A 115,343-nucleotide genomic window follows, 5' to 3' on the forward strand; every position below is an offset into this window, starting at 1 on the left:
AGTAGGACGTCGCCAAGCAAAAACCTAAGTCGTTTCGACTTAGGTTTTTTTGTGTTTATTTTTATTTACCAAATGTCATAATCCATACATTTAATAAAGCTAAAGAAGAAAAGAGAATGAAATAGAGACTGTTTAAAATAATGGCAATGATTTTTTGTATTCCTGATTTTCCGAATGCCCCTAAAATAATACCTAAGATAGGAAACAGTATTTCTGCCATAAGTATACATTTTAAATAATGAGAGTAAAAATAATGGGATGGTATAAATAAGTATTCGATAATTACAGCAATTACTGCGATAGAGAAAAATAAATAGGATAATAGCACAGTTATTTTTTTCATGGTTATTCCTCCTTAGAAATTAAATCGTTATAATATAAGTTCTATTGATGTATAGAACACAAGAGTGTATATATTTTGATTAAAACATACTGAAGTACTATATAAACAGTTATATGTAAAATAGATCTCTAGAAATATATATTCTAATTTCCTTCCTTTCTTGCATATAGTTGCAATTCTCCTTTTGAATATAACTAAAACACGAACGTTATCAGTGGCTAATAAAAAAACATTCGATTATTTGTTGACATTGTTTATGAAATATTGTTAATATAGCCATAGAAACAATAATATATAAGACCTCATATAATCGCGGGGATATGGCCTGCAAGTCTCTACCTAACGACCGTTATTCGTTAGACTATGAGGGAAAGTCACTCGGTATTTTTCTATTCACAAGGGATACGTATGCCTGAGTAGAGCGCTTTCTCTCATAGTAAAAGAGAAACTGTTCTATTTCAGGCTTTTTTTATTTGAATCGGGGGGATTCTAATATGAAATCACTAGTTGGAGTCATAATGGGAAGCACGTCAGACTGGGAAACAATGAAATATGCTTGTGACATTTTAGATGAATTAAATATACCGTATGAGAAAAAAGTTGTATCCGCTCATCGGACTCCGGATTATATGTTTGAATATGCAGAGACAGCTCGTGAACGTGGATTGAAAGTTATTATTGCTGGAGCTGGCGGGGCAGCACATTTACCAGGAATGGTTGCAGCGAAGACGAATCTTCCTGTAATCGGAGTTCCAGTTCAATCAAAAGCGTTAAACGGCTTAGATTCATTATTATCCATCGTCCAAATGCCAGGAGGGGTTCCAGTTGCAACTGTTGCAATTGGTAAAGCTGGTTCAACAAATGCTGGTTTACTCGCTGCACAAATACTTGGATCATTCCATGATGACATACATGATGCATTAGAATTGAGAAGAGAAGCAATTGAAAAAGATGTGCGCGAAGGTAGTGAGCTAGTATGACGAGAATCATTTTACCTGGAAAAACAATCGGTATTATTGGAGGCGGCCAGCTAGGAAGAATGATGGCATTGGCAGCTAAGGAGATGGGATATAAAATTGCTGTTTTAGATCCTACAAAAAACTCACCATGTGCACAAGTTGCTGATATTGAAATTGTTGCATCATATGGCGATTTAAAAGCAATTCAGCATTTAGCAGAGATAAGTGATGTTGTCACATATGAATTTGAGAATATTGATTATAGATGTTTAAAATGGCTTGAAAAACATGCTTACTTACCGCAAGGCAGTCAGTTGTTAAGTAAAACGCAAAATCGTTTTACCGAAAAGAATGCAATTGAAAAGGCGGGATTACCAGTAGCAACGTATAGACTGGTTCAAAATCAGGAGCAGCTTACTGAAGCGATTGCTGAATTATCATTCCCTTCCGTCTTAAAAACGACGACAGGTGGATATGATGGGAAAGGGCAAGTGGTTTTAAGAAGTGAAGCTGATGTTGAGAAAGCACGAAACCTTGTGGATGAAGCGGAGTGCATTTTAGAGAAATGGGTGCCTTTTGAAAAAGAAGTATCAGTTATTGTAATTCGTAGTGTAAGTGGTGAAACGAAAGTGTTTCCAGTAGCAGAAAATATTCATGTAAATAATATTTTGCATGAATCAATCGTGCCAGCTCGCATTACAGAAGATCTTTCTCAAGAAGCAATTGCTTACGCAAAGGTGCTTGCGGATGAATTAGAGCTTGTGGGAACACTAGCGGTAGAGATGTTTGCTACAGCTAATGGTGAAATTTATATTAATGAATTAGCACCAAGGCCTCACAATTCAGGGCACTATACACAGGATGCATGTGAAACGAGTCAATTTGGCCAACATATTCGAGCAATCTGTAATTTACCTCTTGGAGAAACAAATTTGTTAAAACCAGTTGTCATGGTAAACATTTTAGGCGAACATATAGAAGGGGTCCTAGGACAAGTGAATAGATTAACCGGGTGCTATTTACACTTGTATGGAAAAGAAGAAGCAAAAGCGCAGCGGAAAATGGGGCACGTTAATATTTTAAATGATAATATTGAAGTCGCTCTAGAAAAAGCGAAGAGTTTGCATATTTGGGACCATCAAGAACAACTGTTGGAGGGAAAAAGATGATTAGTCGTTATACACGCCCTGAAATGGGTGCGATTTGGACGGAAGAGAACAAATTTAAAGCATGGTTAGAAGTTGAGATTTTAGCTTGTGAAGCATGGGCTGAGCTTGGCGATATTCCAAAAGAAGATGTGAAGAAAATTCGTGAACATGCATCATTTGATATTGAGCGCATTTATGAGATCGAAAAAGAAACACGTCATGATGTAGTTGCATTCACTCGTGCTGTATCAGAAACACCAGCATTAGGTGAGGAACGTAAATGGGTTCATTACGGTTTAACATCTACAGATGTAGTAGATACAGCGTTATCTTACATCTTAAAACAAGCGAATGAAATCATATTAAAAGACTTAGAAAACTTTGTAAGCATTTTAGCTAACAAAGCGAAAGAGCATAAATACACGATCATGATGGGAAGAACACATGGTGTTCATGCAGAACCAACGACATTTGGTTTAAAACTTGGTCTTTGGTATGAAGAAATGAAACGTAACGTAGAGCGTTTCAAACAAGCTGCTGATACAGTTCGTGTTGGTAAACTATCTGGTGCGGTTGGTACATATGCAAATATCGATCCATTCGTAGAAAAATTTGTTTGTGAAAACTTAGGATTAGAAGCAGCACCAATTTCAACACAAACATTGCAACGTGATCGTCATGCACACTACATGTCAACACTTGCACTAATCGCAACATCTATTGAAAAGATGGCGGTTGAGATTCGTGGTTTACAAAAGAGTGAAACACGTGAAGTTGAAGAGGCTTTCGCAAAAGGCCAAAAAGGTTCTTCTGCAATGCCACATAAACGTAATCCAATTGGCTCTGAAAATATGACTGGTTTAGCTCGTGTTATCCGCGGTTATATGATGACAGCTTATGAGAATGTTCCATTATGGCATGAGCGTGATATCTCTCACTCTTCTGCAGAACGCGTAATTTTACCAGATGCTACAATCGCGTTAAATTACATGTTAAATCGCTTTGGTAATATCGTTAAAAACTTAACTGTATACCCAGAGAATATGAAACGCAATATGACAAGAACATACGGCTTAATTTATTCTCAGCGCGTAATGCTTACGTTAATCGACAAAGGAATGGTACGTGAAGAAGCTTATGATATCGTACAGCCTAAAGCGATGGAAGCTTGGGAAACACAAGTACAATTTAAAGAACTTGTAGAAGCAGATGAGCGTATTACAAGCAAATTAACACAAGAAGAAATTAATGAATGCTTCAATTATGAGCATCATATGCAACACGTTGATACAATCTTTGAACGCCTTGGATTAAACGAAGCGTAAAATTTCATATGGCACAGAATAGAGTCATTCTGTGCCATTCTTTATAAAAATATTATTCACATTTTTCAAACTACAGGGGGCTTGCGAAATGCAAAAGCTAGAATTGCTGTATGAAGGTAAGGCAAAAAGAATTTATCGTACAGAATCAGCAGATATGGTTTGGGTAGAGTACAAAGATAGTGCGACTGCTTTCAATGGGGAGAAAAAAGAGACGATTACAGGAAAAGGTCGTTTGAACAATGAGATTACAACTTTATTGTTCAGAAAGTTACAAGAAGTAGGAATAAAAACACATTTTGTAGAGAAGTTATCTGAAACAGAGCAACTTGTTAAAAAAGTGAGTATTATTCCTCTAGAAGTTGTCACAAGAAATGTAATTGCAGGAAGCCTTTCAAAACGTTTAGGAATGGAAGAGGGAACTGTACTTGCAGAACCAATCGTAGAATTTTACTTCAAAGATGATGATTTAGGAGATCCGCTTGTAACGGAAGATCATATTCGTGTATTAAACGTTGCATCACCAGAGCAAGTAAGCGTATTACGAGATATGGCTCTACAAATCAATCAAGTGTTGATTGATCATTTCGCAAGCTGTCGTGTAAGATTAGTAGATTTTAAATTAGAGTTTGGTGTAACAGATGAAGGAGAAATCATTTTAGCGGATGAAATTTCACCGGACACTTGCCGTTTATGGGATGAAACGAGCAATGAAAAGTTTGATAAAGACGTATTCCGTCGTGATCTTGGAAATTTAACAGAAGCTTATGAAGAGATTTTAAAACGTTTAGGGGGAATTTCACATGTATAAAGTTAAGGTATATGTAACATTAAGAGAAAGTGTATTAGATCCACAAGGAACAGCAGTAAAAGGGGCACTTCATAGTCTTTCGTTTACAGAAGTACAAGACGTTCGAATCGGAAAGTACATGGAACTAACAATTGATAAATCAGTATCTGACCTTGACGCAAAGGTAAAGGAAATGTGTGAAAAACTATTAGCGAACGTTGTAATGGAAGACTTCCGTTATGAGGTTGAGGAGGTTGTCGCACAGTGAAATTTGCAGTAATAGTATTTCCAGGTTCGAACTGTGACGTTGATATGTTCCATGCAATTAAAGATGAGCTTGGCGAAGAAGTAGATTACGTTTGGCACGATACAGAGAATTTAGATGAATATGATGCAATTCTATTACCAGGTGGATTCTCTTACGGCGACTACTTACGCTGCGGTGCTATTTCTCGCTTTGCTAACGCAATGAAAGCAGTGCAAAAAGCTGCTGAGCAAGGAAAGCCGATTTTAGGTGTTTGTAATGGATTCCAGATTCTTGTTGAATCAGGATTACTACCAGGAGCGTTAATGAGAAACGAAAACTTAAAATTTATGTGCCGCACTGTTCAGTTGCGTGTTGAAAATAATGAAACGATGTTTACATCACAATATGAAAAAGGTGCAGTGATCAATATTCCAATCGCACATGGTGAGGGGAATTACTATTGTGATGAAGAAACTCTTAAAAGATTAGAAGAGAATAATCAAATTGCATTCCGTTATGTGGAAAATCCGAACGGAAGCGTTTCAGATATTGCTGGTATTGTAAACGAAAAAGGAAATGTTCTTGGTATGATGCCACATCCAGAGCGTGCTGTAGATGAATTACTTGGCGGTGCTGAAGGATTAAAAGTCTTTCAATCTATCTTAAAACAGTGGAGGGAAACATATGTCGTTAATGCTTGAACCAAATCCAACACAAATTAAAGAAGAGCGTATATATGCGGAAATGGGGCTAACAGACGAAGAGTTTGCCATGGTTGAAAAGATTTTAGGCCGTCTGCCAAATTATACAGAAACAGGATTATTCTCTGTAATGTGGTCTGAACATTGTAGTTATAAAAATTCAAAACCAGTTCTTCGCAAGTTCCCAACAACAGGTGAGCGCGTTCTGCAAGGACCTGGAGAAGGTGCTGGAATTGTAGATATCGGTGATAATCAAGCGGTTGTATTTAAAATGGAAAGTCATAACCATCCTTCTGCTATTGAGCCATATCAGGGGGCAGCAACAGGCGTTGGCGGTATTATCCGTGACGTATTCTCTATGGGGGCACGTCCAGTAGCTCTATTAAACTCACTTCGCTTTGGTGAATTACAATCACCACGTGTGAAATATTTATTCGAAGAAGTAGTAGCAGGAATTGCAGGATACGGTAACTGCATTGGTATTCCTACTGTTGGCGGCGAAGTACAATTTGATCCATGTTACGAAGGAAATCCACTTGTAAATGCAATGTGCGTAGGTTTAATTAATCATGAAGATATTAAAAAAGGGCAAGCGCACGGTGCTGGCAATACAGTAATGTACGTAGGAGCATCAACTGGTCGTGATGGTATTCACGGTGCAACATTCGCATCTGAAGAGCTATCTGAAAGCTCAGAAGCGAAACGTCCGGCAGTTCAAGTAGGGGATCCATTTATGGAGAAACTTCTTATTGAAGCTTGCTTAGAACTTATTCAGTCGGATGCACTTGTTGGAATTCAAGATATGGGAGCTGCCGGTTTAACTTCATCTTCTGCAGAAATGGCAAGTAAAGCAGGAATGGGTATTGAAATGTACTTAGATGATGTACCACAGCGTGAAACAGGAATGACACCATATGAAATGATGCTATCTGAATCACAAGAGCGTATGTTAATCGTTGTGAAAAAAGGTAGAGAGCAAGAAATAGTAGATTTATTCGAGAAGTATGGTCTTGCAGCAGTTACGATGGGGAAAGTAACAGAAGATAAAATGCTTCGTTTATTCCATAAAGGTGAAAAGGTAGCGGAAGTGCCAGCAGATGCTTTAGCAGAAGAAGCACCAATTTATCATAAGCCATCAAAAGAAGCAGCATACTTTGCTGAATTCCAAGCAATGAAAATGGAAACGCCAAAAGTAGAAGATTATAAAGAAACGTTATTTGCTTTATTACAGCAACCAACCATTGCAAGTAAAGAGTGGGTATATGATCAATATGATTATCAAGTACGCACAAGCACAGTTGTTACACCAGGTTCAGATGCAGCGGTTGTACGTGTACGCGGTACAGAAAAAGGATTAGCAATGACGACGGATTGTAATTCTCGTTACATTTATTTAGATCCAGAAATGGGCGGTAAAATTGCAGTAGCAGAGGCAGCACGTAATATCGTATGTTCTGGCGGGGAGCCGCTTGCAATTACAGATTGCTTAAACTTTGGTAACCCAGAAAAACCAGAGATCTTCTGGCAAATTGAAAAATCAGTAGACGGTATGAGTGAAGCTTGTCGCACATTACAAACGCCAGTTATCGGCGGAAACGTATCAATGTATAACGAACGTAGTGGCGAAGCTGTATATCCAACACCGACAGTTGGGATGGTCGGTCTTGTACACGATTTAAAACATGTAACAACACAAGAATTTAAGCAAGCTGGCGATTTAGTTTATGTAATCGGAGAGACGAAAGCTGAGTTTGGTGGAAGTGAATTACAGAAAATGATTCACGGTAAAATTTTCGGTCAATCACCAAGTATCGATCTAGATGTAGAATTAAAACGCCAAAAACAAGTACTAGAAGCAATTCAAGCTGGCCTTGTTCAATCTGCACATGATGTTGCTGAAGGTGGTTTAGCAGTTGCAATTTCAGAAAGTGCAATTGGTGCTAACGGTTTAGGTGCTACTGTGAAATTAGACGGAGAAGCAACAGCAGTATTATTTGCGGAATCACAATCTCGCTTCGTTATAACTGTAAAACGTGAAAATAAAGAAGCGTTTGAGAAAGTGGTAGAAGCAATTCAAGTTGGAGAAGTGACAAATACAAATGAAGTAACAATTCATAATGAAGAAAATGAAGTATTACTTACAGCAAATGTAGATGAGATGAGAAAGGCTTGGAAAGGGGCAATCCCATGCTTGCTGAAATAAAGGGGTTAAATGAAGAATGTGGCGTTTTTGGAATTTGGGGGCATGAAAATGCAGCACAAGTTTCGTACTACGGATTGCACAGTTTACAGCACCGTGGGCAAGAGGGCGCAGGCATTGTTGTAAATAATGGGGAAAAAATCATCGGTCACAAGGGGTTAGGTTTAATATCAGAAGTGTTTTCAAGAGGTGAGCTAGAAGGACTAAACGGAAAATCAGCAATTGGACACGTACGATATGCGACAGCAGGTGGAAGTGAAGTTGCTAACGTTCAACCATTATTATTCCGTTTTTCTGATCACAGTATGGCGCTAGCTCATAACGGAAATTTAATTAACGCAAAAATGCTTCGTCGTGAATTAGAGGCAGAAGGAAGTATTTTTCAAACAAGTTCAGATACAGAGGTACTTTTACATCTCATTAAACGTAGTACAAAAGATTCTTTAATCGAAAGTGTAAAAGAGGCTCTAAATAAAGTGAAAGGTGCGTTTGCATATCTTTTACTAACTGGAAATGAAATGATCGTTGCGCTAGACCCGAATGGGTTCCGTCCACTTTCAATTGGAAAGATGGGTGATGCTTACGTTGTAGCATCAGAAACATGTGCTTTCGATGTAGTAGGTGCAACATACATTCGTGATGTAGAACCTGGTGAATTAATTATCATTAATGATGAAGGAATTCACGTAGATCGTTTTACAAATGATGTAGATCATGCAATTTGTAGTATGGAATACATTTACTTTGCACGTCCGGATTCTAATATTGCAGGTATTAACGTTCATGCAGCACGTAAAAATATGGGGAAACGTTTAGCGGCAGAAGCTCCTATTGAAGCTGATGTTGTTACTGGTGTACCAGATTCTAGTATTTCAGCTGCGATCGGCTATGCCGAGGCAACAGGCATTCCGTATGAGTTAGGATTAATTAAAAATCGTTACGTTGGACGTACGTTTATTCAACCTTCTCAAGAACTGCGAGAGCAAGGGGTAAAGATGAAGCTTTCCGCAGTAAGAGGTGTAGTTGAAGGAAAACGAGTTGTTATGATTGACGATTCTATCGTAAGAGGAACAACAAGTAAGCGAATTGTTCGTATGCTTCGCGAGGCTGGAGCGACAGAGGTTCATGTAAGAATCGCTTCACCACCTCTTAAGTATCCATGTTTCTATGGCATTGATATTCAAACGAGAAAAGAATTAATTGCAGCAAATCATACAGTAGAAGAAATCCGTGAAATGATCGGTGCAGATTCTTTAACATTTTTAAGCGAAGATGGATTAGTAGATGCAATTGGACGTCCGTATGAAGGGAAATATGGCGGCCTATGTATGGCTTACTTTAATGGGGACTATCCGACAGCTCTTTATGATTATGAGCAAGAGCTTTTAGAAAGCATGAAATAAGAAGAAAAAAGCTTCTACATGATTTTGTGTAGAAGCTAGCTTCTTTCTTAAGATAGCCCGTCCTGGATGGGGAGAAATTAAAAGACGAGGTGTAAATAACGATGGCGAATGCATATAAGCAAGCAGGAGTAGATATTGAAGCTGGATATGAAGCGGTATCTCGCATGAAAAAACACGTACAAACAACAATGAGAAAAGAAGTACTAGGCGGTTTAGGCGGTTTTGGAGGTATGTTTGATCTATCAAAATTTGCATTAGAAGAACCTGTATTAGTATCTGGAACAGATGGCGTGGGAACGAAATTGATGCTCGCTTTTATGGCAGATAAGCATGACACAATTGGTATTGATGCAGTAGCAATGTGTGTAAATGATATTGTTGTCCAAGGAGCAGAACCGCTTTTCTTCCTTGATTATATTGCTTGTGGTAAAGCTGAACCTAGTAAAATTGAAAACATCGTCAAAGGTATATCAGAGGGCTGTCGCCAAGCTGGTTGTGCATTAATTGGTGGAGAAACAGCTGAAATGCCAGGAATGTATTCGACGGAAGAGTACGATTTAGCTGGTTTTACAGTTGGAATTGTTGATAAAAAGAAAATTGTAACAGGTGAAAAGATTGAAGCTGGTCACGTATTAATTGGCTTAGCATCTAGCGGTATTCATAGTAACGGCTATTCTTTAGTACGAAAAGTATTACTAGAAGATGGAGAACTATCTTTAGAGCGTATTTACGGACGCTTAGAACTACCTCTTGGTGAAGAATTATTAAAACCAACGAAAATTTATGTCAAACCTATTTTAGAACTATTGAAGAAACATGAAGTATACGGTATGGCGCATATTACAGGTGGTGGATTCATTGAAAATATTCCACGTATGTTGCCAGAAGGAATCGGTGCTGAGATTGAACTAGGAGCTTGGGAAATTCAGCCGATCTTCAGTTTACTTCAAGAAGTTGGGAAACTAGAAGAGAAAGAAATGTTCAATATTTTTAACATGGGTATTGGTATGGTAGTAGCGGTGAAGGAAGAAGATGCAAAAGATGTTGTTCGTCTTCTTGAAGAGCAAGGAGAAACAGCTCGTATTATTGGACGTACTGTACAAGGTGCTGGTGTTACCTTTAACGGGGGCACAGAACTATGAGTAGATTAGCAGTTTTTGCTTCTGGAAGCGGATCTAACTTTCAATCTCTCGTTAATGCGATAGAAGAAAAAAGGTTGGATGCAGATATTAGTTTACTAGTATGTGATAAACCAGAGGCACGTGTTATTGGACGGGCACATTATCATCATATTCCGTGTTTCGCCTTTTCAGCGAAAGCATATGAGTCAAAAGAAGCATTTGAAAAAGAGATATTAAAGAAGCTAGAAGAGTATGAAATTGATTATGTTATTTTAGCTGGATATATGCGTTTAATTGGGCCAACTTTACTAGAGGCGTACGGCGGGAAGATTATTAATATTCATCCATCGCTACTACCGAGTTTTCCGGGTAAAGATGCTGTCGGTCAAGCGTTAGAAGCAGGAGTGAAAGTAACTGGAGTAACAATTCATTATGTAGATGCAGGTATGGATACAGGTCCAATTATTGCGCAAGAAGCAGTAGCTGTTTCTGAAGGGGATACGAGAGAAAGCTTACAAAAGAAAATTCAACAAGTGGAACATCAATTATACGTAAATACAGTGAATCAAATTGTTCAGTCTGTGAAAGAACCAACTGTTAACTAACATACAACTAGGGGTGAAGGGTCAATGAAAAAGCGTGCATTAGTAAGTGTTTCAGATAAAACAGGAGTAGTAGAATTTGTTAAAGGATTACTTGAACAAGGAATCGAAGTTATTTCAACAGGTGGTACGAAAAAATTGCTAGAAGAAAACGGTTTACAAGTAATCGGTATTTCTGAAGTAACTGGTTTCCCAGAAATTATGGATGGCCGTGTAAAAACATTACATCCAAATATTCATGGTGGTCTATTAGCGGTTCGTGATAATGAAACACATGTAGCGCAAATGAATGAACTAGGCATTCAAGCAATTGATTTTGTTGTTGTTAACTTATATCCATTCAAAGAAACAATCGCTAAGCCTGATGTAACATTTGCTGATGCAATTGAAAATATTGATATCGGTGGCCCAACAATGATTCGCTCTGCTGCGAAAAATCATAAATTTGTATCAGTAATTGTAGATCCAGTAGATTATGATGTTGTATTAGCAGAACTGAAAGAAAACGGCGAAGTAGAAGAAGAAACGAAACGTAAATTAGCAGCGAAAGTATTCCGTCATACAGCAGCTTATGATGCGCTAATTTCTAATTACTTAACAGAACAAATGGGTGAAGAAAGTCCTGAAACATTAACTGTGACATTTGAGAAAAAACAGGATTTACGTTATGGAGAGAACCCACATCAAAAAGCTACTTTCTATAAAGCACCATTTGCTGCAACTTCTTCTGTTGCATATGCAGAACAATTGCACGGAAAAGAATTATCTTATAACAATATTAATGATGCAGATGCAGCGCTTAGCATCGTTAAAGAATTTACAGAACCAGCAGTAGTAGCGGTAAAACATATGAATCCATGTGGCGTTGGAGTAGGTACTGATATTCATGAAGCATACACACGTGCTTATGAGGCAGATCCAGTATCAATTTTTGGCGGTATTATTGCAGCGAATCGTGAAATTGACAAAGCTACAGCTGAAAAATTACATGAAATTTTCTTAGAAATTGTCATCGCGCCTTCGTTCTCACAAGAAGCTTTAGAAGTGTTGCAAAATAAGAAAAATTTACGTTTATTAACTGTAAATATTGAAAAAGCGACAAGTGCAAGCAAAAAACTAACTTCTGTACAAGGTGGTCTTCTCGTTCAAGAGGAAGATACGTTATCATTAGATGAAAGTACAATTTCAATTCCGACGAAACGTGAACCGTCAGAGCAAGAGTGGAAAGATTTAAAACTAGCTTGGAAAGTTGTAAAACATGTGAAATCCAACGCAATTGTGTTAGCGAATGATAACATGACAGTTGGTGTAGGTGCAGGACAGATGAACCGTGTAGGTTCTGCAAAAATCGCAATTACACAAGCTGGCGAAAAGGCACAAGGTAGCGCACTTGCATCTGATGCTTTCTTCCCAATGCCAGATACAGTGGAAGAAGCAGCAAAAGCGGGAATTACAGCAATCATCCAACCAGGTGGATCAATTCGTGACGAAGATTCTATTAAAATGGCAGATGAGTATGGGATTGCGATGGTGTTCACTGGCGTACGTCATTTCAAACATTAATAGAGTAATTTTAGAAAAAGCAAACTAGGAGCATAGCTTCTAGTTTGTACTTATTTAATTATTGGGGGATGAAATATGAATGTTTTAGTAATTGGCCGCGGTGGTCGTGAGCATGCTTTAGCTTGGAAGTTTGCACAATCTGAAAAGGTAGAAAAGGTGTATGTAGCACCAGGTAATGAAGGTATGCGAGATGTTGCAACACCAGTTGATATTGATGAAAATGATTTTGATGCATTAGTCTTATTTGCCAAAGAGAATAATGTTGAATTAACTTTCGTTGGACCAGAAATTCCACTTATGAATGGAATTGTTGATCGTTTTAAAGAAGAGGGACTTCGCGTATTTGGTCCGAATAAAGCGGCTGCTGTTATTGAAGGTAGTAAAGCTTTTACGAAAGAATTGATGAAAAAATATGATATTCCAACTGCCGAATACGAAACTTTTACAGATTATGAAGAAGCAGTACAGTACATTCAAAAAGTTGGTGCACCAATCGTTATTAAGGCAGACGGCTTAGCTGCTGGTAAAGGTGTAACAGTAGCAATGACACTTGAAGAGGCATTACAGGCTACAAAAGAGATGCTACAAGATGTGAAATTCGGCGAAGCAAGCAAGAAGGTCGTTATTGAAGAATTTTTAGATGGACAAGAATTTTCATTAATGGCATTTGTAAATGGAACAACTGTACATCCGATGGTAATTGCTCAAGATCATAAACGAGCTTTTGATGGTGATAAAGGTCCGAATACAGGCGGAATGGGCGCATATTCTCCAGTACCACAAATTCCAGAATCAGCAGTTCAAGAAGCGATTGAAACGGTATTACACCCAACTGCTAAAGCGATGATTCAAGAAAATCGTTCGTTTACAGGTATTTTATACGCAGGTCTTATTTTAACAAATGATGGTCCAAAGGTAATTGAATTTAATGCACGATTTGGTGATCCTGAAACGGAAGTTGTATTACCTCGCTTAGAAAACGATTTAGTTGATGTATGTAACGCTGTATTAGATGAAAGTGAACTAACGTTACAATGGTCAAAAGAAGCAGTTATCGGTGTTGTACTTGCTTCGAAAGGATATCCAGAGGCGTATAAAAAAGGTGATATTATTAGCGGGCTAGATGCATTGCAAGATGTGATTGTTTTCCATGCGGGTACAGTGATGAAACATGGTGACTTTGTAACAAACGGTGGCCGTGTATTATTTGTTGCTTGCAAGGCGAATAGTTTACAAGAAGCAAAGGATAAAGTATATAAAGAAATCGGTAAAATTGAGAGTGACGGTCTATTTTATCGAAGTGATATAGGATATCGTGCAATTGGGCATGAGATGACGAGAAGCTAATATGTAAAAAATCCCGCTGATTTCTCAGCGGGATTTTTATGCATCTTTATCTTTTTTCAATTTTCCTTTTTGCTTTGCCATTTCTCGAAGTAAATACTCGATGTGTGCATTGACGCTACGAAACTCATCATTCGCCCATTTTTCGATGACTGCGTGTAATTCAGGATCAATACGTAATGGAAAGCTTTTCTTTTTAGCCATAATTATTTACAACCTTTTAGTATAGGCTTCCTGTATTAATAACTGGTTGCGCACCTTTATCTGAAACGATGGCAACTAATAAGTTGTTTACCATATTTGCTTTACGCTCGTCATCTAATTCAAGCACGCCTTCTTCATCTAACATATGGATTGAATCTTTGGCCATCTTCACAGCACCTTCAACAATCTCTTTTCTAGCAGCTAATACTGCTTTTGCTTGTTGACGTTGTAACATTGCATGGGCAATTTCTGTTGCGTAAGCTAAATGCGTTAAACGAGTTTCTAATACTTCTACACCAGCAATTTCAAGACGCGCTTCTAATTCGCGTTTTAGCTCTTCTGAAATTTCCTCAGTATTTCCACGTAACGTAATACAAGTTTCATCTTGGAAATTATCATAAGGATATTTTGTTGCAACGTGGCGGATGGCTGTTTCACTTTGGATTTCTACGAATCGATCGTAATGCTCAACACCAAACATTGCTTTTGCAGAATCAACCACTTTATATACGATAACAGCTGCAATTTCAATTGGATTTCCCTCAACATCATTTACTTTTAATTTCTTACTGTTAAAGTTTTCAACGCGTAAAGATACAGTTTGACGGAATGCGAATGGAATTGTTAAAAATAAACCGTTTTGACGAATTGTTCCTAAATAATTACCGAAAAACGTAATGACTTTCGCTTGGTTCGGTTGAACGATACCAATACCCGTCGCGAGAACCGCAGCTACAATAATAGTTAATGCTGCTACTATAAAAATTTCTTGCACAAGGCAAAATACACCGATAGCAGCTAAAATGAGGATCCCGATAATGCCGAGAAATCCATTAACATAAAATACTTGTTTCTCTTTCATATGATCGCCTCCTTGATATAAAAATGATATCACTTTTATATCATTTTAAGCAAGGGGTTTAAACCTAATTTTCTGAATTTTATTTATTGATATCTTTTATGTACGTTTTAGGGTTAAAAATAAGAATGTACGTTCTGTTTCGTGGTAAAATAAAGAAGACTTAACCGCCCACTGCAGCAGCTAAGTCTCTTTGAGAGCATCTTGCGTCGTGACAAATGATTCAAAGCGGTTTTGCCAGGATTATATCTTCAATCGCTGACTCAATCTCTTTGTCAGAAGCGTCATAACTTCCATTTGACTGTGGTTTGTCATGATTGGAAGTTTGATTCACTTCTTCTTTAGCATGTCCTTTTTCAGCAAAATTCATGCTAGGCATTTTAAATGCGCCCATACTCATGAATTTTCCAAATTTACATACTTCAGCAATAGGGCAGAAACGAACAATCCCCTCTGCAATTTTCATTGCACCAAACCATAGTAAAACTTTAGACCAAGTGCACCACGGTTTGCGTACGAGTTTAGCGGTACTACAACCGAAGAGGATAAGTCCGAGTGTGATTCGAATTAGAGCATTGATTGTACCGATGTTTTGCTTCATTTGAAAAACACTCCTTTTTGATGAACTTCGAAATAGCAAATACTATTTCTTTTATTAGTATCCCGTGTGCTTTTGATGATATGTAATCCAACATTTGACGTTAAAAAAGATGTTGGAATGGGCGTGTGTGTAAGTAGCTTTTTTTGTTATAATGAAAGAATGCATAAAAGGAAGTTCAAAGTTAAATCCTCCCGTTTGAAAAAATATGGAAGAGGGAATTCCAAACTTAATTCTCCGTTTTAAACAAATATTTAAGATGAAGTTAAAAAAATCCTGATAAAAATAAACTGTTATTTTGAACAGAAGTATATAAATAGAGAAAAGAAAGGGTGTTTTCATGTACGATATTTCCGGGTGGAAACATGTATTTAAGCTTGATCCAAATAAGGAGTTAAGCGATGAACATTTAGAAATGATTTGTGAGTCTGGAACAGATGCTGTTATTGTAGGCGGAAGTGATGGCGTAACAATTGATAATGTATTACACATGCTAGTTAGCATTCGTAGATATGCAGTTCCTTGTGTGTTAGAGGTTTCTGATGTGGAAGCAATTACACCAGGATTTGATTTTTATTACATCCCAAGCGTTTTAAATAGCCGAAAAGTAGAATGGATAACAGGTGTTCATCACGAAGCATTGAAAGAATTTGGGGATATTATGGACTGGGACGAAATTTTCATGGAAGGATATTGTGTTTTAAATCCAGAAGCGAAAGTAGCCCAACTTACAGATGCAAAATGTGATTTAACAGAAGATGACGTTATTGCATATGCTCGTTTAGCAGACAAGCTATTACATTTACCGATATTCTATTTAGAATATAGCGGTACGTATGGAGATATTGAACTTGTTAAAAATGTAAAAGCACAATTGAAACAAGCTAAACTATATTATGGCGGTGGTATTTCTAATGCAGAACAAGCGAAAGAAATGGCACAGTATGCTGATACAGTAGTTGTTGGAAACGTTATTTATGATGATATAAAAGCTGCGTTAAAAACAGTTAAAGCAGTAAAAGGAGAGTAGGTGCAGGCGCATATGAGTATGACAGATAAGTTATTAAATGGACTAAATCCACAGCAACAAAAAGCAGTACAAACAACGAGCGGACCGCTTTTATTAATGGCAGGTGCAGGTAGTGGTAAAACACGTGTGTTAACACATCGTATTGCGTATTTACTTGGTGAAAAAGGTGTAGCACCATGGAATGTACTAGCTATTACCTTTACAAATAAAGCTGCTCGTGAAATGCGCGAGCGTATTGATACGCTTGTCGGACCAGAAGCAGAAGATATTTGGATTTCTACGTTCCACTCTATGTGCGTACGTATTTTACGACGTGATATCGACCGCATTGGGATTAATCGTAACTTTACGATTTTAGATGCAGGTGATCAGTTAACTGTAGTAAAAAAAATTATGAAAGAGCGCAATATTGATCCGAAAAAGTTTGAGCCGCGCTCTATTTTAGCGGGTATTAGTAATGCAAAAAATGAACTGCTATCTGCAGATAAATATGCAAAAAAAATTACAATCGCTGATCCATATGAAAAATTAACGAGCGATGTATATACAGAATATCAAAAACGACTTTTGAAAAATAACTCATTAGACTTTGATGATTTAATTATGACAACGATTCAGCTATTTGAACGTGTACCAGAAGTACTAGAGTTTTATCAGCGCAAATTCCAATATATTCACGTTGATGAGTATCAAGATACGAACAAAGCGCAGTACCTTCTTGTTAAACATTTGGCGGCACGTTTTAAAAATCTTTGTGTTGTAGGTGACTCAGATCAGTCTATTTACCGCTGGCGTGGTGCTGATATTTCTAACATTTTGTCATTCGAAAAAGACTATGAGAATGCGCAAGTAATTTTGTTAGAACAAAATTACCGTTCATCACAAAATATTTTGAATGCAGCGAATGCTGTTATTGAAAAAAATTCAAACCGTAAACCGAAGAAATTATGGACAGACAATCAAGTTGGAAGCAAAATCTCGTATTATCGTGCTGCAACGGAAAAGGACGAAGCATATTTTGTTGCGAAAAAAATTCGTGACGATATTCAAATGGGGAAGCGAAAATATACTGATTTTGCAGTATTATATCGTACGAATGCCCAGTCTCGTATGGTCGAGGAGATTTTCCTGAAATCCAATATTCCTTACAAAATTGTCGGCGGTACGAAGTTCTACGACCGTAAAGAGATTAAAGACATTTTAGCGTACTTACGTTTAATTGGGAATCCAGATGATGAGATTAGTTTTGCGCGTATTATTAACATGCCAAAGCGCGGGATTGGTGCTACTTCTATCGATAAAATTATTAATTACGGTGTGCAAAACGGAATTTCATTAACTGCTGTATTTGATGAGATTGAGCATGTTGGTGTAAGTGCAAAAATAACAAAGGCAGTAAAAGAATTCGCAAGCTTATTACACAATTGGGTAAATATGCAAGAGTATTTATCTGTTACAGAACTAGTAGAAGAAGTTATTGAAAAAACAGGCTATCGCGAGATGTTGAAAAATGAGCGTTCTTTAGAAGCAGAAGGCCGTTTAGAAAACTTAGATGAGTTTTTATCTGTTACGCAAACATTCGAATCTCAAAGTGAAGATAAGAGCCTTGTTGCATTCTTAACAGACTTAGCTCTTGTTGCTGATATTGATCGTGTAGATGAAGATCCAACTGCTGGTGAAGAAGTTATTTTAATGACGATGCACTCAGCAAAAGGATTGGAGTTCCCAGTTGTCTTTATCGTTGGCTTAGAGGAAGGGATATTCCCTCATACGCGTTCTCTTATGGAAGAAGATGAAATGCAAGAAGAGCGTCGTCTTGCTTATGTAGGTATTACTCGTGCAGAAGAAGAGTTATACTTATCGAATGCGCAAATGCGCACTTTATTTGGTAGAACGAGTATGAATGCAGCATCTCGATTTATTACAGAAATTCCGGCAGAATTAGTGGAACCATTAAACGAAACAACACCGAAGCGTGAAACTTCGTTTGGTACAAAAGGAAGAACGACAACAAGCGCAACGACAACACGTTCTCGTTCAGCTTTCGTGCGTCCGGCTGTTAAGACAACAGGTGGCGAGCAAATTGGCTGGGCAGTAGGCGATAAAGCTTCTCATCAGAAGTGGGGAGTCGGTACAGTTGTAAGTGTAAAAGGTGAAGGTGATGCAAAAGAGTTAGATATTGCGTTCCCGAGCCCAATTGGTGTTAAACGTTTATTAGCAAAATTTGCACCTGTGACGAAACAATAGGAAAGGAATGAGGATATGTCAAAAGAGATAACAAAAAAGCGTATAGAAGAACTACGTGATTTGTTAAATACATTTAACTATCAATATCACGTATTAGACAATCCTTCTGTTTCTGATGCGGAATATGACCGTAATATGCAGGAGCTTATAAAATTAGAAGAAGAGAACCCAGAGTTTATGAGTGAAGACTCTCCATCCATTCGCGTTGGGGGAACTGTACTTGATATATTTGAAAAAGTAACACATAAATCACCGATGTTAAGTTTAGGTAATGCATTTAATGAAGGTGATCTACGTGATTTTGACCGAAGAGTACATCAAGGAATTGATGATGCGAATGTAAGATATATATGCGAATTAAAAATTGACGGGCTTGCTGTTTCACTTCATTATGAAAAAGGACGCTTTATTCAAGGCGCAACACGTGGTGATGGTGTAACGGGGGAAGATATTACCCAAAATTTAAAAACGATTAAAGCAATTCCACTTCGATTAAATGAAGAAGTAACGTTAGAAGCACGCGGCGAGGCTTATATGCCGAAGCGTTCATTTGTTAAATTGAATGAAGAAAAAGAGCAAAATGGTGAAGATGTATTTGCGAATCCACGTAATGCAGCAGCAGGTTCGATACGTCAACTAGATACAAAAATTGCAGCGAAGCGTAACCTATCTATGTTTGTGTACGGTCTTGCGAATGTAGAAGAAAAAACGATCCCATCGCATAGTGAATCACTTGATTTCTTAGGTGAACTTGGATTTAAGACAAACCCAAATCGCCGTACATGTGAAACAATCGAAGAGGTTATAGCTTATGTAGAAGAATGGCAGGAAAAACGTCCGAATCTTGATTATGAGATTGATGGAATCGTTATAAAATTAGATGATGTTGCTCTTCAAGAAAGTTTAGGAACTACAGCAAAGAGTCCGAGATGGGCAATTGCTTATAAATTCCCGGCTGAAGAAGTTGTAACAAGGTTAACAGGGATTGAATTAAGTGTTGGTCGTACAGGGGTTGTAACACCGACTGCAGAGCTAGAGCCAGTACGAGTGGCTGGTACGATTGTTCGTCGTGCCTCTTTACATAACGAGGATTTAATTCGTGAAAAAGACATTCGAATTGGCGACTACGTTGTTGTGAAAAAGGCTGGAGATATTATTCCTGAAGTTGTGAACGTTATTTTGGATAAACGTACTGGTGAGGAAGAAGAATATCGCATGCCGACGCATTGTCCAGCATGTGAGAGTGAGCTAGTTCGTTTAGAAGAAGAAGTAGCACTTCGTTGTATAAATCCAACTTGTCCTGCCCAAATTCGTGAGGGATTAATTCATTTCGTTTCAAGAAATGCAATGAACATTGACGGACTTGGAGAGCGTGTCATTACACAGCTCTTTGATGCAGATTATATTCGTACGTTTGCAGATTTATATGCATTGACGAAAGAACAATTACTACAATTAGAGCGTTTTGGTGAAAAATCAGCAACAAATTTAGTACAAGCAATTGAGAACTCTAAAGAAAACTCATTAGAGCGATTATTATTCGGTCTTGGAATTCGTCACGTCGGGGCAAAAGCAGCCCGTACGTTTGCGGAGCATTTCGAAACGATGGATGCGCTTGTGAAAGCGACGGAAGAAGAACTAAAAGGAATTAATGAGATTGGTGAAAAAATGGCTCAATCCGTTGTAACATATTTCGATAATGAAGACGTATTAGAGCTATTACAACAATTTAAAGAGTATGGCGTGAACATGGTATACAAAGGTATAAAAATTGCTGATTTACAAAATGTTGAATCGTACTTCGCAGGAAAAACGGTCGTCTTAACAGGGAAATTAGAAGTTATGGGACGCAGTGAAGCGAAGAAGAAGATTGAGGCATTAGGTGGAAAAGTAACAGGAAGTGTTAGCAAAAGCACGGATTTAGTTGTTGCTGGTGAAGCTGCTGGCTCAAAATTAGCGCAAGCAGAGAAGCACAATGTTACAGTTTGGAATGAAGAGAGGTTCTTACAAGAGCTAAATAAGTAAGAGGTGCAAACTTACCATGAAAAAAATAGCATTAGCGGTATTAAGCCTTGGCCTACTTGTAAGTGGGTGTAGCGCAGGTGCCGACAAAGATGAAAAAGTGGTTGAGAAATCGGGGAAAGCAAAAGAGCAAGCAATCGTCCCAAAATACTCTATTTCGGATGAATATTATAAGACAACTGTTCCATTTGACGCAGGAGCGGCACGTGGTTTAGTTGTACAAGGGCTAAATACTCGCCTTGATATAGATGAATTTGAAACAGGACTAATGCGTATTGCGAAAGAATCATTTAGTACGAAAGATTATTTCTTTAAAGGTGGCAGTGTTCTAGATGCAAAAACTGTACAAATGCTTGTCAAAAGAAAGCGTACAGATGCTCAACAAAAGGAACTAGAGGACAGTTTAAAAAAAGATGCGGTTAAATTTCCTAACATAGGGTTAAACCCAGCGTTAGGTGAAGGATCCGAATCACTAGAAGTGAAAAATAAAAAAAATCCAATATATATTTCAAATATTTTAGAGCATGATTATTATGTGAAAAAAGGCGAGAAAGATGTTGAACGTGGTGGCATTGTAGTTGGATTAGCGATGAATTCTGTTCAATATTATGAGGAAGAGCATGGCTATCCGCGTGAGGCTGCAATCCCGGACGAAAAAATGTTAGCTGAAGGGAAAAAAATGGCACAAGAAATCTTGAAAGTCATGCATCAAAAAGACCCTAGCACAAAAAATGTCCCGATAACATTTGCGATTTATCGCCAAGCTCCAAAGTCTTCACTCGTACCAGGTAATTTTGTTTCTTATGCGAATGTAGAAAAAGGTAGTGAAGCGGTTGAGGATTGGAAACAAATTAATGAGAAATATTATTTGTTCCCATCTGAACAAGCGAAAACGGATAATAAACGTGAAGATCTTGCAAGAGTATCAAATTTTAAAGCAAAACTAAGCGATTACTTCCAAGGTGACTATACGGCTGTTATCGGTACTGGTATGTATAAAGATGATGAACTAAAAGAAATGAAGCTTGAAATTCCTGTCCAATTCAATGGGAAAGCTGAAATAATTGGTTTTACACAATATGTAGCAGGGCTTGTTATGGAATACTTCCCGAATTACATGAAAGTACAAGTAACGATTAAATCTGTAGAACGTCCAGAAGCTATTATTATACGTGAAGCGAAGCAAGATGAACCATTGGTGAAAATTTTAGATTAAATAGGAGGGCTGTTCCTTTTGGAACAGCTTTTTTTCTTGAGGAATTTTGTTATAATTTAAAATGTTATAAATAATGGGGTAAGGGGTAAAGCTCATGGACGAATTAAGTTTTCAAGTCATTATTTTATTAATTGCATTCGGTTTTTTAGCAGCTTTTATTGATTCAGTTGTTGGAGGGGGAGGGTTAATTTCGCTTCCTGCGCTTATGTTTGTTGGTTTACCACCAGCTTCGGCAATTGCAACGAATAAATTAGCTGCAACAATGGGGACGTTCACGAGTGCAGTTTATTTTATTCGATCAGGAAAGGTCGATTTTAAAATTGTAGGAAAGTTAATCCCATTAACTATCATTGGAGCAGTTGCAGGTGCTTTAGTAGTAAAATTTATTCCACCTGATATTTTGCGTCCACTAGTACTCGTAATGTTGGTTTTTATTGCTATTTTTATTATTTCAAAAAAAGATTGGGGAAGTGTATCTACCTATAAAAAGATGACAAAAGGAAAAACATTAATATTTTTCTTAGTTATTTTAATGATAGGGTTTTATGATGGTTTTTTTGGACCGGGGACAGGATCCTTTTTAATTTTTGCATTTTTATTAATTGGTTTGGATTTTATTCAAGCGGCAGCATCTGGAAAACTTTTGAATTTCGTTAGTAATATAGTATCTTTAATTACTTTTTTATTTTTAGATGTAATTCATTTTGAATACGGTATTATTATGGGGTTATCAATGATTTTAGGTGCTTATTTTGGATCGAAGTTTGCTATTCAAAAAGGTGTTGGATATGTAAGGACTTTATTTTTATTAGTTACTATTTTATTAATAGGGAAAAACATTTTGGAATATACTCATGTTTTGTAGATTCATACGTATGTATGAATCTATTTTTTTTATTATATTTTAAAAATTAATTAATTTTTAAAATATAAGTCTAGGAATATTTGAATAAATCTAAATTATCGTGTAGAATAATGTTGTAAAATGTAAACGTTTTTCTAAGGGGAGGCTAAAAAAATGGTAGTAGCATACAAACATGAGCCATTTACAGATTTTTCAGTAGAGGCTAACAAATTAGCGTTTGAAGAGGGTTTAAAGAAAGTAGAATCTTATCTTGGACAAGACTATCCATTAATTATCGGGGGAGAAAAAATCACTACAGAAGACAAAATTGTTTCTGTAAACCCTGCAAATAAAGAGGAACTTGTTGGTCGCGTTTCAAAAGCAAGCCGTGAATTAGCTGAAAAAGCAATGCAAGTAGCGGATGAAACATTCCAAACTTGGAGAAAGTCAAAACCAGAAATGCGTGCAGACATTTTATTCCGTGCTGCAGCAATCGTTCGCCGTAGAAAACATGAGTTCTCTGCTATTCTTGTAAAAGAAGCGGGTAAACCATGGAATGAGGCAGATGCTGATACAGCAGAAGCAATCGACTTTATGGAATATTATGGTCGTCAAATGTTAAAATTAAAAGACGGTATTCCAGTAGAAAGCCGTCCAATTGAATATAATCGTTTCTCTTACATTCCATTAGGAGTAGGTGTTATCATTTCTCCTTGGAACTTCCCATTCGCAATTATGGCGGGTATGACAACAGCTGCTTTAGTTTCTGGTAACACAGTATTACTAAAACCAGCTAGTACAACTCCTGTAGTAGCAGCGAAATTTATGGAAGTATTAGAAGAAGCTGGCTTACCAGCTGGCGTAGTAAACTTCGTTCCAGGTAATGGTTCTGAAGTTGGTGACTACTTAGTAGATCACCCTCGTACACGTTTTGTTAGCTTCACTGGATCACGCGATGTAGGTATTCGTATTTATGAGCGTGCAGCAAAAGTAAATCCAGGACAAATTTGGTTAAAACGTGTTATCGCTGAAATGGGCGGTAAAGATACAATCGTTGTTGATAAAGAAGCAGATCTTGAATTAGCAGCTAAATCTATCGTTGCATCAGCATTCGGATTCTCAGGACAAAAATGTTCTGCATGTTCTCGTGCAGTAATCCATGAAGATGTATACGATCACGTATTAAACCGTGCTGTTGAATTAACAAAAGAATTAACAGTTGCTAACCCAGCTGTATTAGGTACAAACATGGGTCCTGTTAATGACCAAGCTGCATTCGATAAAGTAATGAGCTATGTTGCAATTGGTAAAGAAGAAGGTAGAATTCTAGCAGGTGGCGAAGGAGACGATTCTAAAGGCTGGTTCATCCAACCAACAATCGTTGCTGACGTTGCAGAAGATGCTCGCTTAATGAAAGAAGAAATCTTCGGACCAGTAGTAGCATTCTGTAAAGCAAAAGACTTTGATCATGCACTTGCAATTGCAAACAATACAGAATACGGTTTAACAGGAGCAGTTGTTTCTAACAACCGTGACCATATTGAAAAAGCACGTGAAGAATTCCACGTTGGTAACTTATACTTCAACCGTGGATGTACTGGTGCAATCGTAGGTTACCAACCATTCGGTGGCTTTAACATGTCTGGTACAGACTCTAAAGCTGGTGGCCCTGATTACTTAGCACTTCACATGCAAGCAAAAACTACTTCTGAAACTTTATAAGAAATAGTAGAAGAGATCTTCGCAGTCAGCGAAGATCTCTTTTTTTTGAAAAACCTTCTATATGTGGATTAAGATAGATATAAGTAGAAAAACTAATAAAGTAATAAAGTTTATTTCAGTAAAATAAGGTATATTATATTTGTTGAATAGATTCTCTTTAAAGACAAGAAAAGTAGGTGAACAAAGTGGGAAAATACCAATTGGATTACAAAAGTCAGGTAGCTGTGGCAAAGTTTCATGAAAAACAGACGCCTGCCAAATTTGATAAAAAGCAGCAACTTGAAAAATTGCGTGCGGAGTATTTGAAAAAGAAGCAAAAACAAACAGATAAATAATACGTTACGTTTTCCAGAATTTTTCTGTATATGGCGCGAGCAAACACAAGAAAATAGGTAAGTTATTCATCGTTCAAATATATATAAATCAGTAGTTTATGTCCGCTAATACTTAACGTAAGTTTTTGTTCCATTGCTACACATACCCATGTTTTTGATCAAACGTTATTTTAAAGATACAACAAATAATAGAGCCTATATCGAAAAGTACTTGGCCATTGAAGATACAGGCTTTATTTTTCCATAGCCATTTATAGTTATATATATTTAACGTTTTGGACAATGTATGCTTTAACGTACCCTATAATAGGGGAAACTAGTTCATTTGAATTGAAAGTAATTACCATATATTACTATGAGGTGATTAGAACTAGCTAAACCCTATTAATACCGGGGTAAACATGTAAATAGAAACAAAACAACGAGAAAAGTTGACTTATTAGTCACATTTTTTAGTATTCATTTTAAGGATTTACTGTATAATACAATTTGAAAGAAAATCTATGGTTTGACAAGAAACACTCTTTTCGGTTTTGCTCACTGAATGGAGTGTTTTTTTGTAGTTAAAAACTCTTCCGTACTCATTACATTTGCATACACTCCATTTAAACTTGCCAGAATTGTATTGTGAATATAAACAGCTGGTATAGTAGCGTTTTTAAATGAAAGATCTTTTGTAGCACAAGCATCATGTATAACGGTACATTGAAAGCCGAAATCAAAAGCAGCCCTTACGGTAGCATCAATACACATATGGGTCATCATCCCGCATATGACGACGTGCTCAATGTCTAAACGCTGTAATTGTTCTAGAAGATCAGTTTCTCGGAAGCTATTTGGATAATGTTTGAGTATAACCATTTCTTCTCTAAGTGGACGGACATTTTCGTGAATATGTACACCTTCTGTATTTGGTAGAAAAAAAGTAGCATCATCTTTTATTGCTACATGTTGGATATGAAAAATAGGTTTGTTTTTTATTCTAAAGTGTTGCAATAGCTGACTAGCGTATTCACTTGCTTCTACTGGATTACGCAATTCCATCTTTCCATTTGGAAAATAATCATTTTGAATATCAACGAGTAAAAGAGTTGTTTTCATATATTTATCTTCCTCCAATTTCATATTCAAATAATGTTATTCAATTCATAGAGAAGATTCTCCTGTTTAAAAATATGAGGGAGAAGAATTTTACATAACTTTAAAGATTACTATTTTTTTATTATTTTTTATTCTAAAATTTCAATAAAGAAATAATTAATATTTTTCCGAAAAATATATTGACTCTTATTATTCAGAGTTCTATAATGAGAATTAATTAAACGACAATTAAATCGATACATTCTTATCCAGAGAGGTGGAGGGACTGGCCCTACGATACCTCAGCAACGGGTTTTTTTAATACCGTGCTAACTCCAGCAAGCCTATAAAGGCTTGGAAGATGAGAAGATGTGAATGAGTACATATAAGTGCTCTCCTTCTTATCTTTATGGTTGATAAGAAGGAGAGCACTTTTTATTTTACCTCGAAAGCTCTCCTTCAAGTTTTTATAGCATATAGGAGGGAAGAAAATGATTTCTTTTAACAATGTAAGTAAAGTATATGAATCAGGTGGGCAATCTGTTCATGCGGTGGAGGATGTAACGTTATCAGTTGAGAAGGGCGAAATTTTTGGCATTATCGGTTTTAGTGGCGCTGGAAAGAGTACGTTATTACGCTTAGTAAACATGTTGGAAAGACCAACTGCGGGAACGATTTCAATAGATGATAAAGATATTACATCATTGTCGACGAAAGAATTACGTAAATTAAGACAAAGAATCGGGATGATTTTTCAAAGCTTTAATTTATTTAATTCAAGAACAGTGTTTGGAAATATTGCTTATCCATTAAAGTTAGCGAAAGTACCAAAGAATGAGATCAAAGAAAGGGTAAATGAACTGCTGAAGTTTGTAGGGTTAGAAGATAAAGCAAACTATTATCCAGAGCAGCTATCAGGCGGACAAAAGCAACGTGTTGGGATTGCAAGAGCACTTGCAACATCGCCGGATATTCTTATATGTGATGAGGCGACATCAGCTTTAGATCCAGAAACAACGACAGAAATTTTGAACTTATTGAAAAAAGTAAATCGAGAATATAATTTAACAATTCTTCTTATTACACATGAAATGCATGTGGTGAAAGAAATTTGTCACCGTGTAGCTGTAATGGAGAAGGGAAAAGTTATTGAAGAAGGAAAACTGTTTGATGTTTTCACACAACCAAAAACAAAGACGACTCAAAATTTTGTACGTTCTGTTATTAATGATCATTTACCAGAAAGTGTTCTAGCGAAAATTCAAAATGGTGGACAGATTTATCGTTTAACGTTTACTGGTGAGGAGACAGGACAGCCGGTACTATCATATATCGCGAAAAATTATAACGTCGATGTAAACGTACTGTACGGAAATATTATTGAACTTCAAAATGTGTTATTTGGAAATCTTCTTGTAGAATTGCAAGGTGAGCAAAAGGAAATCCAAAAAGCATTACAACATCTAAGACTGCAAGTGCAGCTGAAGGAGGTAGAAGCTCATGCGAGTTGATTGGAGTATATTTTGGCCTCGTATATTAGATGCGACGGGGGATACCCTCTTAATGGTAATTGTAACCCTTATATTTGCTACAATTCTTGGTATACCTCTAGGTTTACTTTTATATGTAACACGTAAAGGGAACTTTTTAGAAAATAAATGGGTCTTTTCAATTCTTAATGTCATTATTAATACAATTCGTCCGGTTCCGTTCATTATCTTTTTAGTAGCTTTAAGTCCGATAACAAGAAGCGTAATCGGAACGACAATTGGAACAGCGGCAGCGATCTTCCCAATGACGTTAGTTGCATCAATTGGTATTGCTAGAATGGTTGAAACAAATCTTGTTTCTGTTCCGAAAGGGGTAATTGAAGCAGCGCAAGCGATGGGAGCTTCACCACTTAGAATCGTTTTTGAAATTCTTGTGCCAGAAGCGTTAGCACCATTGATCTTAGGTGTCACGTTTATGACGGTTGGTTTAATTGAATTTTCAGCAGTTGCTGGACTTGTCGGTGGTGGCGGTCTTGGCGACTTAGCGATGACATATGGTTATCAACGTTTTGATACATCAGTTATGTTCGTAACGGTTGTTTTACTTATTATTCTCGTACAGATAGCTCAAAATTTAGGGAACTACTTTGCGAAAGTCTTTTTACGCAGATCATAAAAAGGAAGAGGGGAAAATAAAATGAAGAAAATTTTAGCGTTTGCATTATCAGCGATTGTAGGAATTTCAGCATTAAGCGGCTGCTCAGATGCAGGAGCGAAAGAGAAAGTAGTTCGCGTCGGTGTAACTGGAACTGATGGAAACGCTTGGGAAATTGTAAAGGAAAAAGCTGAAAAAGAAGGGATTAAAGTTAAATTGATTGAGTTCTCTGATTACACAACGCCAAATAAAGCGTTAGCTGATGGAGACATTGAACTAAATGCCTTCCAACATGTTGCTTTCTTAGAGCAATTTAAAAAAGAGCATAAATTAGATATTACAGCTGTTGGTACAACACAAATTGCACCAATGGGCTTATACTCTGAAAAATATAAGAAGGCAAATGAAATCCCAGATGGTTCAGAAATCGCTATTCCGAACGATCCAACGAACCAAGCACGTGCATTAAAACTTCTTGATGCAGCAGGTTTATTAAAGCTTAAGAAAGACTTTGGCTTATTTGGAGATCCAAGTGGCATTGCTGAAAATCCGAAGAAGTTAAAAATTACACCGGTTATCGCACAGCAAACACCTCGTGTTCTAAAAGATGTAGCAGCTTCAGTTATTAATAACGGTGTTGCGGGTCAAGCTGGATTAGATCCAGCGAAGGATCCAATTTTCTTAGAAGATCCAAAGGATGAAAATGCGAAGGCCTATATTAATATTTTCGCAGCTCGTACGAAAGATAAAGATGATCCAACACTGAAAAAAGTAATTGAACTATATCATTCAAAAGAAGTAACAGATGCAATTAAGAAAGAAACAAATGATGGTTCCATTTCAGTAGATCTTTCACTTGAGGAGCTTGAAAAAATCGTAAAATAATTATTGGGTTTAATGGACTAATAGAAGGAACCCCTCCGCTGTTAGTTCGTTCAACATATAATCTACTTAACAAACCCTAATTCTGTATCTTCTAATTTTGTATAACGTAGAATCCAATGTTTGTTAAGTAGAGTGATGGACCAGGAGTTTTCCTGGTCTTTTTTTTTGTTATTCAATTACAATACTTTTTAAATTATCTTCAGGATGCTCTTGTTCTTTCGGATAAGCAGCTAGCTCCTCTTGCAAAATATTTAGCATTTGCTTAGCTGATTGCTGGATTGGATCAGGTAGCTCTTCTAATATATGCATACCGACTTTTATCTTGGTCCGAATTACCCTTCGTAGTAGTTCTTCATGCATGTACTACACCTCCAAACCGAATGTTTAGTACATCTTCTTCAAATTTTGCTCCTTGAATAGAAAGATGTGTTAACGTTTTTGGTAATGTGATGTTCCGTTTAACAGAACCAGCTCGAATGATAAGCTCATCACCTTTTTGATTTAATGAAAGTTCACTTTTGTTTGAGAAGGGAATGGAAAGAACGAAAATATATTCATCGCCATCTTTTTTTACATATTGTGTGCGGCCGTTAAATTTTACTTCAGTAGGACAAGGATCAGTTTTAAATAGAGCATTTCCTACACGCTCTAACATAGGTAAACCAACAACTTCTTGTTCAAACATCGGGGCTTCGTAAATAGGAAGTGGCTGAAAACTATCTTGAATTAATGCTTTATATTTCTTTTGTGTATCTTTCCATGCTTGAAAGTAAGGATCGGTGACAGTGTTAGGGATGACGCGGTTAATCATAATGGCATCTACGTTATAATCGTATAAGTTTAAATACGTAAAGCTGCGCTGAGCTTCTTTAATGACCATTTTTTCAGGATTTACAACAACGCGAATACTCGTTACTTCTCGGTTTGATAAAATATCCCGCATTTCTCCGAGTTGTTCTAATGTATTTGTTAATTCATCCATAATATCGTCTGTTGGGAGAGGGACGCCGAGAAGGGGTTGTGCTACAGGACGGACGACTTTTAAAACCTTTCTTTTAATAGGAAAGAGTTTTTCCATCCACCAGCCGAGCATGTCTGGAAAGCTGAGCATTGCTAAAGTTTCTCCTGTTGGTGCGCAATCAATAATGATGACGTCATAGGTGTTTTGTTTATAGTAATCGAGTACTCGAAGTAAGCTAATTAAATCTTCCATACCAGGAAACATCGTTAATTCTTCTGTCGTAATATCATCAGCTGCTTTAGAAGTGAAGAGCAGTGTAATGTATTTCTGCAATTTACCCCAGCCTTTTTCCATTTCATAAATAGTATTAATTTCTTGTGCCCATAAATTTTCTCGAATTTCTAATGGCTCAGAAGATAGCTTTATACCAAATGAATCTCCTAAACTATGAGCGGGATCTGTACTCATTACTAAAGTTTTTAAACCCCGTTTTGCACTTTGAAGCGCCGTTGCTGCTGAAATGCTAGTTTTTCCTACGCCGCCTTTACCTGTATATAAAATAATTCTCATCATCATATCCCCTTTGTTTCGAGTGTCGAATATTACGAGTTACGAAATAAAATATTGAATAAAAACCCAGCTAGGGTTTTATTCAATCGGAATGTTTTTCATTTTAGGTGTAGAAACCTTTTCTTCTGTTTTTTGTTGTGCCGTAGCGATGTGATTCATAATTTTTTGGAAGATTTGTAGTAAGAATGCTTTTTCTTCCTCTGACAATGCCTCCGTCACTAGGCTAAAGTAATGGGCTGCATTTTGTTTTACCTCTTGAACGAGCATTAAGCCGTTTTCTGTTAAACGAATTAATACAATACGTCGATCGTTTTCATCACGGTACCGTTCAATATACCCTTTTTTTACAAGGCGATTTACAACGCCTGTCGTTGTACTCATCGGTATATCAAGAAGGTCAGCAATTTTTGTCATTGTGATATTTGTATTTCGTTCCATCCAAAGTAAACAAAATACTTCTGTCTTGGAAAGTGTTAAATCAAGGCTTACCCATTCTTCAGGATAGAAAAGTTTCTTGGCGTTATCTAGCAGTAAGTCTAAAAAATGTTCATATTGCAACAATTATTTCCACTCCCGTATATTTCGAGGTTCGTAATATTTGTTTTTATTTTATGCGGAATTGAAATAAATGTCAATGATTTTAACTGTTTTTTCGGATTAGACAGAAAATTATATTCAAAATGGAATTTTTTTATGGTAGATTAATAAATAGAAAAAGATATTTTACATAAAAATCCATCATGATAAATATATTTATCTATAATGGGTGTACAGCTAACGAGGGGGAGAACGATGAGAAGACGAAATACGCAAGCGTTCACGTTTTTAGCATGGACTTCATTTGTTTGTGCGCTTTCAGGTATGCTAATTGGGATTTATACGTTAGATGAAACGCTTAGTGTAAAAGGATACTATTTAATTGGAACATTATTTTTAACGATGTCTTGTTTTGTATTACAAAAAACAATTCGTGATAATGAAGAAGATAACGAGAGATTTCCGAAAAATGAACCGCTAGATAAAGACTAAATTGTAAAGAAAGGCATTTGCCTTTCTTTTTTTATGTAAAAATGCTGTAAGTGCTATGTGTTGACTTGCTTGAAGTACTGAAAATTTGGTATCATCAATAGTATTGTAGATTGAACGATATATTATGGAGGTGGCCTAGCCGTGTCAAGAATTTCCGTTGAGAATGTAAAGCACGTTGCACATTTAGCACGTCTTGCAATTACTGATCAAGAAGCAGAAAAATTTCAAAAACAACTAGATGCAATTGTTACATTTGCAGAACAGTTAAATGAATTAGATACAACAGATGTAAAACCAACAACTCATGTATTAACTATGAAAAATGTTATGCGTGAAGATGTACCTGAAAAAGGTTTACCAGTAGAAGAAGTATTAAAAAATGCACCGGATCACAAAGATAATCAAATCCGTGTTCCAGCAGTATTAGAATAGAGGAGGGGAATTTCGATGTCATTATTTGATCATTCGGTATCAGAGTTACATAAGAAGTTAAACAACAAAGAAATTTCCGTTACGGATTTAGTAGAAGAATCTTACAAACGTATTGCGGATGTTGAAGATAACGTAAAAGCTTTTCTTACATTAGATGAAGAAAATGCACGCGCGAAAGCGAAAGAATTAGATGCAAAGATTGGTGCTGAAGATAATGGGTTATTATTCGGTATGCCAATCGGTGTAAAAGATAACATTGTAACTAACGGTCTTCGTACTACTTGTGCGAGCAAAATGTTAGCAAACTTCGATCCAATTTATGATGCGACAGTTGTGCAAAAGCTAAAAGCTGCTGACACAGTTACAATCGGTAAATTAAATATGGACGAGTTCGCAATGGGTTCTTCAAATGAAAACTCAGGTTTCTACGCTACGAAAAATCCATGGAACTTAGATTACGTTCCAGGCGGATCTAGTGGTGGTTCTGCGGCAGCTGTAGCAGCAGGAGAAGTATTATTCTCTCTAGGTTCTGATACAGGTGGTTCTATCCGTCAACCAGCTGCATATTGCGGCGTTGTAGGTTTAAAACCAACTTACGGACGCGTATCTCGTTACGGATTAGTAGCATTCGCATCTTCACTTGACCAAATCGGACCGATTACACGTACAGTAGAAGACAATGCATACTTATTACAAGCTATTTCAGGTATTGACCGTATGGATGCAACTTCTGCAAATGTTGAAGTTGGAAACTATTTAGCTGGCTTAACAGGCGACGTTAAAGGTTTACGCATTGCTGTACCAAAAGAATACTTAGGCGAAGGTGTTGGCGAGGAAGCTCGTGAGTCAGTATTAGCTGCTTTAAAAGTATTAGAAGGTATGGGCGCAACTTGGGAAGAAGTATCTCTTCCGCACTCTAAATACGCTCTAGCAACGTATTACTTACTATCTTCTTCTGAAGCATCTGCTAACCTTTCACGCTTTGATGGCGTACGTTACGGTGTTCGTTCTGATAATGTAAATAATTTATTAGATCTTTACAAAAATACACGTAGCGAAGGTTTCGGTGATGAAGTAAAACGTCGTATTATGCTTGGTACATTTGCTCTTAGCTCTGGTTACTATGATGCATATTACAAAAAAGCACAACAAGTACGTACATTAATTAAGAACGACTTTGAAAATGTATTTGCTAACTATGATGTTATTATTGGACCAACAACGCCAACTCCGGCATTTAAAGTGGGCGAAAAAGTGGACGATCCAATGACAATGTATGCAAATGACATTTTAACAATCCCAGTAAACTTAGCGGGTGTTCCAGCGATTTCTGTTCCATGTGGATTCGGTGCTAACAACATGCCACTTGGTCTACAAATCATTGGTAAACACTTCGATGAAGCGACAATTTACCGCGTTGCACATGCGTTTGAGCAAGCAACAGACTATCATACAAAAAAAGCAAGTCTGTAAGGAGGCGAGCATAGATGAATTTAGAAACAATTATTGGTTTAGAGGTTCACGTTGAGTTAAAAACAAATTCGAAAATTTTCTCTGCGAGTCCAACAGAATTCGGAGCGGAGCCAAATACACAAACAAGTGTAATTGACTTAGGATACCCAGGGGTACTGCCTACTTTAAATAAAGAAGCAGTTAACTTTGCAATGAAAGCTGCAATGGCATTAAACTGTGAAATCGCAACGGAAACAAAGTTTGACCGTAAAAACTATTTCTACCCAGATAATCCGAAAGCTTACCAAATCTCTCAATTCGATAAGCCAATTGGAGAAAATGGTTGGATTGAAATCGAAGTAGACGGTAAAAAGAAACGTATCGGTATTACACGTCTTCATTTAGAAGAAGATGCTGGTAAATCAACGCATACAGCTGATGGTTCATTAGTAGACTACAACCGTCAAGGTATGCCTTTAATCGAGATCGTATCTGAGCCAGATATGCGTACGCCAGAAGAAGCATACGCATACTTAGAGAAGTTAAAATCAATCATTCAATACACTGGCGTATCTGATTGTAAGATGGAAGAAGGTTCTCTACGTTGTGATGCGAATATTTCCCTTCGTCCAGTTGGACAAGAGAAGTTCGGTACAAAAGCGGAACTGAAAAACTTAAACTCATTCACTTACGTACAAAAAGGTCTTGAGCATGAGCAAGTACGCCAAGAAAAAGAATTATTATCTGGTGGTATCATCCAACAAGAAACACGCCGTTATGATGAAGCAACGAAAAAAACAATCTTAATGCGTGTGAAAGAAGGATCTGACGATTACCGTTATTTCCCAGAGCCAGACCTAGTTGAACTTTACATCGATGATGAGTGGAAAGAAGCAGTACGTGCTTCTATTCCGGAACTTCCAGATGCACGTAAAGCTCGCTACGTTGCAGAAATTGGCTTACCAGCTTATGATGCACACGTATTAACATTAACGAAAGAGATGTCTGATTTCTTTGAAGCAACAGTTGCAGACGGTGCTGATGCGAAATTAACATCAAACTGGTTAATGGGTGAAGTGCTTGCATACTTAAACAAGCAACAAAAAGAATTAAAAGACGTTGCATTAACGCCTGCTGGTCTATCTAAAATGGTTCAATTAATTGAAAAAGGTACAATTTCTTCTAAAATCGCGAAGAAAGTATTTAACGAATTAATTGAAAAAGGTGGAGACCCAGAAGAAATCGTTAAAGCGAAAGGTCTTGTTCAAATTTCTGACGAGGGTACACTTCGTAAAGTTGTAACAGAAATTCTTGATAATAATGAGCAATCTATCGAAGACTTTAAAAACGGTAAAGACCGTGCAATTGGCTTCTTAGTTGGTCAAATTATGAAAGCTACAAAAGGACAAGCAAATCCACCGCTTGTTAATAAAATCTTACTTGAAGAGATTAATAAGCGATAAAATAGTAGTGAATTGTAAAGATTAAGCAGAAAAACACCCATACATGGGTGTTTTTCTAGGTTAATCAAACGTTTGTTTAAATGAGAAAAAATCGTTTAAACAAACGTTTGATTAACTGTCAAAAGTGGAAAAATGTTTGTATAGCAACTATGGTATGATAGTTGCAAAAAGGTGGGAATAATGATAAATCTAAACATAGAGGTTTTTTTCATCTCATGAAGTAATAGATAGTTATTATTCGTTATATGTAAATTGTTATGAGGAAAATAGATGGACATAAATTTTTTTGTCAAATAAAACAAAACCATTGAAATGAATATTGCTTTTGATGGACTACACGAATCGGGTTCTTACTGCCTGTTTGAGCGGGATAAAAGAAGGATAGGAAGATGAGAGGAGGTAGGCATAGGAATACTGAATAAAGTTTCGGTATGTTCTTTTTCAATGAATAAAGAAATTTCCTGTGCTAATAAATGATGAAGCGAGCAAGAATTATTTATAATCCTACTTCTGGGCGTGAGCTATTTAAGAAGAGCTTACCAGAAGTATTACAAAAACTAGAACAAGCTGGATATGAAGCGTCTTGTCATGCGACAACTGGTCCTGGAGATGCGACTGTGGCAGCAAGGCAAGCTGCGGATCGTAAGTTTGATGTTGTTATCGCAGCTGGTGGTGATGGTACATTAAATGAAGTGGTGAACGGTTTAGTAGGACATGAGCATCGTCCAAAGTTTGGAATTATTCCAGTTGGAACGACAAATGATTTTGCACGTGCGATCGGTGTACCTCGTGTTATTGAAGAGGCTGCGGATATTATTTGTGAAGGAACAACGGTACCGTTAGATCTTGGTAGAGCGAATGATACATATTTCATTAATATCGCTGGTGGCGGCCGTATTACAGAATTAACATATGAAGTACCAAGCAAGCTAAAAACGGTATTAGGCCAACTTGCTTACTATTTAAAAGGAATCGAAATGTTACCATCATTACATCCAACGTATGTTGAAATCGAGTATGATGGGAAGTTACTACAAGAAGAAATTACGATGTTTTTAATTACAAATACTCGTTCAGTTGGTGGATTCGAAAAGGTAGCACCGTATGCATCTATTAACGATGGGTTATTTGATTTATTAGTACTGAAAAAGGGGTCTATCGCAGATCTAATTAAAGCAGCAACGCAAGCACAACGCGGTGAACATATTAATAATCCGAAAGTATTATATACACAAGCGAATCGAATTAAAGTTCATTCACCAGATAAACTAATGATTAATTTAGACGGTGAATATGGTGGAGATGCCCCAATGGAATTTGAAAATATGTACCATTGTCTCGAATTATTCGTTCCTGAACATCAAGAGGATGCCCTGTAAAGGCATCCTTTTTCTTTGTGTAGAGGAATTGTAAATTGGAAGTTATTTTGGTTTTTATGGTATTTTTACAATTCGTTTATTTTATATACATATTTTATTGGTACACTGGAGGAGATAAGAAACGAGAGGTAGGGTTCTATGGAGAAGGTAAAAGCAATACTATTTGATAAAGATGGGACATTAATGGATTTTCACTCAATTTGGATAAAAGTAGCTGAAGAACTTGTAGCGGACTGTATAAAATTATATCAACTCCCAGAGTCAATGCAGCAAACTTTATTAAAAGAGATCGGTGTGGAAGGGGCATTTGTTCACCCACGTAGCGCACTAGCAGCTGGAACAAGCCTCGATATAGCAAAGGGGCTTTGTAAGTATATTACGTCATCTAAGGAAGAGGAGATGCATGAGTGGGTAAGTGGAAAATTATTTTCACTTATGTACGAGCACCGTTCCTATATGAAAATGACGGCGGATTTACCGAGAATTTTACAAATTTTAAAGGATAGAGGATTTATTTTAGGTGTTGTGACAGCTGATGATTTTGCACCAACAGAATTATTTTTAAAACAATATCAATTAGAGTCCTTTTTTGATTATGTTGTAACTTCAGATACATTTCCAGCACAAAAGCCGGATAAAAGAATTATAGAATCTTTTTGTGAAAAGTTTCGTTTAGAATCGTGTGAAGTGGCAGTCGTTGGAGATACACCAACTGATTTACATTTAGCTAAAAACGGTGATTGCTATGCAATTGGAGTACTATCTGGTACAGGAGATCGTCAAACTTTAGAACCACTTGCGGATTTAGTAGTACAATCTGTTGGGGATTTTATTTCTCATTCAGGTGAGTTTATTTTGGAACAAGGAAAGTCTAATGTGTGAGAAAAATAAGTCTATAAGGACNNGTCCTTATAGACTTATTTTTTTATGTCGAAATAGAAGGCATATAGGATGAATGCTGGAAAAGAATGTTGGCATACATTTTGCAATGAAAAGAGAAAACAATGTAAAGAAAAGGATGGGGTACGTAATGAACACAAAAAAATTTGCTAAAGTAAATGAACAAATTCCAGGACCAAAAGCAGCGTCTTTATTAGAACGCCGCCAAAATATAGTACCAAAAGGAGTAAGTAACGGCATCCCAACGTTTGTACAGTCTGCAAATGGGGCTCTTGTAACAGATGTTGATGGCAATCAGTATATTGATTTCGCGGGAGCGATAGGGACAATCAACGTAGGACATTGTCACCCAGTCGTTAAAGAAGCACTTCATAAACAAGTAGATCAATATATTCACACTGGCTTTAATGTCATGATGTATGAGCCGTATATTGAATTAGCAGAAAAGCTTGCTGCGTTAGCACCAGGGAATTTTGATAAGCAAGTCCTATTTTTAAACAGTGGTGCAGAAGCAGTTGAAAATGCGGTAAAAATTGCTCGTAAATATACAAAAAGACCTGGTATTATCGCGTTTTCTAAAGGTTTCCACGGGCGTACATTAATGACAATGACGATGACAAGTAAAGTAAAACCATATAAATTTGGATTTGGTCCATTTGCTCCAGAAGTATATAAAGCGCCATTTCCATATGAATACCGTCGTCCAGAAGGGCTAACGGAAGAGCAGTATGATGATTTTATCATTGAAGAGTTTAAGAACTTCTTCATATCAGAAGTAGCACCAGAAACAATTGCAGCTGTTGTAATGGAACCTGTTCAAGGAGAAGGCGGATTCATCGTCCCGAGTAAGAAATTTGTTCAAGAAGTACGAAGCATCTGTTCAGAACACGGCATCTTATTTGTAGCGGATGAAATTCAAACAGGTTTTAGTCGTACAGGAAAATACTTTGCAATTGAGCATTATGATGTCGTTCCAGATTTAATTACGGTATCTAAATCATTAGGGGCTGGTGTACCGATAAGTGGTGTCATTGGACGTAAGGAAATTATGAATGAGTCTGCACCGGGAGAGCTTGGCGGAACGTATGCAGGAAGTCCACTAGGATGTGCGGCTGCATTAGCTGTACTTGATGTGATAGAAAAAGAGAAATTAAATGATAGAGCGATAGAATTAGGGAAAGTTGTAATGAACCGATTCGAAGAGATGAAAAATAAATATAATTGCATCGGTGATGTGCGCGGGTTAGGAGCAATGTGTGCATTTGAGCTCGTTCAGGATCGTAAGACGAAAGCACCTGACAAAACATTAACAGCTAATTTATGTGCAGAAGCAAATAAACGTGGATTACTTTTATTATCAGCAGGAACATATGGAAATGTTATTCGTGTGTTAATGCCATTAGTTATTACAGATGAGCAACTTGAGGAAGGTTTAACAATAATTGAAGAATCATTACAAGCTTGTTATGAGCAAGCGAATATCGCTCGTGTTTAAAAGCTGAAGAATAAATCGCAAACATTCTAGCTGACTCTATACAAAACGCAGAAAATTCACTTTATAATGGAAGTAGTGAAGTGAATCGATGGATTTGAAGTTAGGGGTGGCTAGGATGGTTGCAGAAAAGGAACGAGTGTTAATGGATTTACAAGATGTATTCGAATATGCGTTTGACGAAATTTTTGTTACAGATGAGCAGGGGATCGTTGTACGTGTAAATAGTACATGTGAAAGGCACTATCAGCTAGCTGCTGAAGAGTTAGTGGGTAAGCATGTAAAAGAACTACAAAAGGATGGGATTTTTTATCCATCAGCAACATTAGAAGTGATTGAAAAAAAGAGACCGATTGAACTCGTTCAAACGACAAAATCCGGAGAGTATTTACACGTTCGTACAAGACCTGTTTTCGATAATGAGGGAAATTTAAGAAGAGTGATTAGTTATTCTCGAGACCTTACTGAACTCTATCAATTACGTCAAAAGGTCGAGGAAATGGATAATCAGTTAAAAACATATAAAAAAGAATTAAGAGAAACGTATGAGCATGAAGGACTTATTTTTAAAAGCATCGCTATGCAAAAAATAGTCGAAACAATCAAAAAAGTATCCGTGGTAGATAGTACTGTTCTCGTTTTAGGTGAAACTGGAGTGGGAAAAAGCCGATTAGTACGTCATTTACATGAGGTGAGTCATCGTAAGAATGAGAGCTTCTATGAAATTAATTGTGCGGCATTGCCAACCAATTTAATTGAATCGGAGCTGTTTGGATATTCAGGTGGGTCTTTTACAGGTGCGAATCGTGAAGGGAAAAAGGGATTATTAGAGTCAGCGCATAAAGGGACCCTTTTCTTAGATGAAATCGGTGAAATGCCGCTTGAAATTCAGGCGAAGCTTCTACAAGTATTGCAAGAAAAAACGTTTCGTCCGATAGGCGGAAGAGAATTAAAAAAGGTAGACGTTAGAATTGTGGCGGCAACAAATAGAGATTTAAATGAGATGGTGAAACAAGGAACATTCAGGAAAGATTTATACTATCGTCTGAATGTCATTCCAATTTCAATTCCCCCACTTAGAGAGAGAACAGAAGATATTTTACCGCTCATTTATCATTATTTACAGCACTTTAATGAGAAGTATGGGCGGAATGTAAAGTTAGCGCCTAGCACATTGCAAATGTTTGTTGGGTACCCTTGGGAGGGGAATAATAGAGAGATTGAAAATGTAATTGAACGAATTGTTATAACTGCTGACGATATTGTTACAATAGAAGATTTGCCAATTGCGATGCAGGAATCAACAGTTGAACAGTCAGGTCAAAGTCTCTATAAAATGTTAGAAGAAGTAGAGAGAAATATCATTCTTAAAGCGTATAAAACACATGGATCAAGTTACAAAGTGGCTGAGTTTTTGCAAATAAGTCAATCTGCTGCTACTAGGAAGATTAAGAAGTTCATAGAGGAGGAAGAAAACATTGGATAAAAAAGCGACGTTCGTAAATGTAGAGAAAAAGGCGATGTATATAAATGGTGAGTGGATTACATTGCAAGAACAAATTGAAGTGAATAATCCAGCGACAAAGGAAATATTTGCAACGGTACCAAAGGGCGGAGTGACAGAGGCAAAGCAAGCTGTTGATGCTGCACATGAAGCTTTTAAATCATGGTCTAAGTTAACAGCAGCGGATCGAGCAGCGAAATTAAAAAAGTGGTTCACACTTATTGATGAAAATAAAGAAGAAATCGCAGCAATTATGACGAAGGAGCAAGGAAAGCCATTTGCAGAGGCACTTGGTGAAGTGAATTATGCAAATAGCTTTGTTGAATGGTATGCAGAAGAAGGTAAACGTGTATATGGTGAAATGATCCCTGCTTCTCATCCGAATAAACGTATTTTAGTTATGAAGCAACCAGTTGGGGTTATGGCAGCTATTACACCTTGGAACTTCCCAGCTGCTATGATTACGAGAAAGGTAGCCCCGGCGCTTGCAGCAGGTTGTACGGCAGTTGTGAAACCTGCAAGTCAAACACCGTTAACAGCATTGAAATTAGCTGAATTAGCTCATGAAGCAGACATTCCAAAAGGCGTCATAAATATTGTAACAGGTAGTGCGAAAGCAATTGCTGATACGTGGATGGAAGATGGACGCGTTCGAAAAGTGTCCTTCACAGGATCGACGGAAATCGGGAAAGAATTAATGGCTAATGCTGCACAAACGATGAAAAAAGTTTCATTAGAATTAGGTGGTCACGCTCCATTTATCGTAATGAATGATGCGGATTTAGATAAAGCGGTAGAAGCTGTGATTGGTTCGAAATTTCGTAACGCAGGACAAACGTGTATATGTACAAACAGAGTATTCGTCCAAGAAGAAGTATACGAAGTATTTGTGGAGAAGTTCCAAAAGGCAGTAGGACAGCTTAAAGTAGGAGACGGATTCGGTGACGGAACGACTGTAGGACCACTTATTGATGAGCATGCAGTTTCAAAAGTACAAGAACATATTGAAGATGCAGTTCAAAAAGGTGGAGAACTCTTATATGGAGGCCAACAGATTGCAGAGCTAGATGGACATTTCATGCAACCGACTGTAATTGGGTTGGCAAATGATACGATGCTTTGTATGACTGAAGAAACATTTGGACCAGTTGCACCAGTTGCGAAATTTAAAACAGTTGAAGAAGTAATCGAGCGAGCGAATAATACACCATACGGCTTAGCTGCGTATATTTTCACGAAAGATATTAGTCAAGCATTCCAAATTAGCGAAGCGTTAGAATACGGTATTATCGGTTTAAATGATGGACTTCCATCAGTTGCACAAGCACCGTTTGGTGGCTTTAAAGAAAGTGGTATCGGCCGTGAAGGTGGGCATTTCGGTATCGAGGAATATTTAGAAATTAAATATATTTCATTAGGACTATAAGTAGTATACTAGAATCTCTATAAGGCCACAGAGAAGGAGATTCTAGTATGATATATTGGCTATTATTACTCGTAACAATTATTTTTGAAGTAGCTGGAACAATTGCGATGAAACTATCGAACGGTTTAACAAAGCCCGTTCCAAGTGTACTTATTTTTGTATTCTATGGAATTTGCTTTAGCGTATTCGCCATCGTTGTTAAAAAAATCCATTTAAGTATTGCTTATGCCATTTGGTCTGGTGTGGGGACGCTTCTTATTACAATTATTAGTGTATACTTTTTTAAAGAGCATATTAGCTTATTCCAAGCGTTTTGTATTCTCTTTATTGTTTTAGGAGTAATTGGACTTAAGGTTTCATCTGCATCATAAAAGGCTATCTTCCAGCGTGGAAGATAGCCTTTTGTTTGTATTAAAATGCCCAGTTACCTTTACGGAAGATAGGCTCATGTCTGCCATCAGCAGTAATACCATCGATATCAAGTTCAGCTGAACCAATCATGAAGTCTTCGTGGGTAATACTAGCGTTTGCACCATTTTCAGCAAGTTCTTCTTTAGACATTGTTTTACCGCCATCTAAGTTAAATGCATAAGCATTTCCGATTGCAAGGTGGCAAGATGCATTTTCGTCAAATAGTGTATTGTAGAATAAAATATTTGTGTTTGAAATTGGTGAGTCATGAGGTACTAAAGCAACCTCTCCTAAGAAGTGAGAACCTTCATCTGTTTCTACTAAATGTTTTAAAGCTTCTTCACCAGCTTCAGCTTTGTAGTCTACGATACGTCCGTTTTCAAATGTTAACGTGAAATTATCGATAATGTTACCTGCAAATGCTAACGGTTTTGTGCTAGATACTTGGCCGTTTACACCTGTTTTAAGAGGCATTGTAAATACTTCTTCAGTTGGAATGTTAGCCATAAATGGTACGTTCTTTTCATTTAAGCTACCAGCACCAGCCCATACATGTTTCTCTGGAAGTTCAATCGTTAAATCTGTTCCAGGGCCTGTATAGTGAAGAGCTTTATAATGTTTTTCATTTAAGTAATCAACTTTTGTATGTAGCGTCTCATCATGTTCTTTCCATGCTTCTACAGGATTTTCTAAATCAGCACGAGTAGCTTTGAAGATAGCATCCCATAGTTTTGCTTCTTGTTCTTCTGGTGCAGCGTCAGGGAATACTTTCGCAGCCCATTCTTTTGTTGGAACAGAAATTACACACCAGCTTACTTTATCTGCTTGTACGTAATCACGGTATACTTTCATCGCTTCTCCAGCTACTTTATGAGCTGTTGCGATACGTGTTGGCTCTACACCTTTTAATAAATCAGGGTTTTCTGCATAAATAGACATAAATGCAGCGCCTTCTTTTGCTAGTTCTTCACGAGCATGTGCTTTCCAAGATGGAAATTCAGCAAATGCTTCCTCAGGAGCTAAATCGAACTTTAAGCGTGTTAACGTCTCATCATTCCAATCCACATATACGTGTTTTGCACCAGATTTATATGCTTTTTCTGTAACGAGGCGTACAAATTGTACAGCTTCAAGAGGTGCACTAATTGATAATGTTTGTCCTGGTTGAATATTAACACCAACATTGACTGCAAGGGCAGCATATTTCTCTAACGTTTGTTCAAATGACATATGTATAATCTCCTTTAGTTTGAAAGATTTCTTACTATATATAATACAAGAAAATTCAAAAAATATATATAAATATAGCGCAAAAAGAGAGCTCAACATGTATTGAGCTCTCACATTTATTTAATGGAAGAAGCAAATTGTTCTACAGTCGTTGTGTGGTGTATGCGAACTCGTTTCATTTTTAATAATTCATCAGGTTCACCTTTCGTAATGAACTGTCCAGGCTTCGTTGTCGTCGCAAATTGATAATATTTCTTCGTTTCTGCGACAACTTTATCATCTACATGACCGAATGGATAAGCAATCGCGATAACTGGCTTACCTGTTACTTTTTCTAGCTTTTCTTTCGAACCTTTTAATTCTTCTTCATAGTTTGTAATTTTCGGTAAATCAGCATGCGTTGCTGTGTGGGATTGCACGGAGAAAATACCGGAATCAACCATTTCTTTTATTTCAGATGTAGAAAGAGAGCTTTCTGCATCAACGTTATCAACAATCATATATTCTGTTGCCGTTGGTTTAAAAGTATCATCTTTTAGCTTTTGTAAAATGCGAAATGCATTCATATTATTTTTCATACCATCGTCAAATGTAACGAAAATGGGTTTATTTACTTTATTTATATCGCCCCAGTGTTCAAAAGTTAGTAATGTATAACCATTGTCCTTTAAATACTTCATTTGGGCTTCAAAGTTAGCTGGTGATACGAATAGATCTTTAATGCCTTGCCCATGATAATCATCAATTGCATGGTACATGAGAACAGGAACTTTTTGCTCGAAAGTAATAGTAGATTTTGTGAGCGGGATGGCTTTCCCATCTTCTTTTATTCCTACTGCTTCAATTTGGAACTCACCGCGTTTTCCTTCAAATTCTTTTATATCAAAAGGAAGTGTAAATTGTTTTTCCTTTTCTTTAGAAGAAAAAGATTTAGTATGTTCCTTTCCATCAGCAGTGCGCCAAATTTTATATTGTACTTCGGTTAAAGAATCTTTTATGTCGGTAATATGAATACTTGTGTTTGTAGCTTCGTGTGTAATCGGGTTATAAGAAATTTTCCCTTGTTTCTGCATAGTCCCTTCTTGCTTCTTAACTTCTTGAACCTTTTTCTCTTTTTTAGGTTCTTGACTTACATTGCTAGTATTACAACCTGCTAGAATGGCAGATGTACATAAAGCAATTGCTGCGTATTTTCTCATAAAATCACCTTCTATTGTGTATTATGCTGCATATTTACATTAAAATCCCCACCGCTGTAAGAGCGGTGGGGACATACCCTTGTTCATCATATCATCTTTAGATGTGAGAGAAGTTAATGGTTTTCGATAAATCTGTTTTTTGCATTTTAGTAGATTTTACTTTGTAAGAGTTATGAATTTTTCCATCGATGTATTAGGCCCGACAAAATGGCGTTTAATTAAGTATTGTTCGTTTGGCATGCCTTTTGTAATGTGATTGCCATGATCAGTAGTAACTGCGAACTCATAATGTTTTTTGGTTTCTTCAACAGCTGGGTTATTATAAGATCCTACTGGATAGGCGAGAGCGATGACTTTTTTACCAGTAAGAGCTTCAATTTTTTCTTTAGAACCACGTAATTCCTCATCGTAATTGCTTGAATAAGCCATCATTGTATGATTAGCAGTATGAGATTGAATAGAAAAAATTCCCGAATTCATCATTTGTTTTATATCATCTGTTGATAGGCGATTTGGTTTGTCTATCTCATTGGCAGTAAGAAATTCGGTTGCTGCGGGTTGAAATTTATCATCTTTTAATTTTTGTAAAATATGAAGAGCATTCATATTATTTTTTCTACCGTCATCCATTGTTACAAAAACAGGTTTATTTACACGATTTATATCATGCCAGCGTTCAAATGTCAGCATCGTATAACCGTTATCTTTCAAATACTGCATATGCTTTTCGAATTGTTCAGGTGGTACGTATAAGCCATAATCACCGTCGCCTGGTCCAGGATATTTTTCAATCGCATGATACATTAAAACGGGTACATGCTGTTGGAATGTAATTTTCGATGTTGCTAGATTTGTTTCGGTATTATCTTCTTTGATTCCTACTGTTTCAATTTGAAATTCGCCACGCTTTAAATGAAATGTTTTTAAATGAAGTGGGAGGGCAAAATTACGATCTTTTTCTTGTGAAGTAAAAGTCTGTTTGCTTTCAGGACCATCAGCAGTACGCCAAATATTGTAACGTACTTGTGTAAATGTATCTCTTAAATCTTTTGTATAAAGCGTGGTATTTTGTGCGTTATATTCATACGGATCCCATGTAATAATTCCTTGTGTTAAAGGAATTTCAACTGTTTTTGCTTGTGCTTTTTTTGGTTCCACTGCTTGTTTCGATGTTGCTTCTTTTATTTGTTTATCACTAGTATCACTAGTATCACTAGTATCACTAGTGTTACAACCTACGAGAATAGCAGAAGAAAGTAAAGCGATATATGTATATTTTTTCATCATATCATCCTTCTATTGTGTTTTAATTACTATCACTTATGCTATGAAATCGTCATTTGTATAAGTGACATGAACTCAAATTTTTGGTTTGAAAAAATTTGAATTATACCCTTGTCCATCATATCACTATAGAATATATAGGGGAATACAAAATTGGGATAATTCGGAAAAAATACCTTATATTTTTATGGTGGAGTTTACATAAAAATACATATAGAGGGCAATAAAAAAACTCCACCCAAACTGCCTTTAAAAAGGAGAAGTAAGGTGGAGTTTTTTATTAAATAAACAATCCAGCGATTGTCGCAGATAAAATAGAAGCAAGTGTTGATGCAAATAGCATTTTCCAACCGAATTTAGATACGACGCTTCCTTGTTTTTCAGAAAGGGCACGAATTGTACCAACAATCGCACCAATTTGGCTAATACTTGCGAAGCTAATTAAGAATACTGTAACGATTCCAACTGTACGTGGAGCTAATGTTGCAGCAGCGCTTTTTAAGTCAAGGATTGCTACAAATTCGTTTAAGACAATCTTCGTACCCATAATACCACCAGCTGGGATAATATCTTGAGCTGGAATACCCATTAAGAATGCGAATGGAGAAAGGATATAACCGAAGATTTGTTGTAATGTAACAGCATGTCCCATTGCACCTGAAGCTGCGCTAATTACGTAGTTTACAACTTCCATCACACCGATGAAGGCGATCATTAATGCAGCGACGATACCAGCTACTTTTAAACCATCAAGCGCACCGTTAATCATTGCACCGATAAAGCTGTCTCCGAATAGAGTTCTATCAAATTTTTGAATCACTTCGTCTTCTTTTTTCGTATCAACTGGTGTTAATAATGAGCAAACGATTAAGCTTGAGAATAAGTTTAGCGGAAGAGCAGCTAATACATATTTCGCATCTAACATCATTACGTATGATGCTGTAACAGAAGCAGAAACTGAGCTCATCGCAGAACAACAAATGATAAACATACGATTTTTATTAAAATGCTGTAAATCGTTTTTAATAACGATTAATGCTTCACTTGAACCGAAGAATACAGAGTTTACTGCGTGGAATGATTCAACGCGTGGTAAACCAGTAACTTTTGAAAGTGCACCGCCGATAACACGAACGATGAATGGTAAAACACCTAAATAACTAAAGATAGAAAGTAGTGCTGAGAAAAATACGATAATTAATAATACATTTAAGAAAAAGACAAAATCTCTTTGAATTCCATTAAAGAGAAAATCGACACCTGTCGTACCAAGTTTAATTAGTTTGTTGAAAACTTTACTAATGAAAATAATGATTTGTTGACCAATCTTTGTGCTAAACATAAACCAACCGATTAAAATTTGGAAACCAATCATAATAGCAATTGCACGGAAGTTGATTTTACTTTTGTTGTTTGACAAAGCAAAACATAAACCTAAAACGACAAGAATACCGATAATGCTCATTACATATTGCATGTAGTTGCCCCTTTCAGAAGTTCGTATAAAGTTTGTACATAAAACACTCGTTATATTACTAAAAATAAAGCGGAAAGGTTTTATGTCATACGTAAGATGTCTGACCTTTTAGAAAAATAAAAATAAAAAAAGACCCATATGGATTCACTTTCGTCTATGAGAGAAAGCTAATCAATATGAGTCCTTTTTTGCACATAGGCTAATATTCATTAGTTTTCCCCATAGTCCAGCAATTTAAGGTTGCCGGGTAGAAACTCTCGATCCATATTATCAAGTATATATGAGGTAACATCGTCCGTATTAAATTAGTAGTAGCGTAACATTACTAGAGAACTATCGTCAATAGCTTTTTTTCTTCCAATAGAAATAGACCATATAAGTATGATAAAATGTAACGCAGTGTTATGAAAAAGAGAGGTCGGAAAATGAGTACAAAAATGACGCCACCAGTTGAAAAAAACGAGTTTATAGATGTAGTGTTTGAAGATTTAACACATGATGGTGCCGGTGTTGCGAAAGTAAAAGGCTATCCTATTTTCGTTAAAAACGGATTACCAGGTGAAGAAGCGCAAATTAAAATTATTAAAGTGAAGAAAAACTTCGCATTCGGTCGTTTAATGAAGCTTCATCAAGAAAGTCCATATCGTAAAGATGCAGAATGCCCAGTGTACAACGAGTGCGGCGGTTGTCAGCTTCAGCACTTAACATATGAAGGACAATTACAAGCGAAAGAAAAACAAGTACGCGACGTTATGCAACGCATCGGTGGATTAAGCGATGTTCCTGTTCATCCTGTACTTGGTATGAAGAACCCGTGGGTATATCGTAATAAAGCGCAAGTACCAATTGGAGAACGTGAAGGCGGGCTTGTAGCAGGTTTCTATCGTCAAGGAACGCATGACATCATTAATATGGAATCATGTTTAATTCAGGCGGAAGAAAACGATGCACTTATTCAAGAAGTAAAACGTATTTGTGAAAAGCACGGTATCACGGCGTACAACGAAGAGCGTAATAAAGGAACACTTCGCCATGTAATGGCTCGCTACGGACAAGTAACAGGGGAAATTATGCTTGTCTTTATTACACGCACAGCTGAACTACCAAACAAAAAAGCAATCATTGAAGAAATTGCAGCGAAATTCCCTGAAGTAAAATCGATTGTACAAAACGTAAACGCGAAGCGTACAAACGTAATATTTGGAGACACAACGACAGTACTGTACGGATCAGAATATATTTATGACTTTATCGGTGACATCAAATTTGCGATTTCAGCACGTTCATTCTATCAAGTAAACCCAGAACAAACGAAAGTGCTATACGATAAAACGTTAGAATACGCAAAGCTAGATGGTAACGAAACAGTAATTGATGCATATTGCGGAATCGGATCAATCTCCTTATTCCTAGCGCAAAAAGCGAAGAAAGTGTACGGCGTTGAAATCGTCCCAGAAGCAATCGAAGACGCAAACCGAAACGCAGCATTAAACAACATGACAAATGCTGAATTTGGCGTAGGAGAAGCAGAAGTAGTCATTCCAAAATGGTACAAAGAAGGCGTAATTGCCGACACAATGGTCGTAGATCCACCGCGTAAAGGCTGTGACGAAGCATTACTAAACACAATCATCGACATGAAGCCAAAACGCGTCGTATACGTATCATGTAACCCCGCAACATTAGCACGTGACTTAAAAGTACTAGAAGAAGGCGGATATAAAACACAGGAAGTACAACCTGTTGATATGTTCCCGCATACTACTCATGTAGAGTGTGTGGCTTGGCTTAAGTTGGTATAATAAAAAAGCAGTTGATATAGAAAAAATCTATACCACCTGCTTTTTGGTTTATAAAAATACCATTCAGCAACGATTTTAGTTAAAATAAATATTGCTGATTTTCACAAATTATAAATTGAGAGTTTGAAATTGTATTCATAGTGAGAGGATTTGAATTTGAAATGATAGATAATTTTTGGCGTGATTTACCACGACCATTTTTCGTACTTGCACCAATGGAAGATGTGACAGACGTTGTTTTCCGTCACGTAGTAAGTGAAGCCGGTCGACCGGATGTATTCTTCACAGAGTTTACAAACTCGGATAGCTATTGTCATCCAGAAGGTATGAAAAGTGTACGTGGCCGCTTAATTTTTACAGAAGATGAACAGCCGATGGTGGCACATATTTGGGGAGATAATCCTGAATATTTCCGTCAAATGAGTATTGGTATGGCGGAACTAGGATTTAAAGGAATCGATATTAATATGGGTTGCCCAGTACCGAATGTAGCATCGAGAGGAAAAGGTAGTGGCCTTATTCTACGTCCAGACGTTGCGGCAGAACTTATTCAAGCCGCAAAAGCGGGCGGACTACCTGTCAGTGTAAAAACGCGACTTGGCTTTAAAGAGTTAAGTGAGTGGGAAGATTGGTTAACGCATATTTTCAAACAAGATATTGCAAACCTTTCTATTCATTTACGTACAAGAGAAGAAATGAGCCAAGTAGATGCGCACTGGGAACTAATTCCGGAAATTAAAAAATTACGTGACCGTATCGCACCAAATACGTTAATAACAATCAATGGAGACATTCCTGATCGTCAAACTGGGTTGGAACTTGCTGAAAAATACGGTATCGATGGCGTCATGATCGGAAGAGGTATCTTTAAAAATCCATTTGCTTTTGAAAAAGAGCCGAGAGAACATAGCAGTAAAGAACACCTTGATCTTCTAAGACTACAGCTTGATCTTCAAGATCAATATGCAGAAGTGCTACCACGTTCAATTACAGGACTTCATCGCTTTTTCAAAATTTATGTAAAAGGCTTCCCTGGAGCTGCTGAGTTAAGAAATCAATTGATGAGTACGAAATCAACTGATGAAGTGCGTACATTGCTTGATAAGTTTGAGGCGAATGTTAATGTGGTAGAAGGTAGTGAAACAGTGTAACTTTTGAAAGTTAGAGGGGATGGATTTTATTCATTTATGGAGAGGTGTTTTATTTAGTTTTGAGGTCTTTTTTAGACGATAACTGAAAGGGAAATTTCTTAAGAATGAATAAAGCTATCAGTATCTTTTTGTTGTAACATATACTTTGTATATGTGGAGTGTTTGGTTTGATTGAATTTAGTTTAAAATGAGGCAACTTTCCTTTTGGAGAGTTGTCTTTTATGCTTTACAGTATATATAAAGGCAAGTAATTAGAGTGAATGGGGAAGGTTGAAGTGAAAAAGAAGAAAAAGCTATCAGTTATGAAAATTTTAATATATATGCTAATAGCAATTATAGTTATTAATTGGATCTATAAGACACCCGAAGAGAAAAAAGCAGACTTAGAAGAAAAAGTTGCGAGCTATGAAGAGTTTGAATCACACTGTATAACATATGAAGATTGGAATGTTGGTAAAGGTGGGAACAAAAATTTAAATACTATGTATAATGATCCTCAAGAATGCTTGGAAAAAGAATTATTTATATGGCAGAACGATGGTACGGAGCTAACAAAGGGAGTAGCCAAATTAGTATTTCATAAAACAGATTACTATTTTACAGAAGAAGAATTAAAAGATGATATTCAAACGGAGGCGGAAAATAAATACAAATTACTTGAAGAAATCCAGCGCGAGTGTAAATCTACATTGCTTGGGGGTTTTTCATATGATTATTATACAGATGGATATGATTATATAATAGAGGACACATCAGGCGAAAAATCAAAGGTGAATGAAAAAATTTTTAATAGTCTATTTGAAATTACAAAAACTTATAAAAATAATTAACTAGGTGTATGAGGGAAATAGAATATTTGTAAAATGACTACTGTTTTATTTGATAAAAACTATAGGATATTCAAATGACTCGATGGATAAGAAATATACTACCTTTTCTCCACGGTTACACTATTTTCTTGGTTTCTGGTTATAACCTCCACAAGCAATAATCCACCCAAGACTACAAAACCTCCCCCTAAAATGTTAAAGTAGTAACTTAACGACATTAATTTACACATGCTAAAAGCATTACTATAATCAACATTTCAGGAGGCAAAACAATGGCAATGAGCAACAACGATATATTAAAAAGAGTAAGATATGCTTTAGATATAAAAGATATAGATATGGTGGAAATCTTTAAACTTGGTGGCGTGGAAGTAACGAAAGAAGAAGTAGTTGATATGCTTACAAAAATAAAGAGAAGTCCACAACATGAAGCTGAAAATGATGATGTAATCGAAGATGAGTATGTCCTAACATGCGATATGATGATGTTAGAGTCATTTTTAAACGGATTTATTACTTTAAAAAGAGGGAAGCAAGATCCAAAACCAGGACAACCGGCACCTGTACAGAGCAAGGAGAGTGCCAATAACCTTCTTCTAAAGAAAATGAAAATCGCACTATCTTTAACGAGTGAGGATGTGCTTGATATATTAGATAGCGTAGGCGTTACGGTAACAAAAGGAGAGTTAGGCGCTCTGTTAAGAAAAAAAGGCCATAAAAATTACAAAGAGTGCGGCGATAGATACGCAAGGAATTTCATTAAGGGATTAGGCGTAAAGTATAGAGGCTAATAAGTTCGTTAAAACGGTAAATGATATAATAGGTAGAGTAGGAAGTTTATATCCTACTCTTTTTTATTTGTAAAAATAATACGCTAGGTGATGAAATGGTACATACATATTTAGGTGAGACAATTAATTTTCATATAACTTATAAGAAGAAAAAATCAGTACGTTTTTTGGTGGATTCTTACGGGAATGTTGAGGTGCAAGCTCCGAAAGGGACGCCAGTTGAATACTTAGTCCAGTTGCTAGAGGAGAAGTGGGATTGGATTCAGAAAACACGTAAGGAAATGCAGGAGAGAGTGCGTGGTCCACAGGAAAAGGCTTATGATCAAGGAGAGGGCTTTCTGTATTTAGGGAATACGTATCCGATACAGATTTCTCAAGATGCAAGTATTGAGCAAGACAATGCAGTGTTTGAAGGAGATAAGCTACATATTTATGTGAAAGAGCTTAAGGATGAGAAAATACAGCAAGCTTTAAAACGATTTTACTATAAGCAGTGCAAGGCATTAGTAGAGAAGAGTATTAAAGCACATCAAAGCAACTTTAAAACAAAACCGCGTTCTATTCGTATTACAGATAGTAGTCGTACGTGGGGAACTTGTGATTCAAATCTGCAGTTAACATTCAATTGGAAGTTAGCGATGGCACCACAGCGAGTAATTGACTATGTAGTTGTTCATGAAATGTGCCATATGGTCCATTTAAATCATGATCGATCTTTTTGGCGTCTTGTCGGGAAGATAATGCCTGATTATAAGGAAATGGAGAACTGGTTAGCGTTATCGAGTTGGAAGATGACGGTTTAATGTTGCGCTTTGTATAGGTTGCAATTATTGTCAATCTTTGTCGGTAAGTCGATATATTTCGAAAATCGCTGATATATTTAGAGTTGCGCCGATATATTTTGAAAATCGCTGATATATTTGGAGTTGCAATCGATATATTTCGAAAACCGCCGATATATTTGGAGTTGCAATCGATATGTTCAATGAAGAGAAAGTAAAAGGAGATGTCATAGCAGACATCTCCTTTTTTCGAGTATATAGATTATCGTCCAAACTTCACAATGAAAGTATCGTCTGTTTTCTCCATCTCATACCCACGATACCCTTCCGAAAGCAACGCCTGCTGTCCACTAGCATCACTCATCAGAACGCTCTTAACATCGGACCAATCTCTTTCTGTATCCTTACGCAACTCCTTCACAAAAACATACCGCATACTACCACCATACTTCTCCTTCAGCGCAGCAATTTCCATCCCTTGTGCAAACTTATCTTTTAAACTTGGAATGTTAAAAGGAGCTACGGTGCAGCAAACGTAATCGTATTTGCCATCTTCTTTTTGTAATTCGTCCATGATGACGTTTGCTAATATTTTTTGCATGCCATTTCCTCGGCAGTTCGGATGAACGTTTGAGATTTCTTGATAGATGACGCGGTGTAGTTCGCTTTCTGATAGGCCAATATCAAGTCCTAAATGCTCGTCGTCGATAGGAGGAACGAGTAGAGCGCGAAATGCGATGAGTTCGTTTTCGATAAAAGCACCGATCATCATGCCGTTTCCTTCTAGAATGTATTGAAATTCTTCTTGTGAGAGTGGTTGTAAACGACCTTTATCTTCTAATGCTTCAACTACAACGTTTTGTAGTGATAAAATTTGTTCGATATGCTCTCTTGATAGTAATGTAACGTGAAATGACTCGTTATTTTGTTTTAATGTACCTTCATATAGAACTGTCATGTATGAGTCCTCCTTTAGCGTACAACGTCTTGAAAGACGGTTAGTTCTTGTAATGTATCTTCGTTTATTTCAATGCCTAGTCCTGGTTTTTCGTTTAAGCGAATGAATGGTACGTCGTAATGTAAGTTACCAATGTCTTTCGTGAATTTTAATGGTCCTGTAAGTTCGACACTTGTAATGATTTTTTTTGAGAAAGCGACATGGAATCCTGCGGAAGAGGCAACGGATGATTCGACCATTGATCCCACTTGGCATTCAATGCCTACCATCTCTGCTTGATGAGCAAGTTTTACGGCAGGATATATGCCGCCGCATTTCATTAGTTTTATATTCACTTTATCAGCCGCGTCTAATTTAATGATTTGGCGCATTTCACGAGAACTTTTTAATCCTTCATCAATCATGAGCGGAAGGTCTGTTTTAGAACGAATATGAGCCATTGCGTCAATATCGTCTGCAACAACAGGTTGTTCAATCCAGTCGATGTTTAAATGGCCTAATGAACGAAGTGCTGTTAATGTGTTTGCGCTATTTTTCCAGCCTTGGTTTACATCAACACGAATGGCGATATCATTTCCCACACGTTCACGTACAGCTTCAATTCTTTTTACATCTTCTTTTACATTTGTACCGACTTTCATTTTGAAAGATTGGTAACCTTTCTGAATCATAGAAGCAGCTTCTTCAGCCATGTCTTCAGGATCGGCGATACTTAAGACGTGAGTGACAGGAAACTCTTCATGGTAGCGTCCGCCAATTAATTGATATACAGGTTGATTTAATTTTTTGCCCATTATATCAAAACAAGCAATATCTATCGCAGCTTTCGCTGTTGGTACACCGTAAATTGTATTGTCCATCATATCGTGTATTCTTTCGATATTCATTGGATTTTGTCCGATAAGAACAGGAGCTAGCGTATGTTTTAAAGTATGGAAAGTACTTTCCCATGATTCGCCTGTAACGTGATCATCAGCAACGCCTTCACCGTAACCGATAATGCCTTCGTCTGTTTCCATTTTGACGATAATAGAAGGCATATCAGAGTAAGAACCATAACTAATAACAAACGGGTTGCGAAGTGGTAAACGAATTGCGTAAAGATGAATAGCTGTAATTTTCATTGAATAAAGACCCCTTCCTGTTTACAATAGTTTTGTACATTTGATATAGTTGACGTTAAATAGTCGTTAATTAATAATAAGGAGTTAGAGAAAATGATGATAAAAATTGCAGTTGTCGGTTCAAAGGAGTTTATAAAGAATCTTTTACCTATTGCGCATAAACTAGAAGAAATAGAAATTGATCCATATATTTACCTTCATCCGGCAGAATCTTCTGAACTATTAAAGCGTTTAAAGCCTTGTGATGCCATCTTTTTCTCAGGTGCTTTACCTTATTATATGGCAAAAGAAATAAGAGAACAATTACGAATTCCAAGTACGTACTTACAGCAAGGTGAGACAACTGTTGCCTCTTCACTACTTTCCATCATATATCATCAAGGTATTCAACCACATAAAATTTCAATTGATTTAGTAGATCGTTCATTTATTACAAATGTATTTCATGATATCGGTATAAAAGAAAATCCACAAGTGTTGGATTATGAAAATATGTTATGGAGTAAAGATGAAATAAGTAGAATCATCGATTTTCACCTAGATAAATATCAAGCCGGAGAGGCTGATTTAGCTCTAACTAGTATTCATGCTGTCTACGACGAACTTCAAAAAATAGGTATTCCTTCAGAGCGTATGATAGATCCGACACAATCAATTATACAAGGGTTAAAAGATGCAAAAATAAAAGCTGAGTTAGCAAAAAGCCATTCAGCTACTGTTGGTGCTTGTATGATTTCTTCTTTAGAATTACGAAAAAGTTTGCTTGAACAATTGGACGCCATTTCAAAAGAATTACGCGGTTCATTTAAACAAGTTGATGAAATGACATTCATTTTGTATACAACTCGCGGTGATATCGAATCGATTATAAAAACAAATATGATAGATAACGTATTTACGAGTGTAGAAGGCAGGATAGCTATTGGGTTTGGTTACGGGAAAACTGTGAAAGAAGCGGAGCAAAATGCTAAAATCGCTCAAGGTTTCGCAAAAAATAATCCAATAGACCGTTGTTTTTATATACTAACGAGTGATAAAGAATTATTTGGTCCGTTCCCAAAAGACCAGAGAGTACAAAGTTTGAAAAATGATCATCCTGAACTCGTTAAAATAGCGAAGGAAACGAAGCTTAGTCCAGCCAACTTGTCAAAAATTATTCGGTTTAGTCAATCACATCCATCATTGAAATTCACAGCGGCTGACCTTTCCGAGTACTTACAAGTGACGCGGCGATCAACAGAAAGGTTGTTAAAGAAATTAGTTGATTACGGGTATGCTCATATTTGCGGCGAGGAAATGCCTTATCAACAAGGGCGTCCTCGCGCAATATATGAACTGGATTTACCGCTACTTTTAAGCTTCTAGTTGAGCTTTTTGTTTCTTTATTAGTTCTGCTTTTTCAATGTCTGATAGTTTTTCAATTGTGAAACCAGTTATACCGTAAATGATTGAGATAATAGGTACGATGAAATTCAATATAGCATAAGGAGCATATTCAAATGCACTTACGCCAAGCGTTGCTAGAATAAATACACCACACGTATTCCAAGGAACGAAGACAGAAGTTAAAGTTCCACCATCTTCTAATGCTCTGGATAAATTTTTAGAATGTAGTCCTTTTTCTGTGTATGCATTTGCATACATTCTGGAAGGGACAACAATTGAAATATATTGTTCAGAGCAAGTAAGGTTTGTTGCAAAGCAAGAAGCAATAGTAGAAGCGATAAGCCCTTTTGATGATGTCGCTAATTTTAAAATTTGATTTACAATTGCGCGAAGGATGCCGGTGTGTTCTAATACTCCACCGAAAGTCATAGCGACAATTGTCATAGAAACTGTGTTCATCATCGAATCTAAGCCACCGCGGTTAAATAGTTCGTCTACTAGCTTGTTTCCAGTGTCTATGACAAATCCATTTTGGAGTGCACCGACAGATGCTGAGACAGAACCACCTTGAATAAAGACTTGTGATAGAAATCCTAAAATAATACCTGCGAGAATAGCTGGTATAGCTGGTACTTTTTTAGCGACCAATACCATAACGATTACGGGTATAATTAATAGGAAAGGTGAAATAACAAAGTTTTGTTGCAATACTTGTAACGTTTGATCGATGCTTTTCGCATCAATATTGTTAGCGCCAAAGTTTCTTCCTAAGAAAGCATAGACGATAAGAGTAATAATTAAACCTGGAACTGTAGTAAATAACATATGACGAATATGTGTGAATAAATCTGTATTTGTTAACCCTGCGGCTAAGTTAGTCGTGTCTGAAAGCGGTGACATTTTATCGCCAAAATAAGAGCCTGAAATAATGGCACCAGCAACCATCGGAGCTGGGATTCCCATACTTAGGCCAATGCCCATTCCGGCAACACCAATTGTTCCCATTGTAGACCATGAGCTACCAATTGCTAATGCAACGATCGAACAGATAACGGTAATGGATACTAAAAATAGGGATGGAGTTAAAAGTTTTAAACCGTAAAAAATCATTGTAGCGACGATTCCACCGCCAATCCAAGCACCGATCGTTAAGCCAACAAGAATGATAATAACGATAGCGGGTAATGCGAGGCGAATTCCTTTATACATTGCTTCTTCAATGTCGTGCCATTTGTAACCGTAACGCCAAGCGACGATAGAAGCAACAGTTGTACCGATAATAAGTGGGACGTGAGGGCTTTGTTCTAATATAACAATTGTAACCATCATAACTGCAACTGTAATGATAATAGGGATCATTGCTACGCCAAAAGGTATTTCTTTTTTCATAAACTGCCTCCTCATTATGTATGTTTGTATTTTTAGAATTGTCGCAAAATAGACGTTTATTAGGTTATAATAACCAAAAACATATGTAAGCGTCAACAAAAAACAGAAAATAAGGAATCTTCTAGTTGTTTGTTTAGTTTGTAATATAGATATGGAGTAAGGTTTTTAAGTGTTTAAAAATAAACAATTGACTTTTTTCTTAAAATTCAATATGTTCATAAAAACATCTGTTTTTCATAAGTACAATTAACCTGAGTGGTTTGTAATTTGGGAAGGAGAATGAAGCTTTGAAAACATTAGAACTACAAGAGCGTTTAACGGAAATTTTTCAGCATTTACATGAAAACCCTGAAGTAAGTTGGAAAGAGTATGAAACGACAGCGTATATTACTGACTTTTTAAAAGAGGAAGGAATTTCATATAAAACATTTGATGATTGCCCTGGCGTGATTGCTGAAATCGGAAGTGGGAATCCAGTTATTGCAATTCGTGCTGATATGGATGCACTATGGCAAGAAGTAGATGGAGAATTTAAAGCGAACCATTCGTGTGGTCACGATGCTCATATGACAATTGTGATGGGGCTTATTTTACAATTGAAAAATGTGAGATGGGATAGCGGTACTGTTAGATTTATTTTTCAGCCGGCAGAGGAAAAAGGAAATGGTTCCTTAAAGATGGTAGAGAAGGGCGCCGTAGATGATGCAGATTTCTTATTTGGTGTTCATTTAAGGCCAATTGAAGAACTGCCTTTGAAACAAGCTGCCCCATCAATTCGTCACGGAGCAGCAGGGTTTTTAGAAGGGATGATTCACGGAGATGATGCACATGGGGCACGCCCACATCAAGGGATAAATGCAATTGATGTCATCTCGATGATCAATATTGGATTGAAAAATATATGGCTACCGCCGCAGACGTCGTATTCTGTTAAGATGACGAGATGCCAAGCTGGTGGTGATAATCTAAACATTATTCCAGGTAACGGGCACTTTAGTTTAGATGTAAGAGCAGAAAATAACATATTACTAGATGAATTAAAGCAAAAAATAGAACAAGTAATTAAGTCAGCTGAATCAATGGGATCTAAGCTTTCTTATGAGTGGATTGATCTCGCTCCAGGAGCAGAAGTGTCAGAAGAGGCTGAACGCTTTATGCGAAAAGGCATTCTTGAAGTATACGGGGAAGAGGGGTGTACTGGCCCACTCTATACGACAGGAAGCGATGATTTCCATTACTACACAGTGAAGAGACCACATTTAAAAGCAGTTATGCTTGGACTAGGAGCAAACCTACAACCTGGATTACATCATCCTTATATGAAGTTTGATCATAGTTGTATTATGGATGGGGTAGAAATATTGAAGCAAACGGTGTTGAAAGTGCTGGAAGACAGGGGCTAGAGAGCCCCTGTCTTTTTGTAGGAATTTGTCGTTAAATCGATATATTTGAAAAATCGTTGATATATTTTGAGTTATGATAGATATATTGAGAAAATCGTTGATATATTTGAAGTTACGATAGATATATTAAAAAAACCGTTGATATAATTTCACATACCAACTAATTCGATGAAAAATTCTCCTCCAGTACATGGTGTATAATAATAAGTACCATTTCTTAATAGGAGAAAATCAATGAACGAACAATATTACGATGCAGTTTTAAATATAAAAACAGTCGGAGAGCAAAAGGGGTTTAATAAGTCTATGCATTACCACCGTTATGAGCCGACGCCATATAGTGGATTAGAGGAACTTTTGAACCAATACGAAATTAAAAGTAGCGACCGAATTGTAGACTTTGGATGCGGAAAAGGACGATTAAACTTTTACATGCACCATAAGTGCGGTGCTTCAGCAGTTGGAATTGAAATGAATGAAGAGTTTTATAAAGAAGCAATGGATAATCGTGAGCGTTATGCACGAAAGGCAAGAAACAGTAAAAATAAGATTCGGTTTGAGTGTTGTTTAGCACAGGAATATGAGATTGATCCGCGTGATAACCGATTTTATTTTTTTAATCCATTTTCTATACAAGTGTTTATGAACGTAGTTAATAATATTTTGCTCTCGGTAGAAGCAGCGGAGAGAGAAGTGGATATTATTTTATATTATCCTTCTGAAGATTATATTTTCTTCTTAGAGAATCAAACTGCGTTTGAATTGAAGAAAGAAGTTAGATTGCCAGGGGCTTATGAGAAGAATGGGAATGAGAGGTTTTTAGTTTATACGTTAGGAGTATAAAAAAAACAGGTGCTCAGGCACCTGCTTTTTTTATAATTAGTTACGGATTAAGTAATCAAATGCACCTAAAGCTGCGTTTGCACCTGAACCCATAGAGATGATGATTTGTTTGTACGGATTATTTGTACAGTCACCTGCAGCAAACACTCCTGGTACGTTTGTAGCGCCATGCTTGTCTGTTACGATTTCACCGCGAGCGCGTTCAACTGTTTCACCTAACCAGTCTGTGTTTGGCACAAGACCGATTTGAACGAATACACCTTGTAATTCAACGTGATGAACTTCTTCAGTTTCACGATCGATGTAAGAAATACCGTTTACTTTGTCAGTACCAGTAATTTCTTTCGTTTGAACGTTTTTCAGAACAGTTACGTTTGGTAAGCTGTTAAGACGCTCTTGTAATACAGCATCAGCTTTTAATTCTGGCATGAATTCAAGAACAGTTACGTGCTTAACGATACCTGCTAAGTCGATAGCTGCTTCAATACCAGAGTTACCGCCGCCAATAACCGCTACATCTTTTCCGATGAATAATGGACCGTCACAGTGTGGGCAGTATGCTACACCTTTATTTTTGAACTCAGCTTCACCTGGTACGCCAACATTACGCCAGCGAGCACCTGTTGAAACGATTACGCTCTTACTTTTCAGAATAGCGCCGTTTTCAAGTTCCACTTCAATAAGTTCTTTTTTCTCTAAACGTTTCGCACGTTGTAGATTCATTACATCGATGTCGTATTCTTTTACGTGCTCTTCAAGGCTTGCTACTAGCTTAGGACCTTCAGTACGTTTTACGCTGATGAAGTTCTCAATACCCATAGTATCCATTACTTGACCACCGAAGCGCTCAGCAACGATACCAGTGCGGATGCCTTTACGTGCTGCATAAATTGCTGCACTTGCACCAGCTGGGCCGCCACCAACAACAAGAACATCGTATGGATCTTTATCAGAAAGCTCTGATGCATCTGGACCGTTACCCATTTTAGCTAAAATTTCTTCAAGTGTCATACGACCGCTTCCGAAAGATTCGCCGTTTAGGTACACAGTTGGTACTGCCATGATGTCTTTGCTTTCTACTTCCTCTTTGAATGCAGCGCCATCAATCATAGTATGTGTAATACCAGAGTTTAGAACGCTCATTACGTTAAGAGCTTGTACAACATCAGGACAGTTGTGACAACTTAGGCTGATATAAGATTCAAAATGATATTCGCCTTGAATGTTTTTGATTTGATCGATTAATTTTTGTTCAACTTTTGGAGCACGTCCACTCACTTGTAGTAAAGCTAACACTAATGAAGTAAATTCGTGTCCTAATGGAATACCAGCGAATACAACACCAGTGTCTTCACCAGGGCGATTTACGCTAAAGCTTGGTGTTCTCTCTAGTTCAACTTTTTCTACTGTAATCTTAGATGACATAGTAGCTAATTCATCTACTAGAGATAACATATCTTTAGATACGTTATCGTCTCCTGCGCTTACTTTAAGTAAAATATCGTTCTCCATTAACTGAAGGTATTGGGATAGTTGTGTTTTTATATCTGCATCTAGTATCATTTTGATCGAACTCCTTAGATTTTGCCTACAAGGTCAAGGCTTGGTTTAAGTGTTGCAGAACCCTCTTGCCATTTAGCTGGGCAAACTTCACCTGGGTTGTTACGTACGTATTGAGCAGCTTTAATTTTGTTAACAAGAATGCTTGCGTCACGGCCGATACCGTCAGCATTGATCTCCATAGATTGGATAACACCGTCTGGATCGATGATGAAAGTACCACGAGCAGCAAGACCTTCTTCTTCCATTAAAACGTTGAAGTTTGTAGTGATTGTGCGAGTTGGGTCACCAATCATGATGTACTCGATTTTGCCGATAGTTTCTGAGCTATCATGCCATGCTTTGTGAGTGAAGTGAGTGTCTGTAGATACAGAGTATACTTCAACGCCTAACTCTTTAAGAGTTGCATATTGGTTTTGTAAGTCTTCAAGTTCAGTTGGGCAAACGAATGTGAAGTCAGCTGGATAGAAACAAACTACACTCCATTTTCCTTTTAAACTTTCGTCAGTAACTTGGATAAATTCTCCATTATGGTAAGCATTAGCTTTAAACGGTTTTACTTCTGTGCCGATTAATAACATATTAAAATTCCTCCTAAATGTTGGTTTTGAGCATCAAAAAATAGTTTGCTCATAAAATATATTTTTTAATTAACTATAATAATTCTAATTCGATATTAATTATCATATAGAAGTGGTTATTTTGTCAAGAGAATAAACCAACTTTATACCAATTTAATTAATATTTATTCTCAATTAAATTTAGTAGGGAATTGAAAGGTAATTTTTAGCGTATTCATTGTAAGATAGTAGGTGAAAGATTAGTGTGTAGTTTAGAGATATAGCACAAGTATAAATTCTTAGGAAGGAAATATTTCTTAGAAGTTGTGATTTTGAAAAGGAACTGCGTATGTCTATTTTACAAAGAATTGTGTGATAAATAAAATAAAATGAATCGGAATCTTTGTGAACAATTTTTGTCATCTCTAATATATAATTAGGAAGTATATTGCAATAATAATGAGAAACATTGACTCAAAGTGCGAACAAGATATAATAAAATCTAGATATACCTTTCAAAAAGAAGAATATATTTTAGGATAAAACATTTCATCTATTATTTTTTACAGCTTTTAGAAAACGCTTACAATTAGTATGGAGGGGAAACCATGTCTAAGTTCACAAAGTATTTTTTAATGGAAGCTACAGATGTGATTGCATATGTGAAAGAGAAATTACCTACGTTCGAACATGCAAAGGGGTTAAAGTGTAAAGAAATAGGTGATGGCAATTTAAATTATGTGTTCCGCGTTTGGGATGAAAAGGAGAATATTTCCGTCATTGTAAAGCAGGCTGGGGATACAGCACGTATTTCAGATGAGTTTAAGTTATCGACGAATCGTATTCGTATAGAATCAGATGTTTTACAGTTAGAGGAAGAGTTAGCGTCTGGACTTGTTCCAAGGGTGTATTTATTTGATAGTGTGATGAATTGCTGCGTAATGGAAGACTTATCAGATCACACAATATTACGTACAGCACTTATAAATCATCAAATATTTCCGAGGCTTGCTGATGATTTAACGACATTTATGGTAAATACTCTTTTATTAACATCAGATGTTGTAATGAATCATAAAGAGAAGAAGGAACTTGTGAAGAGTTATATAAATCCTGAGTTATGTGAAATTACAGAGGATCTCGTATATTCAGAGCCATTTACAAACCATAATAAACGTAATGAGCTATTTCCGTTAAATGATGGATGGATTAGAGAGCATATTTATAGTGATAAAGAGCTTCGTATGGAAGTTGCGAAACTTAAATTTTCTTTTATGACGAATGCGCAGTCGCTTATTCACGGTGATTTGCATACCGGTTCTGTTTTTGTGAAAAGTGATTCTACAAAGGTGATTGATCCTGAGTTTGCTTTTTATGGACCTATGGGATATGACGTTGGGAATGTAATGGCGAATTTAATGTTCGCTTGGGTGAACGCGGATGCAACGATGCCGCCTGGTGCTGAGAAAGATACGTATATGGATTGGCTACAAACTACAATGATAGAGGTAATTGATTTATTTAAGAAGAAGTTTTTAGACGCTTGGGATATTCATGTGACAGAGATTATGGCGAAGGAAGAAGGCTTTAACGAAGTTTATTTGCAATCTGTATTAGAGGATACAGCTGCAGTGACAGGTCTTGAGTTAATTCGTCGTATTGTTGGATTAGCGAAAGTAAAGGATATTACTTGTATTGAGAATGATGAAGCACGTGCTAGAGCGGAGCGAATTTGTCTTCAGAGCGCGAAGAAATTTATTTTACAAGCGAATCAATATAAAACAGGTAGTAGTTTTGTAGAAACGTTAAAACAACAAATGCATAGTGCGAAGTAAGGGGAGAAGATGATGGCAGAGCAATTAATACCCATTCAGTGGAAAGATGATGCTTTAGTGTTATTAGATCAAACAGTATTACCGAACGAAGTAGTCTATGAATCTTTTAAAACGGCTGAGGGTGTGTGGGATGCAATTCAAGTAATGAAAGTACGAGGAGCACCAGCAATAGGTGTTTCAGCAGCTTACGGTGTGTACTTAGGGATAAAGGAAGTTACTACAAGTACAGTGGAAGAGTTTATAGAAGAAGTAAAAAAGGTATGTTCATATTTAGCGACATCAAGACCGACGGCGGTAAATTTATTTTGGGCACTTGAAAGAATGGAAAGTGTAGCGAAAGAAAATGCTCACTTATCAATCTCGCAGCTGAAAGATAGATTAGTAGAAGAGGCGAAAGAGATTCATAGAGAAGATGAAGAAATTAACCGTCAAATTGGAGAACACGCATTAACATTATTCCATGATGGCATGGGAGTATTAACACATTGTAATGCAGGTGCTTTAGCGACGACTAAGTATGGTACGGCGACAGCCCCAATGTACTTAGCGAAAGAAAAAGGATGGGATTTAAAAATCTTTTCGGATGAAACACGCCCTAGATTACAAGGTTCAACGTTAACAGCATTAGAACTGCAGCGAGCGGGAATCGATGTCACTATCATTACGGATAATATGGCAGCTATGGTCATGTCACAAGGGAAAATTGATGCGGTAATCGTTGGATGTGATCGTGTAGCAGCAAACGGTGATGTAGCAAATAAAATTGGAACATTAGGTGTATCTATTTTAGCTAAATACTACAACATTCCATTTTATGTAGCAGCTCCAACACCAACAATTGATTTACAAACACCGACAGGAAAAGAAATTCCAATTGAAGAAAGAGATGCTTCTGAAGTGATTAATCGTTTCGGACAATATTCGGCTCCGAAAGAAAGTAAAGTATATAATCCGGCATTTGATGTTACGCCGCATGAAAATGTAACAGCGATTATTACGGAAAAAGGAATTGTAAAAGCACCGTTTACGGAGAATTTAAAAAAGCTATTTCAATAAGTAGATAAATCTAAAGTCAGTCATCATAAGCTTCATACTTAGGGGGATGTATATGTTATTACAAAAAGAAAGAGAAGAGATTGTAGCGTACGGAAAGAAAATGATTTCTAGCGGTTTAACAAAGGGAACAGGCGGTAATATTAGTATTTTCAATCGTGAACAAGGTCTTGTTGCGATTAGCCCAAGTGGTTTAGAGTATTATGAAACAAAGCCTGAAGATGTAGTTATATTAAACTTAGATGGTGAAGTGGTAGAAGGAGAGAGAAAACCATCAAGTGAATTAGATATGCATCTTATTTACTATAGAAATCGTGAAGACATAAATGCGCTTGTGCATACACACTCTCCTTATGCGAAGACGATCGCATCATTAGGATGGGAGCTTCCTGCTGTGTCATATTTAATTGCTTTTGCAGGCCCAAATGTTCGCTGTGCGCCATATGAAACATTTGGTACGAAACAATTAGCAGAGGCTGCTTTTGAAGGAATGATCGATCGCCGTGCGGTGTTACTTGCCAATCACGGTTTAATGGCTGGGGCAAATAATATAAAAATGGCGTTTACTATTGCAGAAGAAATTGAGTTTTGTGCTCAAATTTATTATCAAACGAAAAGCATCGGCGAACCGAAGCTACTGCCAGAAGACGAGATGGAGAATTTGGCGAAGAAGTTTGAAGGATATGGGCAGCAATAGAAATTTAACAGAAATGCTATTCAATGTGTATTAAAATGGTCGTGAAAGAATATATATTCTTTCACGACCATTTTAGAATTTTTATTATTTAGATATATTTTTGAGTTGCGAATCTAATTTCCAAAAACCGATCCCTGAGAATAGTGCTGCTAATGAACCAATAATTGCAGCAATACCGATATCTCCGAACATCATTCCACCCATTAAGATACCAAAAATGCCAATTAAGATAAGAATAATAGAAATAGCTTTCATTATATGATACTCCTTAAAATGTAAAAATTATATGTAATAATATAACATTAATAGAGTTTATAATCAAAAATATTTTGTTTAGGAATTGTTTTGAGGTAAGGAAATATGAATGGTGAATAAGGGATTAGGAGAAGGAAACGAAAGGAAAAAACATCCTCAAAATTGAGGATGTTTTTACGCTTTCTTAAGCAACAAATACATAAAGTAAGGTGCACCAATTAAAGCAACGACAATACCTGCTGGAATACCGCTAGGTTCGACGATATTTCGCCCGATTGTGTCTGCCAGTAGTAATAACCATCCGCCGATTAAAACGGCGATAGGCATGAATATTTGATGCCTTGGTCCTACCAAAGATTTTGCGATGTGCGGAGCCATTAGTCCGATAAAGCTAATTCCTCCTGTTACGGAAACTGCTGCAGCTGCTAGCGCAACGGCTGCAATTAATAAGTATCTTCGTTCTTTTTCAATTTCAATTCCAACGCCGATTGCGACCGGTTCATTTAATGCTAGAATGTTTAATCGATTTGCTTTGTAGAAGACAAATGGGATTAATACGATTAGCCATGGAAGCATTGCTAAAACAAATGTCCAGTCATCTCCCCAAATGTTTCCAGCTATCCATTTTGCAATAAAGTCGACTTTCATACGATCTGCTGATGAAATAAGAATGATCATTGCTCCAGATAGTGCAAATGAAAATCCGATACCAGTTAATGTTAATCGAATTGGCTGAAGTCCTGTTGATTTACTATATGAAAATAAGTAAATTAGAACAGCAGTAAGGAAAGCACCGATAAACCCAACGACTGGTAGTAAGTAAAGAAATGAACCTACGTCAATTGGAAAATATAAAAAGAAGATGGAAACTGCCACACCAGCTCCAGCGTTGATTCCAAGAATACCAGGTTCAGCTAAATCGTTACGTGTAATACCTTGCAGGATAGCACCAGATAAAGCGAGCGCCATACCAGCTAATAATGTAATGACAATTCTAGGTAGTCGTAAAGAATATAAAACAAACTCCTCTTTAAATGTACCTTGTCCCATTAGTGTTGGGAGTAATCGATCATAAGATAAAGATGCTGAACCGAGCCCCATTCCAACTACAATGGTTGTAATGGTCAGTATAAGTAAAGCGAGTATGATAATACGTTGTTTCCTTAGAATAGATGGCATCATGAGAAAGTTCTTCCTCCTTTACGTACGATGAATAGGAAGAATGGTAATCCTACAATAGCGACAATTGCCGCAACTGGTGTTTCGTACGGAGCGTTAATGGTACGCCCGATTGTATCGGCAAGTAACATAAAGGATGCACCAGCAATTGCTGACATCGGTATAACAAAGCGGTAATCGGGACCGACAATAGGGCGTACCATATGAGGCACCATTAATCCGATAAATGCCATGTTTCCGACAAGTGCTACAGACGCACCAGCAAGTAAGATAATAATGATAAATAAAATTGTTTTAATAACGATAATTTTTTGACCAAGTCCAATAGCAACTTCTTCACTAAAACTAAGAACTGTCAATTTTTTTGCAAGTAAGATAGCGATAAATATACTGATTGAAATAACGGGGATAATAATTTTTAATTGGCTCCAAGTCGTTCCAATTACTCCCCCGGCAGTCCACATTGATACATCTTGTGAAATTTTGAAATAAATGCCGACTCCTTCTGAAATTGCGAGTAGAAATGCTGAAACAGCAGCACCAGCTAATACAATTCGAAGGGGAGAAAGCCCGCCTTTTTTCACCATGCCAACTCCGAATACCATAATAGCGCCAATTGCAGCACCGATAAAGCAAGCTAACGTTAAGTAAAGATAGCTGATGGAAGGGTTGAAAGCAAGTGTTAGTGCAAGTGCAGCATTTGCGCCACCAGTTAAGCCTAGTAACCCAGGATCAGCAAGTGGATTTCGTGTTAATCCTTGCATAATTGCCCCAGAAACAGCAAGTCCAGCTCCGACAAATATGGCAGCCACTTCACGTGGTAAACGTATTTCACGAATAATAGATATTTTGTCTCCTTTAGCGGAGGAAGTAAGTGCTAACCATACATCTTTTATAGAAGTATCTGCAGCACCTAATACCATTGCCACCATAAAAATAAGAAAGAATGCAATTATGCTTAAAATGAGTTTGTATGTAAAAGCCATGGAATGTGGATTGCCGTGATCTTTTGTCATTCGTTTCACATCTTTTCTGTTCATAGAATAAAGGAAGAGGAATTCTTAAATTAAGAATTCCTCATGTTTGTATTATTGACCAAGAAAGCTCTTCTTGAAGAAGTCTAGTTGGAAATCTAATGTAAGTGGATCATTGAAATAGAATTCCATCATGTTTGCTTCATATACACGATTATTTTTTACTGCTGGAATGTTTTTATATGATTCTGTCTCTTGGAATGAGTTATCAGTATCTTTGTTTTTACTTACGATTAAGTAATCACCAGCAAACTCAGGTAATACCTCAGTAGATAATGCGTAGTAACCTTCTTTTAATGCTTTTTCTTTTACTTTTTCAGGCATTTTTAATTTCATTTCTTGGTACAGAATTTCCGTTCCACGGCCCCAGTTATCGCCGTATACATAAAGCTGTTTGTTGAAGTTTTCTACAACAGAAACTGTTGCATCTTCACCGATTTTTGCTTTAATTTCTTTACCAGCTGCATCTGCACGTTTCTTGAAATCATCTACCCAAGTTTTTGCTTCTTTTTCTTTGTTTAATAATTTACCGATTTCAATATGTTGTGTTAAGTAATCAACTTTTCCGTAAGTGTATGTTACGGTAGGAGCAATTTTATTTAACTTATCGATATTTTTAACATTTGATAAACCAATGATTAAATCTGGATTTAGTTCAGCGATTTTTTCAATATTTTCGTCTGATACTTCAGCGACATCTTTAAGTTTGCTATCAAAACGTGGGTTTTGTTTAGACCATGAATCTACCCCAACAAGGTTTACGCCTAATGACATTACGTTACCAGCGAATGATGATAAAACAACAACGCGTTGTGGATTTGCAGGAACTTCTACTTTACCATTTTCAGATTGGTATGTAATTGTTTCTGATTTACTACCTTTTGCATCGTTCTTTTTGTCTGTAGAGCCATTGCTACAAGCACTCATAACAAGAACGAAAAGAACTGTTAGTGAAATAAATAACTTTTTCATCGTCTTGCTCCTTTAAATAGATGGTATGTGTATACAATAATTTGTTTAACTGCGAACTTTTTGAAAGAGTAGTGGTAATATAAAATACGTATTAAAAATCTTGAATGTGAGATTTTACAATATAGTATTAACCATATTAATGAAAAAAGATGTAATCCCAAATTTGCTAATTATTAACAAAATGATAATGATTATCACTAATGATTCTTTAAATAATATAATTTTATATGGGTGTATTGTCAATAGTGATTTTGATTGTAAATTTTGCAGAAACAGGTTATATTTTATTGAGAATGATAATCAATGATTAGTAACTGAGGAGTGAAGGTGAATGAATAGAGAAGAATTGTTTGATGTAACCGTGATAGGCGGGGGACCTGCAGGGCTTTATTCAGCTTTTTATAGTGGACTCAGAGAAATGAAAACGAAAATAATAGAATTTCAACCACAGTTAGGTGGAAAAATACATGTTTATCCAGAGAAGATGATTTGGGATGTAGGAGGGCTATTGCCAGTTACAGGTGATAAATTAATTGAACAACTTGTACAGCAAGGGCTAACATTTAAGCCAGAAGTTGTATTAAATACAAAGGTAGAATCGATTATTCGTAATGAAGATGGCATTTTTACATTAAAAGCAAGCGATGGAAAAGAACATTATTCAAGAACAGTTATTGTCGCAACTGGCAGTGGTATATTGAAACCGCAAAAGTTATCAATTGAAGGTGCTGAGCGATTTGAAGTATCGAATTTAAATTATACAGTTAAATCTTTAAAACGTTTCAAAGATAAAACAATCATTATTTCCGGCGGAGGAAATTCTGCCGTTGATTGGGCAAATGAATTAGAACCAATCGCAAAACAAGTGTATGTAACATATAGAAAAGAAGAATTATCTGGTCATGAAGCCCAAGTGAAACAACTAATGAACAGCTCAGCGGAGTGTTTCTTTAATACATCGATTACAAAATTAATTGCAGGTGATAATCATGAGGCAATTGAACACGTAGAATTAACGAATCATGAGACGGGTGAAGTTTCTCATTTACCTATTGATGAAGTGATTATTAATCATGGATATGAACGTGACATTACATTATTAGAAAATAGTGAGTTAGACGTTGCGATTATAGATAATTTTTATATTGCAGGGAATGCAAATAGTGAGTCCTCAGTAGATGGATTATATGCCGCTGGAGACATTTTAAAGCATGACGGAAAATTACATTTAATTGCAGGAGCATTCCAAGATGCTGGAAATGCTGTGAATAAAGCGAAACAATTCATTCAGCCAGATGCAAGTGAATACGGAATGGTTTCTTCTCATAATGAAGTATTTAAGAAGAGAAATCGTGAATTGATTAAGCAGATGATGAAATAATAAAGGAACAAGGATACCCCCACTTACTTCTCTATTCGAATGACGAGAGATGTAAGTGGGGGTTTTCCTGTTAACTATATTTTCAATCATTATAATAACACCGGTTTCATCAGTTCATGTGATATGAACATTTTATTTGTAATCGCTCTAGAAAACAATGAATCTGGGTTTGTTTTATGCTGTCCCTTTTGCCTGTTCATTAGGAAATGGCATATGTAGTATAGAAGCGATGTATTGTTTTCCATGCACTCGAGCTAATGATTCTAATATTTGACGGACGCGTTTTGTAAGATGTCCTTGTTTTTTTATAGCCTCACAATATGCGTCATAGAAAGCGTATTTAGCCCAAAGGAAATCATCTTGCTGGAATAAGAAATGATTTTTGTACCATTCACTAATTGTACGGTAACAATTGCTTTCGTGTATTGCTACGCTTTGAGAAAGAATACGATCAGATAAAGATGTAGTTAAATGAGAAATTGTGTTTTCTGTTTCAGCTTGTAATGTTTTTTCTAACATTGTAATGATGTGACGAGTAGCCATGTGTTAACTCTCCTTTGTGTAAATGGGTAATACCATTCTATATTTTAAAAAATTCTTACTATTATTAGTATACAATATATGGAATGCATCTACCTGCTTTTTAAATTGTATTTACAAAATCTTTTTTATTTGTTTACAAAAATAAAGTAAGATACAGTATATATGAAAAAATAATAAAGGAATGAATACATTGTATATAACAATAGAAGAGGCTGCGGAGTATTTGAATTTACCAAAATCGTATGTTGAAGAGTTAATTCAGCAAAAGAAAGTTCGTGCGCTATTCGATGGAGAGCAATATTTGTTAAATAAAGAACAATTCAATACACATTTAGAACAAATGGAGAAATATAAGCAATTAGTGGAAGAAATATTAAACGAACCAATCCCAGAAGATATGGATGTTAAAGACGAGGACTAAACTTAGGGAAATCCCGTATGAAGATATGCAGAAATGTACCTTCATACGGGATTTTTTTGTATAAAAAGTCATTGGAATCTCGTGATCTAGTTGAATGGAAGAGAATTTTGTAGGTATTAGTACTACATGTTAAAAGCATATTTTTTATAGCGGGGACAAACATAGAGAACATAACCTGTACAGATACATATACTATCAGTGCAAAAGCTTATAAATTAATGGAAGGGGTTTTCTCGTGAGTTTATTTGATTGGGATTTTTTGGAGAGTTTAATTGGATCTTATGTAAAAGTAAACAGAGGTGGACCAGAATCTCAAAAAGGAACAATAGTATCAATAGGTGCGGACTATTTCTTATTACAGAATGAAAAAGGAGAGCACCATTACTACCAGCTTCGCCATCTGAAAAGCATTACCCAAAATGCGAAAGATGGTGGAATAGGTGATTTTGAATGGTCGGAAGAAGACATTGCAGAAGACTTTGAAACGTTACTTCAAGGCTTCAAATACCGCTGGGTGAAAATTAATCGTGGTGGTCCAGAGAAAATTGAAGGTATTTTACAAGATGTTTCTAACGATTATGTAACGTTAATTATAAAAGAAGAAGTTGTATTAATTGCACTATCTCATATTAAAAGTGTTAATTATAATGCACCAGGAAGTGAAGAGAGCGATGAGAGTAGTGATGAGAGTAACGATGAGAAAAGTAATGAAAACAGCAATAATTCAAGTCGAGCTCGCGCACTAAGACAATCAAGTAGAGGAAGGTAAAACGGAAAGGAGGGTATGAATTTGGAGGATGTATTATGCTGTGATCAAATCAAAGGTTTAGTCGGTGAGAATGTAAAAGTAAATCTTCGCGGACCGGAAAGTCGAGTAGGTGTACTGTCGGTGTTAGGAAAAGATTACCTTGCATTACAATTACCTCATGGAGAAGTAGTGTATTATCAGCTGAAACATGTGAAGAGTCTAGTCAGGAAAGTAAAAGAAGTGCAAGGAGACTATGGTTCATGTTTCTGCTCTGATGAAGATACTTTTTTAGAGGTATTAAATGACTTGAAGTATACGTGGATAAAGATTAATCGTGGTGGACCAGAGTGTGTAGAGGGTTTATTAGGTGATATACATGATGGAAGTATTACACTAGTAAACGGTGATGAAGTCATTTATGTAATTAATTTTCATATTAAGAGTGTGAGTCAAATAGTTAAGAACAAAAAGAATGAAGAAGAATAATGTTTAATAAATAAGAGGGGCATTATGGTTGAAATTGAAGAACGATTTCATATATCACTGCAATTATTTCGCGATATATGAAAAGGAATTTCTTACTATAAAAAAACAGAAAAGTGCCCCTGATTATTTTTTTGAAATAGAATGGATAAAATTGTATTTTCATAGAAAGGAGGATATAGATGAATGAGTTAAACAAAAGTATTGGAGAAAATATATACGTTAAATTAATCGGTGAAAAAAGATTTAAAGGTGTATTAATTGATGTAGGAAATGATATTGTAGTTCTTTACAATGGACAAGACTATGTATATATATCTTTATACCATGTCCAATATTATAAGTTTTTGAGAGGGCATGATGAAGAAATATTAAAACCAGATGTGGACTCTGTAATTAAGAGAGAATCACCTTCAATTTCTTTGAGGAAAGTATTAAGCACATCTAAAGGGATTTTTACAGAAATTTATGTGGCAGGAAATGCTCCAATACACGGTTATGTTACAAGTGTAATGAACGATTATATTGTTTTTTATAGCCCGGTTTATAAAACAGTATATATATCTTTAAGGCATTTGAAATGGTTAATTCCGTATAAAGAAAACCAAGTCCCTTATTCCCTCAATAAAAATGAACTCCCCGTAAATCCATTAAATATTACGTTAGCTCGAACGTTTGAAGAACAACTTATTAAAATGGCTGGGAAAATTATGGTTTTTGATTTAGGTGAGGAATATAACAAAATCGGAAAGATGTCGAAAATTGATGAAGGACATATTGAAATATTAAAAGCACGTGACGCAAAAATGTATGTGAACATTCAACATGTGAAATCTGTCCATTGTCCGTAGGCTAGTTTAAAGGGCTGGCTTTTTCTTTTATATATACGGAAGAAAAGGTCGAGCCTATTTGTTTACCGTTATTTTGATATGAGGGGGAAAGTGAATTGAATATATAAGTATGTTCCTGTTTTTACTTATAAAGAGGTAATCATGTACTAAATTATAAAAAAAGATATACGAGCTACCTTTTGTTGTATTCAATTCACTTTTTGAGGAAGTGCTGCTCAACTAATTTATTAAAGGGGTTTTATTTGTGGAGCAGTTTCCAAATTCGTTTTCGATTACGTTGCTTGGCAGTGCTGGTGGAGCAGCAAAAGCAGTGTTAGCAATTTTGAATCAGGCGATAGTAAATGAAAAAGATCCAATTTATGAATCGATAAAGAATGTTAAATTTCATTTAGTTGATATAAAACAAAAAGATAAAAGTTATTATGATGAGTTGTTTCCAAATTTGAAAGAGCAATTGTTTTTATATGAAATAAATCTTCAAGATGTAGTCAAATTTAAACAACATTTAAAAGAAAAAAGAACGAAGGTTGTTATTGATGTATCAGGTGCAGATACGATTAGGGTACTGAGCTGTTGTAATGAACTTGGAATTTGTTACATTAATTCAGCTTTGGAAAATGAGGCAGTAGATCAAGACGATAGTTTACTCGGTTTTCAGCTTACGGAAAGATATACGAGGTTTGAGAAGGAGAAAGAAAAATTCACAAATACAAAAGCGATTATAGGTTCAGGTATGAATCCGGGGGTTGTTCAATGGATGGTTGTTGAACTCATGAAAGAACGGCCAAATGAAAAGCCACGAGCATGCTATATTGTAGAACACGATACGTCGTTCTTGAATGATACAGCGCTTATAAAGCCACATACACTTTACGCTTCATGGGCAGTAGAGCGATTTTTAGATGAAGCGATATGGAGTTATCCGATGTATATGAGTCATCATCGTCCTCTTTACTTTTATGAGGATGTATATGCTTCGGAGTATAAAGTGAAGTTAGGAGAAAAAGAGTTTTATGGTTGTTTAATGCCACATGAGGAAGTTTTAATTTTAGGGAAAACCTTCAATATGGAAGTGGGTTTTCTTTACCGAATTAATGAGTATACAACTAATTTAATTAGACAGAACTTAGATAAAGTAGAAGATTTATGGAATTGGAATCGTAAAGTATTTAATCCAGCTGAAGAACAGGTTGCTGGAGAGGATTTGGTTGGTGTGCTACTCGTTTATGAAAATAGTGAAACATATATGTATAACGTGATGAATAGCAGCCAAGTTTTTCAAAAATATAAAACGAATGCAACTTACTTCCAAGTAGGGTGCGGAATTTATGCAGGTTTGTGCAGTTTACTTTTAGATCCCTTTGGACAAGGTGCTTATTACGTTGAGGAGTTATTATTAAATACGGAAAGTAAGTACGGCGAATATCTAAATTTATATATGAAGGATTTTGTAATAGGGCATAATAAATTTACTGATGGATTGCTACATGATAGGGTAAGATGGATATAGGTGGTGACAAAAAAAGGAAGGAGATCTCTTCTTTCTTTTTTGTATTATAAGGTTACATATTGCTCTGAAAGCAATTTCATACTTATAATTTAAGAAGATAACAATGGAAATGTTTTTTTGTATCGAGTAAGAGGAGTTTTTATATGAACAAATACAAGAGCTTGATTTATGAAGAAAGAAAAGCTTTAAAGGTATTTATATTATTATTCTATATTATATTTTTTTTATATGACGCTATATATTATTTTGCATATCCCGCTATGAATATTAATGGAACAACGGTAGGGTGGCCAAAAGGCAGCCTTGGGATAGGTGTATATATATTTGTAATATCATTATTTCCTATTTCGATATACCTTCTAAAAAAAGGCTATATATATTCTATAAAATATTTATTTTTATTTGGGTACATGTTTATCGATTTTATTAATAATTTAATGATTTATTTGCGAACGGATAGGGCTTTTGAACAGGGTAGTATGGTAGAAATCTTATTAATTTTATTTGCACCGGTTTTCGTGAACAGAAAATATTTTTATTTAGTTTCCTTTAGTGTAATTGGAAAGTACGTATTTTTTACATTAATATTAAAAGACTTAACGGTTGTGATTCCGCTTGTTTTATGTATCTTCTTCTTCATTATTTCACATTCTTTGTTAAAACGATTTCAATCTTATGTGAGAACCGTTTTTGAAATGATGAACAATATGAAAGAGACGGAAAATTTAGCTGTTATTGGTACAATGTCTACAACAATTGCTCATGAAATTCGAAATCCATTAACAGCTTTAAAAGGGTTTACGCAAATGCAAAAAGAAAGAAACCCTGCTGATACGATGAGCTATGATATTATGTTACAAGAAATTGAAAGAGTTAACGGATTTGTTAGTGAATTGATGTTATTAGGAAAACCAAAACCAATGAATTATGAATGGTGTAATATACGAGAAATCCTTTTATATGTTGTGCAGTTAATGGAAAGTTATGCGGCTCAATATAAAGTGAAACTCCACTTGCAAGTAGATGGAAATTTACCCGATATAAATGGCGATGATAAGCAATTGAAACAAGTATTGTTAAACATTATCAAAAATGGAATCGAATCGATGCCAGAAGGTGGAGACATTCATATTTGTGTATTCAAAAAAGCTGGAGATAAATTGTGTATTTCTGTCGAAGATCAAGGTTTTGGTATAGAGAATGAGAAAATAGAAAAAATCGGAAAGGCATTCTATACAACAAAGGAGAATGGTACAGGACTTGGATTAATGATTACATATAAAATTATTAAGGAACATCAAGGGAGTATCACGATTCAAAGTAGTATGGGTGTGGGAACGAAAGTGGAAATTTATTTACCGACAGTGTAGTGAAATAGAAGAAATTACTTTTCAGAAAAGTATTCTTGTTGTGTAAATATAAACATTTTATAAAATGTTTCAAGAAGGGTTTTTTTTATAAAACACTTCGTTTATAATGGAGGAAAATATCGACATGAGATTGGTTATTCATGTAACGGTTTGGTAGTGTTAGGAAAAGAAGGGGTGCCCGCGCATCCTTTTTTCTATGCAGATATTATGAAAGGGGTGGTATTATGGAATTAACATTAAATTCGACTGTATGTTTACACACGATTCAATTTCGAAAAGAGCAAAAGAATTATATTGTAAAAGATACAATTACAGGAGAAAAATATGAAATGCCGCCACTTTGGATTGATGCACTGGCGATGATGCGTGACGGTTTTTCATTGGGAGAAATTGAGGAGAAATTAAAAGAAGAGTATCCGGCCGAAGAAGTAAATATGTTAGTATTTACGAGGCAACTATTAGAGCTAGAACTTGTTGAAATGGTAGATGGAGAAGAGATAGCTTGTACAAAGAAGAAAGAAAAAGATTATTTAGCTTGGGTACGCCCTCGTGTGGAACAATTATTTCTTAATTTAAATAAAAAATATAGAAGCAAAGATCAGTAATGATCTTTGCTTTTTTTGTGCAATACAAAATAGGTATTCACCCAAATAAAGTTGCTTGCATATTGTAGCTTATGTAAATAGAATGCTGCGAAGGAGTGAGTGCAGTGACAGGGAATGTATTGAATTATTATGCTGGTGGCAATACAGCTAGAGGATTTCATAATTTATACGAAGAGAATTTAAAAGGGCTAGACAGGTTATTTATTTTAAAGGGTGGTCCAGGAACGGGCAAATCTTCTTTAATTAAGGCAATAGGTCGTGAATGGCTTGAAAAAGGATATGATATTGAATTTTTACATTGTTCTTCAGATAATAAGTCAGTCGATGGTGTGATTATCCCGGAATTAAAAGTCGGAATTGTTGATGGGACATCACCACATGTTATTGAACCGAAAATGCCAGGGGTTGTCGAAGAGTATATTAATTTAGGTGTTGCTTGGGATTCGGATAAATTAAGAAAGCAGAAGCTTGAAATTGAACGATTTGTATCAGAAGCGAGCCGGGCTTTTCAAGCTGCTTACGGGTGTTTTAAAGAGGCACTCGTTATACATGATGAGTGGGAGAAAATATATATTGATAACATTGATTTTGATAAAGCAAATGAACTAACAGATCAGCTAATTCAGAAATTATTTGCAGATAAAAGCGGGAAACAATCGATTGTGAAACATCGCTTTTTAGGAGCTGCTACACCGAAAGGAGCAGTTGATTTTGTTCCTAATTTAACAGAAGGATTACCGCATCGTTATTTTATAAAGGGGCGCCCAGGCTCTGGAAAATCAACAATGCTCAAAAAATTAGCTAAGGTAGCAGAAGAAAAAGGGCTTGACGTTGAAGTATATCATTGCGGATTTGACCCGAATAGTCTTGATATGGTTATTGTAAGGGAATTAGGGTTTGCAATTTTTGATAGCACCGCACCGCATGAATACTTTCCAAGCCGTGAGGGAGATGAGATTATTGATATGTATGATCTCATTGTTGCACCAGGTACAGATGAGAAGTATGCGAAGGAAATTCGCAGTGTTTCTATTCAATATAAAGAGAAGATGAATGAGGCGATGTCTTTCTTAGCAAAGGCAAAATCAGTTCGTGATAAATTAGAACGAATTTATATTGCAGCTATGGATTTTTCAAAAGTGGATGCATATAAAGAGGAGATTCAAAAAGAGTTTGAACGAATTGCCGCTGCTGTAACTGAAAAGAAAAAATAAGTGTTTTGTTAGGCTGTCGGGAATTTTCTGACAGCTATTTTAGTATGTAGTAAAATGGCCGTATACTTGTCGAATTTCCAGGGAAATGATCAAAAAATGGGGAGGGTATGAAATGAGAGAGAAAATTGAACTAGAATTAGAAAGAATTGAAAAAGAGAATGATGTGAGAATCTTATTTGCCGTGGAATCAGGAAGCCGTGCTTGGGGATTTCCATCGAAGGATAGCGATTATGATGTTAGGTTTGTTTATATAAACCCTGTAGAATGGTATTTATCCATTCATGATAAAAGAGATGTAATTGAGTATCCGATTAGTGATGATTTAGATATAAGTGGTTGGGATATTAAAAAGGCATTGCAATTATTTGCAAAGTCAAATCCAGCTTTACTTGAGTGGATTCGATCACCAATTTTTTATTTGAAAAACTCTAGTTTTCCAGAACAGCTTCAGCAAATGAGTGAAAAGCATTTTGATCCAAAAGCAACGATATATCATTACTTACATATGGCGGCAAAAAATTATCGTGAATTTTTACAAGGTGAGAATGTAAAGTTGAAAAAGTACTTTTATGTATTGCGTCCTATTTTAGCTTGTAAATGGTTAGAGGAGAAGTCGACTTTTCCTCCTGTAGAATTTGATCGATTGATTACAGAATTAGCGTTAGAACGTAGCGTATTAGATGAAATTGAAAAGTTGTTAGTAAAGAAAAAAGCAGGTACTGAATTAGATCTTGGATTGAAAATTAAGGTGTTAAATCAATTTTTAGAAGAACAAATTGATTACTATCAGCAATACGTAAAAGGAATTGAAAAGGGATTAGGGATTGATATTGAAATTTTGAATACATTATTTCGCGAGATGTTGTTTGAAGGATACAAAAAAGAGCACAAGTAAGTTTGTGCTCCTTTTTTTGTTTGGAGGAATAAAGAAAATACATATAGCTACGATAAGGTCTACAAATGATAACGAATAAATCATATTGTATGTTTTATTCGTTATCAACTCGTTTTAATGGTTGATCTGCTGGACCTTCCATAACATCCCCGTCAATTGAAAAACGGGAACCGTGGCAAGGGCAATCCCACGTACAATCACCGTTATTCCATTCAACTTCACAGCCGAGGTGGGTACAAGTTGTATCGACGATATGTAATTTTCCTTCTTTGTCTTTATAAGCACCTGCTCGTTTACCGTTGACATGTACAACAGATCCCTCTCCAACTTCAAGATCTTCTGGCTTACGTAATGCTGTTTCAATTTTTCCTTCAATTAAATGTTTCGCAACATCAATGTTCTGCGTAAGGAATGTTTTTATATCTGAATTTGCATGAAAGCGTGACGGTGCAAACAGCTCTTTATATGGACTGTGGACTTTTAGAATGGAATCTTTCAGTAAATGAGCCGCGGCAGTTCCAGTTGTCATTCCCCATTTGCGATATCCAGTTGCAACAAATATATTTGGATTTCTTTCGTTAATATGTCCGATATAAGGGAGCTTGTCTAGAGTAATCAAATCTTGCGCTGACCATCTATAGGGAACTTCATCCACTCCAAAAGTTGTTTCAGCAAAAGAATATAGTGCTTCATAATGAAGCATCGTATTTATTCCTTGTCCTGTTTTATGACTTTCTCCGCCAATTAAAATTAATTTTTCTCCATTACTTGTTATAGAGCGTAAGGAGCGTTTTGGATCATCAATACTTAAATACATCCCACCTGGATAATCCGTTTTTGCTTTTATTGCGAGAGCATAGGAGCGTTCTGCGTACATTCGCGTAAAGAAAAAGCTATTAGCATCATAAAAAGGAAAATGTGAACAAGAGACAACATATTCGCAAGTGATACGATGATCACCCTTTGTAATGACTTGTGGATAATCTCCTTTCTCCACATCCATAGCTGTTGTTTGTTCATAAACTTTGCCGCCCATCTCTACAAACTTTTCTAAAAGTGTTTTCAAATAAAGGAGGGGATGGAATTGTGCCTGATTTTTCATTACAAGTGCAGATTGTACTGGAATCGGAATTGACAGAGATTGAACATAGTCACAAGGTATATTTAGTTTTTGATAGGCTTCATATTCTTTCGATAAATTTCTTAATCCATTATTAGTAGTTGTATATAAATACGAATCTTCATTTGAGAAATTACAGTCGATTTTATATGCTTGCACAGTTTCATTTATGAATTGTAGAGCGTGACTATTTGATTCATAGTAAAGACCGGCCTTTTCCAGACCGAAATGATTTATTAATTCATCATAAATAAGATCATGTTGTGCTGTTACTTTCGCCGTTGTATGTCCAGTCGTTCCGTTTAAAATAAGGCCAGAATCAATTAACACAACGTCGATGCCTTCTTTCGCTAGTAAATAGGCAGTAGTTATACCTGTAATACCAGCACCGATAACAGCAACTTTTGTTTTTATATTTTCGGATAAACGGGGGAAAGTAGGAAACTGAGTAGATTCAATCCAATAAGATAATGGCAATTGTGGGAATGTATCACTTGTCATAATGGAAACCTCCTGATTTAGAACAATTTTCCTTTTAATATTCCCATATTATATGAAATTCATGTGAGTTGTTTTAGTAGCATTCTGTTTTTGTTGATAAAAAGAAAAAGTTATTTCAATATAATTATTTTTGTAGGTAGTATGGCGGGGTGAGTTTTGTATGAAACTAACTTCAGATGATTTTAGTTGTTAACTATGCAGAGAATTCTTGAATAAGATACAGTCTTTGTTGCTAGAATATATTTGTCTATATATTTGATGAAACCTTATGAAATCCATGCTTTTTCTTTAGTGGAATAAAGTATAATTATAAAAATATAACCAACTTTTATTACTAGGTCATAAAAGTTGTTGACAATATAGAAAGTCTATTGTTATGATTCATCATGTGGAAAGGTTGATAGAGAGTAAAAAGAGAAATGTTTTTCATTGATAATAAAAGCGAAAAAATAAGTGACGATAGAGTGAGTATATTTTCCTTATGATAAATGCTTTTTGGAGCACTGAGTAAAATCAATCTGGAAGCAAGAATTACTATATGCAAGTTGCGCAGGGCGCGGCATAAGAAAGGGGCAAAAGGATGAAGGAGCTTCATACGTTTGGGTGGTATGCAGCGCGTGTATCACCACATTTGCCGAAAAAAGCATTTAAACCAGTTCCGACTCGTTTATTTGGTGGACTGGCTTATTTACTGGTGGCATTGGCTGGTTTAATAACGATTGGGGTATTTGAATTGAATGTGTGGGCAAACCTAGGAATTGCAATTGTTCTTGGATTATGTTTTGCTTCACTTGGATTTTTAGGACATGAAATTTTACATGGAACAGTTGTAAGAAAGGCATGGCTTCGTGACTTCTTAGGTGCGATTGCATTTATGCCGTTATCAACAGGTCCGAAACTTTGGAGAAAGTGGCATAATGCAACGCATCATGTTCATACACAGCATGAAGAAAATGATCCAGATGCATGGCCAACATTTGAGAAGCTTAAAAAGAGTAAGTTTTTGAGTTGGGTATATCGCATGCCTCTTCATGTACGTTCATTCTTTAGTTTTCTGTCACTAACAATTCAATTTACTTTACATTCGACTCGAATGTTCTTTCATTTTATAAAGGAATTTAAGTCATCCAATCAAAAATCTGTATGGCTGCAACTTCTTTTGCCTTGGACAGTTTGGATTAGTTTATTATTTATTATGGGACCTGCAAAATGGTTATTTGCATATGTGATTCCGTTGTTAATTGCTAACTTTATTGTAATGGCATATATTGCAACAAATCACCGCTTAAATCCAATAGTTCCAGTAAATGATCCGTTAGCAAACTGTTTATCAGTAACAGTGCCGCGCTGGGTAGACGTTTTACATTTCAATTTCTCATATCATACAGAGCATCATCTGTTTCCTGCTATGAGCTCTAAATACTATCCGTTAGTAAAAGACAAAATTAAAGAAATGTGGCCGGAACGCTATCACGAAATGCCAATGACAAAAGCTTTGGGGGCATTATGGAATACACCACGTGTGTATTATCAAGGAAGTGAATTGGTGGATCCGCATAGAGAGCATTTTTATGGTTCTTTAGGAAATGGACTAGACCCTCATAATATTTCATATCGTGAGGAACATATAGAAGAAAAAGAGAGTATTAAAAAAGTAAATCAATAAAAGTTGATATATTTGTGCAGTGAAAAAGCAAGCCATCTCAGGCTTGCTTTTTCTTATAAAGAAACTTCTTTTTTGTTCTTTGCCCTAACTTGAACTGAATTTGTTTCTTTTCTTTGTAGTCGTTTCTCTAAAAGATTAACAAAGTAAGTAAATAGAAGAACAAGTACGAGATAGTATAAACCAACGATTATATATGTATCTAATTGTTGGAAGTTACTTGCAGCAATTGATAAACCTGATCCCCATAATTCGGATAGTCCTACGTAAGCAACGAGTGAAGAATCTTTCAATCCGATAATAAATTGATTCCCTAGAGGAGGAAGAGATAGGCGAAATGCTTGTGGTAATATAATTCGGCGCATAGCTAAAGGATAAGGCATACCTAAAGAGCGAGCTGCTTCCAATTGTCCTCGATCAACGGATTGAATGGATCCACGAAAAATTTCAGTAATATATGCACCGTTATGAATTGCTAAAGCGATTGCTCCTGCCCAAAAAGGGGTGAAAACAATAACAGATGTAATACCGAAATAGAGAATTGCGATTTGAACAATTAAAGGTGTACCACGAATAATGGCGATATAGACATGAGCAATACTATTTAAAACTTTATTGTTAGAGATTCGAAAGAAAGCAAATAGTAATCCAATTAATGAACCGAGTACTAGGGAGGTTAATGTTAATTGCAATGTGACAATAGTAGCCTTTAAGAGTGTGGGATAGGTAGAGATAAAAATATCAAACATGTGCTTCACCTCATAATTGTATGGATTTTAGTAGAGAATGAAATGCCCCACATAAAATGAAACTTTTATCAGTGGGGCACGGTTTATGAAATCTTTGAATAGATAACTTACTTCGTTTTTTCCTCTTCTCCAAGAATATTACGACCAAACCATTTTTTACTGATTTTTTCATACGTGCCATCTTTAATGATTTCATCTAAAGCCTTATTTACTTTCTCAACCATTTCTTTATCATCCTTACGAATAGCAATTCCCATTTCATCAAGGTTTAATGGTTTACCTGCTTCTTTTATATTTGATTTACCTTCTTTCATCATTCGAAGACCAACCATTTGATCAGTGATTACTGCATCAACACGTCCAGGCTCTAAGTCCATAAGTGCAGTAATATCACTATCATATTCTGTAATTTGATCTGTATATTTTGCAACAAGGTCTTTAAAGGTACTTGCCTTTACAACTCCTATTTTTTTACCTTTTAAGTCCTCTGGAGAGGAGATAGACGTATTCTTTTTGGCTACAAAAATTTGTGCACCAGAGCGATAATATGGATTTGAGAAATTCACGGCTTTTAAGCGCTCCTCCGTAATAGCCATACTACCTAATATCACATCATACTTTTTCGATTGCAGACCTTGAATTAATGTTTCCCAAGGGTTTGTAACAGGAACTGGCTTCATTCCCATTTTTTTTGCGAGAGCGGCACCTATTTCAACATCAAAACCGACAAGTTTTCCGTCATTTTCTTTATAGTTAAAAGGTTTGTATAAACCACTCATCGCATAACGAAATTCTTTTTCACCATTTGATGAAGTAGTTGCGCTTTCCTTACTACAGGCTCCTAGTATGAAGGATGTACATAGAGTAATACTCGCAACAATGGTTAATAGTTTTCTTTTCATAAAACCCCTCCTATATATTGATCATACGGATTGTGTTCAATATGTTACGGAGATTATTCTATTTGGACAATTAGTTGTGTCCCGTATGAATACATTTCTTTACGTTTGAAACAGAAGTTACATTATAAAATGTTACGTAAAAATTGTTTTGCTCGTTCATGTGATGGAGCTGAGAAGAATTGTTCGGGAGGAGCATCCTCTACAATTTTTCCATCATCCATAAAGATGACGCGGTCAGCTACATCTCTTGCGAAATTCATTTCATGGGTAACAATAACCATTGTCATTCCTTCTTCAGCAAGTTCTTTCATAACTTGCAATACTTCTCCAACAAGCTCAGGATCTAAAGCTGATGTAGGTTCATCAAATAGCATAATTTTAGGATTCATAGCAAGAGCTCGAGCAATCGCAATGCGCTGTTTTTGGCCACCTGAAAGGAGGTGAGGAGTTACATCCGCCTTGTCTTGTAGGCCGACCTTTTGCAAAAGCTGATTCCCGATATCTTTTGCATTTGCTGCTTCCAATTTTTTTACGTGAATAGGTGCTTCTATGATGTTTTCTAGTGAGGTCATATGAGGAAAGAGGTTAAAGTGCTGAAAAACCATACCGACATTTTCACGGACTTTGTTTAAATTTGAATGCTTTGGATCAATTCGCTCACCTTGTAAGTGAATTTCACCTTCATCGTACATTTCTAAAAAGTTAAGACAGCGAAGTAATGTACTTTTTCCGGAACCACTGGCACCAATTAAAACAACAACTTCTTTTTCTTTTACTTCTAAATCAATTCCTTTTAAAACATCGAGTGAGCCAAATGATTTTATTAGATTTCGAACTTGAATCATACAAAACCCCCAGTCAAAAATATATTTTACAAATGTTGCCCCTTATTTCTGTTATTAGTCATAAATTGTCAGAATCCTTTATTTTTTTCATAGGATTTGATATTCAAAGGAATAATGATTTTAAAAAATCTCTATATCTTTCTATAACGAAAATATGGATAATAATATATAGGTAGTATGTATATTACTTATGAGGAGGAATGAGAAATGGAAAAGGAAAAGAAAACATTTTCCTTTGGCTTACGTACACAACTTATGCTATTCACTACAGTTTTAGCTTTCATTACATATTCAACAAGTATATTTTTTATTTACGTGATATACGATTATTTTCAAATTTATGTAAGTCAAACGGTATATAATATTATCATTATGTTATTAGGTGTAGTATGGTCTGGAATTTTAGCATATGGAGCAGCCGTATTTTTAATTAAACCGCTTCGAAAGTTAGAGGAGGCGGCAAGGAAAGCGGCTGAGGGTGATATCCGTGAAGATGTTCCATTGCCGAAGACAGATGATGAAATTAAATCTTTAAGTGTTGCATTTAATATGATGCTAGGAAATTTAAGAGGCATGGTAAAAAATATTGATACAACATTTTCGTATACAAATAATCAAGTGCATCAAATTAGAAAACAAACAGGAGAAGCAACGAAGCAAGCACAAGGTGTATCTGAGACACTTGCAGAGATTTCTTCTGGTGCTGAGCAATCAGCAGCGTCAATCCAGGCGATTGTCTCTGCTGTTGATACAACAACTTCTATTGCAAGTGAAGTAGAAGAAAAAGCAAAACAGTCTGATGAGTTGTCTTCAGAAATGGTCCAAGCTTTAGGGCAAAGTACTCGTGTCTTTACTTCTTTAATTCAAGGTATTCAAACATTGGCGAAAGAAAATGAAGATTCAATGCAAAATGTACAGAAGTTAGAAGAAAGAATGAAACAAGTAGAACATATTGTGTCTGTTGTGAGTGAGATTGCTAGCCAAACTAATTTATTAGCACTAAATGCTTCTATTGAGGCAGCTCGTGCAGGCGAGCATGGAAGAGGGTTTGCAGTTGTTGCGGAAGAAGTACGCAAACTTGCTGATGAAAGTGATCATTCTGCAAGAAACATATCGCAATTATTACGGAATATGCAAGAAGAAGTGCAACAAGTCGCGATGAAAATGACTGAGCAAGTAAAGACAGCTAAAGAAGAGGCGAAACGCGGAGAAGCTACAGAACTAATTTTAAAAGAAATGTCATCAAGTATTATGGAAGTCGCCGATGCAACTCAGCAAATTAGTAGTTATATGAATGAACAAGTGAGTCATATTCATCAAACAGGAGCACAAACAAAGGCTGTAGCGGCAATTGCTGAGGAAACATCAGCTGGTTCACAAGAAGTGGCACGTGTGACGCTGCAACAATCCGAAAATATGATGGCAATCGATCAATTATTAAAGGATTTAGAGAAGCAATCAGCCGATTTAAAACAAACAATTGAGCGATTTTCAATGTAAAAGGGAAGAACAGTATTCTGTTCTTCCTTTTTACGTATGAAAAGGGGGGATGCTTTGTTGAAAATGAAAAACATTGCATGGATCATATAAGGTCTTCACCTTACGTAGCCTTTGAAAACTAGAACCATAATAACTAGTTTGCCAATTTTTGATGTCGATATCGGGCCAATTGACATAGTCACCTAGTGTATAAGGATCTAAGCTTTCTCGTAAATCTTTAACCCAGCGTATATTTTTATTTTCTTCATCATCGCATTTCCAAGAAGTAATATATTCTTGCGCAATAATCGCTTTACGATGGAAATAAGCTGTTTCATTCGGAAGAATATTTTCCACAGCACCTACGAGTGATTGATGCCAAATACTCGCATCTTTATTTGGTGCATGAGAAAGAAAGTGCTGCATAATTTGAATACCTTTCAGGGGAATAGGTTTATATACGTAGGAACCAGAGCGCTTGAAATTTTCAGGGATATTACCGCTATTAAAGAATTGAACAGCCTTTATATAAGGAACTTCATCTATAAAGAGAGAGGGGGTACCAGTTTCAAGAAGAGGGGATAATAAGGAATGGAGTTCAGAGGGAGAGCCAACAAACTCACCTTGTGCTTCAATTTTGTTTTGTTGCTTTGCGAATAATTCAATTGATGAAGTGAGACGTTCGTCTATATAAGGCGCCCAGTTTTGCCAAGCTTGAAATGCAGCGATAAAATCTTTCCATTCCCATGTAAGTGAGAAAATGGATACGTTTTTTATAGGATGGACTCGAAAAGTTAAAGAAGTAACAATTCCGAAGTTTCCACCACCACCGCCACGGCACGCCCAAAACAAGTTAGGGTTTTCTTGTTCGTTTGCACGAATGAGTTTTGCGCCAAATTTACCGCATGCTTGTACCATTTCAACTTCTACTAATTGATCACATGTTAATCCAAATAAGCGTGAAAGCATACCGATGCCACCGCCGAGTGTTAATCCAACAATTCCAACGCTTGCACTTGTGCCAGCTGGTATTGTAACACCATAATTCCAAAGCTCTTTATAAACAATGCCAAGATTTGCACCAGCTTCAATTGTTGCTGTTAATTTATCTGTATTAACAGTAATGCGATGCATTTCACTCACATCAATAATAAGTCCTCTATTTAAAAGAGAAAAATTTTCATAGCTATGACGTCCGCTTCTTAAGCGAAATGGTATATGGCGTTCACGTGCCCATTTTAAGGCGTTACAGACATCATTTTTATTTTGGCAAAAAACAATAATACAAGGGAGTTTTGGAATACTTAAATTTAAATTCATTCGGGCTACGTCGTAGTCCGGATCTGAGGGGACAACGATACGACCTGTTAATTTTGTTTGTTTCAATTTAGCACTCCTTTCTAAAATAATTAGAGCTTTGTATTAATGTATGAGAAGTGTATGTAACGTGCGTGGACAAGAGCGGGTGCAGAATGAGATTTCCTTTTGTGAGAAATAAATAAAGCATAAGAATAAGGAATCTACATAGAGTTCAATGAAAACAGTTGCAAACTATTCATATTTTGTTATGATAGTGTTACGAAAACGTTTGCATAAATTTCTGATGGGATGCAAAAGGAGAGAATGATTATGAATAAGACATGGTGGAAAGAAGCGGTTGCTTATCAAATTTATCCACGTAGCTTTATGGATTCAAATGGTGATGGTATTGGAGATTTACAAGGTATTATTGCAAAACTGGATTACTTAAAAGATTTAGGTATAGATGTAATTTGGATTTGTCCAATGTATAAGTCACCTAATGATGATAATGGTTATGATATTAGTGATTATCAAGATATTATGGATGAGTTTGGTACAATGGCAGATTTTGATGCTTTACTAGATGAAGTTCATAAGCGTGATATGAAGCTTATTATTGATTTAGTTATTAATCATACGAGTGATGAACATCCATGGTTTATTGAATCTCGTTCATCTAAAGACAATCCGAAGCGTGATTGGTATATTTGGCATGATGGTAAAGATGGCGTAGAACCAAACAACTGGGAAAGTATTTTTAATGGTTCGGCATGGGAATATGATGAAGTAACAGAACAATATTATTTACATTTATTCTCACGCAAACAACCAGATTTAAATTGGGAGAATAAAGAAGTTCGTGAAGTGTTATACGATACAGTTAACTGGTGGCTTGATAAAGGAATTGATGGTTTCCGTGTTGATGCGATCAGCCATATTAAAAAAGAAGATGGCTTTAAAGATATGCCAAATCCAAAAGAACTAAAGTATGTACCATCTTTTGATAAACATATGAATGTGGATGGCATTCAACCTTTATTAGAAGAGTTAAAAGAAAATACATTTTCTAAGTACGATATTATGACTGTTGGTGAAGCGAATGGCGTTAAGATTGAAGATGCTGAGCTTTGGGTTGGAGAAGAGCAAGGTAAGTTCAATATGGTATTCCAATTCGAACATTTAAGCTTATGGGATGCAGAAAAGAAGAAAGATCTTGATGTTGTAGGGCTGAAAAAGGTATTAACGAAATGGCAAAAAGGATTAGAAAATAAAGGATGGAATGCTTTATACATCGAGAATCACGATAAGCCACGTATCGTTTCAACTTGGGGAGATGATAAACAATTTTGGCGTGAAAGTGCAACGGCTCTAGGAGCGATGTATTTCTTTATGCACGGTACACCGTTTATTTATCAAGGACAAGAAATTGGTATGACAAATGTTCAATTCCCAAATATTGAAGATTATGATGATGTAGCAATTAAAAATTTATATCGTGAGAAAATTGCAGAAGGCGTATCGCATCAAGATATGATGGAAATTATTTGGGCTTCTTGTCGTGATAATTCACGTACACCTATGCAGTGGAGTGCTGAGGATAATGCTGGTTTTACAACAGGAAATCCTTGGTTTGGTATGAATCCAAATTATGAAGAAATTAATGTGGAAAAGCAAAAAAATGAAGAGGGGTCGATTTTCAATTTCTACAAGAAAATGATTGCCTTGAAAAAAGAGCATGATGTATTAAATTATGGTACGTATGATTTACTTTTAGAAGACGATCCACAAATTTATGCTTATACACGTACGTTACAGGATGAAAAAGTTATTGTAATTAGCAATATCTCAAAAGAGGAAGCTGTGTATAATGAGAGTTTATTCGCACTAGAACGCAAACGCTTGCTTTTAAATAACTATGAAGTTGCGGAACATGAACAAGTAACTTCAATCATGTTAAAACCTTATGAAACAAGGGTTTATCGCATTTCATAATAAAAAAGGGTGCTCCTGGAGCATCTTTTTTTATGAAAAAAAATAAATTTCTATTGCAAAGTGAAAACGCTTTTATTAAAATAGATTTATGAAAACGGTTGCGTAAAGAGATAAAAATAAAGTTTTGTAAGGAATCGTTTTCACAAAAGAAACAGAAATTATAATTTAAATCGTTATGTTGTTATAAATAAAGGGGAGGAAGAACAGATGAAAATTACGTCTTTTGATTTTTGGCAAAAGTTCGGGAAGGCATTATTAGTTGTTGTAGCTGTAATGCCAGCAGCGGGCTTAATGATTTCCATCGGTAAGTTAATTGGGATGTCTGCTGGGGATATTAACGCAGTTCATACAATTGCTCGCGTAATGGAAGACATCGGTTGGGCGATTATTACGAATCTACACATTTTATTCGCAGTAGCAATTGGGGGATCTTGGGCGAAAGATCGCGCAGGTGGTGCATTTGCAGCACTATTAGCATTCGTCTTAACAAACAGAATTACAGGAGCTATATTTGGCGTAAATACTGAAATGTTAGCGGATTCAAAAGCGACAGTGTCTTCAGTATTAGCAGGAGATTTACTTGTAAAAGATTACTTCACTTCTGTACTTGGTGCACCAGCATTAAACATGGGAGTTTTCGTAGGGATTATCACAGGTTTCTTAGGAGCTACTTTATATAACAAATATTATAACTATAACAAACTGCCACAGGCATTAGCATTCTTTAACGGAAAACGATTCGTACCATTCGTTGTAATTGTTTGGTCTACAGTCACTGCAATTGTATTATCACTTTTATGGCCATTCATCCAAAGTGGATTAAATGAATTTGGTCGCTGGATTGCAGCTTCAAAGGATAGTGCGCCAGTTGTTGCACCATTTGTATATGGAACGTTAGAGCGTTTATTATTACCATTTGGATTACATCATATGTTAACGATTCCGATGAACTACACAGAGCTAGGTGGAACATATACAATGTTAACTGGCTCAAAAGTTGGACAAGTTGTAGCAGGGCAAGATCCATTATGGCTTGCATGGATTACAGACTTAAATAACTTATTAGCAAGTGGAGATACGAAAGCATATAACGACTTATTAAATAATGTTGTACCAGCTCGCTTCAAAGCGGGACAAGTTATTGGTTCATCTGCAGCTTTAATGGGTATCGCATTCGCGATGTTCCGTAACGTAGATAAAGATAAGCGTGCAAAATATAAACCAATGTTCTTATCAGCTGCATTAGCAGTATTCTTAACAGGTGTAACAGAACCAATTGAATTCATGTTTATGTTTATTGCACCAGTACTATATGTTGTGTATGCAATTACAACAGGTCTTGCATTCGCATTAGCAGATTTAATTCATTTACGTGTTCATGCATTCGGATTTATTGAGTTAATTACTCGTACACCAATGATGGTTAACGCAGGTTTAACAAGAGACTTAATCAACTTTGTCATTGTTTCATTGGTGTTCTTCGGTCTTAACTTTACGTTATTCAATTTCTTAATTAAAAAATTCAATTTACCAACGCCAGGACGTGCAGGTAACTATATTGATAATGAAGATGAGTCATCAGAAGGAACAGGAAATGTACAAGATGGTTCATTAGCAACAAAAGTTATTGATTTATTAGGTGGAAAAGATAATATTGCTGACGTCGATGCTTGTATGACACGTTTACGTGTAACAGTAAAAGATTTAGATGTTGTTGCACCAGAAGCACAGTGGAAACAAAATGGTGCTTTAGGACTTATCGTAAAAGATAAAGGTGTACAAGCGGTATATGGTCCAAAAGCTGACGTATTAAAGTCAGACATTCAAGATATGTTAGGTGCGTAATAATATGAAATTGCTAACTTTAAATTGTCACTCTTGGCAAGAAGAGAATCAAATGGAAAAGATTAAATATCTTGCTAAAGTAATTCAAGAAGAAGAGTATGATGTAATCGCATTGCAAGAAGTAAGTCAGTCGATACAGGCTGGAAATGTATGCGGTAACAAGAAAGAAGATAATTTTGGACTTTTACTATTAGAAGAGTTAAAAGCGTTATATGTAAAAGATTACAATATTACTTGGGATTTCTCTCATATTGGTTATGATGTGTACGAAGAAGGATTAGCGATTATAACAAAGCATACTATTATAAAAGAAGATACGTTCTTTGTATCAGAAAACAAAGATACAACGTATTGGAAAACACGCAAAATTGTAAGTGCAACAATTGCTTATAATGGTAAGAATATAACGTTTTACTCTTGCCATCTCGGTTGGTGGAATGATGAAGAAGAGTCATTTAAAGATCAAGTTGATCGTTTGGTGGAGCGTGTAAATAGCAATGAACTTTCCTTTTTAATGGGTGATTTTAATAACAATGCTCGTTTGGAAGGCGAGGGTTATGAGTATATGATGCAAAAAGGTTTGTATGACACATATGAACTAGCGATAGAGAAGGATGAAGGAACAACTGTCCAAGGCGAAATTGCTGGTTGGGATGAAAATAAACATAATTTGCGAATCGATTTAATACTGTGTAACCAAAATAAAAATGTTCGTTCTTCAAAAGTTATTTTTAATGGTACAAACCGAAACGTAATTTCAGATCATTTCGGTGTAGAAGTTCAATTAGATATATAATAGAAGAAATCCTCACAGATAATAAAAATCTGTGGGGATTTTTTTAGAAATACAAGTATTTCCAAGAGAAAATACTTGTATTTTTTATGACATTTCCTATATATTTGTTGTTACTGAATGTAAAACCGATTCAGTCATTTTGTATTCATGTTTTTACTTACTTCGTTATATAATAAAGTAAGTGAAATATTTAATAGGGAAAATAGTGCATTTTCGTTTAATCCACGATGTAGAAAGTGATATAATTGCAAAATGTGTGCATCATTTTCTAAAGAAGGAAAAATATATAATTAGGTGATAACTTATATGAAACAAATTTGGCGTATTTACAAAACAGATTTACGGAATGTGGCCAAACATTGGGCTGCAATTGTTATTGTATTAGGTTTGATGGTTCTACCATCGTTATATGCATGGTTTAACATTAAAGCTTCTTGGGATCCTTACGGAAATACGAAAGGAATCCAGATTGCAGTTTCTAACCAAGATGCTGGGACAAATTTAAGAGGAAAAGATATTAACATTGGGGAAGAAATTGTAGATTCACTTAAGAAAGACAAAAATTTTGGGTGGAAGTTTGTTGATGAAAAGCAAGCAATTTATGGAGTAGAGCATGGAGATTATTCTGCAAGTATTACTATCCCAAAAGATTTTTCGGAAAAGATTGCAACAGTCTTGAATGAAAATCCAGAGAAACCGGAAATTGATTATTACGTAAATGAAAAGGTGAATGCCATTGCACCGAAGATTACAGCTAAAGGTGCATCGGGTCTTACAGAAGAGATTAGTAAAAACTTTGTTAAAACAGCAAACGGTGAGATTTTTAAAATCTTCAATGAACTTGGAATTGATTTAGAAACTAACTTACCGAGTATCGAGAAAGTAAAAGATCTTGTGTTTAAATTAGAAGCTCAGTTCCCAGAAATGAATACACTTATGGATAAGGCGTTAGATGATGCGACTCAAGCCGAAGATATTGTAAAAATAGCACAAAAAGATTTACCTGTTGTAGAGAGTGTAATAAATGATGGGCAAGAAGCGTTGGCAAATTTAGATAAGTTCTTTGCGAACCAAGATCAAACGTTGAAAAACGCTCCAGGAACGATAAGAAATGATTTAGTAGTAGCAAAAGGCGTTATGGATAGTGCAGCTGCATTTACTGACTTTTTAATGAATCCAGGTGTAGACTTAAATATTCCAGAGTTGAATGGATTACCTGAATTCCCAGCTAGACCAGATCTTTCTAAGCTGAATAGTGATGGTTATAAGAGCATAGCTCAAAATATTAATCAAACAGTAAATAATGTTTTAAGTTCATCACGTGCAGGAACAGCTTATGGAAAAAGTGTTTTAAATGGATTACAAAATGGGAAATTTGATCCAGAACAAGCAAAGAAAGATTTAAATGCTGTATCAGATCAATTGCAAGCTCGCACAGATGGCATTGCGTATCTTATTAATTTCTTTACTGAACTTCAGAAATCCGTGACGACTGATTTTGGTAAAAACTTTTTCCAAGGACGAGTGGATCACTTAACTAAGCTTAAAGATGGTATGGAAAATGCGAATAACGGAATTAAAGATGTTGTAAATGCTATTGGTACAGGACAAGAAGTAAAGAAAGATGTAACAGATGTAGCTAATCAAAAATTAGATGCAGCAAATGCATTAATTGATCAAGCTGAAAAAGATTACAATGAAACATTTGTAGCAGATTATCAAAAAGCAGTTAGTACAGTAGATCAAGCTAAAGTTGATGCAAATGCAGCATATGATAATGCAAAAGCAGATTATGATAAAGTTAAAAATAGTCTTGAAGATGCAAAAGCAGATTTACAAAATAAAGGTATTAACGGTTTAGATTCAACAAAAGTAGCTTTAAACAGCTTAAATGGTCAATTCCAATCTGGCATCGGCTTAATTAACGATATGATTCCAGTTCTAGAAAGTACAAATAAGATTTTAGCAGATGTGAATAGTGATAAAAACCTTAATAATGGAATTGCAAAGTTAAATAAAGCGAAAAGTAGTTTACAAAAAGGTGTAGACGCAACGAATAAGGGAATTACCCTTATTAACAATGGACAGAAACCTACAAAAGATGTAATTGAAAGTATTAATAATGCTGCGAAAGACGGGTCAGCTCAATTAACAGATGTATTATCGACGTATGATTCAGAAATTGTACCAGGCTTTAATACAGCTATCGCTCGTACAAAAGAGATGTCTAAAAATACAACTCAAATTTTAAATGATGCAGACAAAAAGCTTCCAGATGTGAAGAAGTTACTAGAAGATTCATCAAAAGGCTTAGTAGACGGTAGAAAGAAATTAGCAGATATTAAAGCTGAAATGCCAGCTACTGAGAAAAAGATTAAAGAGTTAGCAGATAAAATTCGTGATTTTGAATCAGAAGAGGATATAAAAGATATCATACGCTTATTGAAAAATGATGTTGAAAAGCAAAGTGATTACTTTGCGAATCCAGTAAATTTAAAAGAGAATAAATTATTTGCAATGCCGAACTACGGTTCAGCGATGTCACCATTCTATACGGTGCTTGCATTATGGGTAGGCGCGTTGTTAATGGTTTCATTATTAACGGTAGAAGTACATGAAGAGGGTGCTAATTATAAGAGCCATGAAATATACTTCGGACGTTTACTAACATTCTTAACGATAGGTCTTTCACAGGCATTTATCGTATCGATGGGGGATATATTCCTACTCGGTACGTACGTAGTCGATAAATTCTGGTTTGTGTTATTTAGTTTATTTATTGGGGGAGTATTTGTTTGTATCGTGTACTCACTTGTTTCTATTTTCGGAAACGTTGGGAAATCGATGGCAATTATTTTACTTGTACTGCAAGTAGCAGGATCGGGTGGTACGTTCCCAATTGAAATGACACCACCGTTCTTCCAAATGATTTATCCATTCTTGCCATTCACGTACGCAATTAGCGCAATTCGTGAAACTGTAGGTGGAATGCTTTGGGATATAGTAACTAGAGATTTACTCGTGCTAACTGCTTTCGTAGTTATCATAGTTGTGGCGGCATTAGTACTGAAAAAGCCAATTAACAAATCAAGTGAAAAGTTTGTTGAGAACGCAAAAGGAAGTAAAATTATTCATTAAAAATAAAAGGATCCTACCGAGAGTGGTAGGATCCTTTTTGTTTAATCAAATTTTAATTTTTTTAATGCTTCGGCGAATGGGTTGTTTAATGGTTCTTCTTCTTTGTTCTGTTGTTTCATATATTTTTGAACATCGCGTTTATCAGCTTTGTTTCCAGATTCTTTTTTACGTCTTTCTTGGAATGTAGAAAGTTTTTCACGATAGCCGCATTTACATGCGAAAATTTGGCCAGCGCCTTCACCGCGTAATTCTAATTTTTTCTTACACTGCGGGCAGCGTGCGTTTGTAGTGCGGGATACATTTTTACGGTGACCACATTCACGATCTTGGCATACAAGCATTTTACCTTTTTTACCGTTTACTTCTAACATCGGTTTGCCGCAGTCTGGACAAGACTTCGTTGAAATGTTGTCATGTTTATATTTTTTATCACTCGATTTAATTTCAGAAACAATTTCTTTCGTATAGTTTTTCATTTCTGCAATGAATACTTCTTTTTTTAATTTACCCTTTGCGATAGCCTCAAGCTTTTGTTCCCATTCACCAGTTAGTGTAGGAGATTTTAATTCTTCTGGTACTAAATCAAGTAACTGACGACCTTTTGAAGTGATGTGAATATCTTTACCACGTTTTTCAATTAAGAATGAATTGAATAGCTTGTCGATAATATCAGCACGCGTTGCTACAGTACCTAATCCGCCAGTTGATTTTAATGTGTCAGCAAGTTGTTTGTTTTGCGTATCCATGTATTTTGTTGGGTTTTCCATCGCTGAAAGTAATGTTGCTTCATTAAAGCGTGCAGGTGCTTTTGTTTGACCCGATGTTTGGACAATTAATTTTACGTTTAATGTATCGCCTTTTTCGATGCGAGGTAAGATTTGTTCTTTCACATCGTCTGCTACATCGTCATCTTCAAATCGATTCGCATATACTTCTTTCCAACCAGAACTTAAAATTGTTTTGCCACGTGCGATGAACGTTTCGTCACCAATTTTTGTGCGCAGGGTTAGTTGTTCATATTCAAAGGCCGGGAATAAAACGGCTAAGAAACGTTTTACAACTAAATCATAAATTTTACGTTCTTTATCTGTGAAAGCTGAGAAATTCACATAGCTTTCCGTAGGGATAATCGCGTGATGATCGCTTACTTTACTATCATCAACAAATGATTTATTAGATTTTACTGGTTTCTGTAATACTTTATGAGCTAAAGGACGGTATTCTCCTACTCCACATGCTTTTAAACGTTCTGGAAGTGTTCCAACGATATCAGATGAAATATAGCGTGAATCTGTACGAGGATACGTTAATACTTTATGTTGCTCATATAATTTTTGCATAATATTTAAAGTTTCTTTTGCAGAATAACCAAAAATTTTATTCGCATCGCGTTGTAATTCAGTTAAATCATAAAGACCAGGAGCGAATGATTTTTTCTGCTTTTTCTCAATTTCGACTACAGTTGCGTTTTGTTTATCGATCTTTCTTACAATTGTATCGATCTTCTCTTTATTAAAGTTACGGCCATTTCCTTTTGCATCTTGCCAAGTCAATTTTAACTTGTCAGTTGTGTGAGCTTCGATACCGTAGTATGTTTGAGCTTTAAAGTTTTTAATTTCGTCTTCACGACCGGCAATGATAGCTACAGTAGGTGTCTGTACACGACCACAATTTAATTGGGCGTTAAAGCGAGTTGTTAAAGCTCGAGTCGCATTAAGACCGATATACCAGTCAGCTTCTGAACGCGCAACTGCCGAAGCATATAAATTGTCATATGCTTTACCTGGTTTTAAATTTGCAAAACCATCTTTAATTGCTTTATCAGTAACAGATGAAATCCATAGACGTTTGATCGGTTTATTAGTTCGAACTTTATCAATAATCCAACGAGCGACCAATTCTCCTTCACGCCCAGCATCTGTCGCCACAATAATTTCATTTACATCTTTTCTAAGTAGCTGACTTTTCACAGCATTAAACTGTTTACCAGTTTGTTTAATAACTGTTAGTTTCAAACGTTCAGGTAGCATTGGTAAATCTTCTAAATTCCACTTTTTGTATTTCACATCATAGCTTTCTGGGTCTGCTAATGTAACGAGATGACCCAAAGCCCAAGTTACAATATATTTACTACCTTCAAGATAGCCGTTTCCTTTTTTATCACACTTCAGTACGCGAGCAATATCTCGTGCAACGGAAGGTTTTTCAGCGATTACAACGCTTTTTACCATATTAAAAACATCCTTTCAAAATTCCATACGTTAAATATAGCATACATTTTCTTGAGATTCAGTTACGCTCAAAGTTTGAATGATTTTTGATGAAAGTAAAGAACTTGTTATTTTATTAGAATAAGAGTAGACTCTGAAGTAGATGAATAATAAACACATGGGAGTTTGTGGATGCAAACTGAGAGTATGACCAATCCGTCATTGACCATTTGAACCTGTTGGATAATGCCAGCGTAGGGAGAGTGTAACAGCACATGTTCAGGCACTTTGCGTACGCAAAGTGCCTTTTTGTGTATCTCCCACCATTATAGTTAGGAGATGAAAAAAATGAATGTACAAGAAATTAGTAAAGTAGTGGATTTAGTAAGAGATTCTAATCCGCTCGTTCATAATATTACAAATGTTGTTGTCACAAATTTTACAGCGAACGGTTTGTTAGCGTTAGGGGCATCGCCTGTAATGGCGTATGCAAAAGAAGAAGTAGCAGAAATGGCTAGCATTGCTGGAGCGCTAGTATTAAATATGGGGACACTTCGTCCTGAAGAAGTAGAAGCGATGTTACTTGCTGGTAAATCAGCAAATATGAACAATGTACCTGTGTTGTTTGATCCAGTTGGTGCAGGAGCGACCTCTTATCGAACAGAAGTTGCAAGACATATTCCAGCTGAAATAGATTTAGCTATTATTCGCGGAAATGCAGCTGAAATAGCTAACGTGATTAATGAGAGATGGGAAATTAAAGGGGTAGACGCTGGTACTGGAAATGGCAATGTTGTAAGTATTGCAAAACAGGCAGCAGACGAATTGAATACAGTTACGGTGATTACTGGAAAAGAAGATGTTGTTACAGATGGAGAGAAAACTGTTCTTATTCGAAACGGCCATCCTATTTTAACGAAAGTTACTGGAACAGGTTGTTTACTAACTTCTGTAATAGGAGCTTTTGCAGCGGTAGAAAAAGATTATGTAAAGGCAGCCGTAGCAGCATTAACATTTTATGGAGTAGCTGCGGAACTAGCAGCGGCTAAAACAGTAGAAAAAGGACCTGGTAGTTTCCAAATTGAATTTTTAAATCAATTAGCGAATACAACTTCAGATGATATTGAGAAGTATGGAAAGATTGAGGAGTTAGAGTAAGAGGGAGTGAAAGAAATGGCACGCATTGAAGTAGATAAAATGTCAAAGCTATTGCAAGTGTATTTTATTATGGGAAGTAATAACTGCATGAAGGATCCTTTAGCCGTATTGAAAGACGCGTTAGACGGCGGAGTAACACTTTTTCAATTTCGTGAAAAGGGAGAAGGAGCTTTAACGGGAGAGAAACGTCTACAGTTTGCAAAAGGGTTGCAAGCACTTTGTAAGGAGTATGATGTACCGTTTATTGTAAATGATGATGTTGAACTAGCCATCGAATTAGATGCAGATGGTGTACATGTTGGACAAGATGATGAGGGGATTACTTCTGTTCGCGAAAAAATGGGTGATAAAATTATCGGTGTATCTACACATACAATTGAAGAAGCACGCTGGGCAATTGAAAACGGAGCTGATTATTTAGGAGTTGGCCCTATTTTCCCAACGAATACAAAAAAAGATACGAAAGCTGTGCAAGGAACAAAAGGATTAGCTCATTTTAGAGAACAAGGAATTACAGTGCCGATTGTTGGTATTGGTGGGATTACGATTGAAAATACTGCTTCCGTTATAGAAGCAGGTGCGGACGGTGTTTCAGTTATTTCGGCAATTAGTTTAGCGGAATCTGCGTTTGAAAGTACAAGGAAATTAGCTGGAGAAGTAAATAAAAGTTTGTAGAAAAGGGCCATGTAGTATTTCAAATGCTGCATGAAAGAATGGACTGCCAAAAGTATTTAAACAAACGTTTGATTAAGAAAGCACAAACCTTTTTAAAATATAGGTTTGTGCTTTTATTTAAAACATAATTGAAATTAAGAGCATTCCAATTCCGATAGAAGTAAAGGTTGCGATCAGGCCTGGAATCATAAAGCTATGATTTAGAACATATTTACCGATGCCTGTTGTACCAGTGCGATCAAAGTTAATGGCAGCAACAATTGTTCCATAGTTTGGAATGAAGAAGTATCCATTTACTGCAGGGAACATTGCAATTAGTAATGCTGGTGGAATACCAAGAGATAGTCCAAGAGGCATTAAAGCACGAACGGTTGCTGCTTGGCTGTACAGTAAAATAGATAGAATGAATAATGCGATGGCAAATAGCCACGGGGCACTTGTTACTAAGTGCTGAATTGATCCTTGAATCATATTTAAGTTTCCGTTAAAGAAAGTATCTCCCATCCAGGCGATACCAAAGATTGCAACGACAGCAGTTGCTCCTGCTTTAAAGACGTTACCAGACACAATACTTTCTACATTTGGTTTACAGAAAATAATAATAAGAGCTGCGATAGTTAACATAACCATTTCAATTGTGTTTGGCATGGAAAGACGAACTAACTTCCCGTCAACCATCCATCCCGGACGAAGTGCTTCAAATGAACCAAGAAGTACGACAAGGAAAGTTCCTACCAGGAAAAGGATAACTGATAATTTAGCGCCTTTTACACCCACAAATTCTTTTTTCTCTTCAAGCTTAGGAATCATTCCTTCTTTTAATCGTTTCAAGTATTCAGGGTCTTCATTTAATTCTTTCCCCATTTTGCTAGCAACGAATGCAGCGAACATACAAGCAATGAAAGTAGAAGGGATACTTACTTTTAAAATATCTAATAAAGTGATTTGATAGTCAGCTAACATTGCTAAAAGAGCAACGGTTGCAGCTGATATGGGGCTAGCTGTAATTGCCTGCTGGGAAGCGATTACGGCAATTGACATTGGTCGTTCCGGTCTAATCCCAGATTCGCGAGAGACTTCTGCGATAACAGGAAGTACAGAATAAGCAACGTGACCAGTTCCTGCACATAGTGTGAATAAATAAGTAACAATTGGAGCGAAAAATGTAATACGCTTTGGATTTTTTCGTAATGCTTTCTCAGCAAGGTGGACAAGGTAGTCCATTCCTCCAGCAGCTTGCAAAGCACCGGCAGCGGTAATTACTGCTAAAATCATAAGCATTACATCGATAGGAGGAGCGGTTGGTTGTAAGTGGAAGACAAAAACAAGTATTGCCATACCAACTCCACCCATTACTCCTAAACCAACTCCGCCTAGGCGTGCACCAATAAAAATGCAGAGTAATAAGGTAAGAAATTGTAGCCAAAACATGATAAACTACCTCCGAAATTCATAAGTTAAGATATATCCGAATAGTTTAATTTGAGTGAAAATTAAATAGGTATCCGAAAGAATCCTTGATTTTTCTACATTTTTTATTATATAACACAAAAAAAGTAACATTCATGTATTTTTTGAAAGTATTTCGAAAAAATAACACATTGGAATTTAATATTTACATCTCTAAATAAGTAGACATTTTAATCCATATGTTGTAATCTTTGAAAGAGAATAATTTAATTCTCATAGAACTCCCATATCGTTCAACTCGTTCAGCGAGAAAGGCAAACTGATGGAAACATGAGGACGCAAAACTACAGGGGCTAAGGTCGAAAGGCTATGCTAGCCAGTTACCGGACGGATAGGGTTGGTCTTGACCAATGCTTTTTTCATTGGTCTTTTTTTTATTTGTAAACAATTGAGAAACATTATCAGTTATTAAGTGTTTATATTTTGATAGTTTTACTTGATATTAAGTTAATTAAGAAAGGTGATGTTAATGAAAAAATATTGGCACAAGTTATCTTTTCTTCAAAAAAATGTATTGTTAACGGTATTAGTTATTTTGACGCTTGTTGGTACTATGGGAGCGTTAAGTTTTAACATGTTTCAAAATAGTATGATGTCTATATTTGAAAGGCATTCTTTTGAAACAGGAGATACGGTATTACATAAATTAGACGAAGAGATAGTGAGAGATGTTGCAAAAGACCCAGCGGCAGAAAGAGAAAAGAGAGAGAAGTTAACAGAGAAATTAGATGAATCAACGGAAGAATTGAACAGTGTTGGACAAACGTATATTGTGGGAGCAAAAGAAAATGAAAAAGGTGAGTTACAAATCGTAGGCTTGTCTACAGGCTTAGCAAATGTTGTTGAAGTAAAGCCGGGAGACTATTATAAACAACCAGATCTTTGGATGAAAGCATATGATAAGGTAATGAGCACGAAAAAAGCAAACATGACAGTAGTATATGAAGACGCATTAGGATCATGGGTAACGATATTAGAGCCAATTAAAGATGGAGACGATAATATTGTGGCAATTGTTGCCGCTGATGTAGATGCTTCTATTGTTCCTAGTACAAAGAAACAATTTATTATACAAGGTTTAATGTTTATTTGTATTTCTGTTTTAATTGCAACTGTTATTCAATTCTTAATTGTACGTAATGCACTTGCTCCATTGCGAGATTTACGTGAAGGATTGCGCAAAGTCGGTGAAGGTGATTTAAGTATTAAATTAGAGGAAAGACCAGATGATATTGGTATTATTAATGCGTATTTTAATAATACCATCGAGAAGTTTAAAGGAATTGTAGATAAAGTGAAGCAGACAGCAGAACAGGTTTCCTCATCTTCACAAGAATTGTCAGCGAGTACGAAAGAGAATAGTATGGCAGTTCAAGAAATCGTAAGTTCTATGGTTGGGTTAAGAGCTGGCACTCAGTCTCAAGAAACTTCAGTACAACAGTATTTAGGTATTGTATATGAAATGGAAGATAAGATGGAAGAGATAACGAATGCAGCAAAACAAATGGCGACAGCATCTGAAGATATGGAGCATCATTCAGTAGAAGGAAATGGTGTTATTGAACAGGCGATTAATCAAATGAGCATAGTACAAAATGCAGTACAAGATTTATCTTCAATCATTTATTCTTTGGAAACAAGATCAAAAGAAATTAGTGATATTGTAACTGTAATTACAGGTATTTCAAATCAAACTAATTCGCTAGCTTTAAATGCTTCTATTGAAGCTTCAGGTGCTGGGGCAACCGGAAGGGGATTTGCTGTTGTTGCTGATGAAGTGCGTAAATTAGCAGAGCAGACGGAAGCATCAGCAAAAGCTATAGCAAAATTAATAGGAGAAACACAAGCTGAAATGGAAGAAGCTGTTGTTTCAATGCAAAAAGGTTCAAAAGAAGTAGAATCTGGAATTAAACTTGTTCAAAGTAGTGGTGCTTTCTTTGAAAAAATTTCAAAATCAGCGCAATCTGTTACAAATCAAGTTAGAACTGTTTCTAGCAATTCAAGTGATATACTGCAAAATAGCCAAAATATTGTTCGTGTTGTAAATGAACTATCACATATCGCAAATACGTATGCGAATAGTAGTAATATTGAAGAGAGTATGAAAGAACAGGAAATGTCTGTACAAGATATTGCCGAATTAGCTACTTCTTTAAGCTGGCTTTCACAGGAGTTACAAGAATTAATTGGGGAATTTAAAAGTTAAATGAAATGATTATGCACGCTTTTGTTTGTTCAATAAAATAAATCATGCTACAATGAAAACGAATTAAGAACCGGGGAGCCAATTGGCTGAGAGGATGTAAGTATACATCGACCCTCAACCTGATCTGGATAATGCCAGCGTAGGGAGTTACTTTAAAGTGATGTAGCATAAGTTATTATAGAATAACTTGTATACAAGGCTTTCCTACATGGTAGGAAAGCCTTTTCTTTTTTGAAACCATATTTTGTAAAGGGGATTTTATTATGTCACAACAAGTTACAATTTCATTTTCAGTAGTACCACAAGCGAAGAACAAAGATGTGTATTCCGTTGTTGATAAAGCAATTGAAGTTGTGCAACAATCGGGAGTTCGTTATGAAGTAGGGGCAATGGAAACAACGTTGGAAGGAGAATTAGATGTACTTCTTGACGTCATTAAACGTGCACAACAAGCTTGCGTCGATGCTGGAGCAGAAGAAGTTATCACTTCTATTAAAATTCACTATCGTCCAAGCACGGGTGTAACGATTGACGAAAAGGTTTGGAAGTACCGTGATGAATATGCAAAACCAGAAGCAATCTAAAATAATTACAACAATTTGGCTTATCCTTCTCATTGTGATATGGGAAGGATCTGTTTCATTATTTAAAATTGAACCGTGGATTTTACCAAAGCCTTCCGCGATTGTTCAAGAATTAATTGGAATGAAAGACCTATTACTACCGAATCTGGCACAAACGTTACAGGAAGTAATAATTGGCTTGTTTTTTGCAATTTTACTTGGAACGAGTATTGCAATTCTTATGGACGTTATCCCTTTATTTCGTATTTTAATAAACCCGTTGCTCGTTATTTCGCAAACAATTCCAATCGTTGTACTTGCACCGTTATTTATTATCTGGTTTGGATATGGGATGTTGCCGAAAGTAATGGTAGTCATACTCGTTTGTTTCTTCCCTATTGCGCTTAGCATTTTAGAAGGTTTTCAAACAGTAGATAAAAATATGTTGAAGTTGTTACAAACGATGAAGGCAACGAAGTGGCAAATTTATCAGAAAGTAAAATTTCCAGCAGTGCTTCCATACTTTTTCTCAGGTTTAAAAATTGCAGTTACATATAGCGTAATGGGGGCAATTATCGGAGAATGGCTCGGTGCAAGTGAAGGGTTAGGGGTTATGCTTACGAGAGCAACAAAATCCTTTTTAACTGCCCGAGTATTTGGTGTTGCAGCGATTATCGTCATGGTGACATTATGCCTGTATTTTATCGTGGAGTTTATGGCAAGAATAACAGCACCATGGATATATAGAAAGGACGGCAGAAAATGAAAAAAGGTTTAAAAGTTATGTTAGCTGCCTTATTAGCAGTAGGTGTGGCTGGATGTAATCCGGCGAAGAAAGAAGAAAGTACAAGTAAAGATCAAAAAGTAAAAGTAGTATTAGATTGGTTTCCAAATACGAATCATACTGGTTTATATGTAGCGCAAACGAAAGATTATTATAAAAAGCAAGGATTAGATGTAGAAATTATCCAGCCAGGTGACAATGTGACAGCGGAGCAAATGATAGCTTCAGGAAAAGCGGACTTCGCAATAAGCGCACAAGAAAATGTAACGTTAGCCCGTGTGGAAGGTATTCCTGTTGTGTCTATCGGTGCAATTATTCAGCATAATACATCTGCCTTTGCATCGCTTAAAAAAGATAATATTACATCACCGAAAGATTTTGAAGGTAAACGTTACGGAGGCTGGGGAGGACCAGCAGAGGAAGCGACATTAAAGACAATTATGGATAAAAATCAAGCTGATTTTAATAAAGTTGAAAAAATCATCTTAGGACAAACAGATTTCTTTAAGTCAATTGGCCGTGATGCAGATTTCGAATGGATTTATTACGGATGGGATGGAATTGAAGCGAAGCGTCAAGGAAAAGAGTTAAATACGATTATGGTAAAAGACTTAGATCCAGCGCTCGATTTCTATAGTCCTGTTATTATTACAAGTGAAAAACATACGAAGCAAGATAAAGACTTTGTGAAAAAGTTTATGACTGCAACGACCGAAGGTTATAATTTTGCAATTAAGGAACCGAAAGAAGCTGCTGATATTTTAATTAAAGCTGTTCCAGATATAAATAAAGATTTAGTACAAGAAAGTCAAAAGTGGTTAAGTACGAAGTATCAAGATGATGCAAAAGCATGGGGAGTACAGAAGGAAGAGGTTTGGACAAATTACACGAATTTCTTATATGACAACAAAGTTATTAAAAAGAAAATCGATGTAAAAGATGCCTTTACAAATGAATTCCTTCCAAGTGAAAAATGAGCGGATTACAAATAAAAGATATTGTGAAATCTTTCGATGGAAAGAATGTATTAGCGAATATTAGTGCCTTTATACAGGAGGGAGAATTCGTCTCTTTTGTAGGTCCAAGTGGCTGTGGTAAAAGCACATTGTTAAATATGATCGCGAACGTTGAAGGGCCAACGAGTGGAGAGGTATTTTATAACGAGGAACATGTAAAAAAACAAGATGTTGTAAGTTATATGCCCCAACAAGATTTATTGCTACCGTGGCGCTCTGCTTTGCAAAATATAGTTCTTCCATTGGAGATTGAGGGGAAACCTAAAAAACAAAGGTTAACAGAAGGAATGGAAGCATTAAGACAGTTTGAGCTAGATGAATATGCAGACCATTACCCGGATGCACTGTCTGGTGGTATGCGCCAAAGAATTAGCTTTCTTCGTACATATTTATGTGAGAAGCCAATTATGCTACTGGATGAGCCTTTTGGAAAATTAGATGCGTTTACGAAAATGGAAGTACACAGTTGGCTTTTAAATTCTTGGCACCAAGAAAAGCAAACAATCGTTATGGTTACACATGACTTAGACGAAGCAATTTTACTTTCTGATCGAGTATTTATTTTATCTCAAAGACCAGCATCAATAGTTGGTGAGGTACAAGTGAAATTACCTCGCCCGCGAACGATGGATATGTTAACGTCGCTGGAGTTAAAGAAGGATAAGGAAGAAATTTTGAGCGTATTAGCTCCTTATATGAAAAAATAGAAAAAAGTCTTTTAACAGTTCTTGGTACAATTGCTGTTAAGAGGCTTTTTTATATAGGAGGAGAAAGATGAAATCTATAGAGAAAATAGTGGATTCATTAACGCCGGAGGATTTTGAAGAAGGAACAAAAGAAAAAATAGAGAATAGAATATAACAGAGTAGTTTATACTCTTAATATAATAAATGTTAAAGGGGTGAAAGGATAAAATGACTTTATCAACTGTTCTTCAAATGGTTTTAGCTTAAGACGGGAGAAGTCTGCCTATTTTTAACGATTAAGCTAAATTGAAGACAGCAGGTAAAGAACCTTAATCCTTTCTTACGATAATATGTAATGGGTAAGGTGTATTCACCTTACCCATTTTTATATGCACAATTAAATAAGGCTTTATATTGTTGTTCTCTCTATTTAGCTTATGAATCATAAGTAAAGGAGAGAAAAAAATGAGTATATTAACAGTAGAAAATGTAAGTCATTCGTATGGTGAGAAAACCATCTTATATAAGGCATGTTTTCGATTATTAAAGGGAGAACATGTTGGGTTAGTAGGGAAAAATGGAATTGGAAAATCAACGCTGTTACGTCTGTTAACAGGAGAACTTATACATGATGAAGGGAAAATTGAATGGTTTCCGCATGTGAAGGTAGGATTTTTACAGCAACATACAGATTTGCAAGAAGGGATAACAATTGAAGAATACTTGCAAAGTGCATTTTCTAATTTGTATGCGATTGAATGCGAAATGTTAAAAATTACAGAAGAAATGTCTGAAGCAGAAGACGTAGAAAAACTGTTAGTAAGGTATGGAGAATTACAAACTATATTAGAAAGCTCCAACTTTTATCAAATTCATACAGAAATTGAAGAAGTAGCAATGGGTTTAGGGTTGTTTGAAGTAGGGATGAAGAAGGATGTTTCAAAGTTAAGTGGTGGTCAGCGGACAAAGCTGTTACTTGGGAAACTCCTTTTAGAAAAAGCTGATGTTTTATTGCTAGATGAGCCAACGAATTATTTAGATACAGCACATATAGAATGGTTGCAAACGTATTTGAAACTGTATGAAAAAGCTTATATTATCATTTCACATGACGAAGTATTTTTGAACAAGATTACAAATATTATTTATCATCTAGAGGAGCGAGCAATCAAACGCTATGTGGGTGATTATAATAGTTTTGTGCGTAATTATGAACTGCAAAAGAAACAATTACAAGCAGCATATACGAAACAGCAAAAAGAAATTACACAGTTAGAAACATTTATTCAAAAAAATAAAATTCGAAAAGCGAAACAAGCAAAAAGTCGTGAGAAAGTATTGGAGAAAATGCAAAGGGTTGAAAAGGTTAACAATGTACCTCGTGCCCGTTTTGATTTTAATGTTTATGCTGAGCCAGTGAGTCGTATATTACAGGCCGAGAAACTAAGAATAGGTTATAGTGAACCGTTATTTCCAGAATTGGATTTTCAAGTGAAAAAAGGGGAGAAAATAGCTATTGTTGGTCATAATGGCATCGGAAAAACGACAATGTTAAAAACGTTATTAGGGAAAATAAAGCCATTAAGCGGTTTAGTTTCTGTTGGAGATCGAGTAAATCCTGCCTATTTTGCACAGGAAGAATTTGCTTCAGAAATAACGCCATTAGAGAAAGTTTGGGCAGAAAGACCAGATATGACAAGGAAAGAAGTACGTCAAGCGTTAGCGAAATGTGGATTGAAAGAAGAACACGTATTAAAACCTATTTGTTTATTAAGTGGTGGGGAACAAACGAAAGTGAGATTATGTGAACTTATCGTGATGAAAAGCAATGTTTTAATTTTAGACGAACCTACGAATCATTTGGATATAGAAACTAAGCAGGCCTTACAGGAAGCATTACAACAATATAAAGGAACGGTTTTAATTGTTTCACATGAGCCTTCTTTCTATGAAGCGTGGATAACAAAAGTGTGGAGTATAGAAGAATGGAACGTTGAACAATATGAATAAAGAAAAAGGCATTAGCTCATAAAAGCTAATGCCTTTTTCTTTGTGATTAACATGATTTTTGAGAACTTTTGCATGAGAATTGTATGAAGAAGCACTCTTATGGTGCGCTTATAAGCATGCTTTTTCTTTTGTTATGTTTATATTTATAATAATACTAAATGCCTTTCCCTAATAGGCCACTATCTATCTTTCTTTGTATATATAGATAGTTTGAAACGGAATAAAAAATGATTCCTATAAGTAAAGGATAATGTGATTAGTAGGAGAAGACAATAGAACTTAAAGGAAATTCATGTAAAATTCAGATGAGCTTCACATAAACTTCATATTAGAAATCGAATATAATTATAATCAGTTATTGTAATATTGATTTGTGATTTTTCATAAAATTAAAAGTTTGAAATAAGGAGAGATTTTCTCAATATAAAAAGGCTTAAATACAAACTGCATATGAAAATGAAAGATTGATGAGGAAGGAAATAGCTCATTATAAATAAATTTGAGAAAAGATTGTATGAAGTCAATTTGTAATAGCGTAGCATGATGGTGAAGTTTCATGTAAAATAATAGTAAAAATATGTAAAGGTGTGGTAGTGTGGATGTGTTTTTGAGCATTGCTGAAGAGAAAATTCGACAAGCGATACGGAATGGCGATCTCGATAACATTCCGGGAAAAGGAAAACCACTACAATTAGAAGACCTTTCAATGGTACCTCCAGAACTTAGAATGAGCTATAAAATTTTAAAGAATGCGGGTATGATTCCAGCAGAAATGGAACTACAAAAAGATATATTAAAAATAGAGGATTTAATCGCTTGCTGTTATGATGAAGCAGAGAGAAAAAAATTACAAGAAGAGTTAACAGCAAAAACACTACGTTTTCAGCAGTTAATGGAAAAAAGAAAAATGAAAGATAGTTCAGCATTTCGTATGTATCAAGATAAAGTGAAACTATAATCAGTGGAGGGGGTTCATCCTCCACTGATTATTAGTTGAACCAATCGGGCATTTACGGGAAGTTGACCTCTCACCTAACTTCTTTGCTCCAGCTGAATTTTGAGGTGAGAGTCTTACTGCCCGTTAATGCGGGGTAAAGTATTTCGTAAATTACGTTAAGAGGGATAAGATGAATAAATTTGAAACGATAGAAGAATTAGCGACATATATTGATGAACAACAAGTAGTACTTCTATTTATTAAAACGGAAAATTGCGGTGTTTGTGATGTCATGCTAAGGAAAGTAAGTTACGTATTAGAGAATTATGATTACGTAGAGAAAATAGAAATATTACTACAAGACATGCAAGAGGTTGCAGGGCGATATGCAGTATTTACAGGGCCAACAATTTTATTATTTTATAATGGAAAAGAAATTCTTCGTGAATCACGCTTCATTTCACTTGAAAATTTAGAGAGAACGATTCAACTATTAGAGAATTAAGGGAGGTTTTTATATGGAATTTATTATTGTCATACTATTATTTGTTGTAATTGGAATCATTGTAACAGCTGTTCGATCAAACAAAAGGAAAGTCAATTTGATGAAACAGAGTAATATGCATAATTCGTCTAACAGCTCATCACCACTATTTTTCTTTGCTGGATCTGATGATAGCTCACATGATAGCTCACATGATGGAGGTTCACATGATTGTGGAGGATCTTTTGGTGGAGATAGTGGGGGAAGCTGCGGTGGTGGCGGTGATTGATGAAAATGCGCCTTATATAGGCGTATTTCTTTTTAAACAAACGTTTGATTAAATATCGTTGTCGGCACGCTTATGATTCAACTTGTACCAGAGAATATGATTGGAAGAGTAAATGGGACAATTTTACCACTGTTTATGGGAGCTATGCTAATTGGTACTGCTTTAGCTGGAGGATTAAAGGAAATGACCTCACTAGTTATTGTGTTTTGTATAGCAATGTCACTTATTTTATTAGCGATAGGTCCGGTTTTACGTATACAAATAAATAAAGAAGGTGTTGCTAATAAAGAGGAACTAACAAATTCGTTATCTTCGAAATAACTATTGTAAGGGAGCATGTTTGCTCCCTTTTTCTATGGGGGTCTTTTGACAACTATATGAGCCAATTATATACTGATGTTGTAAAAACGATTTTACAGGTTAGGAGAAATCATGTGAAAAATCAAATCTATGAATTGCGCACTGAAAATAATATTTCACAAGGTGCATTAGCCGATAAATGTAAAGTTTCCAGACAGACGATAAATGCAATTGAGAATAATAAATATGATCCAAGCTTAGCGTTAGCTTTTCGTTTAGCGGAAGTATTAGGAACAACTGTTGATAAACTATTTTTGTATAAGCAGTAGAGTTTTTAATTGACAGACGCTATCGTTAAAAATAAAGAAAAAGATCCCCTTCTTGTGTGAAGGGGATCTTCTGCTTATAACGTTTTAGTTTTCGGATTAGGTGGTGTAACAGATGTATCATTTTCAGGGACTCTAGTTAATAGAAATCCACCGATAATAAATAGTACAATAATACTAAGTACCCCAGCGTTTGTTTTTCCAGTTAATTGAGTCGTAACACCAACTAATACTGGCCCCATAATGGCTGCGAATTTACCAAAGATATTATAGAATCCGAAGAATTCATTAGCAGATTCTTTTGGTACTAGTTTGGCAAAATAGGAACGGCTTAGTGCTTGAATCCCGCCCTGAGATGTGGCAACGAGCATTGCTAAAATCCAAAAATCAAGTGTCGTTTTTAAGAAATAAGCGTATGTGCAAATAATGATATAAATAATAATACCGACATATAGCATTTTTTTACCGGTAAATGTTTCCGATAGTTTTCCATATAATAAAGCGAATGGACATGCGACAATTTGTGTTACAAATAATATGATTAATAGATTAGTTGCACTAATACCGAGATCAGTTCCATATGCTGTAGACATAGTAATAATTGTATCGACCCCGTCAATGTAGAAAAAGTAAGCGATTAGGAACATAAATACAGTTTTATATTCTTTAATATTTTTAAAAGTATCAGCAAGACGCTTGAAGCTCATTGCGATTGGTCTTGGATGGCGTTCAATATAGTGTGTTTGCTCAACGTTTTTTAGCATTGGAATTGTAAATAACCCCCACCAAAGAGCTGTTATTGCGAATGAAATTTGGCTAGCAATGCCGACTGATAGAGGGATAGTTCCTTTTTGAGCAAGAATGATAAGAGCAATACAACCGATAAAAGGAATTGTACTTCCAATATATCCTAAGGCGAATCCTCTCGTAGAAATTCGGTCCATTCTATCTTTAGAAGTAACATCTACTAAGAATGCATCATAAAAAATATTTGCTCCAGCAAAACCAACTAGTGCGAGCATATAGCATCCTAATAATAAGTACCACTGAGAGGTTGGAACAACTGCTAGCATACTCGTAAATACGATACCGAGCCCAAAGAAGAATGTGAAAAATCGTTTTTTAAATCCTTTATAATCAGCAACCGTGCCGAGAATAGGGGCAAGTATAGAAATTAAAAGTGTAGCGAATGAGTTTGCATATCCCCAATAGGCTGTTGAAGTTGCGCCAGACAGTCCGGCTTCTTTTGCAGCGGCTTTAAAGTAAATTGGAAATAATGCAGTTGTAATGACGAGCGAATATACGGAGTTCGCCCAATCGTATAATATCCAGCTTTTTTCTTGTCTGGACATTTTTTTCATATAGTGTTCCCCCTTAAATTTGTTCTACTAACAGTGTACAAAAATAAAAATTATAAAAAGAGAAACAGTGATGATTTTTACATAACTTTTACATATATAAACAGTTCTTTACAATTGAAGTAAATCCTCTACAATTGCTCCGTCCGTTTCACCTAAGTGCAAGCCAAGTAACCGAGCGATAGTCGGTCCTTCATCAATAAGTCTCATATACGGGATTGTAACGCCGCTTTTTATACCTTTCCCAGCAGCGATAAAAATTGTTTCATAGTTAGGTTTTGTTGGAGAGTAACCGTGAGTTCCAAATGTATATTTTTTACTAGGCGTAACATCTTTTTTTGTAATTTCTTTTATAAAATCTCCTGTATAGTTTTCCGTAAAATAATACCCTTCTTGTGCTTCTAACATGAATAAACAATTACCATCTGCACCGCATTCTTTCGCATCTTCATCATGAAGGATAAATTCAATCCCGTTTTGTTTATTTTGAAGCAGTTCTTCCAGGAGTAGTTGTACTTCACGAATTGTATCCGTATCATTTTTGTCTTTCACATATACATAGGCAGACCCGTCGCAACTTTGACAATAGGCCCTCCAATCTACTATTTTCCCTTTTGAATTTATAGAGATAAGCCCTTTTTGATGAAATAGCACATTTAATTGAATGGCTTTGTTTTCACTTAAAGCGCTATGATCGCCAAGAGCAATAATTGTGCTTTCTTCGTATAGTCCACTTTCTTTTAAAGCTTGAATAATTTTTCCTAGCCGTTCATCATGTCTATGAATTGCAGCTATTGTTTCTTTGGATTCAAAGCCGTGATAGTGTCTTTGGGTGTCTAAATCGGTGAAATGTACAAACATGACATTTGGCTTTTTCGTATGAATTGTATGTACAGCCGAAGCGAGCACGAAATCATCAAGTTCAGGTTGTGACAATCCATTTCGTATATGGCCGAAACGATGATTTAAATCTAATTGGTATAGTGGACTACCGCTAAATAAGGAAACTAACACTTGATTTTGCCACGGTCTATTTGGGAAAATTTCTGGCAAATTGTAATCGATTTTTGCTCTTCCAGTAACAGGCCATAGAAGGGCAGCTGTTGTTAAATTTGCTTTGCGCGCTTCATCGTATAAAGTTGTTCCTTTAATGGACTTTCGATACCAATGCCAGTCTGGTGATTCACGTCCTGGTTGAAGTAACGTATTGCTAACAACACCATGCTTATTAGGATAATTACCGGTTACGATTGTTGAGTGACTTGGATATGTTACAGAAGGATAAATGGGCTCTACCTTTTCTACAATCGCGCCCTTTTTTATTAGGGATTGGAAATGAGGTGATTTTTGTAGTATAGGAAAATCTAAAGCTGATAAACAGTCGAAAGATAAAATAATGACACGATTAGTTAATGCTTTATCCATAAAGTAACCCTCCTAATAATATAAAACCTATTCTTATATATTACTATTAATACCTAGTAATAAAAATATGTTTCTGGTTAAAATTTTATTGTTTATTTTCAGAAAAATTAAACATATAATAAGTATAAGGGAATGAATGGAAGGAGGGAATAATATGGATTGGCTAGATGGATTTGGTATCTTTTACATCATTGGAGGAATCACGATTCTCCTTGTATTTGCTATTTCATATTTACTAAAGAAACGTTTTCCAGACAAACAGTTTGATATTATATTTGCACTTAGTTTAGTACTTCTTTGTTTAGCTTTCTTTCCTGTAACAATGACCGCTATTGGTGGATGGGAAGGAATGGGATATGGATTTATTTGTTTCTTCGTTCTAATTGGTACACTTATCGGTATGGTTGCGCATCAACTTGTAAAGATTGTTCGAAAGAGCTACGTATAAAACTACAAAAAATGAAAAGAATATATAAAAATAAGAAAATTCACTCTTGTTTTGAAGTGAAATTTATATTATGATAATCAACAAATTTATTTCGTTATAACGATGAAAAAGGACTAGTATATGTCTACCCCTTTTTGCAGAGAAAGAATCCATTTGGCTGAAAGATTCTTAAAAGGGCGATATGGAACCTACCTTTGCGTTCTGCATATGCAGCGGGAATTTCCCGTTATCAAAAAGAGAGCATGCACAATTTTTGTGTATGAATCAGGGTGGTAACGCCGGCAAAGCTCGGTCCCTATTTAGGGACACGGGCTTTTTTGTATTTTTAAAAGGAGGAATAAGGACTATGGCAAAGGAACAGGTACAAGCTATTACGAAGATGGAAGAGGACTTTGCACAGTGGTACACGGATATTGTAAAAAAAGCTGAACTAGTTGATTATTCAAGTGTAAAAGGGTGTATGATTCTACGCCCGTATGGTTATGCCTTATGGGAAAATATGCAGAAAGTGATGGATGAAAAGTTAAAAGCATCTGGTCATGAAAATGTGTATATGCCAATGTTTATCCCAGAGAGTTTATTGCAAAAAGAGAAGGATCATGTTGAAGGATTTGCTCCTGAAGTAGCATGGGTTACGCATGGTGGGGATGAAAAGTTAGCGGAAAGGCTTTGTGTACGCCCTACATCTGAAACTTTGTTCTGTGAGCATTTTTCAAAGATTGTGCAATCATATAATGATTTACCAAAGTTATATAACCAGTGGTGTTCAGTAGTTCGTTGGGAGAAGACGACGAGACCATTCCTTCGTACAACTGAATTTTTATGGCAAGAAGGTCATACGATCCATGAAACGGCAGAAGAATCGCAAGCTGAAACGTTAAATATTTTAAATTTATATGCTTCTTTCTGTGAGGAGTACTTAGCGATACCAGTAATTAAAGGGCAAAAAACAGAAAAAGAAAAGTTTGCAGGAGCGAAGGCAACTTATACGATTGAAAGTTTAATGCATGATGGAAAAGCGCTTCAAACAGGAACATCTCATAACTTTGGAACGAACTTCTCAGAAGCATTTGATATTAAGTTTTTAGATCGTAACGGTAAGTGGCAATATGTACACCAAACATCTTGGGGTGTATCAACAAGAATGATAGGTGGACTTATTATGGTTCATAGTGATAACAATGGGCTTGTAATGCCTCCAAAAGTAGCACCAGTACAAGTTGTTATCGTACCGATTGCGCAGCATAAAGAGGGTGTGTTAGAAAAAGCAACAGAGTTACAAGGTCGTATTCAGAAGGTTGCGCGTGTAAAAATAGATGCTAGCAATAAAACACCGGGCTGGAAATTTAATGAGTATGAAATGAAGGGTGTTCCAATTAGAGTAGAAGTTGGTCCAAAAGATATTGAAAAGAATCAAGTCGTGCTTGTAAGAAGAGATACGAAAGAAAAAGAATTTATATCAATGAATCAATTAGAAGAACGTATTCCATCATTACTTGAGGAAATTCATATTTCTTTATTTAATAAAGCAAAAGTATTTCGCGATGAGAATACGTATAGTGTGACGAACTTTGAAGAGATGAAAAAAGCAGCTGACGAAAAGCAAGGGTTTATTAAGGCAATGTGGTGCGGAGAATTAGTTTGTGAAGAGAAACTAAAAGAAGAAGTTGGAGTATCTTCACGCTGTATGCCTTTTGAACAAGAACATGTAGCTGATGAATGTATTTGCTGTAGTAAAAAAGCTAAGCATATGGTGTATTGGGGAAAAGCGTATTAATATGCCTTCTGATAGATAATAAAAAGGGCTTTAGTTTGCATAATAAAATGCAATCCAAAGCCCTTTTTAGTTTTATGATTTGTTTCATATATTTTTTAGATGGAAGGATGTTGTTCTTATTTTAC

The 115,343-nt window shown here is 36.0% G+C and carries 105 protein-coding genes, 2 pseudogenes, 6 riboswitches and 1 other annotated feature (1 of these 114 running past the window's edge); of the genes and pseudogenes, 75 read left to right on the plus strand and 32 right to left on the minus strand.

Annotation, left to right across the window (positions count from 1 at the left end; genetic code table 11):
* Window positions 1-61: 61 nt before the first annotated feature.
* Window positions 62-343 (minus strand): hypothetical protein, encoded by a 282-nt coding sequence (locus tag COC96_RS24850; protein ID WP_098769573.1) that lies wholly within the window; start codon window positions 341-343, stop codon window positions 62-64.
* Between the two features lie 282 nt (window positions 344-625).
* A riboswitch (purine riboswitch) is annotated at window positions 626-727 on the plus strand.
* A gap of 110 nt (window positions 728-837) precedes the next feature.
* Between COC96_RS24850 and purE the strand changes: the two genes are divergently transcribed.
* The 12 genes from purE (at window position 838) to purD (ending at window position 13,746) form a co-directional block, all read left to right on the plus strand.
* On the plus strand, window positions 838-1,323 hold the full coding sequence (gene purE, locus COC96_RS24855; RefSeq protein ID WP_000839367.1) for a 5-(carboxyamino)imidazole ribonucleotide mutase: 486 nt from the start codon (window positions 838-840) through the stop codon (window positions 1,321-1,323).
* Window positions 1,320-2,471, plus strand: a complete 1,152-nt coding sequence (purK, locus tag COC96_RS24860; RefSeq protein ID WP_098269740.1) for a 5-(carboxyamino)imidazole ribonucleotide synthase — start codon at window positions 1,320-1,322, stop codon at window positions 2,469-2,471. Before purE ends, purK begins: the two co-directional genes overlap by 4 nt.
* Window positions 2,468-3,775: an adenylosuccinate lyase gene (purB, locus tag COC96_RS24865; RefSeq protein WP_000625689.1), complete on the plus strand. Its 1,308-nt coding sequence runs from the start codon at window positions 2,468-2,470 to the stop codon at window positions 3,773-3,775. The genes purK and purB overlap by 4 nt, the downstream gene beginning before the upstream one ends.
* 88 nt (window positions 3,776-3,863) lie before the next feature.
* Complete coding sequence (gene purC / locus COC96_RS24870; RefSeq protein ID WP_001170543.1) at window positions 3,864-4,583, plus strand: phosphoribosylaminoimidazolesuccinocarboxamide synthase; 720 nt, start codon at window positions 3,864-3,866, stop codon at window positions 4,581-4,583.
* Window positions 4,576-4,830 carry a phosphoribosylformylglycinamidine synthase subunit PurS gene (gene purS, locus COC96_RS24875; RefSeq protein ID WP_000278820.1) on the plus strand — a complete coding sequence of 85 codons (255 nt, stop codon included), beginning with the start codon at window positions 4,576-4,578 and terminating at the stop codon, window positions 4,828-4,830. Before purC ends, purS begins: the two co-directional genes overlap by 8 nt.
* Entirely contained in the window at window positions 4,827-5,510 is a 684-nt protein-coding gene (gene purQ, locus COC96_RS24880) for a phosphoribosylformylglycinamidine synthase subunit PurQ (RefSeq protein WP_000666781.1), read from the plus strand. Before purS ends, purQ begins: the two co-directional genes overlap by 4 nt.
* Window positions 5,494-7,713 (plus strand): phosphoribosylformylglycinamidine synthase II, encoded by a 2,220-nt coding sequence (gene purL / locus COC96_RS24885; protein WP_098269739.1) that lies wholly within the window; start codon window positions 5,494-5,496, stop codon window positions 7,711-7,713. The genes purQ and purL overlap by 17 nt, the downstream gene beginning before the upstream one ends.
* On the plus strand, window positions 7,698-9,113 hold the full coding sequence (gene purF, locus COC96_RS24890) for an amidophosphoribosyltransferase (protein ID WP_098269738.1): 1,416 nt from the start codon (window positions 7,698-7,700) through the stop codon (window positions 9,111-9,113). Before purL ends, purF begins: the two co-directional genes overlap by 16 nt.
* A gap of 101 nt (window positions 9,114-9,214) precedes the next feature.
* The gene (gene purM, locus COC96_RS24895) at window positions 9,215-10,255 is read left to right on the plus strand and encodes a phosphoribosylformylglycinamidine cyclo-ligase (RefSeq protein ID WP_098769574.1); all 1,041 of its coding nucleotides are present in this window, start codon (window positions 9,215-9,217) and stop codon (window positions 10,253-10,255) included.
* On the plus strand, window positions 10,252-10,839 hold the full coding sequence (gene purN, locus COC96_RS24900; protein ID WP_098769576.1) for a phosphoribosylglycinamide formyltransferase: 588 nt from the start codon (window positions 10,252-10,254) through the stop codon (window positions 10,837-10,839). The genes purM and purN overlap by 4 nt, the downstream gene beginning before the upstream one ends.
* A 24-nt stretch (window positions 10,840-10,863) precedes the next feature.
* Complete coding sequence (gene purH / locus COC96_RS24905) at window positions 10,864-12,399, plus strand: bifunctional phosphoribosylaminoimidazolecarboxamide formyltransferase/IMP cyclohydrolase (RefSeq protein ID WP_098269735.1); 1,536 nt, start codon at window positions 10,864-10,866, stop codon at window positions 12,397-12,399.
* Between the two features lie 75 nt (window positions 12,400-12,474).
* Window positions 12,475-13,746 (plus strand): phosphoribosylamine--glycine ligase, encoded by a 1,272-nt coding sequence (gene purD / locus COC96_RS24910; RefSeq protein ID WP_097904993.1) that lies wholly within the window; start codon window positions 12,475-12,477, stop codon window positions 13,744-13,746.
* Between the two features lie 36 nt (window positions 13,747-13,782).
* On the opposite strand, the gene COC96_RS24915 is transcribed toward purD, so the two are convergent.
* From COC96_RS24915 to COC96_RS24925, 3 genes are all read right to left on the minus strand, one after another.
* Window positions 13,783-13,947 (minus strand): toxin-antitoxin system HicB family antitoxin, encoded by a 165-nt coding sequence (locus COC96_RS24915; RefSeq protein WP_001085171.1) that lies wholly within the window; start codon window positions 13,945-13,947, stop codon window positions 13,783-13,785.
* 16 nt (window positions 13,948-13,963) lie between these two features.
* Window positions 13,964-14,809, minus strand: a complete 846-nt coding sequence (locus COC96_RS24920) for an SPFH domain-containing protein (RefSeq protein WP_098769577.1) — start codon at window positions 14,807-14,809, stop codon at window positions 13,964-13,966.
* A 220-nt stretch (window positions 14,810-15,029) separates the two neighbouring features.
* Window positions 15,030-15,407, minus strand: a complete 378-nt coding sequence (locus COC96_RS24925) for a YgaP family membrane protein (protein ID WP_000812335.1) — start codon at window positions 15,405-15,407, stop codon at window positions 15,030-15,032.
* Window positions 15,408-15,744: 337 nt separating this feature from the next.
* Here COC96_RS24925 and COC96_RS24930 point away from each other — a divergent pair, with 337 nt between their 5' ends.
* The 7 genes from COC96_RS24930 to COC96_RS27670 all read left to right on the plus strand — a co-directional run bounded on the left by COC96_RS24930 (window position 15,745) and on the right by COC96_RS27670 (window position 24,820).
* Complete coding sequence (locus COC96_RS24930; RefSeq protein ID WP_098269732.1) at window positions 15,745-16,434, plus strand: heptaprenylglyceryl phosphate synthase; 690 nt, start codon at window positions 15,745-15,747, stop codon at window positions 16,432-16,434.
* A 12-nt stretch (window positions 16,435-16,446) separates the two neighbouring features.
* A complete protein-coding gene (gene pcrA, locus COC96_RS24935) occupies window positions 16,447-18,681 on the plus strand; it encodes a DNA helicase PcrA (protein ID WP_142340038.1) in 2,235 nt (744 codons plus the stop codon).
* A gap of 15 nt (window positions 18,682-18,696) precedes the next feature.
* Window positions 18,697-20,706: an NAD-dependent DNA ligase LigA gene (ligA, locus tag COC96_RS24940; RefSeq protein WP_098769580.1), complete on the plus strand. Its 2,010-nt coding sequence runs from the start codon at window positions 18,697-18,699 to the stop codon at window positions 20,704-20,706.
* Between the two features lie 16 nt (window positions 20,707-20,722).
* Window positions 20,723-21,919, plus strand: coding sequence for a CamS family sex pheromone protein (locus COC96_RS24945; RefSeq protein ID WP_098269730.1), 1,197 nt, complete (start codon window positions 20,723-20,725; stop codon window positions 21,917-21,919).
* Window positions 21,920-22,013: 94 nt separating this feature from the next.
* Window positions 22,014-22,784 carry a TSUP family transporter gene (locus tag COC96_RS24950; protein ID WP_098269729.1) on the plus strand — a complete coding sequence of 257 codons (771 nt, stop codon included), beginning with the start codon at window positions 22,014-22,016 and terminating at the stop codon, window positions 22,782-22,784.
* Between the two features lie 153 nt (window positions 22,785-22,937).
* The gene (gene pruA / locus COC96_RS24955) at window positions 22,938-24,485 is read left to right on the plus strand and encodes an L-glutamate gamma-semialdehyde dehydrogenase (RefSeq protein ID WP_098769582.1); all 1,548 of its coding nucleotides are present in this window, start codon (window positions 22,938-22,940) and stop codon (window positions 24,483-24,485) included.
* A 185-nt stretch (window positions 24,486-24,670) separates the two neighbouring features.
* A complete protein-coding gene (locus tag COC96_RS27670) occupies window positions 24,671-24,820 on the plus strand; it encodes a hypothetical protein (RefSeq protein ID WP_000521653.1) in 150 nt (49 codons plus the stop codon).
* A 537-nt stretch (window positions 24,821-25,357) separates the two neighbouring features.
* Here COC96_RS27670 and COC96_RS24965 read toward each other — a convergent pair.
* Window positions 25,358-25,921 carry a cysteine hydrolase family protein gene (locus tag COC96_RS24965; protein WP_098769584.1) on the minus strand — a complete coding sequence of 188 codons (564 nt, stop codon included), beginning with the start codon at window positions 25,919-25,921 and terminating at the stop codon, window positions 25,358-25,360.
* Window positions 25,922-26,162: 241 nt separating this feature from the next.
* A riboswitch (SAM riboswitch) is annotated at window positions 26,163-26,268 on the plus strand.
* Window positions 26,269-26,391: 123 nt separating this feature from the next.
* Between COC96_RS24965 and COC96_RS24975 the strand changes: the two genes are divergently transcribed.
* From COC96_RS24975 to COC96_RS24985, 3 genes are read left to right on the plus strand one after another with little or no spacing between them, the layout of a single operon-like run.
* On the plus strand, window positions 26,392-27,411 hold the full coding sequence (locus COC96_RS24975; protein WP_098769586.1) for a methionine ABC transporter ATP-binding protein: 1,020 nt from the start codon (window positions 26,392-26,394) through the stop codon (window positions 27,409-27,411).
* Entirely contained in the window at window positions 27,401-28,066 is a 666-nt protein-coding gene (locus COC96_RS24980; protein WP_001261873.1) for a methionine ABC transporter permease, read from the plus strand. Before COC96_RS24975 ends, COC96_RS24980 begins: the two co-directional genes overlap by 11 nt.
* A gap of 21 nt (window positions 28,067-28,087) precedes the next feature.
* Complete coding sequence (locus COC96_RS24985; RefSeq protein ID WP_098769588.1) at window positions 28,088-28,930, plus strand: MetQ/NlpA family ABC transporter substrate-binding protein; 843 nt, start codon at window positions 28,088-28,090, stop codon at window positions 28,928-28,930.
* Window positions 28,931-29,098: 168 nt separating this feature from the next.
* Here COC96_RS24985 and COC96_RS24990 read toward each other — a convergent pair whose 3' ends face one another.
* The 3 genes from COC96_RS24990 to COC96_RS25000 all read right to left on the minus strand — a co-directional run bounded on the left by COC96_RS24990 (window position 29,099) and on the right by COC96_RS25000 (window position 31,022).
* Window positions 29,099-29,290 carry a DUF3926 domain-containing protein gene (locus COC96_RS24990; protein ID WP_097904981.1) on the minus strand — a complete coding sequence of 64 codons (192 nt, stop codon included), beginning with the start codon at window positions 29,288-29,290 and terminating at the stop codon, window positions 29,099-29,101.
* Window positions 29,283-30,464: an ArsA family ATPase gene (locus COC96_RS24995; protein WP_097904980.1), complete on the minus strand. Its 1,182-nt coding sequence runs from the start codon at window positions 30,462-30,464 to the stop codon at window positions 29,283-29,285. The genes COC96_RS24990 and COC96_RS24995 overlap by 8 nt, the downstream gene beginning before the upstream one ends.
* Window positions 30,465-30,539: 75 nt before the next feature.
* Window positions 30,540-31,022, minus strand: coding sequence for a MarR family winged helix-turn-helix transcriptional regulator (locus COC96_RS25000; RefSeq protein WP_098269722.1), 483 nt, complete (start codon window positions 31,020-31,022; stop codon window positions 30,540-30,542).
* 231 nt (window positions 31,023-31,253) lie between these two features.
* On the opposite strand from COC96_RS25000, the gene COC96_RS25005 reads away from it, so the two are divergent.
* The 10 genes from COC96_RS25005 (at window position 31,254) to COC96_RS25050 (ending at window position 41,909) form a co-directional block, all read left to right on the plus strand.
* Entirely contained in the window at window positions 31,254-31,490 is a 237-nt protein-coding gene (locus tag COC96_RS25005) for a YiaA/YiaB family inner membrane protein (RefSeq protein WP_001254392.1), read from the plus strand.
* A 141-nt stretch (window positions 31,491-31,631) separates the two neighbouring features.
* Entirely contained in the window at window positions 31,632-31,922 is a 291-nt protein-coding gene (gene gatC / locus COC96_RS25010; protein WP_000086999.1) for an Asp-tRNA(Asn)/Glu-tRNA(Gln) amidotransferase subunit GatC, read from the plus strand.
* 15 nt (window positions 31,923-31,937) lie between these two features.
* Window positions 31,938-33,395 (plus strand): Asp-tRNA(Asn)/Glu-tRNA(Gln) amidotransferase subunit GatA, encoded by a 1,458-nt coding sequence (gene gatA, locus COC96_RS25015; protein WP_000051449.1) that lies wholly within the window; start codon window positions 31,938-31,940, stop codon window positions 33,393-33,395.
* 14 nt (window positions 33,396-33,409) lie between these two features.
* Window positions 33,410-34,837 (plus strand): Asp-tRNA(Asn)/Glu-tRNA(Gln) amidotransferase subunit GatB, encoded by a 1,428-nt coding sequence (gene gatB / locus COC96_RS25020; protein ID WP_001047683.1) that lies wholly within the window; start codon window positions 33,410-33,412, stop codon window positions 34,835-34,837.
* Between the two features lie 473 nt (window positions 34,838-35,310).
* Complete coding sequence (locus COC96_RS25025; protein WP_098269721.1) at window positions 35,311-36,216, plus strand: diacylglycerol kinase; 906 nt, start codon at window positions 35,311-35,313, stop codon at window positions 36,214-36,216.
* 138 nt (window positions 36,217-36,354) lie between these two features.
* The gene (locus tag COC96_RS25030; RefSeq protein WP_098269720.1) at window positions 36,355-37,098 is read left to right on the plus strand and encodes an HAD family hydrolase; all 744 of its coding nucleotides are present in this window, start codon (window positions 36,355-36,357) and stop codon (window positions 37,096-37,098) included.
* Window positions 37,099-37,246: 148 nt separating this feature from the next.
* The gene (gene gabT / locus COC96_RS25035) at window positions 37,247-38,611 is read left to right on the plus strand and encodes a 4-aminobutyrate--2-oxoglutarate transaminase (RefSeq protein ID WP_176538806.1); all 1,365 of its coding nucleotides are present in this window, start codon (window positions 37,247-37,249) and stop codon (window positions 38,609-38,611) included.
* Window positions 38,612-38,726: 115 nt separating this feature from the next.
* Window positions 38,727-40,094, plus strand: coding sequence for a sigma-54 interaction domain-containing protein (locus COC96_RS25040; RefSeq protein WP_098769590.1), 1,368 nt, complete (start codon window positions 38,727-38,729; stop codon window positions 40,092-40,094).
* Complete coding sequence (gabD, locus tag COC96_RS25045; RefSeq protein WP_098269717.1) at window positions 40,087-41,538, plus strand: NADP-dependent succinate-semialdehyde dehydrogenase; 1,452 nt, start codon at window positions 40,087-40,089, stop codon at window positions 41,536-41,538. The genes COC96_RS25040 and gabD overlap by 8 nt, the downstream gene beginning before the upstream one ends.
* A gap of 47 nt (window positions 41,539-41,585) precedes the next feature.
* Window positions 41,586-41,909, plus strand: coding sequence for a DMT family transporter (locus tag COC96_RS25050; RefSeq protein WP_000641002.1), 324 nt, complete (start codon window positions 41,586-41,588; stop codon window positions 41,907-41,909).
* 40 nt (window positions 41,910-41,949) lie between these two features.
* Here the strand turns inward: COC96_RS25050 and COC96_RS25055 are convergent, their stop codons facing one another.
* The 4 genes from COC96_RS25055 to COC96_RS25070 all read right to left on the minus strand — a co-directional run bounded on the left by COC96_RS25055 (window position 41,950) and on the right by COC96_RS25070 (window position 47,139).
* On the minus strand, window positions 41,950-43,179 hold the full coding sequence (locus COC96_RS25055) for an aminopeptidase (protein ID WP_098269716.1): 1,230 nt from the start codon (window positions 43,177-43,179) through the stop codon (window positions 41,950-41,952).
* Between the two features lie 116 nt (window positions 43,180-43,295).
* Window positions 43,296-44,378 carry a polysaccharide deacetylase family protein gene (locus COC96_RS25060; RefSeq protein WP_098769591.1) on the minus strand — a complete coding sequence of 361 codons (1,083 nt, stop codon included), beginning with the start codon at window positions 44,376-44,378 and terminating at the stop codon, window positions 43,296-43,298.
* A gap of 156 nt (window positions 44,379-44,534) precedes the next feature.
* Window positions 44,535-45,662: a polysaccharide deacetylase family protein gene (locus tag COC96_RS25065; protein ID WP_098769593.1), complete on the minus strand. Its 1,128-nt coding sequence runs from the start codon at window positions 45,660-45,662 to the stop codon at window positions 44,535-44,537.
* A 280-nt stretch (window positions 45,663-45,942) separates the two neighbouring features.
* Window positions 45,943-47,139: a NupC/NupG family nucleoside CNT transporter gene (locus tag COC96_RS25070; RefSeq protein WP_098269713.1), complete on the minus strand. Its 1,197-nt coding sequence runs from the start codon at window positions 47,137-47,139 to the stop codon at window positions 45,943-45,945.
* 202 nt (window positions 47,140-47,341) lie between these two features.
* Window positions 47,342-47,443: riboswitch (purine riboswitch) on the minus strand.
* 121 nt (window positions 47,444-47,564) lie between these two features.
* On the opposite strand from COC96_RS25070, the gene rlmD reads away from it, so the two are divergent.
* The 5 genes from rlmD (at window position 47,565) to COC96_RS25095 (ending at window position 52,516) form a co-directional block, all read left to right on the plus strand.
* Entirely contained in the window at window positions 47,565-48,941 is a 1,377-nt protein-coding gene (gene rlmD, locus COC96_RS25075) for a 23S rRNA (uracil(1939)-C(5))-methyltransferase RlmD (protein WP_098769595.1), read from the plus strand.
* Between the two features lie 161 nt (window positions 48,942-49,102).
* Window positions 49,103-50,092 (plus strand): tRNA dihydrouridine synthase, encoded by a 990-nt coding sequence (locus COC96_RS25080; protein WP_098769597.1) that lies wholly within the window; start codon window positions 49,103-49,105, stop codon window positions 50,090-50,092.
* A 275-nt stretch (window positions 50,093-50,367) separates the two neighbouring features.
* Window positions 50,368-50,922, plus strand: coding sequence for a hypothetical protein (locus COC96_RS25085; protein ID WP_225315977.1), 555 nt, complete (start codon window positions 50,368-50,370; stop codon window positions 50,920-50,922).
* Between the two features lie 272 nt (window positions 50,923-51,194).
* Entirely contained in the window at window positions 51,195-51,713 is a 519-nt protein-coding gene (locus COC96_RS25090) for a DUF1456 family protein (protein WP_098769600.1), read from the plus strand.
* Between the two features lie 95 nt (window positions 51,714-51,808).
* Window positions 51,809-52,516 (plus strand): M48 family metallopeptidase, encoded by a 708-nt coding sequence (locus COC96_RS25095; RefSeq protein WP_098769601.1) that lies wholly within the window; start codon window positions 51,809-51,811, stop codon window positions 52,514-52,516.
* 241 nt (window positions 52,517-52,757) lie between these two features.
* Here the strand turns inward: COC96_RS25095 and COC96_RS25105 are convergent, their stop codons facing one another.
* Together COC96_RS25105 and COC96_RS25110 are read right to left on the minus strand one after the other, a co-directional pair.
* Window positions 52,758-53,453 carry an N-acetyltransferase gene (locus tag COC96_RS25105; protein ID WP_098769603.1) on the minus strand — a complete coding sequence of 232 codons (696 nt, stop codon included), beginning with the start codon at window positions 53,451-53,453 and terminating at the stop codon, window positions 52,758-52,760.
* A 14-nt stretch (window positions 53,454-53,467) separates the two neighbouring features.
* Complete coding sequence (locus COC96_RS25110; protein WP_098269706.1) at window positions 53,468-54,577, minus strand: mandelate racemase/muconate lactonizing enzyme family protein; 1,110 nt, start codon at window positions 54,575-54,577, stop codon at window positions 53,468-53,470.
* A 93-nt stretch (window positions 54,578-54,670) separates the two neighbouring features.
* Here COC96_RS25110 and COC96_RS25115 point away from each other — a divergent pair, with 93 nt between their 5' ends.
* A complete protein-coding gene (locus COC96_RS25115) occupies window positions 54,671-55,942 on the plus strand; it encodes a transcriptional regulator (protein WP_098769604.1) in 1,272 nt (423 codons plus the stop codon).
* Here COC96_RS25115 and nhaC read toward each other — a convergent pair.
* Window positions 55,931-57,352, minus strand: coding sequence for a Na+/H+ antiporter NhaC (gene nhaC, locus COC96_RS25120; protein ID WP_098769606.1), 1,422 nt, complete (start codon window positions 57,350-57,352; stop codon window positions 55,931-55,933). The two genes, COC96_RS25115 and nhaC, sit on opposite strands and share 12 nt — an antisense overlap.
* 287 nt (window positions 57,353-57,639) lie before the next feature.
* On the opposite strand from nhaC, the gene COC96_RS25125 reads away from it, so the two are divergent.
* Window positions 57,640-58,755, plus strand: a complete 1,116-nt coding sequence (locus COC96_RS25125; RefSeq protein ID WP_098269703.1) for a M20 peptidase aminoacylase family protein — start codon at window positions 57,640-57,642, stop codon at window positions 58,753-58,755.
* Between the two features lie 234 nt (window positions 58,756-58,989).
* Window positions 58,990-59,598 carry an SAM-dependent methyltransferase gene (locus tag COC96_RS25130; RefSeq protein ID WP_098269702.1) on the plus strand — a complete coding sequence of 203 codons (609 nt, stop codon included), beginning with the start codon at window positions 58,990-58,992 and terminating at the stop codon, window positions 59,596-59,598.
* A gap of 36 nt (window positions 59,599-59,634) precedes the next feature.
* Here COC96_RS25130 and ahpF read toward each other — a convergent pair whose 3' ends face one another.
* Both ahpF and ahpC read right to left on the minus strand, forming a co-directional pair.
* Entirely contained in the window at window positions 59,635-61,161 is a 1,527-nt protein-coding gene (gene ahpF, locus COC96_RS25135; RefSeq protein ID WP_063221593.1) for an alkyl hydroperoxide reductase subunit F, read from the minus strand.
* Window positions 61,162-61,175: 14 nt separating this feature from the next.
* Complete coding sequence (ahpC, locus tag COC96_RS25140; RefSeq protein ID WP_000924422.1) at window positions 61,176-61,739, minus strand: alkyl hydroperoxide reductase subunit C; 564 nt, start codon at window positions 61,737-61,739, stop codon at window positions 61,176-61,178.
* A gap of 587 nt (window positions 61,740-62,326) precedes the next feature.
* On the opposite strand from ahpC, the gene mtnK reads away from it, so the two are divergent.
* From mtnK to COC96_RS25155, 3 genes are read left to right on the plus strand one after another with little or no spacing between them, the layout of a single operon-like run.
* Window positions 62,327-63,553 carry an S-methyl-5-thioribose kinase gene (gene mtnK, locus COC96_RS25145; protein ID WP_098269701.1) on the plus strand — a complete coding sequence of 409 codons (1,227 nt, stop codon included), beginning with the start codon at window positions 62,327-62,329 and terminating at the stop codon, window positions 63,551-63,553.
* A gap of 12 nt (window positions 63,554-63,565) precedes the next feature.
* Window positions 63,566-64,609, plus strand: a complete 1,044-nt coding sequence (gene mtnA, locus COC96_RS25150; protein WP_141536038.1) for an S-methyl-5-thioribose-1-phosphate isomerase — start codon at window positions 63,566-63,568, stop codon at window positions 64,607-64,609.
* Between the two features lie 52 nt (window positions 64,610-64,661).
* Window positions 64,662-65,303: an L-fuculose-phosphate aldolase gene (locus COC96_RS25155; RefSeq protein ID WP_098269699.1), complete on the plus strand. Its 642-nt coding sequence runs from the start codon at window positions 64,662-64,664 to the stop codon at window positions 65,301-65,303.
* 84 nt (window positions 65,304-65,387) lie between these two features.
* Here COC96_RS25155 and COC96_RS27675 read toward each other — a convergent pair whose 3' ends face one another.
* The 4 genes from COC96_RS27675 to COC96_RS25170 form a co-directional block, all read right to left on the minus strand.
* Complete coding sequence (locus COC96_RS27675; protein ID WP_000644466.1) at window positions 65,388-65,558, minus strand: hypothetical protein; 171 nt, start codon at window positions 65,556-65,558, stop codon at window positions 65,388-65,390.
* A gap of 174 nt (window positions 65,559-65,732) precedes the next feature.
* Window positions 65,733-66,740: a FecCD family ABC transporter permease gene (locus COC96_RS25160; RefSeq protein ID WP_098269698.1), complete on the minus strand. Its 1,008-nt coding sequence runs from the start codon at window positions 66,738-66,740 to the stop codon at window positions 65,733-65,735.
* Window positions 66,737-67,777, minus strand: a complete 1,041-nt coding sequence (locus COC96_RS25165; RefSeq protein WP_141535900.1) for a FecCD family ABC transporter permease — start codon at window positions 67,775-67,777, stop codon at window positions 66,737-66,739. The genes COC96_RS25160 and COC96_RS25165 overlap by 4 nt, the downstream gene beginning before the upstream one ends.
* A gap of 48 nt (window positions 67,778-67,825) precedes the next feature.
* On the minus strand, window positions 67,826-68,743 hold the full coding sequence (locus COC96_RS25170; protein WP_098269696.1) for an iron-hydroxamate ABC transporter substrate-binding protein: 918 nt from the start codon (window positions 68,741-68,743) through the stop codon (window positions 67,826-67,828).
* A 331-nt stretch (window positions 68,744-69,074) separates the two neighbouring features.
* On the opposite strand from COC96_RS25170, the gene COC96_RS25180 reads away from it, so the two are divergent.
* Entirely contained in the window at window positions 69,075-70,124 is a 1,050-nt protein-coding gene (locus COC96_RS25180) for an NAD(P)/FAD-dependent oxidoreductase (RefSeq protein ID WP_098269695.1), read from the plus strand.
* 174 nt (window positions 70,125-70,298) lie between these two features.
* Here the strand turns inward: COC96_RS25180 and COC96_RS25190 are convergent, their stop codons facing one another.
* Window positions 70,299-70,667 carry a hypothetical protein gene (locus COC96_RS25190; protein WP_098269693.1) on the minus strand — a complete coding sequence of 123 codons (369 nt, stop codon included), beginning with the start codon at window positions 70,665-70,667 and terminating at the stop codon, window positions 70,299-70,301.
* 181 nt (window positions 70,668-70,848) lie between these two features.
* Between COC96_RS25190 and COC96_RS25195 the strand changes: the two genes are divergently transcribed.
* From COC96_RS25195 to COC96_RS25235, 9 genes are all read left to right on the plus strand, one after another.
* Window positions 70,849-71,088, plus strand: a complete 240-nt coding sequence (locus tag COC96_RS25195; RefSeq protein WP_098269692.1) for a helix-turn-helix domain-containing protein — start codon at window positions 70,849-70,851, stop codon at window positions 71,086-71,088.
* A 235-nt stretch (window positions 71,089-71,323) separates the two neighbouring features.
* Window positions 71,324-71,857 (plus strand): spore coat protein, encoded by a 534-nt coding sequence (locus COC96_RS25200; RefSeq protein ID WP_098269691.1) that lies wholly within the window; start codon window positions 71,324-71,326, stop codon window positions 71,855-71,857.
* A gap of 21 nt (window positions 71,858-71,878) precedes the next feature.
* Complete coding sequence (locus COC96_RS25205; protein ID WP_098269690.1) at window positions 71,879-72,322, plus strand: spore coat protein; 444 nt, start codon at window positions 71,879-71,881, stop codon at window positions 72,320-72,322.
* Window positions 72,323-72,501: 179 nt separating this feature from the next.
* Complete coding sequence (locus COC96_RS25210) at window positions 72,502-73,170, plus strand: DUF2642 domain-containing protein (protein ID WP_098269689.1); 669 nt, start codon at window positions 72,502-72,504, stop codon at window positions 73,168-73,170.
* A gap of 244 nt (window positions 73,171-73,414) precedes the next feature.
* Window positions 73,415-74,680, plus strand: a complete 1,266-nt coding sequence (locus COC96_RS25215; protein ID WP_098269688.1) for an S-adenosylmethionine decarboxylase related protein — start codon at window positions 73,415-73,417, stop codon at window positions 74,678-74,680.
* Between the two features lie 143 nt (window positions 74,681-74,823).
* Window positions 74,824-76,050: an ATP-binding protein gene (locus tag COC96_RS25220; protein WP_098769607.1), complete on the plus strand. Its 1,227-nt coding sequence runs from the start codon at window positions 74,824-74,826 to the stop codon at window positions 76,048-76,050.
* A gap of 224 nt (window positions 76,051-76,274) precedes the next feature.
* Window positions 76,275-76,655, plus strand: a complete 381-nt coding sequence (locus tag COC96_RS25225) for a hypothetical protein (protein WP_097904943.1) — start codon at window positions 76,275-76,277, stop codon at window positions 76,653-76,655.
* A 95-nt stretch (window positions 76,656-76,750) separates the two neighbouring features.
* Window positions 76,751-77,869, plus strand: coding sequence for a PRK06851 family protein (locus COC96_RS25230; protein WP_141535902.1), 1,119 nt, complete (start codon window positions 76,751-76,753; stop codon window positions 77,867-77,869).
* A 112-nt stretch (window positions 77,870-77,981) separates the two neighbouring features.
* On the plus strand, window positions 77,982-78,764 hold the full coding sequence (locus COC96_RS25235) for a nucleotidyltransferase domain-containing protein (RefSeq protein WP_098269685.1): 783 nt from the start codon (window positions 77,982-77,984) through the stop codon (window positions 78,762-78,764).
* A gap of 94 nt (window positions 78,765-78,858) precedes the next feature.
* Here COC96_RS25235 and COC96_RS25240 read toward each other — a convergent pair whose 3' ends face one another.
* Window positions 78,859-80,385: an FAD-dependent oxidoreductase gene (locus tag COC96_RS25240; RefSeq protein WP_098269684.1), complete on the minus strand. Its 1,527-nt coding sequence runs from the start codon at window positions 80,383-80,385 to the stop codon at window positions 78,859-78,861.
* A 580-nt stretch (window positions 80,386-80,965) separates the two neighbouring features.
* Here COC96_RS25240 and COC96_RS25245 point away from each other — a divergent pair.
* Complete coding sequence (locus tag COC96_RS25245; protein WP_098269683.1) at window positions 80,966-82,051, plus strand: fatty acid desaturase family protein; 1,086 nt, start codon at window positions 80,966-80,968, stop codon at window positions 82,049-82,051.
* A 53-nt stretch (window positions 82,052-82,104) separates the two neighbouring features.
* Here the strand turns inward: COC96_RS25245 and COC96_RS25250 are convergent, their stop codons facing one another.
* The 3 genes from COC96_RS25250 to COC96_RS25260 all read right to left on the minus strand — a co-directional run bounded on the left by COC96_RS25250 (window position 82,105) and on the right by COC96_RS25260 (window position 84,544).
* Window positions 82,105-82,806, minus strand: coding sequence for an amino acid ABC transporter permease (locus tag COC96_RS25250; RefSeq protein WP_141535903.1), 702 nt, complete (start codon window positions 82,804-82,806; stop codon window positions 82,105-82,107).
* Between the two features lie 98 nt (window positions 82,807-82,904).
* Window positions 82,905-83,699, minus strand: coding sequence for an ABC transporter substrate-binding protein (locus tag COC96_RS25255; RefSeq protein WP_098269681.1), 795 nt, complete (start codon window positions 83,697-83,699; stop codon window positions 82,905-82,907).
* A gap of 122 nt (window positions 83,700-83,821) precedes the next feature.
* Window positions 83,822-84,544, minus strand: coding sequence for an amino acid ABC transporter ATP-binding protein (locus COC96_RS25260; protein ID WP_098769609.1), 723 nt, complete (start codon window positions 84,542-84,544; stop codon window positions 83,822-83,824).
* A 372-nt stretch (window positions 84,545-84,916) separates the two neighbouring features.
* Here COC96_RS25260 and COC96_RS28720 point away from each other — a divergent pair.
* A pseudogene (locus COC96_RS28720) lies at window positions 84,917-85,102 on the plus strand (HAMP domain-containing protein); the annotation flags it as partial.
* A gap of 15 nt (window positions 85,103-85,117) precedes the next feature.
* A complete protein-coding gene (locus COC96_RS25270) occupies window positions 85,118-86,044 on the plus strand; it encodes a methyl-accepting chemotaxis protein (RefSeq protein ID WP_441296599.1) in 927 nt (308 codons plus the stop codon).
* A gap of 30 nt (window positions 86,045-86,074) precedes the next feature.
* On the opposite strand, the gene COC96_RS25275 is transcribed toward COC96_RS25270, so the two are convergent.
* A complete protein-coding gene (locus COC96_RS25275; protein ID WP_098769612.1) occupies window positions 86,075-87,409 on the minus strand; it encodes an FAD-dependent oxidoreductase in 1,335 nt (444 codons plus the stop codon).
* Window positions 87,410-87,652: 243 nt separating this feature from the next.
* Here COC96_RS25275 and COC96_RS25280 point away from each other — a divergent pair, with 243 nt between their 5' ends.
* The 4 genes from COC96_RS25280 to COC96_RS25295 all read left to right on the plus strand — a co-directional run bounded on the left by COC96_RS25280 (window position 87,653) and on the right by COC96_RS25295 (window position 95,096).
* Complete coding sequence (locus COC96_RS25280; protein ID WP_098269677.1) at window positions 87,653-89,317, plus strand: glycoside hydrolase family 13 protein; 1,665 nt, start codon at window positions 87,653-87,655, stop codon at window positions 89,315-89,317.
* A gap of 207 nt (window positions 89,318-89,524) precedes the next feature.
* Window positions 89,525-91,162: a PTS transporter subunit IIBC gene (locus COC96_RS25285; RefSeq protein WP_098269676.1), complete on the plus strand. Its 1,638-nt coding sequence runs from the start codon at window positions 89,525-89,527 to the stop codon at window positions 91,160-91,162.
* Window positions 91,163-91,166: 4 nt separating this feature from the next.
* A complete protein-coding gene (locus COC96_RS25290) occupies window positions 91,167-91,958 on the plus strand; it encodes an endonuclease/exonuclease/phosphatase family protein (RefSeq protein WP_098769614.1) in 792 nt (263 codons plus the stop codon).
* Window positions 91,959-92,264: 306 nt separating this feature from the next.
* A complete protein-coding gene (locus tag COC96_RS25295; protein WP_098769615.1) occupies window positions 92,265-95,096 on the plus strand; it encodes a YhgE/Pip domain-containing protein in 2,832 nt (943 codons plus the stop codon).
* A gap of 41 nt (window positions 95,097-95,137) precedes the next feature.
* Here the strand turns inward: COC96_RS25295 and topB are convergent, their stop codons facing one another.
* Window positions 95,138-97,327 carry a DNA topoisomerase III gene (topB, locus tag COC96_RS25300; protein ID WP_098269673.1) on the minus strand — a complete coding sequence of 730 codons (2,190 nt, stop codon included), beginning with the start codon at window positions 97,325-97,327 and terminating at the stop codon, window positions 95,138-95,140.
* A 147-nt stretch (window positions 97,328-97,474) separates the two neighbouring features.
* Window positions 97,475-97,584: riboswitch (TPP riboswitch) on the plus strand.
* Window positions 97,585-97,654: 70 nt separating this feature from the next.
* Here topB and thiM point away from each other — a divergent pair.
* Both thiM and thiE read left to right on the plus strand, forming a co-directional pair.
* A complete protein-coding gene (gene thiM, locus COC96_RS25305) occupies window positions 97,655-98,464 on the plus strand; it encodes a hydroxyethylthiazole kinase (RefSeq protein ID WP_098269672.1) in 810 nt (269 codons plus the stop codon).
* 15 nt (window positions 98,465-98,479) lie between these two features.
* A complete protein-coding gene (gene thiE, locus COC96_RS25310; RefSeq protein ID WP_142340039.1) occupies window positions 98,480-99,139 on the plus strand; it encodes a thiamine phosphate synthase in 660 nt (219 codons plus the stop codon).
* 117 nt (window positions 99,140-99,256) lie between these two features.
* Here the strand turns inward: thiE and COC96_RS25315 are convergent, their stop codons facing one another.
* Window positions 99,257-100,570 (minus strand): anaerobic C4-dicarboxylate transporter family protein, encoded by a 1,314-nt coding sequence (locus COC96_RS25315; RefSeq protein ID WP_097904922.1) that lies wholly within the window; start codon window positions 100,568-100,570, stop codon window positions 99,257-99,259.
* Between the two features lie 282 nt (window positions 100,571-100,852).
* A riboswitch (cyclic di-GMP riboswitch) is annotated at window positions 100,853-100,937 on the plus strand.
* Between the two features lie 141 nt (window positions 100,938-101,078).
* Here COC96_RS25315 and COC96_RS25320 point away from each other — a divergent pair.
* The 11 genes and pseudogenes from COC96_RS25320 (at window position 101,079) to COC96_RS25375 (ending at window position 110,213) form a co-directional block, all read left to right on the plus strand.
* Complete coding sequence (locus COC96_RS25320; RefSeq protein WP_098269670.1) at window positions 101,079-102,815, plus strand: methyl-accepting chemotaxis protein; 1,737 nt, start codon at window positions 101,079-101,081, stop codon at window positions 102,813-102,815.
* A 61-nt stretch (window positions 102,816-102,876) separates the two neighbouring features.
* Window positions 102,877-102,978: riboswitch (TPP riboswitch) on the plus strand.
* 100 nt (window positions 102,979-103,078) lie between these two features.
* The gene (locus COC96_RS25325; protein ID WP_000082898.1) at window positions 103,079-103,399 is read left to right on the plus strand and encodes an MTH1187 family thiamine-binding protein; all 321 of its coding nucleotides are present in this window, start codon (window positions 103,079-103,081) and stop codon (window positions 103,397-103,399) included.
* Entirely contained in the window at window positions 103,371-104,144 is a 774-nt protein-coding gene (locus COC96_RS25330; RefSeq protein WP_097904920.1) for an ABC transporter permease, read from the plus strand. The genes COC96_RS25325 and COC96_RS25330 overlap by 29 nt, the downstream gene beginning before the upstream one ends.
* Complete coding sequence (locus tag COC96_RS25335) at window positions 104,141-105,139, plus strand: ABC transporter substrate-binding protein (RefSeq protein WP_098269669.1); 999 nt, start codon at window positions 104,141-104,143, stop codon at window positions 105,137-105,139. The genes COC96_RS25330 and COC96_RS25335 overlap by 4 nt, the downstream gene beginning before the upstream one ends.
* Window positions 105,136-105,885 (plus strand): ABC transporter ATP-binding protein, encoded by a 750-nt coding sequence (locus tag COC96_RS25340; RefSeq protein WP_098769618.1) that lies wholly within the window; start codon window positions 105,136-105,138, stop codon window positions 105,883-105,885. Before COC96_RS25335 ends, COC96_RS25340 begins: the two co-directional genes overlap by 4 nt.
* Window positions 105,886-106,329: 444 nt before the next feature.
* Window positions 106,330-107,874: an ABC-F family ATP-binding cassette domain-containing protein gene (locus COC96_RS25345; RefSeq protein WP_098269668.1), complete on the plus strand. Its 1,545-nt coding sequence runs from the start codon at window positions 106,330-106,332 to the stop codon at window positions 107,872-107,874.
* Window positions 107,875-108,469: 595 nt separating this feature from the next.
* Entirely contained in the window at window positions 108,470-108,832 is a 363-nt protein-coding gene (locus COC96_RS25355) for a J-domain-containing protein (RefSeq protein ID WP_098769620.1), read from the plus strand.
* 169 nt (window positions 108,833-109,001) lie between these two features.
* Window positions 109,002-109,316, plus strand: a complete 315-nt coding sequence (locus COC96_RS25360) for a thioredoxin family protein (RefSeq protein ID WP_098269666.1) — start codon at window positions 109,002-109,004, stop codon at window positions 109,314-109,316.
* Window positions 109,317-109,329: 13 nt separating this feature from the next.
* Window positions 109,330-109,584, plus strand: coding sequence for a hypothetical protein (locus COC96_RS25365; protein ID WP_098769622.1), 255 nt, complete (start codon window positions 109,330-109,332; stop codon window positions 109,582-109,584).
* A 48-nt stretch (window positions 109,585-109,632) separates the two neighbouring features.
* Window positions 109,633-109,905: pseudogene (locus COC96_RS25370) on the plus strand (MFS transporter); the annotation flags it as partial.
* A 56-nt stretch (window positions 109,906-109,961) separates the two neighbouring features.
* A complete protein-coding gene (locus tag COC96_RS25375) occupies window positions 109,962-110,213 on the plus strand; it encodes a helix-turn-helix transcriptional regulator (RefSeq protein WP_098269663.1) in 252 nt (83 codons plus the stop codon).
* 74 nt (window positions 110,214-110,287) lie between these two features.
* Here the strand turns inward: COC96_RS25375 and COC96_RS25380 are convergent, their stop codons facing one another.
* On the minus strand, window positions 110,288-111,571 hold the full coding sequence (locus COC96_RS25380; protein WP_098269662.1) for an MFS transporter: 1,284 nt from the start codon (window positions 111,569-111,571) through the stop codon (window positions 110,288-110,290).
* Between the two features lie 108 nt (window positions 111,572-111,679).
* The gene (locus COC96_RS25385; RefSeq protein WP_098269661.1) at window positions 111,680-112,993 is read right to left on the minus strand and encodes an alkaline phosphatase family protein; all 1,314 of its coding nucleotides are present in this window, start codon (window positions 112,991-112,993) and stop codon (window positions 111,680-111,682) included.
* Window positions 112,994-113,147: 154 nt separating this feature from the next.
* Here COC96_RS25385 and COC96_RS25390 point away from each other — a divergent pair, with 154 nt between their 5' ends.
* Entirely contained in the window at window positions 113,148-113,441 is a 294-nt protein-coding gene (locus COC96_RS25390) for a YesK-like family protein (RefSeq protein WP_000383861.1), read from the plus strand.
* A 93-nt stretch (window positions 113,442-113,534) separates the two neighbouring features.
* Window positions 113,535-113,741: a binding site (T-box leader), on the plus strand.
* A gap of 46 nt (window positions 113,742-113,787) precedes the next feature.
* Window positions 113,788-115,218: a proline--tRNA ligase gene (gene proS, locus COC96_RS25395; RefSeq protein ID WP_098269660.1), complete on the plus strand. Its 1,431-nt coding sequence runs from the start codon at window positions 113,788-113,790 to the stop codon at window positions 115,216-115,218.
* A 116-nt stretch (window positions 115,219-115,334) separates the two neighbouring features.
* On the opposite strand, the gene COC96_RS25400 is transcribed toward proS, so the two are convergent.
* Window positions 115,335-115,343 carry part of the coding region annotated (locus COC96_RS25400; protein ID WP_142340040.1) for an LPXTG cell wall anchor domain-containing protein on the minus strand (this coding region is incomplete at its 5' end). 300 nt of the annotated region lie beyond the right edge of the window, so 9 of the 309 annotated nt are shown.

It is taken from the genome of Bacillus cereus, from assembly GCF_002577405.1.
In the GTDB taxonomy this organism is placed as follows: domain Bacteria; phylum Bacillota; class Bacilli; order Bacillales; family Bacillaceae_G; genus Bacillus_A; species Bacillus_A cereus_AU.

What these genes read in the sequence shown, in the direction of transcription:
- COC96_RS25005 (WP_001254392.1), top strand. Translation starts at nt 31,254, where the DNA reads ATGAGAAGACGAAATACGCAAGCGTTCACGTTTTTAGCATGGACTTCA.
- COC96_RS25360 (WP_098269666.1), top strand. Translation starts at nt 109,002, where the DNA reads ATGAATAAATTTGAAACGATAGAAGAATTAGCGACATATATTGATGAA.
- purM (WP_098769574.1), top strand. Translation starts at nt 9,215, where the DNA reads ATGGCGAATGCATATAAGCAAGCAGGAGTAGATATTGAAGCTGGATAT.
- COC96_RS25070 (WP_098269713.1), bottom strand. Translation starts at nt 47,139, where the DNA reads ATGCAATATGTAATGAGCATTATCGGTATTCTTGTCGTTTTAGGTTTA.
- COC96_RS25240 (WP_098269684.1), bottom strand. Translation starts at nt 80,385, where the DNA reads ATGACAAGTGATACATTCCCACAATTGCCATTATCTTATTGGATTGAA.
- COC96_RS25165 (WP_141535900.1), bottom strand. Translation starts at nt 67,777, where the DNA reads ATGAACAGAAAAGATGTGAAACGAATGACAAAAGATCACGGCAATCCA.
- purE (WP_000839367.1), top strand. Translation starts at nt 838, where the DNA reads ATGAAATCACTAGTTGGAGTCATAATGGGAAGCACGTCAGACTGGGAA.
- COC96_RS24930 (WP_098269732.1), top strand. Translation starts at nt 15,745, where the DNA reads ATGTACGATATTTCCGGGTGGAAACATGTATTTAAGCTTGATCCAAAT.
- proS (WP_098269660.1), top strand. Translation starts at nt 113,788, where the DNA reads ATGGCAAAGGAACAGGTACAAGCTATTACGAAGATGGAAGAGGACTTT.
- COC96_RS25320 (WP_098269670.1), top strand. Translation starts at nt 101,079, where the DNA reads ATGAAAAAATATTGGCACAAGTTATCTTTTCTTCAAAAAAATGTATTG.
- purL (WP_098269739.1), top strand. Translation starts at nt 5,494, where the DNA reads ATGTCGTTAATGCTTGAACCAAATCCAACACAAATTAAAGAAGAGCGT.
- COC96_RS25110 (WP_098269706.1), bottom strand. Translation starts at nt 54,577, where the DNA reads ATGAAAATTACAGCTATTCATCTTTACGCAATTCGTTTACCACTTCGC.
- thiE (WP_142340039.1), top strand. Translation starts at nt 98,480, where the DNA reads ATGGCACGCATTGAAGTAGATAAAATGTCAAAGCTATTGCAAGTGTAT.
- COC96_RS25290 (WP_098769614.1), top strand. Translation starts at nt 91,167, where the DNA reads ATGAAATTGCTAACTTTAAATTGTCACTCTTGGCAAGAAGAGAATCAA.
- COC96_RS24990 (WP_097904981.1), bottom strand. Translation starts at nt 29,290, where the DNA reads ATGCATGAAGAACTACTACGAAGGGTAATTCGGACCAAGATAAAAGTC.
- COC96_RS25260 (WP_098769609.1), bottom strand. Translation starts at nt 84,544, where the DNA reads ATGATTCAAGTTCGAAATCTAATAAAATCATTTGGCTCACTCGATGTT.
- purS (WP_000278820.1), top strand. Translation starts at nt 4,576, where the DNA reads ATGTATAAAGTTAAGGTATATGTAACATTAAGAGAAAGTGTATTAGAT.
- pcrA (WP_142340038.1), top strand. Translation starts at nt 16,447, where the DNA reads ATGAGTATGACAGATAAGTTATTAAATGGACTAAATCCACAGCAACAA.
- COC96_RS25375 (WP_098269663.1), top strand. Translation starts at nt 109,962, where the DNA reads ATGAGCCAATTATATACTGATGTTGTAAAAACGATTTTACAGGTTAGG.
- COC96_RS25345 (WP_098269668.1), top strand. Translation starts at nt 106,330, where the DNA reads ATGAGTATATTAACAGTAGAAAATGTAAGTCATTCGTATGGTGAGAAA.
- COC96_RS24850 (WP_098769573.1), bottom strand. Translation starts at nt 343, where the DNA reads ATGAAAAAAATAACTGTGCTATTATCCTATTTATTTTTCTCTATCGCA.
- COC96_RS25270 (WP_441296599.1), top strand. Translation starts at nt 85,118, where the DNA reads ATGGTAAAAAATATTGATACAACATTTTCGTATACAAATAATCAAGTG.
- COC96_RS25080 (WP_098769597.1), top strand. Translation starts at nt 49,103, where the DNA reads ATGATAGATAATTTTTGGCGTGATTTACCACGACCATTTTTCGTACTT.
- COC96_RS25235 (WP_098269685.1), top strand. Translation starts at nt 77,982, where the DNA reads ATGAGAGAGAAAATTGAACTAGAATTAGAAAGAATTGAAAAAGAGAAT.
- COC96_RS25155 (WP_098269699.1), top strand. Translation starts at nt 64,662, where the DNA reads ATGTTATTACAAAAAGAAAGAGAAGAGATTGTAGCGTACGGAAAGAAA.
- COC96_RS25225 (WP_097904943.1), top strand. Translation starts at nt 76,275, where the DNA reads ATGGAATTAACATTAAATTCGACTGTATGTTTACACACGATTCAATTT.
- COC96_RS25095 (WP_098769601.1), top strand. Translation starts at nt 51,809, where the DNA reads ATGGTACATACATATTTAGGTGAGACAATTAATTTTCATATAACTTAT.
- mtnA (WP_141536038.1), top strand. Translation starts at nt 63,566, where the DNA reads ATGGCAGAGCAATTAATACCCATTCAGTGGAAAGATGATGCTTTAGTG.
- purK (WP_098269740.1), top strand. Translation starts at nt 1,320, where the DNA reads ATGACGAGAATCATTTTACCTGGAAAAACAATCGGTATTATTGGAGGC.
- COC96_RS25220 (WP_098769607.1), top strand. Translation starts at nt 74,824, where the DNA reads ATGAACAAATACAAGAGCTTGATTTATGAAGAAAGAAAAGCTTTAAAG.
- purH (WP_098269735.1), top strand. Translation starts at nt 10,864, where the DNA reads ATGAAAAAGCGTGCATTAGTAAGTGTTTCAGATAAAACAGGAGTAGTA.
- COC96_RS25090 (WP_098769600.1), top strand. Translation starts at nt 51,195, where the DNA reads ATGGCAATGAGCAACAACGATATATTAAAAAGAGTAAGATATGCTTTA.
- mtnK (WP_098269701.1), top strand. Translation starts at nt 62,327, where the DNA reads ATGTCTAAGTTCACAAAGTATTTTTTAATGGAAGCTACAGATGTGATT.
- rlmD (WP_098769595.1), top strand. Translation starts at nt 47,565, where the DNA reads ATGAGTACAAAAATGACGCCACCAGTTGAAAAAAACGAGTTTATAGAT.
- COC96_RS24925 (WP_000812335.1), bottom strand. Translation starts at nt 15,407, where the DNA reads ATGAAGCAAAACATCGGTACAATCAATGCTCTAATTCGAATCACACTC.
- COC96_RS24975 (WP_098769586.1), top strand. Translation starts at nt 26,392, where the DNA reads ATGATTTCTTTTAACAATGTAAGTAAAGTATATGAATCAGGTGGGCAA.
- COC96_RS25105 (WP_098769603.1), bottom strand. Translation starts at nt 53,453, where the DNA reads ATGACAGTTCTATATGAAGGTACATTAAAACAAAATAACGAGTCATTT.
- gatA (WP_000051449.1), top strand. Translation starts at nt 31,938, where the DNA reads ATGTCATTATTTGATCATTCGGTATCAGAGTTACATAAGAAGTTAAAC.
- topB (WP_098269673.1), bottom strand. Translation starts at nt 97,327, where the DNA reads ATGGTAAAAAGCGTTGTAATCGCTGAAAAACCTTCCGTTGCACGAGAT.
- purC (WP_001170543.1), top strand. Translation starts at nt 3,864, where the DNA reads ATGCAAAAGCTAGAATTGCTGTATGAAGGTAAGGCAAAAAGAATTTAT.
- COC96_RS25255 (WP_098269681.1), bottom strand. Translation starts at nt 83,699, where the DNA reads ATGAAAAGAAAACTATTAACCATTGTTGCGAGTATTACTCTATGTACA.
- COC96_RS25115 (WP_098769604.1), top strand. Translation starts at nt 54,671, where the DNA reads ATGATGATAAAAATTGCAGTTGTCGGTTCAAAGGAGTTTATAAAGAAT.
- COC96_RS25325 (WP_000082898.1), top strand. Translation starts at nt 103,079, where the DNA reads ATGTCACAACAAGTTACAATTTCATTTTCAGTAGTACCACAAGCGAAG.
- COC96_RS25335 (WP_098269669.1), top strand. Translation starts at nt 104,141, where the DNA reads ATGAAAAAAGGTTTAAAAGTTATGTTAGCTGCCTTATTAGCAGTAGGT.
- COC96_RS25315 (WP_097904922.1), bottom strand. Translation starts at nt 100,570, where the DNA reads ATGTTTTGGCTACAATTTCTTACCTTATTACTCTGCATTTTTATTGGT.
- COC96_RS25385 (WP_098269661.1), bottom strand. Translation starts at nt 112,993, where the DNA reads ATGGATAAAGCATTAACTAATCGTGTCATTATTTTATCTTTCGACTGT.
- COC96_RS24945 (WP_098269730.1), top strand. Translation starts at nt 20,723, where the DNA reads ATGAAAAAAATAGCATTAGCGGTATTAAGCCTTGGCCTACTTGTAAGT.
- COC96_RS25065 (WP_098769593.1), bottom strand. Translation starts at nt 45,662, where the DNA reads ATGAAAAAATATACATATATCGCTTTACTTTCTTCTGCTATTCTCGTA.
- COC96_RS25380 (WP_098269662.1), bottom strand. Translation starts at nt 111,571, where the DNA reads ATGAAAAAAATGTCCAGACAAGAAAAAAGCTGGATATTATACGATTGG.
- COC96_RS24965 (WP_098769584.1), bottom strand. Translation starts at nt 25,921, where the DNA reads ATGAAAACAACTCTTTTACTCGTTGATATTCAAAATGATTATTTTCCA.
- COC96_RS25180 (WP_098269695.1), top strand. Translation starts at nt 69,075, where the DNA reads ATGAATAGAGAAGAATTGTTTGATGTAACCGTGATAGGCGGGGGACCT.
- COC96_RS25330 (WP_097904920.1), top strand. Translation starts at nt 103,371, where the DNA reads ATGAATATGCAAAACCAGAAGCAATCTAAAATAATTACAACAATTTGG.
- purN (WP_098769576.1), top strand. Translation starts at nt 10,252, where the DNA reads ATGAGTAGATTAGCAGTTTTTGCTTCTGGAAGCGGATCTAACTTTCAA.
- COC96_RS25295 (WP_098769615.1), top strand. Translation starts at nt 92,265, where the DNA reads ATGAAACAAATTTGGCGTATTTACAAAACAGATTTACGGAATGTGGCC.
- COC96_RS25170 (WP_098269696.1), bottom strand. Translation starts at nt 68,743, where the DNA reads ATGAAAAAGTTATTTATTTCACTAACAGTTCTTTTCGTTCTTGTTATG.
- purB (WP_000625689.1), top strand. Translation starts at nt 2,468, where the DNA reads ATGATTAGTCGTTATACACGCCCTGAAATGGGTGCGATTTGGACGGAA.
- pruA (WP_098769582.1), top strand. Translation starts at nt 22,938, where the DNA reads ATGGTAGTAGCATACAAACATGAGCCATTTACAGATTTTTCAGTAGAG.
- COC96_RS25040 (WP_098769590.1), top strand. Translation starts at nt 38,727, where the DNA reads ATGGTTGCAGAAAAGGAACGAGTGTTAATGGATTTACAAGATGTATTC.
- COC96_RS25390 (WP_000383861.1), top strand. Translation starts at nt 113,148, where the DNA reads ATGGATTGGCTAGATGGATTTGGTATCTTTTACATCATTGGAGGAATC.
- ahpF (WP_063221593.1), bottom strand. Translation starts at nt 61,161, where the DNA reads ATGATACTAGATGCAGATATAAAAACACAACTATCCCAATACCTTCAG.
- ahpC (WP_000924422.1), bottom strand. Translation starts at nt 61,739, where the DNA reads ATGTTATTAATCGGCACAGAAGTAAAACCGTTTAAAGCTAATGCTTAC.
- COC96_RS25210 (WP_098269689.1), top strand. Translation starts at nt 72,502, where the DNA reads ATGAATGAGTTAAACAAAAGTATTGGAGAAAATATATACGTTAAATTA.
- gatB (WP_001047683.1), top strand. Translation starts at nt 33,410, where the DNA reads ATGAATTTAGAAACAATTATTGGTTTAGAGGTTCACGTTGAGTTAAAA.
- COC96_RS25055 (WP_098269716.1), bottom strand. Translation starts at nt 43,179, where the DNA reads ATGTCATTTGAACAAACGTTAGAGAAATATGCTGCCCTTGCAGTCAAT.
- COC96_RS25130 (WP_098269702.1), top strand. Translation starts at nt 58,990, where the DNA reads ATGAACGAACAATATTACGATGCAGTTTTAAATATAAAAACAGTCGGA.
- COC96_RS25160 (WP_098269698.1), bottom strand. Translation starts at nt 66,740, where the DNA reads ATGATGCCATCTATTCTAAGGAAACAACGTATTATCATACTCGCTTTA.
- COC96_RS25060 (WP_098769591.1), bottom strand. Translation starts at nt 44,378, where the DNA reads ATGAGAAAATACGCAGCAATTGCTTTATGTACATCTGCCATTCTAGCA.
- COC96_RS24915 (WP_001085171.1), bottom strand. Translation starts at nt 13,947, where the DNA reads ATGGCTAAAAAGAAAAGCTTTCCATTACGTATTGATCCTGAATTACAC.
- COC96_RS24985 (WP_098769588.1), top strand. Translation starts at nt 28,088, where the DNA reads ATGAAGAAAATTTTAGCGTTTGCATTATCAGCGATTGTAGGAATTTCA.
- COC96_RS25245 (WP_098269683.1), top strand. Translation starts at nt 80,966, where the DNA reads ATGAAGGAGCTTCATACGTTTGGGTGGTATGCAGCGCGTGTATCACCA.
- ligA (WP_098769580.1), top strand. Translation starts at nt 18,697, where the DNA reads ATGTCAAAAGAGATAACAAAAAAGCGTATAGAAGAACTACGTGATTTG.
- COC96_RS25365 (WP_098769622.1), top strand. Translation starts at nt 109,330, where the DNA reads ATGGAATTTATTATTGTCATACTATTATTTGTTGTAATTGGAATCATT.
- COC96_RS25340 (WP_098769618.1), top strand. Translation starts at nt 105,136, where the DNA reads ATGAGCGGATTACAAATAAAAGATATTGTGAAATCTTTCGATGGAAAG.
- COC96_RS24920 (WP_098769577.1), bottom strand. Translation starts at nt 14,809, where the DNA reads ATGAAAGAGAAACAAGTATTTTATGTTAATGGATTTCTCGGCATTATC.
- COC96_RS25025 (WP_098269721.1), top strand. Translation starts at nt 35,311, where the DNA reads ATGATGAAGCGAGCAAGAATTATTTATAATCCTACTTCTGGGCGTGAG.
- COC96_RS25050 (WP_000641002.1), top strand. Translation starts at nt 41,586, where the DNA reads ATGATATATTGGCTATTATTACTCGTAACAATTATTTTTGAAGTAGCT.
- purF (WP_098269738.1), top strand. Translation starts at nt 7,698, where the DNA reads ATGCTTGCTGAAATAAAGGGGTTAAATGAAGAATGTGGCGTTTTTGGA.
- COC96_RS24950 (WP_098269729.1), top strand. Translation starts at nt 22,014, where the DNA reads ATGGACGAATTAAGTTTTCAAGTCATTATTTTATTAATTGCATTCGGT.
- nhaC (WP_098769606.1), bottom strand. Translation starts at nt 57,352, where the DNA reads ATGAAAAAAGAAATACCTTTTGGCGTAGCAATGATCCCTATTATCATT.
- thiM (WP_098269672.1), top strand. Translation starts at nt 97,655, where the DNA reads ATGAATGTACAAGAAATTAGTAAAGTAGTGGATTTAGTAAGAGATTCT.
- COC96_RS24995 (WP_097904980.1), bottom strand. Translation starts at nt 30,464, where the DNA reads ATGATGAGAATTATTTTATATACAGGTAAAGGCGGCGTAGGAAAAACT.
- gabT (WP_176538806.1), top strand. Translation starts at nt 37,247, where the DNA reads ATGAACACAAAAAAATTTGCTAAAGTAAATGAACAAATTCCAGGACCA.
- COC96_RS25030 (WP_098269720.1), top strand. Translation starts at nt 36,355, where the DNA reads ATGGAGAAGGTAAAAGCAATACTATTTGATAAAGATGGGACATTAATG.
- COC96_RS24980 (WP_001261873.1), top strand. Translation starts at nt 27,401, where the DNA reads ATGCGAGTTGATTGGAGTATATTTTGGCCTCGTATATTAGATGCGACG.
- COC96_RS25280 (WP_098269677.1), top strand. Translation starts at nt 87,653, where the DNA reads ATGAATAAGACATGGTGGAAAGAAGCGGTTGCTTATCAAATTTATCCA.
- COC96_RS25285 (WP_098269676.1), top strand. Translation starts at nt 89,525, where the DNA reads ATGAAAATTACGTCTTTTGATTTTTGGCAAAAGTTCGGGAAGGCATTA.
- COC96_RS27675 (WP_000644466.1), bottom strand. Translation starts at nt 65,558, where the DNA reads ATGAAAGCTATTTCTATTATTCTTATCTTAATTGGCATTTTTGGTATC.
- COC96_RS25195 (WP_098269692.1), top strand. Translation starts at nt 70,849, where the DNA reads ATGAATACATTGTATATAACAATAGAAGAGGCTGCGGAGTATTTGAAT.
- purD (WP_097904993.1), top strand. Translation starts at nt 12,475, where the DNA reads ATGAATGTTTTAGTAATTGGCCGCGGTGGTCGTGAGCATGCTTTAGCT.
- COC96_RS25190 (WP_098269693.1), bottom strand. Translation starts at nt 70,667, where the DNA reads ATGGCTACTCGTCACATCATTACAATGTTAGAAAAAACATTACAAGCT.